Genomic DNA, 115343 nt, shown 5'->3' with positions numbered 1-115343 from the left:
GAAAGTGATAAGGATGATACCATGAAGGAAGAATATAATCAAAAAATAGAAGAAGCAACTGATAAAGAAATTAAAATCTTAGACTGTTGTGGTTTACAGTGTCCAGGACCAATCATGAGAGTGAATGAAACAGTTAAGAATATGAACGATCATGAGGTATTAAAAGTTTCTGCAACGGATATGGGATTTTCAAAAGATATTCAATCTTGGTGTAGACGAACTGGAAACACATATGTTAAAGCAGAACGTATTAATAATGAAAATATCGTAACAATACAAAAAGGATCCACAGTAGAGAGTTTACCAAGTTCGAATAGCGTTATGAATAACGATAGAGAAGGAAAAACATTAATTGTTTTTAGTGGTGATTTTGATAAAGTCTTAGCTTCCTTCATAATTGCTAATGGAGCAGCTTCTATGGGAAGACCAGTGACGATGTTCTTTACGTTCTGGGGGTTAAATGCTCTTAGAAAGACAGATAAAAAGAATGTTAAAAAACCGTTCATAGATGCTATGTTTGGTAAAATGATGCCAAAAGGAACAAAGAAGCTAAAATTATCGAAGATGAATATGGCGGGAATGGGAACTGCTATGATGAAGAAGGTTATGAAAGATAAGAATGTGAATACATTAGAAGACCTTATGAAACAGGCAATGGCACAAGGCATTAAATTAATAGCATGTACTATGTCTATGGATGTAATGGGAATTACCAAGGAAGAGTTAATCGATGGAGTTGAATTCGCAGGAGTTGCTTCTTATCTAGGAGATGCAGAAGAATCTAATGTTAACTTATTCATCTAATTAAATCCTTGTTCTATAAGAAAGATAAATAATGTAAAAACTACTACACTTTAGCTTAATTGTAGTAGTTTTTTACGTTATAAAGATCTGTATTTTGTCATTTGAGTAAAGGTATGGTGAAAGTATATTAATCTGCTAAGTAAATGTGTTTATCTTCCGTTGGATTAGGTTGGTGATAAGATTAACATAAGAATAATTATACTTGCTTTGTGTTAGTTATAAAGTATAATGTATATAAGATAAGCCATAATGACTACGTTAGATAGATAAGGAAGGACTAAAAAGAATAATGAAGACAGTTGTAATTGCAGAAAAGCCATCTGTAGCAAGAGATATTGCAAGAGTTCTAAAATGCAATCAAAAGATAAATGGAGCTATTGAAGGTAGTAAATATATCATAACTTGGGGACTTGGGCATCTTGTAACACTTGCTGATCCCGAAAAGTATAAAGAGGAATACAAAGAATGGAAGATTGAACATCTACCAATGTTACCACCGCGAATGGAACTAGTAGTAATTAAACAAACAGCTAAACAGTTTAATGCAGTTAAGGCACAGTTAAATCGTAAAGACGTTAGTGATATTATAATAGCAACAGATGCGGGAAGAGAAGGTGAGTTAGTAGCAAGATGGATTCTCGAGAAGTCTGGATGTAAAAAGCCAATAAAACGTCTTTGGATTTCATCTGTTACGGATAAAGCAATTAAAGATGGCTTTTCACATCTGAAAGATGGAAAAGAATACGATAATCTATATGCAGCCGCTGTGGCAAGAGCAGAATCGGACTGGTTGGTAGGTATGAATGCAACTCGTGCATTAACCTGTAAGTATAATGCGCAGTTATCATGTGGTCGTGTTCAAACACCAACACTAGCTATGATTGCGAAGAGAGAAGAGGAGATTCGAAAATTTGTTCCAAAACCATATTATGGTTTACAAGCTAAGAGTATGGGATTAACTTTTACGTGGATTGACGGAAACACTCATAGCAATACAACATTCGACAAGAGTAGAATTACAGATTTGTATAAAAAATTACAAGCTGGTGATGGTAAAGCGAAAGTTACACAGGTAAAGAAAACAGCTAAGAAAAGCTATTCTCCGGCGCTATATGATTTAACAGAATTACAAAGAGATGCGAATAAGCGGTTTAATTTCTCAGCGAAAGAAACCTTGAATATCATGCAACGCTTATATGAAAACCATAAGGTTTTAACCTATCCTAGAACGGACTCTAGATATATTACTACAGATGTAGTTCCAACGATATCGGAACGTTTACGTGCTTGTGCAGTAGGACCATATAAGAAATTAGCAGGTCGTCTGGTGAATACAGTAATGAAAGGAAATTCAAGTTATGTGAATAACAATAAGGTTTCTGATCACCACGCAATTATACCTACCGAGCAATATGTTAATCTTGATCATATGTCGAATGAGGAACGAAAAATCTATGATTTAGTTGTTCGTAGGTTTTTGGCGGTATTGTATCCTCCGTTTGAATATGATCAAACCAACATAGAAGTTGAGTATGGCGGTGAAACTTTCATTGCCAAAGCAAAGGTAGTAACTAAACTAGGTTTCAAAGAGGTATACAGTTCTGATTTAAATAGTGATTCAGCAGGAGAATATGATTTTGAAGATGATTGCGAGGAAGGTACACGTAATCCCATGAAAGAACAATTCGTCTCTATGAATGAGGAGATGAAGAGACTTCAACCTGGTGATAGTATTAATAAAGTCTCAGTTTCTATAACAGAAGGTAAAACAAAGCCACCAGCCCCATTCAACGAAGCTACTTTGCTCTCTGCTATGGAGAACCCTGTTAAGTATATGGAACATTATGATAAAGAAGCAGCTAAGACACTTGGTGAAACTGGAGGGCTTGGTACAGTAGCAACAAGAGCAGATATCATTGACAAGTTGTTTGCTAATTTCTTACTTGAAAAACGAGGAAAAGAAATCTTCGTAACTTCCAAAGCAAAACAATTACTTGAGTTGGTCCCTTCCGAGTTATGTCAACCTGAACTTACGGCTGATTGGGAGATGAAACTAGGAAGAATTGCGAAAGGAACTTTGAAGAAAGAACAGTTCATGAATGAAATTCGTTCGTATTCTACAGAGATAGTAAGCGAAATCAAAGGTGGTGCAGGTACGTATCGCCATGATAATTTAACAAATTCTAAATGTCCAGTTTGCGGAAAACGTATGTTATCCGTTAAAGGCAAGAATAGTCGTATGTTAGTATGTCAAGACCGTGAATGTGGACATAGAGAAACGATTGCCAGGGTAAGTAATGCTAGATGTCCAGTATGTCATAAGAAGATGGAATTGTGCGGTAAAGATGATGCACAGGTTTTTACTTGCCAATGTGGACATAAAGAAAAATTATCTGCCTTTCAAGAGCGTCGAAAGAAGGAAGGTGCAGGTGTATCGAAGAAAGATGTAGTAAATTATATGAAGAAGCAACAAAAAGAGGCGAAAGAACCTGTAAACAATGCTTTTGCAGATGCCTTTGCTAAATTAAAATTATAATAAAGACAACGGGAAAACTATCAACTTGTAATTTGACAATTTGGTAGTTTTCTTCCTATCATATATGTTTTTCGTTGAATATAGCAGATAGCTACTTTTCGCAATCTTCAAGTGTGAAGTTTGTGTAAATAACTTATAGGTTTTTTATTGACCTTTCCGTAACGTAAACCCTTATAATGAAAGCAGTAAAAAATAAATAATCATTATATGTAACCAACAGTTATCCATTAGAAAACATAAGATGATTATAAAGATTTAGGAGAGAGAGTATGGAGAAAAAATATTATACAGCAGGTGAAATTGCAAAGATATCAGGAGTATCTAGTAGAACTATTCGATACTATGATTCTAAGGGGCTATTACAACCGGTTGATTATTCAGCGAGTGGATATCGATATTATGACAGTAGTTCTTTTGAAACTTTACAGAAAATTCTAATGTTTAAGTTCCTAGGTTTTTCTTTAGAACAAATTAAAGAACTTATACAAAGTCATCAGAGAGAATATTCTATAATGAAACAATCCTTGGAGAGTCAAAAAGAGCTACTAAAGAAGAAGAGGATAGAGATTGATCGTTTGCTTGAGGCAGTAGAAGTGGCTGAAACGTGTACCGAGATAGAAGATTGGGATAACCTAATAGTACTATTAAATTTATTATCAAATGAAAAAAAAATCGAAAATCAGTATGCAACAACTGATAATCTAAATCGAAGAATAACCATACATCAGTATAATACCAGTACTGTAAACTGGATGGAATGGGTTTTTGATCATCTGCATATAGAAGATGGCATGAAGATACTTGAAGTAGGTTGTGGAAACGGCTTATTATGGGAGACGAATATAACACGGTTACCTCCAAATTTGGAGATATACGTATCTGATTATTCTGAGGGAATGTTAGAATGTATAAAAAAGTGTTTCAATAAACACAAGGCTGAATTAATCAAAAAGAATATACAGATACATTACAGACAAGAGGACAGTAATAACCTACAACTTGATGATATGAAATTTGATGTTATAATAGCGAATCATATGCTTTATCATCTTGAACGAATGGAAGACTGTTTGCTAAAACTTAAGAAAGCATTGGGAAAAGATGGTTATCTGGTATGCTCTACAATTGGTAATGGACATATGAAAGAATTAATGGATCTAGTTTATGAGTATGATAACACAATAGATAACACCTTAGATTTATGCGTCAAACGTTTTTCTTTGCAAAATGGAAAAACTCAGTTGAGTAAAGTATTCAACCAGATAGAGAGATATGATTTTGATTCCAACCTTATTGTTGACAATGCAAAGGTTATCTGGGATTACGTATATTCTTTTCCAGGTAATGCACCAGTTATACTTGAAAGAACAGGTGATATGCTAATGAAGATGATTATGGATCGTATTGATAAAGAAGGAGCTTTCTTAATACATAAAGAAACTGGATTGTTTGAATGTAGGAATATATGACCATTGGTAACTGGTACCGAAATTAAAGGTTTATAGATAAGTAGAATGTATTCGTGATATAATTAGTTAAAATCGTATATTTGTATTATGTTCTTCTATGTGATAGTATTACTAATAATATTATAGTGCTTATAGGAATAATACATAGGATACTTGGAAAACCATACAAACCAAAGGTAATGAATCGAGATTGACCAATGATTTATAACGGTAAAAGAAAGGAACAAAACAAAACGAAAGGAAGTATATGTATGAAGAAGATTTTAGTCGTTGTTGATTATCAGAATGATTTTGTGAATGGAGCATTAGGTTTTGAAGGTGCAGAAAGATTAGATGAAGCAATTGCCAAAAAGATTCGAGAACATGGTGAAGGCAATGTATTCTTTACAAGAGATACGCATGAAGAGAATTATCTATATACACGCGAAGGAAGAAATCTTCCAGTTGAACACTGTGTAAAGTATACGAATGGTTGGGAAGTGTATGGTGAAACAAAGGTAGCATTGGATGAAGTAGGGGCACAAGGTTTTAACAAAGAGTCATTTGGACTTTCTATTACGCATGAAATAGCGAATAAGTTACCAAAGTCGGTTGACGAGATTGAGTTGGTTGGATTAGTATCAAATATTTGCGTACTAAGTAATGCGGTTATTTTTCAGACGTACTATCCGGGTGCTACAATTATTGTGGATGCTTCTCTAACAGCTAGCTTTGACCCAATACTTAACCAGAAAGCGCTGGATGTGATGGAAGGATTGCAAGTTAAAGTGATTAATAGATAGCATTAGGCTGTATTCAATTCTAACATGTCACATAGTTGTCGTGTTTGATGTTATATACTTTTGATATAAATCTATTAAATTAGGGAGGATAAATATGATTGAATCAAGGTGTGGTATTGAATGTAGCAAATGTGAATACCGGGAACAATTTCATTGCAAGGGGTGCGTTAACATAAAAAATCCATTCTGGGGCAAATGCACGGTGAAACAATGTTGTGAAACGAAAGAATCAGAGAATTGTGGACATTGTCATCAGTTTCCTTGCAACACTTTACATAATTTCGCCTACGATAAAGAGCAAGGAGACAATGGAGCTAGAATTGAACAATGTAGACATTGGTGTGGCAAGGAGGCTACAGAAACGTTGAATTAATTTAGAAGAAAATAATTTATACGGAAAATAATTTATACAAAACTGAACAGAATATTAAAAAAAGATTGACAAATGTTCTATATATGAGTAATATTTAATAAATTCATAAATAGAAGCAATGATAAGGAGTAGTATATAGTAACTGGATTTCAGAGAGAAGATGTTTGGTGAAAATCTTCATGAAGGTTCTATAGAAGGCGCCTTTGAGCTGTGCATTGAAAGGTAGTAATATTGATTAGATGGCACCGGAGTTCCTACCGTTAGAATGGGAGTAGCATAAGGAAGCATACATTCCCGTGCTAACAAAGAGCAGAGACATCTGAAATTAGGTGGTACCACGGACTTATTATAGAGTTCGCCCTAAGCATTATAAGCTTAGAGCGGGCTCTTTTCTTTTGCCTTTTAAAATAGCTTCACTATGAATGATTTGAATATCAATTGGATAACAAGGAGGAATTGTGAATGAAAACATTTAATATGGATGATCTAATCGCTTATTGTAATCAGTATGGTTTTATATTTCAAGGAAGTGAAATATATGGTGGCCTAGCAAATACATGGGACTATGGCCCACTTGGATGTCGATTAAAGAACAACCTTAAAGATGCATGGAGATACTTTTTTATTCAACGCAGGGATAGTAGTTATGAAATAGATGCTGATATTTTAATGAATCCTATGGTTTGGAAAGCAAGTGGTCATCTAGAAGGGTTCTCAGATCCCCTATTAGATTGCAAAGAGTGTCAAACCAGACATCGTGCAGACGATTTAATCAATGATTTTGATGATACGGCAAATGCTGATGCTATGTCACAACAAGAGATGATTGCATTTATACGTAGTAAAGGAATAGCTTGCCCTGTTTGTGGCAAATCAAATTTTACAGATATTCGTAATTTTAACTTGATGTTTGCTACTAGACGTGGAGTAACTGATGATTCTGCTAACACGGTATATCTAAGACCAGAGAATGCCCAAGGGGAGTATGTGAATTTCTTAAATGTTCAAAGAACCATGCGTACGAAATTACCTTTTAGTATCGGACAAATCGGTAAAGCGTTCCGTAACGAGATAACGCCAGGTAATTTCACATTTCGTACAATCGAGTTTGAACAGATGGAGTATCAAACATTTTGTAAGAAAGGTGATGATGAAGGTCTCTACAAGTATTTCAAAGAGTATGGAAAAGAGTTCTTTCAGTATCTTGGATTATCTAGCGAACATCTACGTTATCATGATCATGAGAAGTTAGCTCATTATGCAAAGGCAGCATGTGACATCGAATATCTATTCCCATTTGGTTGGGGTGAAATCAACGGAACACACAATCGAACAGACTTTGATTTAGCAAGACATCAAGAATACACAGGTAAAACAATGGAATACTTTGATGCTAATACAAATGAACGTTATATACCTTATGTTATCGAATCCACCTACGGTTTGGATCGACTTATATTAGCTGTATTGTGTGAAAATCTAGTGGAAGAAGAATTAGAAGGTGGTGACACTCGTGTAGTTTTAAGAATACAGCCTTTCTTAGCACCGATTAAGGTTAATATACTACCTCTAATTAAGAAGCGTCATGCTGATAGGGCTAAAGAATACCATCACATGCTATCAAAATACATGATGGTTTCTTATGACGAGGCAGGGAATATCGGTAAACGTTATCGAAGAGGTGATGCGATTGGTACACCATTTGCAATTACAATTGATGATGATACAATCGTGAATAATACAGTAACGGTTAGAGAACGAGATAGTATGGAACAAATAACAGTATCTGTATCTGATCTAGTACCCTATCTTATAGAAAGAATATAATACCTTAGGCTACCATGTCATAACAGAGCAGTAAAAGGGTAAGATATAGCAATATAGTACTTCTCAATATTCCTAGAAAGTGCTATATTTATTATAGTGAATTTGTTTGATTTGGTTATCTAACAATGCTTACCCTTTTTGAAGATAATGAAATCAGATCTACATATATTGAAGGAGGTACATAATGGCGACAAAATGGAATTTACTTTTTCCAGAGGGAAAAAGAAAAGCAGTAACTTTCAGTTATGATGATGGATTGGTTCATGATCGAAAATTAGTAGAACTATTTAATACATACCATGTAAAGGGAACCTTTAATCTTAACTCAGGAGAGCTAGGTAGAATAGAAGTTGAGAATATAGATGGGGTCAAGCAGGAGAATTCAACTGTTACAGTTAAAGAAGTGAGACAATTGTACAAAGGTCATGAAGTAGCGTCCCATACCGTTACGCATCCTTCACTTCCAGCTCTTGATACTAGTGTAATGTCTTATGAGGTAATTACTGATAGAAAGAATCTTGAAGATATAACAGGTTATATCGTTAATGGATTTGCTTATCCATATGGTACCTATAGTGATACTGTTAAATCTGTATTACAGATGTGTGGTATTCAATATGCAAGAACTGTGAATACAACGCATCAGTTTGAGCTACCAACCAATCCACTTGAATGGAATCCAACCTGTCATCATAACGATGACAAACTTATGGAATTAGCGAAGGAATTCTGCGAAGAAGAAGATATCTATCGACGAATCCGGTTGTTTTATATATGGGGACATAGTTACGAATTTGCGAGAAATAACGACTGGGATACAATAGAGAACTTGCTTAAATATATGCAACCGTATCTATCTGATATCTGGGTAGCTACCAATAGTGACATCATAACTTACTACAATGCATTTAAACAAGCAAAATACTATGCAGATGGTTCTACAATTATTAATACCAGTGGAATTGATTTGTATTTTGAAGGGGACGATGGACCAATTGTAGTGAAGAAATTCACAGAATTGTCGATATAGAACAGAAAAGCAAAGGACTGTTTATAGATACCTTATAGTTATAAGAATCTTGATAAACAGTCCTTTATGAAGTAGATTATTATTGCTCCTCACAAACCTCTTCTTCTATGGTAGGATCTTGAGGATTTCCATTGTTCGAATTATTTGAACCATTGTGACTAAATACACTGATTCCTTTTTGGAATGGAGAGAAGATAAATCCAGCAACTATCCCTACTAATGTTGCAGAGAGAATAACGAGGAATTTTTCTTCTTTTGTCCAAGAACGATTTAAGAATTCTGTAATACATTGTTTCATATTGCTACCTCCACTATGTTCTGTTTGTGTTTATGAATATATAGATATTCTATCCTTAAAAACCAGAAAATACAAGATAGTTTATTATTAATCTGAATTTTACGTTGTTGTTATATAGCTATTGAACTTCGCTATATACATACTGGTTAGGGTGTCAAAAGCTAATATTAACTTTGATTTCGTTAATTTACACAGATTTATGTGTGAGCATGTTATGTCAAACATAGTTCACTCGCAACACGCTCTCGCTTGGGAGAGGCTTTTGACACTCTGGCCCGCAACTTATTTGATACAAATCGAATACCATTCACAATCACTACATATGGAGGGTTGAAGATCCTTCTCTATTATCATATCTTTTACTAACTGTAAAAACTCTTGCATGCTTAGCACCTGTCCGGAGTTTAGATCACAATAGGACAGTACTTTTTCATCAAATCGCTTTACTTTCTCATAGGATATACATTCGGAATCTATATTGTTAGGACAGGAATTACATAATTCATCCACAGCTGTATGTAATTGAATTACCATCCTGGGGTTTCGTTGTATTTGATTAATCAATGCATCCATCTTTTTCGTAAATTCTTCATTATATCCTTTTCCTTCATAGAATTGAATACAAAGCCCGTGGTGTGGACGTAGAAGTGTTTTCATTATATTGCCTCCGCACGCATTAAGTCCGGTAATGATAGTCGTAATCGAATCGTTAATGCTGTTGCTAGAATGATCTTAACGACATCACCTGGTAAGAAAGGAATAACGCAATAGGTCATAGATGCTGCTAGTGAATTACCTGTTATGTACATAAACCATGTTGTTCCTATAATGTAACAAGCAGTTAAGCCAACTATCATAGCGATTACTAGGGTCCACCAACTATAACCGCACTTCTTAGTGATAAGTCCTACAATTAATGTGGCTACTATATATCCTATAATATAACCACCGGTTGGGCCTGTGATTTTACCAAAACCACCGGATAATCCAGCAAAGATCGGAGCACCAAGTCCCCCTAATAACACGTAAGTAAGAATTGATAATGTACCATACTTAGGACCAAGTATAGTGCCAGCTAGATAGATAGCAAACAAAGCAAGATTAATTGGAACCATTGGTAGTGGAATCTGTATCTGTGAGCAAATTGCAGTAAGAGCAACAAACATTGCACTTGTAGTTAAAACTTTGGTTTTCATATTCATAGTAGATATCCTCCCTATATTTCTTATTGTTAACTTAATACACACGTGAGTTAACATTAGTATAGTTGCTTGGTGTGTATATGTCAACCATTATATGATTTTGGTTGACATTAGTTTTCTTATGTCATATTAACGAGTGAATTTAAAGTTGCACAAAAACTATTGTAGAAAATATTATATTTATTACATGGTGTACAATATGTGCCATGAAAATTGCAAGATGTGCCAAAATACATAACAAGTTATTCCCGTATGCTATCATGGCTGTGTTAGTAAGAGTAACTAAATTTTAACGTTAGGTAATTTTTTATTGGTAGAGATGACCAGTCTGTCAATGAAAAGGTAATGATTAGCAGAATTGATCAACAGATACGAGTAACAAAATTCATGGTAGAATGTTATGATATTCTAAAAATTAGAGATAGAAAATTAAGAAATTATATGGTTAAATATTTAGCTATGATGATGACCATTAGTTCTGTTTTCCTAATTAAATCAGGGTTCAGAAGAGAATTTAGAGAAAAAACAAGCGCTATGGGATTATTTGAAAAATTATGATAAGGATCTTTATAAAGAAGTTAATTCCTTATTAATTGCGAAATCAATGAAATTACCGGGCGAATCAGGACGTAAAATTATTATTATGGGATATAAATTATCAAGAAAAATCTATGGATTTGGCTAATAAAATAAAGCATTTGTCAACCTATATTAACAATGGTTGACAAATGCTTTGTTTTATTCTTGTCCGTTCCAACAATACGTACATAACTTACATGGTTCAATACCAACAGACTCAATCATATCGTCAAGGCGATGATATCTTAGAGAAGTAAAGTTAAGCTGATTACGGATCTCATCAAGCATAGATTGGTAACGATCTGATTCTGGATTCGCATATTCTTCAAGTGTCTTCTTCTCTACAGTATCTCCTTCGTTCTTAGCTATAATCCTACGTGTAATTAAATCCATCTCTGAAGTGGAACGAGAGAAGTTAAGATATTTACAACCGTATAATAGAGGAGGACAAGCTGGTCGAATATGAACTTCCTTGGCACCACTTTGATATAAGAATTCAGTAGTTTCTCTAAGTTGAGTTCCTCGAACAATGGAATCATCAATTAAAAGTAAGCTTTGGTTTTGAATCAAATCATGCACAGGTATTAGTTTCATCTTAGCAATTAAATTACGTTTGCTTTGAATGGTAGGCATGAAAGAACGTGGCCAAGTTGGAGTGTATTTAATAAAAGGTCTTGAGAATGGAATACCCGATGCATTGGCATAACCAATTGCATGAGCAGTACCAGAATCAGGTACACCAGCAACGATATCTGGTTTAACATTATCGCGACTAGCAAGTTTTTCTCCACAATTATAACGCATCTTCTCTACACTGATTCCTTCATAGGAGGAAGAAGGATATCCATAATATATCCATAAGAATGTACAGATTTTCATATCTTTACCTGGTTGACGTAATGTCTGCACACCTTCAGGGGTAAGAACTACAATTTCACCAGGTCCTAATTCCTTATATTCTGTATAACCTAGGTTAAGATATGCAAAACTTTCAAATGAAGCACAGAAGGAATCAGCCTTCTTGCCAATCGATATTGGAGTTCTACCGTATCGATCTCTAGCTGCAAAGATTCCTTTTGGAGTCATTATCATTAGTGTCATAGATCCTTCTATTAATTCTTGCGCATATTGAATACCGTCAACAAGATGTTCTTTTTGATTAATTAGAGCGGCTACTAGTTCAGTAGGATTAATATCACCACCACTCATTTCTAAGAAATGTGAATGTCCTGTAGCAAAGACACGCTTTATGATTTCTTCTGTATTATTAATTTTTCCTATCGTAGTAATTGCATATGTACCGTGATGGGAACGTACAATTAACGGTTGTGGTTCATAATCAGATATACATCCGATACCAAGGTTACCTTTCATCGAATTCACATCTTTCTCAAACTTAGTTCGAAAAGGTGAATTCTCGATGTTATGAATTGCACGGTCAAATCCTTTCTCGCCGTATACCGCCATACCGCCTCTTCTTGTTCCAAGGTGAGAGTGATAATCTGTTCCGAAGAATAGATCAAACACACAATCTGATTTTGATGCAACGCCAAAAAATCCGCCCATAATAACCTCCGATTATTAATATATGACTTAAACTTCGCACTTGAAGATTTCAAAATGTAGCTAACTGCTATAAGTTTTTTATGTGTGAAGTTTGAGTATATAATGTTGTTAGTAATTAATAGTCTTAATAACATAATGTTTTTCGATTACCATCTTATTCTATTAAAAATAACTACTAAAAACAATGCTTATATAAGAATATACTAATAAATCATAAAACATATTAGCTTTACTTATATAACGTTGATTTCTTTTAGGACTTCAATTATGTGACTTAATTTCATACACTGGACGTAGATTAGAAAAAGAGTAGAGGAAAATCAAATTCTATTTTCCTCTACTCTTAAAAACATCTATATTTAATTATTCTACAGTTACAGATTTTGCAAGATTTCTTGGTTGGTCTACATTAAGTCCACGATGAACAGATGTGTAATAAGCAATTAGTTGTAAAACAACAGCTGCGGTGAAAGGAGCAAATTGATCGTCAGTTTTAGGTAGAACGATATGGTGAGCACATAGATCATCATCAACTGGCATTTCGCCATTGGTAATTAGTATAACCATAGCACCTCTTGCACGTACTTCACGAATGTTTGAAATCATCTTAGAATAAACTTTTTCTTGTGTTGCTAGTGCAATAACTGGTACATCATCTGTTACAAGTGATAGCGTACCATGCTTTAACTCACCAGCTGCATATGCTTCGGAATGGATATAACTAATTTCTTTTAATTTGATAGAACCTTCACATGATAAAGGATAATCAAGACCTCTTCCAATGAAGAATAGATCTTCTACACTTGTAAGGCACTCACTGATTTTTTCAATTTGTTTATCTAAGTCGATCGTAGTGGCAACCGCATTAATAGTGTCTTGTAGTTGTTTTAAGTAATCTTCACAAGTTTCTTTGCTAATTGTTCCTCGGAGCATAGCAAATTTGAAAGCAATCATATAGATACTAGATAATTGAACCATATATGCCTTTGTGCTAGCAACTGCTATTTCTGGACCTGCGTGTGTATAGAAAACATAATCACTTTCGCGAGCAATAGAAGAACCTTTTACATTAACTATTGATAGTGTTTTACAACCAGCTTCTTTTGATAATCGAAGAGCAGCAAGAGTATCAGCAGTTTCTCCAGATTGAGAAATGGTAATTACTAACGTATTCTTATCAAGAATTGGATCGTTATAACGGAATTCTGATGCAATTTCAACGGTTACTGGTATGCGTAATAATTTTTCAAACATTACTTTACCAATAAGACCAGCATGCATAGCAGTACCGCAGCCAATAATTATTACACGATTAATATCTGTGAATACATCGTCGGCGATTCCATCTTCTTTAAAATCTAACATTCCGTTCTTTACACGAGGAGTAATTGTATTGTGTAAAGCATCTGGTTGTTCGTGAATCTCTTTTAACATATAGTGAGGATATCCACCTTTTTTAGCAGACGTAATATCCCAGTCTACATGCAAGATTTTTGGCTCAACTACAGTGCCATCTAGCGCAGTAACTTCAATTTGAGAACCATCTAATTTAGCAATATGATGTTCCGGTAATACGAAGTAATCTTTTGAGTATTTGATTAATGCTACCATGTCAGAAGCAATGATAGAACCTTGCTCAGATTGACAAGCTACAAGAGGACTACCATTACGAATTGCATAGATAACACCTGGTTGATCATGAAAAAGTATACAAAAACCATATGCTCCATCGAGAATATCAGAAGCTTTACGGAGGGCTTCGTATGCATCTCCAGTATATAGACTGTCAATAACCATAGCAGCAATTTCAGAATCAGTTTGAGATACAGGGAACTTGCTTTCTTTGGCAAATTCTTTCTCTAACTCATGATAATTTTCAATAATACCATTATGGATTAAAGTAACCTTACCAAAGGTATGTGGATGGCAGTTAGTATCTGATACTCCACCATGTGTTGCCCATCTAGTATGACCAATTCCACAAGTTGTATCTTTATCTACTGAAGAAACAACTTTTTCAATAAGATTGGAAACTTTACCAGTTGTTTTAATCGTGCGAATGGCATCATTTTGAAAGAAAGCGATACCAGCGCTATCATATCCTCTATATTCTAATTCACTAAGACCATTTAACATTACTTCTGTAGCATCAAGATTTCCAGTAAAACCAATAATTCCGCACATAATTCATTCTCCTTTATATAACAATTAATATGGGTCAATTGCGAAATTCTTTTCCATGTCAACATCATATCTGTGTTTTGGGGTAGCCTATTACAACGCACTAATACACATGGATATGTTTGTCATCATTACAAAAAGTTTCCAATTACCTAAACAATAATAATCAAAATAGGTATTTTTGCAGAATTTAAGTAAGACGATTGCTTTGATTCAGTACATAAAAGTCATAAGACAAGATTTAATTCTTGAATTAGGGAATTTATATAGGAATCTAAGAAATAGTCTAAAAAAGACAACAAAAATAACAGCTTGGTTATACCTCTTTGTTCCCTGATTACTCAGGTATTTAAAGATATATTACGCATCCAAGAATACGAAAAGGTCCCCGCCGAAGTTTCGAACACCTTTTACCTCGTTACCCTTTGCTTTTTCCGCCCAGACAAAGGTACATGGCGCTAATTTTATCAAATTAGGATAGAATAGAAACTATAACACTAATTGAAGACATTTCTGTCAGATATTACATTCATATTTGGGCTATTATTATATAGAATTATGTGTCTATGGATCCCCCCTCTAATTATTCTAATTAAACAATCTATACTATTAGTATATGAAAGTAGTAGCATAGTTGTAACACAAAATATAAGTACAATTGCTAAATCTTTTGAATTATCCAATTCGCGAAAAGTTGCAATCTTCGTCAAATATAGCATGTTTTATTAGGTAAGTCAAGAAATTGACGAATAGTTAATTGAAATGTAACAAACTAATGAATGGGAGTATCATGCATGAAATTGTACCTATTGTGTTTGAAAATTAGCTAATTGTATGATACACTACCATAAATAAGGATAGAAATATTATTGGAGGTGCATATGGACAAGGGAAATAAACCACTTATCATTCTTACAGGACCAACTGCAGTAGGTAAAACTGCACTTTCCATACGTCTTGCAAAGGCTATTAACGGTGAAATCATATCAGCAGATTCTATGCAGGTATATAAAAAGATGGATATTGGTACTGCAAAGATTATGCCAACGGATATGCAGGGAGTCAAACATTATCTAATAGATGAATTCATGCCAGACGAAGATTTCAATGTGGTTAAGTTCAAACAACTAGCATTAACATATATGAACGAGATCTATGCAAAAGGAAAGATACCTATCCTTGTAGGCGGTACGGGATTCTATATACAAGCAATCCTCAATGACATCGATTTTACACAAACAGTAGACGATACTTCTTACCGTGAGCACCTGCAACAAGTAGCCGATGAAAAAGGAGCTGAATTTCTCTATGAACAATTAAGAGAAGTAGATGAAGAGGCTACCAAAACAATTCATCAAAACAATGTAAAACGAGTAATTCGTGCGCTTGAATATTATCATCAAACAGGTAAAAAAATCTCAGAACATAATGAAGAACAAAAACAAAAGGAATCGCCTTATAACTTTGCATATTTTGTTTTAAATCATGATCGGAGTATACTGTATGATCGAATTGATAAACGTATTGATATTATGATGGAGCAGGGTTTACTAGATGAAGTTACTTCTTTATATAAAAAGGGGTATAGCAAAGAACTTGTTTCTATGCAAGGATTAGGATATAAGGAGATACTAGCCTACCTAGAAGGTGAGTGTACTTTAGAGGAAGCAATATATGTATTAAAGAGAGATACAAGACATTTTGCAAAACGTCAATTAACTTGGTTTAAGAGAGAAAGAGATGTTATTTGGTTAAACAAAAGTGAGTTTGAGGATAATGAAGATGCAATACTAGAAAAAATGTGTGAAACATTACATGAGAAGAAGATTATGTAGATTCCAGTTAGGAGAAAACAAATGGAAGAATTAAAAGATATGTACCAAAGCTTAGGTATAGATAATAAAGTATTAGAATATTGTAAGACGATTGAGACGTCGTTAAAAGATAGATTTGATGCAATCGATAAAGTAGCTGAGTATAATCAGATGAAAGTGATTAAAGCAATGCAAGAAAATCGTTTATCAGATGTACACTTTAGCGCGACAACGGGTTATGGTTATAACGATCTAGGAAGGGAAACTTTAGAAAGCATCTATGCTTCTGTATTCCATGCGGAATCAGCTTTAGTTCGTCCACAGTTAACCTGTGGTACACATGCTCTTACTATCGCTTTATCAGGAAATCTTAGACCAGGTGATGAAATCTTATCGCCAGTTGGAAAGCCATACGATACTTTAGAAGGTGTTATTGGTATACAGCCAAGCAGAGGATCTTTGGCGGAATATGGCGTAACATATCGTCAAGTTGATTTGCTCGAGGATGGTGCCTTTGATTATGAAGGTATCAAGAATGCATTGAATGAGAAGACCAAATTAGTTACGATCCAGCGTTCAAAGGGATACCAAACGAGGCCAACGTTATCGGTTGCGCGTATTGGTGAATTAATTTCCTTTATTAAAAAAATCAAACCAGATGTGATTTGTATGGTAGATAATTGTTATGGGGAATTCGTAGAGACAATCGAGCCAACGGATGTGGGAGCTGATTTGTGTGTCGGTTCATTAATTAAGAATCCGGGGGGTGGACTTGCTCCGATTGGTGGTTACATTGTAGGTAAAGAAGAATATGTGGATAATGCAGCTTTTCGTCTTACTGCACCAGGTTTAGGAAAGGAAGTAGGAGCAACACTTGGAATTAACCAACAGTTGATTCAAGGTTTCTTTATGGCGCCACAAGTAGTATCAGGGGCTGTAAAGGGAGCAATTTTTGCAGCGAGTATCTATGAAAAGTTAGGTTTCCCAGTTGTTCCTAATGGAACTGAATCAAGGCATGATATTATTCAAGCTGTTACATTAGGTTCTGCTGAGGCAATTATCGCATTCTGTAAAGGAATACAAGCAGCTGCCCCAGTAGACAGCTACGTAACACCAGAACCTTGGGCAATGCCGGGTTATACTTGTGATGTTATAATGGCTGCTGGCGCTTTCATACAAGGTTCATCAATTGAACTGAGCGCAGACGCACCAATTAAGCCACCATATGCTGTATATTTTCAAGGTGGATTAACTTGGTATCACTCGAAATTTGGTATTATGATGTCACTTCAGAAGTTATACGAAAACAATCTATGTAAATTATAAAAGACTAACGTATTCATTGTGTTTACCGTTAACTTTTACCAAATTAGGTATCTAAAAAGTTACATCTTTAATAAGTTGTCGATGAAATTGTGTATACAAACACATGAATTTGTGTTAAAATGTTGCGTGGAGAATTGAATAAGACATATTGATTATATGAATAAATGAGGATGGATTACGATGCGAAATTCGGCCAAAAATGGGTGGTCACTATTCTTGTTATTATTAACAGGCATAGTGCTCGGGGGATTCATTGGCTGGTTAGCTAAGGATGTTGCGTATTTAAGTTGGCTTAATTACGGTCAACAATTTGGATTTAGCGAACCTTTTCATTTGAATCTTGGAATCCTAAAGATAACATTCGGATTAACGATTAAGATTACAATGTCAAGTATTATAGGTGTAGTTTTAGCAATTATCGTTTATAAGAAATTATAAATAGGTAAGAGTAGACATAGTTCGAAGTAGTTAAGATTGGACAAGTTTGAATAGCGTTCCTTGCAGAGAGTGAGGAAGACTATGAAGCAAAAAGAGCATTTAACAGTCAAAGAATTACCAGTAACTGAACAACCTTATGAAAAATGTGAACGTTATGGCACTGCTAGTTTATCAGATGCTGAATTACTAGCAGTTATTATTCGTTCAGGTACAGCTAATGATCGAGCAATTGATGTTGCAAATCGTGTTTTGATGAACCAAAAAAGAGAACAAGGAATTATATCACTATATCAGTATACTATGAGCGAGTTAATGAAGATTCATGGTATTGGGAAGGTTAAAGCAATTCAATTACTATGCCTTGCCGAGATTAGCAAGCGGATGGCAAAAGCCTCATATGGAATGAAAATGCGCTTGTCTTCTCCAGAAGCTATAGCGAATTACTATATGGAACAGATGAGACATCTTCCAGTTGAACAAGCTGTCCTTCTGCTCTTAGATACTAAGTGTCAGTTAATTCGTGATATGGAATTATCAAAAGGCTCAGTTAATGCATCGATTACGGCACCACGGGAGATATATTTGAATGCACTCAAGTATGGAGCGGTCTATGTTGTTTTGCTGCATAATCATCCAAGTGGCGATCCTATGCCAAGCAAAGAAGATATCATCACGACCAAACGAATACGAGAGGCAGGACTATTAATCGGAATACAACTTATGGATCATATAATTATTGGTGATAATATGTATATAAGTTTAAAAGAACAAGGCCTTTTGAATTAAAGGCCCAGTTCGTAGTTTGGAAGGAGTAAATGTAAGTGGCAGCAAAGACTTATGGAATAGACTTAGGAACGAATACAATTAAAGTATATAAAAAAGGCGAAGGAGTTATCCTTCATGAGAGAAATATTATAGCAATTGAGAATAAGAAAAAAGTTATAGCAGTTGGTGACGAAGCATATGAGATGAATGAAAAAGCACCTGCAACAATTAAAGTAGTTTCACCAGTAAGAAGTGGTGTGATTGCAGATATTAGTAATATGCAACGTCTATTAACGAGTATTATAAGCAAAGTAAATGGTGGTAAAAAAAGTACTAGTACTTTTTATATATCAGTACCTACTGATATTACAAGTGTAGAGAAGAAATCCTTCTACGATACTGTACTAGCTTCTAATTCCAAAGTAAAGGACATTAGTATAGTAGAAAAAAGCATTGCAGATGCCCTAGGGGTAGGACTAGATATAACAAACGCTAGAGGTGTTATGGTTGTTAATATCGGTGCAGATACAACAGAGATTTCTATTATATCCTTAGGTGGAATTGTTCTTAGTAAATTAATTAATGTTGGTGGTAACAAACTAGATGAATCCATCAAATTATATGTTAAGAAAAAATACAACCTGGCTATTGGTAGTAAAACTGCAGAAACAATCAAGATAAATCTTGCATCTGCATTGCCAGGATCAGATGAGACGATCGCTGTGTTTGGACGAAATATCGTTAATGGATTACCGGCACAGATGGATATTAATTCAGAGATGGTTTATGACTCTATTAAAGAATATCTTCACACAATTGTGGATGCTATTAAGGTTATTCTTGAAAGAACACCACCAGAAATATCTTCTGATATTATTGAATCAGGCATCTACGTAACTGGAGGTTCATCCGCTATTAAAGGCTTAGATACGTTAATTGCCTCCAACACAGATCTTAAAGTTAATATCTGTGATAAAGCAGATAGTACAGTAGTTGAGGGATTAGGAAGAATTATCGAAGAACCTGATTTAAAAGAACTTGCTTATAACATTAAACAGATGACAACTAGGCGATAGAGAGAGAATTCGAGGGGGACGTTATGAGGCGTAGAACTAGGTTTTCACTTGAGCCAAAATACATTTTGGCTATATGTTCTGTCCTATGTATCATATTGATTTTTATATCGGTTCGGTACGAGGATAAAGTACAGCCTGCTAAAGATGCGGTTACTGGTGTTTTTACTCCAATGCAAAAGGGGATTAATACAGTTGGAAAATGGATAACAGATAAAATTGAACTATTATCAAGTATCAAAGATTTACAACAAGAGAATAAAGAACTAAAAGAGAAACTTTCTGAAACAACATACCAAAATCGAATTCTTCAACAAGAAGGATATGAATTAGATACCCTTCGTGATTTGTATGAATTAGATAAACGTTATCCGAGTTATCCTAAAGTTGCTGCTACTATCATAAGTAGAGATACAAACAACTGGTATAACCGCTTTGTAATTGACAAAGGCTCTGATGATGGTTTGAAAGTTGGAATGAATGTTTTAGCGGGGAATGGTCTTGTTGGTATTATTACTGAAGTAGGGCACAATAATGCAACTGTTCGTTCGATTATTGATGATGCTAGTAATGTTAGTGGTATGTTTTTAAAAACCAATGACCAATGCAATGTAAAAGGTAATCTTGAATTAATCGATAAAGGACTAATTGAAGTTCAAGGAATTGATAAAGATGCAAAAATTAAAGAGGGCTATGAGATTGTAACATCTACTATAAGTCCTAAATACTTACAAGGGATTTTAATTGGTTATATCTCAGATGTAACAGTTGATGCAAACAACATGACGAAGTCTGGATATTTAACACCAGCAGTTGATTTTACTAATTTAACTACGGTATTAGTTATAACAGAATTAAAAGAAACTTTATACTAGAAAGGATTTTGATATATGAAGCAATTTATTATGTCTGTAATCGTTATTATAGTATGTTTCTTATTACAAAGTACTGTTTTTCAGGCACTTTCCATAGCTGGTGTAGTTCCTAATCTACTACTTATTGTTACAGTGGCTGCAGGCTATATGCACGGCAGAACAAATGGAATCTATGTCGGACTTGCCTGTGGTCTTTTGGTGGATATATGCTATGGTGATATTATTGGATTATTTGGTTTAATGTATATGTGTATTGGATACCTGAATGGATATGCACATAAAGTATATTTTCGTGATGACTACACAATGCCTATAATCTTAGTATCTGTAAGTGATTTCTTATACGGATTTTTCTACTATGTGTTTTTGTTCTTGTTAAGAAATCGTTTGAATTTTTTCTTTTATTTAAAGAGAATTATCTTACCAGAACTGATCTATACAGTGGTAGTATCCATCGTGCTTTATAAGATACTATATATATTGAACGTGAAATTAGAACGTTCTACGTATAAGGAGGTTTAGGTATGTTTGATATTTTAATTGAAAAACTAAAGAATATGCTTCAATCTCGTTTGCTTCCTATTGTAATTATATATCTGGTACTATGTTTTTCACTAGTAAATCGTATATTCAAAATACAAATTGTGGAAGGCGAGGCATACGAACAAGAAGTACAACAAAAGACAACGAAAGAGCGTGAGTTAAAGGGTACGCGCGGGAATATACTTGACAGAAATGGAGAACTACTTGCCTATAATGAATTGTCTTATTCGGTAACCTATGAAGATACGGGTGAATTAACTACGAATGAAGAAAAAAATGCTATGATATATAAGCTAATTAAAACGGTGGAAGATAATGGTGGAGTTTTAGCTAATGATTTTTTCATTCAATTAGATAATAAAGGTGATTTGGTTTTTCAGACAGATGGTAGTGCGGAGCTTCGATTCAAAAGAGATGTATATTCAAAAAGCTCTGTTGATCAATTAACAAAAGAACAAAAAGAAGCAACTGCCAGTGAAATTTTTAATTATATGCGATATGGTTCAGAAGTAGAAGCAACAAAGATGTATGATATCTCTGATGAGTATAGTTTAGAAGATGCGTTGAAGATAATGATGATTCGGTTTAACATACTTATGAATAAATATTCTAGATATCTACCGATAACAATTGCTTCTGATGTGAAAGCGGAAACAGTTGCAGCAATTAGAGAAAGTAGTGAAGAGTTACCTGGTGTAACAATTCTTGAACAAACAAGTCGTGTATACAATGAAAGTGAATACTTTGCCCATATCATGGGGTATACGGGTTTGATTACTCAAGAAAAGTTAGAGGAGCTAAAAGATCAAGGATATGATAATTATAGTGCGACTGATCAAATTGGTATTACAGGAGTAGAAAAAGCATATGAGGAATATCTACATGGAAAGAACGGTAGCGAGACTGTAGTAGTTAATGATCAAACAAGAGTGCTTGATATTCTTAAAACAAATGAACCAGAAGCAGGTAATGACGTTTATCTTACTATTGATGCTGATTTACAAAAAACTACTTATCAGTTGTTAGAAAAACGATTAGCAAGTATTTTGTTAAATGCCCTTAAGAATAACGATAAGCTTAACATATATGATGTGTATTATGCATTAATCAATAATAGTGTTATTGATATTAAGGCTCTAGATGATGAGGATAGTACAGCGTTAGAAAAACAGGTGTATAATAAATTTGAAACACAACAAAAAGTAGTTCTTCGTAATCTTAAAAATGAACTAACGATTTCGAATACAACGCCTAAAAAATCTTTATCAGAAGATATGCAAGAGTATATTGATTATATCTATAAAATGTTAAAGGATGAAAAGATACTTTTGGTATCAGAAATACCTGCAGATGACGCAACACTTCTTTCTTATCAAAACGGTACCATTAGTTTAAGTAGCTTTTTGAAATATGCTGTTTCAAATAATTATGTTGACTTAACCAAATTGAACGTAGGCAATGAGTACTATAGTACAGAAGAGTTATATGAAAAGCTACTAGATTTGATTGTTGATACCTTGACGGAAGATAGCAAATTTAACAAAATCATTTACCGTGATTTGGTATATTCGTACAAATTATCAGGAAAAGAAATTTGTCTTTTATTATTTGACCAGAGTGTGTTAGAATATGATGAGAAGGCTATTAATGGACTAGAAACGGGTACGTTATCACCTGCATCCTTTATTCAGACAAAGATAAGAAATTTAGAAATTACACCTGCGCAATTAGCACTGGAACCATGTTCTGGTTCAGTAGTGATAACAGATGTAAAAACTGGAGAAGTACTAGCTCTAGTTTCGTATCCTAGCTATGATAATAATATGTTTGCAAATCGAGTGGATTCAGAGTACTTTAATAAAATTAATAATGATTTAGCTTATCCATTAATAAATAGACCATTACAACAAAAAACTGCACCTGGTTCAACTTATAAAATGGTATCAGCAGCTGCAGGTTTAGAAGAAGGTGCAATTGCTCCTTATGAAACAATTCTTGACAAATATGAATTTACAGCGATAACCCCAAGTCCAAAGGATCATACTAGACATTCTCATGGTAAAGTTGATGTACCGAATGCGTTAGAGGTTTCTTGTAACTATTTCTTCTACGAAGTAGGATATCGTTTGAGCTTAGACTCAGCTAAGAATTATAAGAGTCAGTTAGGACTTGATAAAATCAAGAAGTATGCTGAAATGTTTGGTTTTGGTGCAACCAGTGGTATTGAGCTACCAGAGTATAATCCACAGATTTCTAATTTTGATGCCGTTCGTTCTGCAATAGGACAAGGTGAAAATAACTATACCCCAGCGCAAATCGCTCGTTATGTTACAGCGATTGCCAATAGAGGAACTGCTTTTAATCTTACTATATTTAATAAAGTTCAAGACCTTAATAAGAAGGTAATTGAGAAAAACAAAGCTACAATCTTTAATGATGTTGAGATTAGTGATACAACTTGGAATTTAATTCAAGAGGGTATGTATAAAGTAGTTAATGGTGAAGATAGTTCTATAAAGAGATTGTTCGCGGGTATGGATATTGAAATAGCAGGAAAAACTGGTACAGCGCAACAGAATAAAGAAAAACCAAACCATGCTTTGTTTGTTTCGTATGCTCCATATGAAGACCCAGAAATTTCAGTTACAACTGTAATCCCAAATGGTTATACTTCAAGTAATGCTGCAGAGCTTACAAGAGATATCTATAAGTATTATTATAAACAAGATGGATATAAAGATATGTTAAAGAGTAAAGTTACACTTCCTGAACTAAGCAGTGGCATTTCTGATTAGACAGAGAATAGAAACACTTTTGAAAGGAGAAAGTTGATAGATGGATAATTCAGTTATGATTAAGGGAAATCAATCTGGCATTATTGTTGTACTTGATGCAAATCTTGATTTCGAAGAATTAAAATCGAATATAGCTGAGAAATTCAAAGCATCAGCCAAATTTCTTGGAAATGCTAATGTTGCCGTAACCTTTGAAGGTAGAGAATTAACCACAGAAGATGAGAGAGAAATTTTAGATATTATTTCAGAAAACTCTGATCTTAATGTAATATGTGTAGTTGATTTAGATGCAGAGAAAGAAAAGATATTCAAACGATGTTTAAATGACAGATTGATGGAACTGTCCAATAATACTGGACAATTTTATAAAGGAAATTTACGTTCTGGACAAGTACTAGAGTTTGAGACTAGCATTATTATAATTGGTGATGTGAATGCTGGAGCAAAGGTAGTATCCAAAGGAAATGTTGTAATACTAGGTGCATTAAAAGGAAATGTTTTTGCAGGGGCTTCTGGCAATCAGAATAGCTTCGTTGTTGCACTTTCTATGGATCCTGTTCAAATCAGAATTGGAGATATCATTGCAAGATCTCCAGATGATAAATCAAAAGATGTTTCTAAAGAAGCAAAGATTGCCTATGTAGAAGATGGAAACATCTACATTGAGTCCATTAGTAAAGATGTTCTTAATGACATTAGTCTATAGAATAAGTTTATAAGTATGTTGTCAGTAACACCGAATTTATGTATTAAATTATCGGTGTTACTGCTAGGCAACAGGTGACATTACGAATTAACAATAAGTTTGGAGGAATATTTAATGGGAGAAGTAATAGTTATAACGTCAGGAAAAGGTGGCGTTGGTAAAACAACTACCACAGCTAACGTAGGTACAGGATTAGCAAAATTAAATAAAAAAGTTGTATTAATTGATACAGATATAGGATTAAGAAATCTTGATGTTGTACTTGGGCTTGAAAATCGTATTGTTTATAATCTTGTTGATGTTGTAGAAGGAAATTGTAGAATTAAACAAGCATTAATCAAAGATAAGAGATATCCAAATCTATACTTATTACCATCTGCACAAACTAGAGATAAATCCGCAGTTTCTCCAGAACAAATGAAAAAATTAGCTGATGAGTTAAGAGAAGAATTTGATTACATACTAATGGATTGTCCAGCAGGTATTGAACAGGGTTTCAAAAATGCTATTGCAGGAGCAGATCGCGCTTTAGTAGTTACAACTCCTGAAGTTTCAGCTGTTCGTGATGCAGATAGAATTATCGGTTTACTTGAAGCAAATGAAATTAAACAAACACATCTAGTTGTAAACAGACTTCGTATGGATATGGTAAAACGTGGAGATATGATGTCAAGTGAAGATGTAGTTGAAATCTTAGCAGTCGATTTGATTGGAGTTGTTCCTGATGATGAAGGTATCGTAATCTCAACAAACCAAGGTGAACCATTAGTAGGTAGTGACACATTAGCTGGACAAGCTTTTATGAATATATGTAAAAGAATCACCGGAGAAAGCGTTCCTTTTTTGGACTTAAATGGACGAGCTTCATTAATGCAACGTTTAACGAGCATATTCAAAAAATAAAGGGAGGGAATGTAAACCAATGGGTATTGCAGACTTATTTAAGAAAAAAGCATCAGGTACCGTTGCAAAGGATCGTTTAAAACTTGTTCTTGTATCCGATCGTGCGAATTGTTCTCCTGAGATTATGGAACAGATGAAAAATGACATTATTAAAGTTATTTCAAAATATGTGGAAATTGATGAAGAGAAGTTAGATATTGAAATTGCACAAACTGACTCCGAAGGAAATAATGGCAAAGTTCCAGCACTTATTGCCAATATTCCTATCAAAGACCTGAAGTCTCCACGAAAATAAGGATGATTATTCATGTTTGATTTTAAACAATATGACTTTAAACGAATGAATTATTCGTTAGTTGTACTTGTTCTTATACTCGTTGGTATAGGAACGTATCTAATTCAATTAGTAGAACCATCAGATGGTAAGAAACAGATTCTTGGTCTTGTACTTGGATTTGTGGCTATGTGTATTGTAGCACTAGTTGATTACCATTATGTTTGCCGTTTTATGTGGTTAATCTATATCGTTAATATTGTGTTGCTATTACTAGTTTTTGTACCTGGTATAGGAAAGACACAATTTGATACACAACGTTGGATTAATCTAAGAGTATTCGATTTGCAACCTTCAGAAGTGAGTAAAATCATGATGATTATTGTTTTTGCTCAGTTTTTTACTGATAGGAAAGAGAAGATGGATCGATTATCTACTGTTTTCATATCTGCTATAATGGTAATTATACCAATATTGTTGATATTGAAACAACCAGCTTTATCATCAAGTATGGTTATGGTATTTATCTATATCATAATGATATATGCGGCTGGTCTTAGTTATAAGATAATTGTTCCGTTCCTCGCGATAGGATTACCTACCATATTAGGTTTGTTTTGGTATATACAACAACCATACCAGAAGTTGTTAAAACCATATCAGCTAGGTAGAATCTTGTCTTTTAAATTCCCAGAAAAGTATCCAGATTTAGTATGGCAACAAAAGATATCTGTTGAGTATATCGGTTCTGGACGTTTGTATGGAAAGTTGTTTTCTGGGCAATCCTTTGAATTAAAGAGTAAAAGTTTACCTGTATCAGAAAGTGATTTTATCTTTTCGGTTGTAGGGGAACATCTTGGCTTCATTGGAAGTTGTGTCATTATTGGCCTACTTGCTATTCTTATATTCAAATGCCTTGCAGTTGCAAAATCAGCAAGAGATCATATGGGTATGCTCATAGCAACTGGTATATCTGCAATGTTTATGTTCCAAGTGTTTGCCAATATAGGGGTTTCTACTTTCATGTTGCCAAATACGGGATTACCTTTACCTTTCGTTAGTTACGGACTAAGTTCCTTAGTCAGCTATATGATAGGTATAGGGTTTATATTGAATATTAGTTTACAAAGAAAAAATATAAGGGGGTAAATGCATATGAATATTGGAATGATTGCACATGATGCGAAGAAAAAATTAATGCAGAATTTCTGTATAGCCTATCGTGGTATTTTAAGTAAGAATGAGTTATTTGCGACAGGAACTACAGGTAGATTAATTGAAGAAGTAACGAATCTTAATGTTCATAAATATCTAGCTGGTCATCTAGGTGGCGAACAGCAATTAGGTGCACAAATTGAGCATAACCAGATTGATATAGTTATCTTCTTAAGAGACCCATTAACGCCTAAATCACATGAACCAGATGTGAATAATGTTGTTCAATTATGCGATACGCATAACATTCCATTAGCTACGAATCTTGCAACAGCTGAACTGTTAATAAAAGCGTTAGATCGTGGCGATCTAGAATGGAGAGAAGCGTTAAAATGAGATTGAATAAGAAAATAAAAGTAATAAGCTCCCTGTTAGTGTTAATATCACTAACAGGGTGTTCGTCGTCTAGCAATGCGCTTATGAAATATTCTAATTCCGATACAAGTGTGGTGCAGTATATTACCACAAATGATACAGATGATGAATATGCCAATCTTCTTGGAGAAGATCTCTGTGTTATACCATTAAAATCAGATAAAGGTGGAGATGGTAATTTAGCAGCTGAAGCTACTTTGTTAGTAAACAATACGGATAATGAAATGCTATATGCAGAGAATGTATATGAGAAATTATATCCAGCAAGTATAACTAAGGTTATGACTGCATTAGTAACTTTAAAGAATGCTGACTTATCTGACATGGTAACCGTTAGTTATGAAGCTTCTCACATAACCGAAGTTGGAGCAAGTTTATGTGGATTAAAAGAAGGAGATAAGATTAATCTTAAAGACCTTTTGAATATCTTCCTAATAAGCTCAGGTAACGATGCCGGGATTGCAATTGCTGAACATGTGGCTGGAAGTGAAGAAGCTTTTACAAAGATGATGAATGAAGAGGCCAAAGCTATAGGAGCAACACATTCTAATTTTGCCAATTCCCATGGGCTTCATGATGAAAATCATTATACAACTGCTTACGATATCTATCTGATTTTCAGAGAAGCATTGCAGGAACCAACTTTTGTAGATATTATCGCTACTAAATCATATAAGGTTACCTATAGTAACAGTAATGGTGATAAAGTTGACAAAGAATTTTCAACTACAAATCTTTATCTAAAAGGCAATGAAGTAATGCCTGATGGTATTACTGTAATTGGAGGGAAGACAGGAACCACTATTAAAGCAGGATCTTGTCTCGTGCTTTATTCAAAAGATAAGTCTGATAAAGAATATATCTCTGTTATTCTTAAGTCGGATTCAAAGACAAGTCTGTATTCACAAATGTCGTATTTACTCAAGTTTATCTATAAATAAAGGTTGTGAATTCATACGACCTATACTATAATTAAATCATAGACTTATGGTTCTTTAGCATATAATACAAATAACAGTAGCTACAGTTATTGAATTTGTAACTATTCAAAACCTTCGAGAAAAAGCTTGTTTATACGAGTTAGTAGTGCCAATTGGAAGTTTGCGTTCATTTGGTATACATCCATCACTGAAGAAGAAGGGTATCTGAATAGCTACTAGAATATCAAGAGCATCACATAAGGAGGAAATTCTATGGTTCAGATTATTGTCGGTGAAAAAGGCAAGGGTAAAACTAAGGTAATTATCAATCAGGCGAATGAAAAAATGATACACTCGGAAGGTACAGTAGTGTACATAGACAAAAGTAACAAGCATATGTATGAACTTAACAATAAACTCAGGTTGATAAGCATAAAAGATTACCTAATAGAAAATTACAATGAATTCTTAGGATTTATATGTGGGATTATTTCGCAAGATCATGACTTGGAATGTGTTTTTGTTGACAGTTTCTTGAAAGTAGCACATATATCTGATAACGAGATTGAAGTGGTAGTTAACAAACTAAAGAGAATCTCTGATCAATACCATATTGATTTTGTTCTCAGTATATCTATTGCTAGTAAGAGCACACCAGAAAGTTTAGAAAATGACATATTAGTGTCACTATAGACGGATTAAAAAAGAGCAGATTAATTTCTTGAATGAAATGAAACTGCTCTTTTCAATTATGATACAATGGGAGAGAGTTACTACCTGCAAACTACTCGTTTCGTAATCTTCCGAAGAAACTAAGTGCATAAAGACCACAAATACCGATGACGGCATATATGATTCTTGAAACTAAAGTCATATCACCGAAAACTACTCTTACAAGATCAAAACCTAAAAATCCAATTAATCCCCAGTTAATAGCTCCAATAATTACTAGAATGAGTGCAATATAGTCTATGGTTTTCATAACATACCTCCTTCTTGTCATTCTAAAGATAGTATGTTTCATCTTATAAAAAATATTCACCAATTAGTAATAATATTTTAGTACTAGTTTTCTCATGTATCTATACAATTTTATGAATATATGATACAATAGGTGTAATTATTGAGTGCTATACATTGGAGTAAATATGTATTATAAATATTCAGATTATTTAAAAGATAGATTTGAAACTAAAATTTATAAATTACCAGTTAATTTGCCTATTACTTGTCCTAACCGTACTTATGGGACAGGCTGTTCGTTTTGTGCGGATTTTGAAACAGGTTTTGAAGCTTATAGGAATGCCGCAGCAACCTATCCAGATATCGTAGAGAATTCTATATCAACTCGTCCAGATTGTATTCAGGATGAGTATTTACAATTTTTAAAACAATTATCAGATGAAAATAAGATTGCAATAACAAGCGAGTTAGGTTTACAAACAGTAAATTATAGCAATGGATCTGCACTACGCAGAGGAGGTTACTTACATGAGCAGTAGAAATAGAAAAGTGGCCAAATATAGAAGACCAATTAATATTAATATCGGCGGAATCATCTTTTTTGTATTATTTTTGTATATCGGGATAAATGTGATTTTATATATGAAAAAGGAACATCTAGCAATCTATGAAGTAGTTGAAAAAACGATTTCAGATGACAATACTTGCGAAGGTGTTATTTTGCGTGAGGAGGAAGTGGTCAAAACTCCACAAGCTGGTTATGTAAATTATTACATAAAAGATGGTGAAAAAGTAGCTAAGAACTCTGTGATATATTCCCTTGATCAGAATGGGAATATTGCAGAAACTTTGGTGAAATCCGATGGTGCTATAGAATTAACTTCTAAAGATATTGCAAGCATACGTTCTGATATTAGCAACTTCAAGAATTATTACAAGCCTAGTAGTTATAATAAAGTTTATGATTTCAAGTATGACTTAGAGAACGCTATATTAGACAGTCTTAACAACTCCAACATGAAAAATATTGAAAACCTCACTTCTTCTAATACTACAGGAACTTTTGATGTAGTAAAATCGAAGAAAAGTGGAATTGTATCTTATTATTCGGATGGATTAGAGAATCTCACAGAGGAAGAGGTATCTTTAGATACCTTTAATATGGATTCTTATAATAAGATCATGTTACGTACGAATAATCTTATAGAAAAAGATAGTCCAGTTTATAAGCTTATAACCAATGAAAAATGGACGCTTATTCTTAATGTTTCTAAAGAACAATATGATAAATTATTGGAGAAAACCTATGTTAAGTTAACTTTTAAAAAAGATAACTTAACGATAACAGCACCAGTTTCTGTTTATCAAAAAGGGGAAGGATACTTTGCAAAATTAGAGCTTAATTCCTATATGTTACGTTATGTTGAAGATCGTTTTGTAACAGTGGAATTAAATCTTAATTCAGCAAAAGGGTTGAAGATTCCGGTTTCAGCCATTACAGAAAAAGAATTTTATAAAGTACCACGTTCCTATTTCACGAATGGTGGAGACACGAGTGCAATTGGCGTAGTAAAAGAAACATACACGGAAAAAGGTGAAAAGACATATACATTTGTTCAAACTGAGGTATATTACCAAGATGACGACTTTGGATATGTTGATAAATCGGTTCTGAGTGCAGGTGATGTCATTAGTAATGTCGATACCCAAAAAACATATACGATATCAGAAACGGACAAACTAGAAGGTGTTTATAACGTTAATAAAGGGTATTGTGTATTTAGAAGAATCGAAAAAGTATACGAGAACCAAGAGTATTGTATTGTAAAGTCGAATACAACATTCGGATTATCGGAATATGATCATATTGTGTTGGAGGCTTCAATGGCAGTTGAGCAGAATATTATTAATTAATTCAATGTGACGTTCAGCCACAGGAAAGGAAGAAAACGATGATTAAAGAAAACTTAGCATATGTGGAGGAACAAATAACAAAGGCTTGCGAAAGGTCAGGAAGAAATCGTGAAGAGGTTACTTTAATTGCCGTAAGTAAAACCAAACCAGTTTCTTTAGTTGATGAAGCAATCGACAATGGTATAAGAGAATTTGGTGAGAACAAAGTACAAGAGATCATGGACAAGTATGATACGGTTAAAGCACCTGTTAATTGGCATATGATTGGTCATTTACAGAGGAATAAGGTAAAATACATTGTAGATAAGGTATGCTTAATCCACTCCGTGGATTCCTATCGATTAGCTGAGATGATTGATCAGGAAGCTGCAAAAAAGGGAGTTAAATGTGATATTCTAATTGAAGTAAATATTGCAAAAGAAGATACCAAATATGGAGTGATGGAAGATGAAGTAATTCCATTGATTGAACAGATTTCAAAGCTTACCAATATTAGAATTAAAGGTCTTATGACAATTGCTCCTTTTGTGGAATATAGTGAGAAAAATAGGGTTCATTTTAGAAATTTGCGAAATTTATATGTTGACATAAAAACGAAAAACATTGATAATGTTGATATGAAGATTTTGTCTATGGGAATGACAAATGATTATGTAGTTGCAATTGAAGAAGGTGCTACCATGGTTCGTGTGGGTACTGGAATCTTTGGTCAACGTAATTAGTTACTATACAATTTTTCCCTCCTCGAAGCAACAGGAATGTACCACCTTTGTGGAAGGCTGTTGACTGAATAGTAACCATAATGATAGAAATTAAGATAGGAGATATGTTATGGCTAATATATTGAAAAATTTTCTTGGCTACCTAAAGCTAGGAGAAGATGATGATTATGATGATTACGTAAATGATTACGAAGAAAAAGAAGAAGCACGAGAAGAGAAGAGACGTTCAAGACGTGATGATGTAGATGATTTCAGTATGTCTAGAACTGAGAAAGCAGCACGTCCTGAGAGAACTCCAACACGTTCTTACATTAATAAAGATCGAGATGATGAGGAACTTCAAATACCTGTTTCAGAAACAAGAAAAGAACGTACTCAAAGGTTAGAACGAGAGCGTGGAAGTTCTAATAAAGTAGTCCCAATTAGAACAACTCCAAAAGGACTTGAAGTTTGTATTATGAAACCAGCTTCTTTTGAAGATTCACAAGATATCTGCGATATGTTATTAACTGGACGAGCTGCTGTAGTTAATCTTGAAGGCTTTGATCCTATGGAGGCTCAAAGAATCATGGACTTTATATCCGGATGTGTTTATGCAATCAATGGTAAGCTTCATCAGATTTCAAGATACATATTTATCTTCTCACCGGATTCTGTAGATATTTCAGGTGATTATCTTGATTTAGTTCCTGATGAAGGATTTGGCGTTCCAACCATTAACAAAGAATTTTAAGGAGTCGTATGAGTAACTTAATCGTAAATTCACTTTATGTTTTTTTTATCGTATTAGAGATTATATTATTTGCGTATTTTATGATGAGTTGGTTTCCGTTTAGTACGAAAATTAAGGAATTTCTAATCACTCTTTTAGAACCTCTATTAACACCAATTCGGTTCTTATTAAAACATTCAATATTTAACACAAAAGTGATTGATTTAGCTCCTATGATTGCATTAATTGTTATATTATTTTTTCAAACGATCTTTTATCACTTAATGCGGTAAAAGACAAGTTTAATGCTGTAGCGATATACCGCAATAATATAAGATCAGTCGTAAGAGGTAAGCGCAGAGATGACAAAAGACGATGAATTACTTTGTAAGCGACTAAAAGAGCTTGCTTTTAACACATGTAATAAAGGGTTTACTACGTATTCAGAATTTTTGAACTTAAATGAGTTAAACCTATTATTATCGATTAAGAAAGAATTACCACCAGTAGAGATAGATTTATATGGTGGTTATGAGGGTGCAGAGCGTAAGATGGTTTGTTTCTATCAGTTCACCAACGATTATGATAGAAAATTTCCTATTCACTGTGTAAGAATAACCCCACGTAATGTAAAGTTTTGTGATGTCTTAACACATAGAGATTATTTAGGGGCATTACTAAACCTTGGAATAGAGCGTTATACAATTGGTGATATCATTATAAAGAACAAAGAAGGGTACGTATTCTGTAACGATAAGATGTGCAATTATATTATTCAGAATCTTACCCGTATAAAACATACAGATGTAAGATGCACACAAGATGATGATTTAATGATGAATGTAGCACACCAGTTTCAAGAGATTCGTGGTACTGTTGCTTCTGTGAGGCTAGATGCTGTGTTGTCCTTAGCTTTTAATGGTTCAAGAAGTAGCCTTAGTAACTTAATTACAGCTGGAAAAGTGTTTGTTAATAGCCGTTTAATTGAATCAAATAGTTACACTCTTAAAGAAGGGGATGTTGTATCCGTTAGAGGATACGGAAAATTCATCTATCAAGAACAACAAAATCAGACAAAAAAAGGACGATATTTTGTCGTATTAATGAAATACATTTAGGAGGCATACTAATGTTAACACCGATTGAGATACAGAGTAAGAGTTTTAAATCAGGAATTGGCTATGATCGTAAAGACGTAGATGGGTTTATGCGTGAGATCTTAGCCGGTTATGAGAAATTATATAAAGAAAATGTAGAATTAAAAGATAAACTTAGTGTATTAAATGATGGAATTCAATATTATAAAACAATTGAAAAAACATTACAAAAAGCATTGGTTCTGGCAGAGCAAACTGCAGAAGAAACAAAACAGGCTGCACTTAAGAGTGCCAAAGCCATTGAAAAGGAAGCGCGTGGTAAAGCAGATTTAATTATTGCTGATGCGAAGAATGAATTAAATCACGTAAATCAAATGATTACAGCTCTGACACAACAATATGAATGTTACAAAGTTCAATACAGACAATTAGCTGCAGCGCAGATTGATTTATTAAAATCGCCTACATTCGAATTAACACTTATGAATGGAGAACAATTAAAAACAAGTTATACAAACCCAGTTGATTCGAACAGTCTTTCACCTTCTACTTCACAAGATTCGGCAGAAAGTATTAAAGAAACTGACCACGCAAAGAATGATTCATCTGATGAAGAGAATAAAGAACTTGTAAAGAAGCTTGTTGAAGAGTTTATTGACGAGCAAACTGATGAACAAGTTGTAAAAAAACCTTTAGTTGAAGAATTATTTACAAAAGAGGAATTAGAGGCGTTTGAAAAAATTGCTAATTACGTTAATAATGAAAGCAATACAAACACAAACAATATATCGAATACAGAAGATTCTGATTTCACTATGGTTGAGGAAGCAGCTTTAACCTTAGAGGATTCTCCGAATAATTGTAAGGAAAAGAAAGACGCTTCCTTGGAATCCGAATTTGAATTTATAGATTTTGAAGTTAATCTTGATTAATAGGGATAATTAGGCTGTCGCTGTAGTATTTACTAAGCATGACAGCCTCATTCTTATGTGTAAATGAAAGGGGCAGGTTCTTACTATGCAAGAAATACTACAGGTTAATTATAATAATTCATGGTGTTACGATATCATTTTTCATAATTCATACGAAAAGTTAGGTGAAGAACTAGAAAAACTTAGTTTATCTAATCACAAGGTGTGTATAGTATGTGATTCTAACACAAACACGTATTTACAAGAAGTTATAAATAGTACGAAGGAACATGTGGCATTCGTCGATTCGTATGTATTTCAAGCTGGTGAAGAGAATAAAACACTAGATACGGTAAAGAATCTATATGAACACCTCATTAAAGCAAAATTTGATCGTAATGATGTTTTAATTGCCCTTGGCGGTGGAGTAGTTGGTGATTTGGTTGGTTACACTGCTGCAACATATCTTAGAGGGATTCGTTTTATTCAGTTACCAACAACGCTTTTATCAATGGTTGATAGCAGTGTGGGTGGTAAAACTGGAGTTGACTTTGATGCATATAAGAACATGGTGGGAGCATTCCACCAGCCCAAATGTGTCTATATGAATCTGTCAACACTAATTTCATTACCGAAAGAACAATTCTCATCTGGTATGAGTGAAGTAATTAAATATGGATATATCAAAGATGTTTCTTTTTATAAATGGCTACAGGATAATCATGATCGTATTCTAAATCAAGATTATGAAGTTCTTCGTGAAATGGTATATCACAGTTGTCTTTACAAGAAGGAAGTCGTTGAGAGAGATCCACTTGAAAAGGGCGAGAGAGCCTTACTTAACTTTGGGCATACGCTTGGGCATGCAATCGAGAAGTTGATGAGCTTTAAATTATATCATGGGCAATGTGTTGCTTTAGGTATGGTTGCAGCAATCTATATGTCTGCTAAAAGAGGTATGCTTACCTGGGAAGAGGTAGAAGATTCTGTTACTTTGATTCAATCTTTTGGATTACCAGTCGGAATAAGTAGTATTGGTATAACGGAAGTTATAGCTGCTACGAAGAATGATAAAAAGATGGAAGCTGGTAAAATCAAGTTTATCTTACTCGAAAAAATCGGGTCTGGATATATAGAATCGGATGTGACAGATGAAGAGATGGCGGCAGCCCTTGAATATATAATGCAAAATAATTAGATTGGGATTTTTTATACGAAGCTATTCCTAAAATATACTCCTAGGAGGAAACAAACATAATGAAAAAGAAAATAACGGGGTTATTCTGGTTAATACTATTAATAGCATTTGATCAGATTACTAAAATCTTAGCTAAGACAAAACTTGAAGGCACCGAAGGATTTGATGTTATTAAAGGAGTATTCCAATTTCACTATCATGAAAATCGTGGTATGGCTTTTGGCATGCTACAAGATAAAATCTGGCTATTTGTATTGTTTACTATAGTTATTTTAATTGGTATCGTATTTGTATATATAAAACTACCGGAAACCAAGAAGTATCAACCAATTCACTGGATATTGATTTTCTTAGGCGCTGGTGCACTTGGAAATTGTATTGACCGTGTATTTAGAAATTATGTAGTAGATTTTCTATATTTTGAATTAATCGATTTCCCAATATTTAATGTTGCGGATAGTTATGTTACCGTATCTTGTTTTATACTCGTTTTACTGTTCTTATTCTACTACAAAGATGAAGACCTTGACTTTCTATCTAGGAAGAAAAAACAAGCGAATTAAACACGGATTCGATATATTCATGTCAAAGATTTTGTTGTCACAGTGTGTTGGATAAGAAGGCTGTCGTATAACAAAAAGTTTCGCACATGCTTAATTAAATTCCAATATGGAAAGGATTTAATGAATTGAATAAAGATATAAATGAATTAGAAGAATCTAATGAATTACTAGATGACGATTTGTTAGAGGATTCCTCGATAAATGTTTCTATTATAAAGAATAATGAGAATCATACTCTTGTTACCTTTACCGTAACAGAAGATAATCAAAACATTAGAATAGATAAATACCTTACAAATGTTTGTCAAAACATGGAGAACTTTACTCTATCACGTTCCTATATACAATCATTAGTAAAAGAGGGCGCTGTCTGCGCAAACAACAAAATAGTGAAATCAAACTATAAAGTAGTGAAAGATGATGAGATTACAATTGCCATTCCACAACCAAAAACACTGGAAATTGAGCCAGAGGATATCCCTCTTGATATTCTATATGAAGATGATGATATTATCGTAATTAACAAAGGGAAAGGAATGGTTGTTCATCCTGCTGCTGGGCATTATTCTGGTACTATCGTGAATGCTCTTATGCATCACTGCAAAGACAATCTATCTGGAATCAATGGCGTATTAAGACCGGGTATCGTTCATCGAATTGATATGAATACTACAGGTGTTATCGTAGTATGTAAGAATGATAAAGCCCATACTTCCATTGCTGAACAATTAAAAGTACATTCTATTACAAGAAAATACGAAGCTATCGTATATAACTCATTCTCTATGATGGAAGGAAAAGTAGAAGGACCGATAGGAAGACATCCAATTGATCGTAAGAAGATGTGTATTAATCACAAAAACGGCAAAGATGCGACAACCCATTATAAAGTTCTTGAAAATCTAGGTACAAAATATGCTCATGTGGTATGTACATTAGAAACAGGTCGTACCCATCAAATCCGTGTTCATATGGCAAGTATATCCCATCCCCTTGTAGGAGATGACGTTTATGGTCCATCAAAAGATAAATTCAAATTAGAAGGGCAAGCTTTACATGCTAGAGTTCTAGGTTTTATTCATCCAACAACCAATGAGTATGTGGAATTTGAAGCACCTTTGCCTGCGTATTTCGTAGACTTATTAGAAAAGTTACGAAGATAGGGAGAAAACTTATGTTAAGACACCGTTGTTTAGTATTTGATCATGATGATACTGTTGTTGACAGTACAAAGAATATACATTTTCCAGCTTTTCAAGATACTTTAAAACAGTTAAGACCAGATATTACTATGGAAATTGATGAGTTCATACTTCATTGTTTTCATCCTGGTTTTAGTGAGCTGTTATCAAAGCATCTTTCCTTTAATGAAGAAGAATTGCAGATTCAGGAAAGCAATTGGTTAACTTGTGTAGAGAATCATATTCCAACGATCTTTTCGGGAATGAAAGAGTTAATGGAACGACATAAAGAGCAAGGAGGCAACATTTGTGTTGTCTCTCATTCCTTTAGTAAGAATATCTATCGAGATTATGAGAAAAATGGATTACCTAAACCAGATCTTGTATTCGGCTGGGATAGGCCTGCCAAAGAAAGAAAGCCGAATCCATATCCTTTACAAGAAATCATGCATCAGTTAGATTTAAAACCAGAAGAAATTCTTATGGTGGATGATTTGAAACCAGGTTATGATATGGCTAAGGCTTGTAATGTACCATTTGCTGCAGCTGGTTGGGCATATAACATACCTAAAATTAATGACTATATGTCTAAGCAATGCGATTTCTATTTTACTAAAGTAAAGGATTTATATAACTACCTATTCTAATATACTGGTTAGAGTGTCAAAAGCTAATTTTGATTTCGTCAATTTGCACTAATTTATGTGATAGCATGTTAGGTCAAACGTAGTTCATTCGCAACGCAACTCTGCAATCGAGATCTTCAAATGCAAAATTTGAGTTGAAGATGAAATTTGACAAATAGTATCTATTAATGTAGAATATGGTTATTATCAAAGCTCTTAATGGGTCTAAGGTCTTGTGTGATACTCAAGCAGTAATCTTATTAACTTTAATCCTTCCTTACATAGACCTGAATAGAGCTAGAAACATAGAAAGTATGGGGATATATTAGGATGAAAGAGATTCGATTACACGAAGGTGAGCTTAATATTATGGAACTTTTATGGTCCAATAAGACACTTGCGGCTAAAGATATTGCTAAGATTATCAAAGAGTATATTGGTTGGGAAAAGAATACAACGTATACCGTAATCAAGAGACTCATCGATAAGGGAGCGATTATGCGAGAGGATCCAGGCTTTATATGTAAGGCTTCCATATCCAAACGCACTGTACAAAATATAGAGACGAAAGTCTTGATTAATCAATTATATAGTGGCTCTCTAAGTAAATTCATTGTGGATTTCTTAAAAGAGCAAGAATTGTCAAAGGCTGAACTTATGGAGCTTGAACGGATTGTTAATGAACAAAAATTCTAAGCTATATATATAGAACTAGAGTAATACATAGTAATACTAAGTAACGGAGTGTAAATCTATTTTAATGAAATATTAGCTATCGTAATATATGATTACGATAGCTTTTTTAGTATGAAAATCCTGTAGTTTATTTATAATTATTTATATTTTAACAATTTTTATTTAATAAATATAGATTATGATAGAGATATAGGCATCAAGAACGATAGCGTATAACTTGTAAAATAGTATACGTAATGTAAATATAAGAGTTATGCAATCGCCTAATAATTGCATCTATGAGAGGAGTAAATAAGATGTGGACCAAATTATTTAGACAACGAAAAATCCAATCGTTAATGGTTTTCTTTGTTATATTGTTATGTAAGACATTATTAAATGGATCGATGACAATGTTGACATCTATTAATGAACCCTACGAAAGATTAAAAGGTGATTGTAAACCTGCCGATATCACGGTATTTTCATTCTCCCCAGAACGTAGTTCGTGTGAAGTACTACAAAATCGATTTGAGGAACTAGAAGAAGTTGATAGTTCAATCATTGTACCGTATTCCTATATCGAAGACGATATGTATGTTGGAGGAGAAAAATTAGAAGCATTTGTGGACTTAGTCACGTACAATACTGAGGTATATGGAAATATTCGTTTATTAGAGGGTACTTCTACATTAGAGGATAAAAATGGGCAAAAAAGTTGTCTAATTCCAGCTTGTATTAAGAACGAATTTCATTTGAATATAGGTGATACTCTGGTAATTAAGAATGCTAAACAAGAGCTTAAGTATACAATTAGCGGAATTTTCACCGAACCATATTCTACTTCGACTGCATTTGATTCAGCCGTTTTAGTAAAGGAAATCCCAGAGGAATTTCATCAGCAATATTTATTGAAAATCTATGCAAAAGATGGTTATATAGGTGAAGATATTAAATCTGCTTATCAGGAAAAGCATTCTGAGGTATTCCCAGGTTTTATTGTAACTGTTGATGAAATGCTATCCAATGCATTGCTTTCAACTAACATAGTATCTGCTTTATTCTTAGCTATTGGATGTATTATGTTAATTGTAAGCTGTTTAATTATTAACTTCATGATTCGTCATGCAATGATTACAGATGCTAAGTCAATTGCGGTGTATAAGACGATCGGTTATGATACGAATGATATATTGAAGTTCTATCTTACTTTTTATTTCGTAATTGTTTCCGTAGCAAGTGCATTTGGAATATATGTATCAAAACTAATCTCTAAGGTGGTATTAAACAGAATTTATGAGAATCTTGGAGAAAATACTGATATTAATGTCCTACGAACTGGAATTCCTTGTTTTGTAATTATTCTCGTATTTGTTCTAGGGATTATCTATATGATTATTCATAAAACTAAGAATATAAAGCCTACCTATGCTTTGAATGGTTTACAGAATACCAATACCAAGAAACAAAGATTGAAAGGGAATGTGAATGTTGCATTTTCTCCAATGGGAATTGCACTACGAAACATAGTAAGGGATAAAAAAGGTATTATAGGTATTCTAATAACAGCGATTGTAACTGTATTTAGTATCAATTTCGGTATGATTTCTTTAGATGTTGCTTACTCACAAAAAGACAAGAATGATTACTGGCTTGGTGTAGATGCTTCCGATGTAATTATTAATGTTACCAATTCAGAGCAATATACTTATGTGAAGTCTGTTGTGGAGGCTGATGAGAGAGTTACGCAAGCAGTAGATGTTGTTCAAAATGAGAGAATCCTTCTTGATTGGAAGAAAGAAATAGTTAACCCTAGCCTATCGGCCTTCGTCTATGATGATTATAGTGAAGTTAATTTACCTGTAATTGAAGGATATAATCCAAAGACCAAAGATGAGATTGCTATATCAACTAAGGTTGCAAATGATCAAAAAAAAGAAATTGGAGATTATATTGAATGTTACCTCGGCGGTAACTATAAGAAAAAGTTATTAGTTACCGGAATCTTTCAGACTTATTACCAACTAGGCGATGCATGCCGTTTACGTACGGATGCATATACCTCGAATAATGTTTCAATAAGCTACAATGCTTGTTCTATATATTTAAAAGATGGTACAGACATAAATCAGTTCATTCAAGATATGAAAAAGATTATTGGAAATAACGGTAAAGTAATTCCTAGAACAGAAGCATTTGCATCGATTATGAATATGATTACGGCACCTCAGATTAGTGGAATACCACCTGTCATCTTACTTGTTTTCTTAATCGGAGGAATTAATATCTTCTGCATTGTAATGCTTAAGAACGCAAGTAACGAAAAAAGTAATGGCATATACAAATGTATCGGTTATTCAACAAGAGATTTAATGTTGTCTAATCTATACTATGTAGGGATAGTTGCTATCGTAGCAATAGTTATTGTCGTACCATTAACAATAATATCGTATGGACAAATTATGTCAATTGCACTTAGTATCTTTGGATTTCGAAAATATCCAATTACTATTGATGTTTCACATCTAATTATTCTTAATACCAGTGCATTTTTATTATTTATCATTAGTACCGTATTATCTAGCCATTCTCTATATCATGTGAATGTAAGGGATTTAGTAACGGAATAGGAGGAGTTAAAAGTGAAAGATTCAATTATAAAGACGCAACTATTATGCAAGAGTTTCATAACAGACGGAGAGATCAATAACATTATTAAGAATATGGATTTAGATATATATGAGGGGGATTTCACAGTAATTATGGGAAGTTCCGGATCTGGTAAATCAACACTGTTATATTCACTTAGTGGCATGGATCAAGTTACTACAGGTAAAGTATTCTTTGATAATGAGGATATTACAAGAATGAAGGAAAAAGAAATTACGAAGTTACGTAAGAATAAGCTTGGATTTGTCTTCCAAGGTATCAATCTTATTCCCAATCTTAATGTATATGAGAACATTGTAAGCCCCACTTATAAAACAAAAACTAAACATAAGGCAGTAGAAGAACGAGCAAACGATCTTCTGGAAAAGTTAGAATTGAACGAGCATAAACATAAGTTTCCTAACCAGATGTCTGGTGGTCAACGGCAACGAGCAGCAATATGTAGAGCACTTATAAACAACCCGAAAGTATTGTTTGCAGATGAGCCAACTGGATCTTTGAATTCCTCACAAGGTGAAAGTGTGTTGGATATATTTACTGCGGTACATGCAGAAGGACAATCAGTAGTAATGGTTACTCATGATTTGAAGGCAGCCCTTCGGGGCAGTCGAATTCTGTATATTAAGGATGGTCGAATAGATGGTGACCTAGTATTAACGGAATATGGAACAGATGACTTGACGCAAAGAGAAGATACCTTATATCGCTTTCTAAAATCGAAAGGTTGGTAACTTGCAAGTATTCTTATAGTGTTTTTAGGAATATAATGGTATACTTAGATTATCTTTTACGAAGAAGTACAGGTGATCTCAGATGCGTAATATTATTAAAATGATAACCGAATGGGGGAAAAAGGACCCACAAGTAGAAGCAATTGTACTTGTTGGTTCTTTTGCACGTAAAACAAATCAACCTAACTCTGATATTGATGTATGTATAATAACTGATTATAAAGAGGAACTTCTGAATAAAATCTCATTTATAGATACGTTTGGACACGTAAAAAACTATGTCTTAGAGTATTGGGGAGCTTGTACTTCCATACGAGTGTGGTTTGAAGAAGGTGAGGAAGTAGAATTTGGACTCGTTAAACCTAGTTGGTATTCCATGCCATTAGATGCGGGGACTCGCAAAGTATTAGAAGATGGATATCAGATACTAGTAGATAAACAAGGTGTTCTTACAAGTGAAGAGTTCTCGGTAAGACCATTAGATGGTCAATATATTGATAGTTAAAGGAGTGGTTATGATACACACAATTCTAATAGTCGATGATGAGAAAGAATTAGCCAATATTGTTGCAGCGTACTTGAAAGTAGAAGGTTTTCAAGTAGAGATTACCAATGACGGCAAAGCTGGATTAGAAGCATTTCATCGTTGTAATCCTAGTGTAGTATTATTAGACATTATGTTACCTCTTATGGATGGAATAGAAGTATGCAAGGAAATCAGGTCAGATTCTGATGCATCCATCATTATGTTATCCGCTAAGAATGGGGAGATGGATAAAGTAATTGCATTAGGAATTGGTGCGGATGATTATGTAACGAAACCATTTAGTCCGATTGAAGTAGTTGCACGAGTGAAAGCGCAAATTAGGCGTTATGAGAAGTTAACCTGTAATTCAAGTACTATGAATACCAATCAAATCATTGTGGGGGACTTAGTTTTGAATAAAGCCTCCTACACAGCAACTGCCAAGGGGGAAGAACTAACGCTTACAACGAAAGAATTTGATATTCTATATTATCTAGCATCTAGCCCGAATCAAGTTTTTTCAAAAGATCAAATCTATGAAGCTGTGTGGGGATATAACGAATGTAGTGACGATAATAGTGTCACTGTATATGTTAATCGAATTCGTTATAAATTAGATGTATACAGTCTAGATTATATAAAAACGGTTTGGGGTGCAGGATACAAATTCATTGCTCAATAGTACATATCTTCAGGAAGGTATTTATGATAAATAATAAGATTAAAAGATGGAATCGGATTACCTCACTAATGATTATATTTATTCTAGTAGCTGGTTTTTTAATCAGCTTATATAACTATAAACACCTTGATTTTACGATATATATTAACAATGCAAGAGTTAAGCTTGAAAAAGAACGTGAACAAATTGAACGAGGAATCTATCCAGAAACCGAATATCCTTATATAGTGTTTGATACATCGGGTAGGGTATTATTCGCTACATCAGAATTCAAACAGGAAAAAGATGATACGATAGTCGTTGATGAGATGCTTCAGATGGACCGTAGTTTTGCAAAACAATATCCAGGGTATCAAAAATGCCCTCTAGTGCTGAATAACAATAATGTTTGTATTGGTTTTGTTGTATATCTATTACCAAGAAGCCATGTTGTTTCCGATTTGCATGCAAGAAATGAGGTGTTAAGTTTTTTACCAATAGGTATTGGAATTATCTTAAGTATCATCCTATTAATTCTACGATCCATATATTGTAACCTACGTATATTAAAACCCCTGCAAAGGATATCTTCTTCTTCGCAAGCAATTATTGCAGGAAATTATGATATAGAGGTACTTCGTGTATATGACAATAAATTACAAGCCAATGAAATTGGAGATTTAACCTATTCCTTTGAATTAATGAGAGATGAGTTAAAAGCAAAACAGATTAGTGAACAAGCAATTCGAAAATCCCAACAAGAATTAATTTCTTGTATATCCCATGATTTACGTACTCCAATCTCAACAATTAAAGCATATAGTGAAGGAATTCGTGATGGTATTGCAGCAACAGATATAGAACGTCAGGAATTTTTATCTATTATCATTAATAAGACAAACCTTCTTGAAGGCATGATTACCGAGTTATTAGAATATTCGAACGCGCAACTTAACCAGATGGATATTCAAAGGAAAGAAGTATATTTTCAAAGTTACATCAAGGAGATAACCAGAGAATTACGAATCTATATTGAACAACGTAATATTCAGTTTGAATGTACCTACCCTGAAGAGGATTTTATTATATTGATTGATCAAAAGCGAATAACAGAAGTATTGTATAATCTTATAGAAAATAGTATGAAATATATGGACTCGGCACATGGGTTCATACAGTTAATAACAAAACGAGAGAAGGGGGTATTAAGCATCCATATCATAGATAATGGCATTGGTATTCGCGCTGAAGACATTCCATATGTATTTGATAAATTCTACCGTGCGGAGAAATCTCGTAGTTCCAATGTACCTGGATCGGGATTGGGGTTATCCATCAGCAAATATATTATCCATCAGCATGGTGGCGAAATCTATTGCCGCAGTCGTAAATCGAATGGAAGTGAGTTTTGGTTTACATTAAGTTGCATATAATAATTCTCTCGAACAGCATTACCACCAGTCGTAAAGTATTGGGTTGAATCCATAGCAATTATAGTGTATACTTCTATAAGCAAAATATGACATACAGAAAGAGGAATTGTTATGGAAATTATTAATGTATTAGCAGGACCAATTATCGGAGGAGTTATCGGATATTTTACCAATTATATTGCTGTTAAGATGCTATTTCGCCCATTAAAACCTATTAGAATCGGAAAATATACGTTACCGTTCACACCAGGCATTATACCTAAGAGAAAGCCAGAATTAGCACATGCTCTCGGTCAAGCAGTAGGCAATGCGTTGTTAAGTAAGGATGAACTCACTAAGGTACTTACCTCAGATCGTATGAGACGAACCATTACTGACGGCATTGTAAAAGGAGTTAATGATACTCTTATTGAACGTAATATTGAAGAAATTGGATTATCTGTATTCGGACAAGATTCCTATGAAGATAAAAAAGACTTATTAATCGAAGGTGTTACGGGTAAGATTACAACTGGTTTCTTGTCTATGAACGTTGGTAATATTATTGCCACCGAAGGTGCCGCTGCGTTAAAACAAAAGGGTGGTATGTTAGCGATGTTTATTAATGAAGATCTTATTGCATCTCTAGCTACTCCAATAGGTAATAAGGTTGATAGTTATGTAAGGGATGGTGGCAAGGATAAAATAAGAGAATATATCTCAAACGAAATTGATACCATGGAAACGAAATCCATTAATTCAATTATTGGTGGTATCGATACTACAAAAGTAGAAAGTATAATAAACCAACTATATAATAGCATGATAGAGGAACATGTATCTGATATTGTAGATACATTCGATATCCAAGGAATTGTTGAAGAGAAAATCAATAATATGGCTGTGAGAGAGTTAGAAGATCTTATTATGTCTGTTATGAAGAATGAACTTGGAATGATTGTTAATCTAGGAGCGATCATTGGTTTTGTTCTTGGTTTATTCAATCTTTTCTTTTAAACTCTAACTTGGAAATTACATTATAGTAAGTAAATAGTAATACGACGAAATTATGCTTAAATTAATGAAATGGTTCTTGATATTAACAAATATAGAACCGTCGTTTATAGGGTTTTCACTAAATTAAAATTTTAGTAGAAAAATTTCTTTAAATGTTGTATATTATTAAGTGTAGTTGTTAAAAATAATAAATAAATAAATTGCAAAGGAGCATACTATGAAAAAATATGTTTGTATCGTTTGTGGATACATATATGATCCAGAAGTTGGTGATCCAGATAACGGTGTAGAACCAGGAACTGCATTTGAAGATATTTCTGATGATTGGCTTTGCCCACTATGTAGTGTTGGAAAAGATGAATTTGAAGAATGTGAGTAATTAAACATTACGATCTAAGGGAGGAACTTTATAAGGAAGTTGCCTCCCTTAGATTATGTATACATTGTAATACAAGATTTTGAATAAGATTAATAGATAAGTTTAAGAGATAAGAAGGAATGAATATGTGGATTCTATTTGCATTTGGTTCGGCCTTGTTTGCTGGACTTACTGCTATATTAGCAAAGGTTGGTATCAAGAATACAGATTCTAATGTTGCTACAGCTTTACGAACAATCGTTGTTTTGTTGTTTTCCTGGATTATGGTGATCCTATCAGGAAGTTATTCTGATATAGGAAATCTAACTAGCAAAGCATGGGCTTTTCTAGTCTTGTCAGGTTTATCAACAGGAGCCTCATGGTTATGTTACTTTCGTGCGCTTCAAATCGGCGATATCAATAAAGTAACACCAATTGATAAATCTAGTACTATAATTACAATGATATTAGCAGGAATTTTCCTTGGTGAAGGTTTTTCGGTAATAAAATGTATCGCAATAGCAGCAATTGGTGTTGGAACCTACCTAATGATTCAAAGGAAAACAGTAACCACTAAGTTACAAACAAAAAAGCGTAGCTGGATGTTTTATGCCTTTGCTTCTTCCGTTTTTGCTAGTTTAACTTCCATTCTTGGTAAGATAGGGATCGAAGGAATAGATTCTACCCTTGGAACAGCTATTAGAACGGTTGTAGTATTAATAATGGCATGGCTTGTAGTATTTATTACCAAAAGACAAAACACCATCAAGGATATCGATAGTAAGAGTTGGCTCTTTCTGATCCTTTCTGGCTTCGCAACAGGAGCTTCTTGGCTTTGTTATTATCGGGCGTTACAAACAGGTGAAGCAAGCATTGTGGTCCCAATTGATAAACTAAGTTTACTCATAACAATCGCTTTTTCTTATTTCATATTTCATGAAAGGTTGACGAGAAAAGCAATGATTGGTTTGGTATGTATCGTTGTAGGAACATTTAGTTTGTTACTTTAGCAAAATATGATTATACGTGATATATGATATTTAATTATACGAACAATAAGATCTAGGTGGTGAATAATGAGTAAAGGTGCATATAATAGGACGGTAACAAAGCGATTGTATTATCTGATAATAGTTATAGTCTTAATGGTTATAGAGGTGCTAATAGCAGTATATGTACATGATTCATTTATACGGCCGTACGTAGGAGACATTCTTGTAATGGGGGTTCTTTATACACTGATTCGAGTGATTATTCCGGAACGCTTTCCGTATTTACCGTATCTATTATTTGCATTTGCTACAATTATAGAAATCTTACAATACTTTGATTTTGCCAGCATATTAGACTTCATGGATTCTAAGATTTTAAGGATTGTGTTAGGGTCAACATTTGACTTGAAAGACATTCTTTGTTATGCAATTGGTACATTTCTAATTGTAATTATTAATCACATGAAAGTAGATAATAGAATATAGATATTACATAATAACTATTCAGGACTGAGTCCTTCATAGCCAAAATTTAAGGGAGACAACTTTATGAAGATGTATCTTACTAGAAAATATATAGGGATAAAGATAATAACTATACTAGGAATATGCGCGATAGCATTTGCAATAACTTCTTGTAATAACAAACAAACCGTGAATACAACGGATAATGCCACCTCAACCTCGCAGGCATCAACATCTAACAAACCAATAAGGTCTGACTCAAAAACTGATAATGTTAGTCTTGTACTAGACGAGATTTTTTAGCGTAAAAGTTAGAGATACATATAGAAGATGGGAGGATTACAATGGCTTCAAGAATTATGCATCTTGCTATCTGCAAACAATTAGAAAAGTACATAGAAGTTAAAGATATTGATAGGTTTCGACTGGGGCAAATATTACCTGATGCAGTAATATCTAATCAGGAAGTTCCTTTCAACAGTCATTATAGAAAATCTGTATGTAATAATAGCAAGATGATAATGGATTTTTCTAGTTACTTTCGAGATTATGAAAGAGAAATCCATGAAGATTCACTTTATCTTGGATATTATTTTCATCTTATCGAAGATGTTATTTTTAGAAATTTCATGTATTATAATTTGAAGTTACTCAGCAGAAGAGGGACGCCACAGTTAATAGGTGAACTATATCAAGATTATCATATATTGAATTATTACTTAATTCAAAAATATCATATAACACCGATACAGCACCCTACAAGAAACTTCAAAAAAGAGTATATAAATCAAATTTGTCCTTTTGATTTGGAATCTTTCTTAGCAAACATGCAGTCTGATTTTACAGAGCATATTATAGAAAAACCAAAACATTTTACAGAAGACTATGCTGAGAGATATCTCGAACAATGTAGGGAGTATTGCCTAAAGGAGTACAACGCTTTATTAAAAGGTAAGCATGCTTTTTCTCCAATCGATTTTGCTTGGGATAAGAACTGATTGATTTATAAATTACCTAGGTAGTATTTGACCAATTAGTTTTAGAATAGTATAATAGAAGACAGTAAAAGCTTCGATTTTCTTACAAAAAGATTCTCTTTTTGTGTAATCAAAACCTTTTGTAAATAATGTACATTCAGGACTTGCTTTTAAGCAAGTTTTTTTAATAGGAGGAACTACTATGCGCACAGAAACAGAGATGTATAAATTGATACTAGACATTGCAAACAATGACGATAGAATACGTGCTGTTTATATGAATGGGTCAAGAACAAATCCTAACGCCCCAAAAGATATCTTTCAAGATTATGATATTGTATATGTGGTAACAGATACCAAAGCATTCTACGAAGAGAACGGTTGGATTAATAAGTTTGGTGAGCCTTTCTATATGCAAAAACCGGAGATGATGGATAATTTGTTGGGGCAAGAATGTCACTTAGAGGATACATATGGTTGGCTTGTCATATTCAAGGATGGTAATAGAATAGACTTACATGTGAATTCCATACCATATGCGAAAAAGGACATATTAAATGATAAATTGTGTCAAATACTTTTAGACAAAGATCATATACTACCTCATATGCCTGAATCTACAGATATTGATTATCACGTAAAAAGACCAAATGAGATTGACTTCTTATGTGAAAGCAATGACTTTTGGTGGTGTTTGAACAATGTTGCGAAAGGCCTTTGGCGAGAGGAAGTTCCATATGTTATGGACATGTTAAACATCGTAATACGACCACATTTAGTTACTCTATTATCTTGGAAGATTGGTATAGAAACAGATTTTGCATGTAGTATTGGAAAATCAGGTAAATATATGAACCGTTATCTATCTCAAGAATTATATTATCATTATTTGGAAACCTATCCAGATTATAAAATTGAAAATCTGTGGAATTCTGTATTTACAATGTGTGATTTATTCAACGAGGTTGCTAATGAAGTAGCTACTTCGCTTGGATTTACTTATAACCAAATAGAAGCTGATGCTTCTATGAAGTTTCTACGCGTTGTTCATAATTTATCAAAAGATGCTTTAGAAATTCCATCATTTAATTAAAATATTAGAAAGGATTCCATCATGGATAAGAAACGATTAAAACTTAAAAGCGTAGGTATAGAATATTTGGAACAATACAATCAATTATTACGTTATGTATTCCAAGTTACAGACAATGAATTACATCAAATTGGTTGGGAAGAAAAAGAGATGATTAGAGCAAAATCACCTACCTTAAAAAAAGCTGATGTATTAGGCTGGTTTGATGGTGACAACTTAATATCACAAGTAGCGGTATATCCAATGAAAGTCCGTATATTCAACCATACGTATAATATGGGAGGACTTACAGGGGTAGGTACGTATCCCGAATATACCAATCTAGGTCTAATGCATAAATTGCTATATCAGACATTAACTGATATGAGAGAGCGCAATCAATATATTTCCTATCTCTATCCATATTCCATTCCTTATTACAGAAGAAAAGGTTGGGAAATTATATCGGATAAGATAACCTATGAGATTCAAGACTATCAATTACCAAAGAATCGTCAGGTTAAAGGAGAAGTACGTCGTGTAACAACTGATAGCACACAAGTTAAAGAAGCCTATGACCGATTTGCTCTCAGAACACATGGTGCTTTACTTCGTGATGAATTAGCATGGAATGAATATTGGTTATGGGATTCGGATGATTTAATGGCTGCTGTATATTATAACGAAGATGGTGAACCAGATGGTTATGTAATCTACTGGATATCAGATGACGTATTCCATATTAAAGATATGATTTTTATTAATGAAGATGCACGAATCGGTTTATGGAACTTTGTTGGAGCACATTTTTCTATGATTAATAAGGTGGTTGGTAATACATTTACTGATGAACCTCTTTCTTTCTTATTAGAAGATGGCGATATTAAAGAAACTATCGCTCCATACTTTATGGCCAGAATTGTTGATTTCGAAAAATTCATTGAAGAATACCCATTTAAACCAGATACAATAGAGCGTAATTGGACTTTCACATTAAATGATCCGTTACTTGCATGGAATCAAGGTACTTTTACGTTAAGCATATCAAAAGATGGTAAAGGAACTGTTACACATTCTACGCAAAAAACTAACGACTCAATCAATATCCAAACTATGACTACCATGTTATTAGGATATAAACGTCCTGATTACCTCTATCGGATTGGTCGCCTTGATTGTAGTGCGGAAACTGTTGACATGTTAGAAGATGCAATCGAACAGCAATCTCCATATTTTTCGGATTATTTTTAAATAATTCTATATAGACACAGTAGATTATATGAGTTTGTGAGGTGGATATAAAATTTCATATCATCAATGCCTATCCGATGATTTGTTTCATTAAAGTAACCCATTATTATATCTTGGTAGGAAAACCAATAGGAGATTCTAGAATGAAAAAAAGAGTGCGTTTATTTTTACTTATTACAGTATTGATAACATTAGTAGCATGTGATAAAAACAATAAGAAGATGACTATTGCTGCTATTACATTAACTAAGAATGAAGAATCTATAATGAAATTATTGAATGCACAAGATAATAGTAAGATTTTTGATTTTACATTAGATGATACTGTAAAATCCATAATTATTTCTTACCATACTCTAAATAAAGATCAAACGTGGGAAGAACACGGCGCAATGTCAGGTAATATTAATGCTTCATCTGGTAAAATAGGTATCACGATTGATGATGAGTTACAAATATCATTGGAGTCAGGTTCTAAGGGGATTACCACTACGAAAATGAGTATAACTGATTTATTGAATAAGCTTAAGAATTCTGCACAGTGTACCTCTTGGTTATCGGAATCCTCTATTGAACTTGACAAAGAGATTCCACTACTCGTAAAGGCCTATACAGATTCCAATAGTATAATAGGTTATGATACAACCAGTTACTTTAATCCAGAAGGATTAGTTGGTAATGATTTAGTTATCGCAGTAACTGTTTGTTTTTCAGCAGTAAGTAATGAATGATAAAATGTAAGCTTCGGAGCAAATAAAGAAAATTAGGATTTTAATTAAATTAAGGATAAGGGACGTATGCAAACAGAAAAAGTGAAGCTATATGAAAAGTTTTTACCTGGACTAACCGAAGATTGTCCCGATGAATTCGTGTATCTAGCGCAGATATTCAAAGAAAATGTTTTTGAATTAATGGAAAAAAAAGATGAAACACAGTACTATGTTGTATATATGATGAACGATGCAATTGAGAGTTTTCTCGTATTTGAGAACGCTATAATGATAGGTGAATATGAGAAAGAGAACGAAGATATCGCACAAGGAAGATTGGACAGAATCAACAATAATTATATTCTGGTTATAAGACAAGGAGATCGTAATTCCTTTACCATTCGTTTCTCTAGATTACGACTAGAAAACAATCTCTATCAATACCATAACATAGGACATTTTTGGGTAAAGCAGGATGAATATTTAAGACAGATTAATTATAGACTAGGTATTTTGCAGGATAAGTATCAATTTCTGGGTAAAAAGGTGTGTAACCAAGAAGAACTTGAATTATTACCATTATTTGAGTTCACACCATTACGAAATTACATTTGTGTTTCATGGGAAAAGGCAGAAGCATTTAGATCAACAGACCAGGGAATAGAAGCTTTTTTACATTTGGCAAAAGAAGCGAAGGATTATTCTATGGAAAAATGGATTATCAGATATCAGAAACGACAGTCAAAATGTTTGGAATGGATATTGACAAAGATGTTAAAAACAGTTTCACATAAACGAGTGATTGATTTGCTGTTTAATAAGATTGATCAAGCATCAAGAAAATATAGTGAAAGAAGTTTTGGAGTGATGGAAGATCAGTTGATTACGAACTGTCGTGGAAAAATCAAGGAAATCTTGAAACATCATAACAGTATAACCTTTTTAGAAGAACAGCCTTTTAGTGTAGGTGATGAGTTTACCTACACCTTTCATCTGCTACATTGGAAAGAAAATTGGATATTTCGTAAGGTCCAAGTCCATTCCATAGTATTAAAAGGGAGCGACCCTGTTACTTTGGAGAACATATTTGATTTAAGTTTACAGAAATATTTTCATTAAACAGAATCCATTTCCTTTATTACCACAAAATCTTTTTCATAATCTAAAGTTGGTATTTCATTTGCCACTACATTATGAACAGATGCCCTTTTTAATGATCTTATAAGTAATAAGGAAATTGATTTTGTCAGTTTCTCCTTGTATCTCAGCTTCAACATTCTTATCTAATGTATTTTTAACCCAACCAGTTAAATTTAGCCTTTTTGCTAATTCATAGGTTTCTAATCGAAATCCTACCTTCTGAACTCTTCCTGAAAACCTTAGTTTCTTTCTAACGATAGGTGATAAATCAAAATTAGGTATCTTAATATGCTTTACCTGGTTAATTACATATGCATCTCTAAATTTTTTGAAATAGTCTATAAAACGCAAATTGAATCCTCCTTTTTGTTTAAGTACTAATGTACGTTTCTTTCATTATTTACTACGTAATTATGAATATTCAAATATTCATATAAATTTTCTTACTGTAACTCTCTATATTCACTAGGAGAACAGTGATAGTACTTCTTAAATTGCCTTGCAAAATAATTACTATCATTAAAACCAGTCTGGATAGAGATATCGGTAATCGATATAGAGGTATTCTTTAATAACAAACTAGCATAATGCAGTCTTAGTTTTATAACATACTGCATGGGAGAGATATGATAGGTATTGGTAAACACTCTAGAAAAATGTCTTTCTGAAAGATATGCCATCTCCGCGAGTTGCTTTACTGTTATCGATTCAATAAAATGATTTTCAATGTAAGATATTGCATTTGCTATATAGATTAAGTCATACGTATCTGTTTTTTCTGGTAATTTATATATTCTTGAAAGATAGATGATTAAGCGCATAAAGCAAGAATTCAGCATCTCTTGCCACCCATCCATGCGGACTTTATATTCATACATCATTTCATCAATCATAGCACTTACCTTTTCATACTCAGTAAAGTTTAATCTTAATTTACTCTGAAACACGTATTCTTTTGTAATATAAGGTTCTAATACAAATAATGCATGAAATCCTTTTGATTTTTTAATATCAAAATCCTGTGAGAACGTAAGTTCTGGACGAAACATAATATTGCATAGGCGAAAATTCTTTGAATCCTTAAAACCATGTGCTGTATTACTCCCAATAACGAATATATCACCTTTCTTGATTTCATAGGATTCCTCTCCAACAACATGAACCGCTGTACCTTCCATTACAATTACAAGCTCTGTAAAATCCTTATGTACATGCATAAAGAAATCGCCTGAATGATGTCCATATTGAATAAAGAATGGAAAATTATGATCCATTGCGAAAAACTCTAACTTCATTTCATACATAATGCTTACCCCATGTCTTTTTTGTGCTAAGTTCTGACAGAATACTCATTGTCTCCCTTTATATAATAATGATACACTATATACAGTATAGTGCTAGCTATAGATGAAGTCAAGGTTAAGAAAATGCCTATCAATTCAGGAGGAAAATACAATGATATATCAAAATCCAATAATCAAAGGGTTCTATCCAGATCCAAGTGTGTGCAAGGTTGAAGATACCTATTATATGGTTTGCAGTTCCATGCAATACTTTCCTGGAGTACCTTTATTCAAAAGTACAGATTTAATTAACTGGGAACAAATAGGCCACTGTTTAACGAGAAAGAGCCAAATTGCATTAGATAAAGTAAATAGTTCTGGTGGTGTATTTGCGCCATCAATTCGATATAATAATGGACGTTTCTATATGACAACAACAAACGATACAACTCATCAGAATTTCTATGTTTGGACAGATGACATTAACGGGGAATGGTCAGAGCCAATCCATGTTGATCAAGGTGGTATTGACCCCTCTCTATACTTTGAGAAGGATAAGACATATTTTATGAGTAATGGTAGTGATGATTTTGGTGTAAGTGGAATAGTTCAATGTGAGATTGATATTGCCACTGGTAAAAAGCTTACCAAGAGTCAAACGATTTGGCAGGGGATAGGCGGACGTTATCTTGAAGGTCCACATATGTACAAAATTAACGGTATGTATTACCTACTTGCTGCAGAAGGCGGAACAGAATTTGGTCATATGGTTACTTATGCAAAGAGTGATTCCATTTTTGGTCCTTTTGTATCTGATCCAGCTAATCCAGTACTTACGAACCGTAATTTAGGTGGTTATGAAATCCAAGGTGTTGGGCATGGTGATTTAGTAGAAGATAATAATGGGAATTGGTGGCTATTCCATCTTGGATTTCGTCAAATAGGCAGATGGGCAACCTATCACCATCTTGGACGTGAGGTCTTCTTAACCCCAATTACCTTTGGAGAAGATGGTTGGTTTATCGCTGGGGATCATGGTACAACTACACGCCAATTTGAAACAAATCGTATTACCGAAGATGTCATTCAAGAGGAGAAGAGACTCTATACATTCGAGAATACAGACTGGAATACGGATTGGTGTTTCCTTCGTTTACCTTATAATGAGAATTATCAATTAGAAGAAGACCGAATTAAACTTACTGGTACTACAATCTCAATTGATGATATCGACAGCCCAACCTTTGTTGGTCTAAGACAAAGAGATTTTAACGGAATTATTACTTGTGATGTGAGTATAACGAATGGGGAAGCTGGTATTACCATGTACATGGATGAAAATCATCATTATGATTTAGCAATACGCGAGAAACTAGACAATAAGGGAAACTATGAAGTGATTGAGCGACTTAATATCGGGAATATTAAGAGTGTTGAAAACAGCTTTGATCTTACGTCTAATTCGAAGGTTACACTTGTGATTTATTGCGCTAACGAATCCTATACATTTGGGATAAGAGTAAATGGTGAGGAGAGAAGTTTAGGAAATGCCTATACGAGATATCTATCTTCAGAAGTTGCTGGTGGATTCACAGGGGTTATGATTGGTCTATATGCCTATGATTCGGAAGAATCAAATGTAGCAGAGTTTACTAATTTTACATGCGAATATACAGAAAATCCATTACAAATTAATTAATAAAATTATAAACTGTACCAAACAGATGTATTTTTAATTCATATCTGTTTGGTACAGTTTATTTAGGAGCTTCTTAATTAAAAACAAACAGGTCCATCTTCGGTATTTGTTTTACAACTACATTGTCCTTTCGTTGTACCACATACTTGCGTTTCAGCTGGTGTTTCGGATTGGACGCGTGCTAGGGTTGTGTTATCACAACGACGATTTTGAAGTACACATAAAGGATTAGGAGCTGTTTCAAAACGATAGTCATGACCTTTGCATTTAATATATCGCTCTATTACATTATGACTAGCCACACAATTAACATTATGATTTACTATGTCTTGATAGAAGAAAAATGGATCATCTGGAGTTAATTCATTTAATGGAACAACACATTCCCATCTTTGTGTATTACCCGTTGTTGTTGCGATAATAGATCGAACATAATCAATGTTTGGACGTAAGCATAATAGCTCAGGAAAGTTACCGCAAGGAATTATCTGTTGCCACTCCGTGCCTTCATATTCCCATAATAAATCTTTTGCTTTATGAAGATGTGCAATTTCTTGGCACAAACATTCTTCCCAGATACAACGAATGCGTTTGTCACATTCTGTTTGCATACAGGAATAGTAAAGATAACATTCTGTATATTCATGTAGTAACAATTCCTCAAGCCATGTTCCTGTAGTATCTTTTAAACTTTCATATTGGCTAACATGTTCCTCTTCAATCATACCAATTTCTTGGTAAAGTCTTCGTCCTAGATCCGATTTATCATATAAGCTAGCAACATTCATATAATAGTTCATAGTCTGTTGTTCTGCTGCAGTGATGATGCCAATATTAAGTTTTGTAAGTATGTTCGATTGGTCATTACATACATAAGGGAAGATACTATCCATTGGATCACGATGTTCGGATATGGTAGGACGCGCAGGTGTTATTTCAGTATAACCACCCACCAATTTCTTAGGACAGATACCATATTCATAATTAAGTAGGTTAGAATAGCGATAGAGATGATCAAAATCTTCTAATAAAGCAAAATTAAGAGCATTTCTAACGTTACAATCTGGTTCTTGCTTGGCAAGGACAGAAGTAAGATCTACCGCGAGTTGTTCATATGTTATTGTATGTTCGAGTATAGATTCGTTTTTGGGCTTTAGACAACTAATTCTTTTTTGCTGTTGTTGTTCTACTCTTCTTAGAGTTGCTAGTTCACGTCTTAAATCATTATCGGTACAATGTCTTGAAAAATTACGTGAAAACCATTGTGCTTCAAATTCAGTACCATTCATCAAAACAATACGGCATTTCGTATATGGGTCCACTGTCTCCTTATTATATGGACAGGGGTACATGGTATTCCAATCCATAAAGGTTCTCTCAATTGGTAGAGGTTTTTCTTCAAAAGGATTAAAACTCTGCATAACGCCTCTTTATTTATTTGTTCCTTATAATATATGAAACATCTTATGGTTATTGCATGTATGAATAGAATTTATAATCGTATAAGGATATTATTTTCAAACAGTATATTTAGAACGGGCTTTCCCAAGAGGATTTGACTTGACAGCTTCACGTAAAGTATTATCATCAATATGTGTATAGATTTCAGTTGTTGATATACTTTCATGCCCCAAAATGGTTTGCAATTTTCTTATATCAACACCATTTTGATACATAATGGTAGCAGCAGTGTGTCGCAACTTATGTGGAGTATATTTTTGAGCATCCGCTACACCAGATTGTACAATACACTTTTTCACCATAATCTCAACTGTTCTATGACGTATTGGTGTTTTGTGAGTGGATAAAAAAAGAATATCTCTATATTGTGAATCTGTCTCAATCTCTAATCGTACTTTTAAGTATTCCTCCAATGCTTCTAAACAAGCATCATTTAGATACACGGTTCTTTCCTTGTTTCCTTTTCCTATAATCGTAAGAATATCCCCAGATATTTTTGATATCTGAATACTACATAATTCGGAAAGTCTGAGTCCGCAATTCAAAAACAAAGTCAATATACAGTAATCCCTCGTATAATTTTTCTTTCTGGAATCTAATGATTCTAGCAAATTAAGACTTTGTTCTAATGAAAGATGAACAGGTTGACGTTTTTGAATCTTCGGGGATTCTAATTCAAGTGCAGGATTGTGAGATAAAACTTTTTCCTTTGCATACAAGTAGTTATAGTAAGATTTTAACGTTGCAACCTTTCTTGCCCTAGCGTAAGCTCCGTTATCTCGATATTTCTTAACAAATAAAAGAAACGCATATAAATCATTTAACTGTATAGAGTCTATGAACGTATAATCGATATCTCGAATATCAATTGCTTCAAATGGAGTATTGCCAGGAACTTTTTGCTTATATAGCAATAGAAAACGAAAGAAGATAGTTAAATCACTTTTATAACCTTCTATGGTATTACTTGATTTCCCTCTAATTGTGCCTAGATATAGCAGAAAATTCTGCGCACTAGTTGGTAAATTATCTTGTTTTGTATTAAATATATCGTAAATCAATTCTTTCTCCTTAGTATGTATAACACATTACAACATCGTCTAATAGTATTATAACAGAAAGCAAACATAAGTTCTACGATAATTATGGTTTACACAAAATAGATTTTTGTGTATGATTAGAGTAGATTAATACCAGTAGACAAAATACTAAATATTTGAAATATATAGGAGTATTATTAATGAAGATAAATTTTACGAACACCACTAGTATAATAGCTGTACAGCGTATGGAATCATTATATCTAATATCAATAGCATTACATGACTTATATATACCAATGGTATTTGACACTGGTGCTACGATGACAGTAATGAAGCGAACAACTGCTTCAAGATTTCAGGCTATCGCATGTTCTGAAACAGTAAAAGCTGGTGGCAATGCCGGACAAATATTAACTGCTAATACTGCAATTATACCGTTAATGCAAATTGGTGAAGTCACCATAGAAGATCTGCAAGTCATTGTAGTAGAAGATGAGCAATTGGATTTTGGTGAAGATGATAATGGAAATCCTATCATAGTTAATGGTTTCTTAGGTTGGGATATTATTCAACACTTTAAGTGGGAATATGACAGAATAGGAAACACAATCAATATAACCAAACCAATCCCTGAACGGCTATCTTCTAATATGGAAGAATGGGACAATATGCCGATACTTCGCACATTAATTAATGGGAGAGTAGAATTATTTGGTTTTGATACTGGTAATACAGAAAGTATTCTTGGTGATCATATGTATCATAGATTGCCTGAATCTTCAGAAACGTTAGATGTCTTAACTGGTGTTGACGGTACGAAAGAAGAGACGGTTCGTATAGTTGAGAAGTTATCTTTAGAGATTGGGAACCAGATTGTTGTATTGAATCAAGTTTCAGCTATTAACAGAAAAGTATTTCCTACAGAATATGAACAAATTAATGGGTTACTTGGGGCAGACATCCTAGAGGAGAAAAGTTGGATGCTGGATTTTAGTAACCGAATCTTAGATGTTGAACGATCTTGATAAGAATGGTTATGAAAATCACCATTCTTATCAAAATAACTATGGTGATTCAAATCACCTTTTATCATACTGTAGATAATTAGTAACAACGATTTACTAATTCGTATTAAGAAACTTATTTCTTTTGATTATTACTATACCCACTAAGATAATAATTGTAACAACAGCCAGATATACAAAACTAAACTTTAAGATCGTTGACATAGTGACCATGAGATATAAAAAGGCACTGTCATTAGGGAATGTTGTAAGCAAACTACCTATGAATACATTCTCCATCCAATCAAAGCACATCCCACACACAGGAATAAGTGCCAATAATTTAATCAATCTAGAGTGGTTTTTTAATTTCTCTAAAACATACAAAATAGTGAAGCCATAGAAAGCAGCATAGGTAATTGGATAAAAGAAATCCACAATGAAGAATTTGCTAAGATAAAAATCACGCCCTTTTTGACCTAGTTCTTGTAAAGTTTGCATCATAAACTCTTTAGAATTATAGAAATTCAAATCCAAAATAGCAGTTCCACCAGATATAAGCTCTACTTGTTTAGCGACATGTCGCATAAAAGTAAGCATAATAAGGAATAGAGCTAGCGATAGAATAACGTATGAAAATCTTATCTTTTTCATCTTTCACCTCTTGTAAATTTTACACATATGTGTCATTATTAATTACTATACTTTTGCGTATTACTTTTGTCAATACAACAAGAAAAAGATATACATATCAGGTAAATGTGTGTCAGGAGGCCATTATGAGTAAAAGTTTAAATCCATCAGCAATTCGTTCAAGAGAGTTGATAATACAAGCATTACTATTACTTATGGAAAACAAACGTTATGAATCCATTACAATTAGTGAAATTGTATATGAAGCACAACTTGTAAGAAAAACCTTTTATCGGCACTTTGTAAACAAAGATGCAGTTTTGAATGAATATGTAAATTTATTATTTTCTCAATATATTAATTTATTAAAGTCATCTAATTGTCATAATGTGCAGCAAAGTGCAGTAGTCTATTTTGAATTTTGGAGTAATAATATAGCTTTTTTAAAGGTGCTTCAAAAGAATGATTTACTGCATTTTATTTTGAATAAGTATGATGAATTGTTACCATTAATCAATAAGATGTTCCCTTGTAAAAAGACTGCAAATTCAATTGAACAAGAATATTCGATCTCTTATTCTACTGGTGGATATTGGAATATTCTGTGTAAATGGATTGACCGAGATTTTATAGAATCTCCAACGGAAATGGCAAGGATATATGAAAACATAGTTTTACATTCAATTATTGATGAATAACCGCAACGTTAAATAATTTAGAAACTTAATATAACCATTGGTTACTTTTTGTGAATAAAAAGTAACAACAATTCACTTGTTTGTATATCGGGTCTTTGCTATTCTATAAGTAGCAGAGGCCTTTGTTAGTATGAAGAATTGGAGAGATATGAATGAAAATTAACGAATTAATCCGTATGTACAGAAAAGAACAACATCTAACACAAGAACAAGTGGCTAATTATCTAGGCGTAACTGCGCCTGCCGTGAATAAATGGGAGAATGGGATATCCTATCCAGATATCACTCTCTTAGCCCCTTTGGCCAGGATTTTAAAGACAGATATAGATACACTACTTTCTTTCCGTGAGGAACTAACAGATCTGGAAATTGATAAAATAATCCGTGATATCACCGTGGAGATATCAACACGAGGATTTAATCAAACATTCGAGAAAGTATCCAATCTGATTAAGGAGTATCCGAACTGTGATAAACTAATCCTATTTACTGCACAGCTATTGAATGCATACTTATTAATGCAAGACATAGAAGACAAGGGCAAGTACAAAAAGCAAATTACAGCTTGGTATGAAGTGGTTGCTTTTGGTGAAGATAAAGAATTATCAAACATGGCGACTGCGTCACTATGTCAGGATTATGTGGTTAATGGTGAGTATGAAGAAGCACAGAAGTTACTTGATCAAATTCCTCCAGTTGGATTTGATAAAAGAATGATTCAAGCAAACCTTTACAGTAAACAGGAAAAGTACGATGAAGCTTATAAGGTTCACGAAGAGATGGTATATCAGAATGCAAATGGGATTATTGGGAGTTTAATGCAAATAATTCATTTAAAGTGCAAGCAGAAGGAGTATGAGGAGGCTTTGATATATGCAAAACTTGCACGCAATGTAGCAGAGAATTTTGAATTAGGCCAATATATTGCAAGTTCCTCAGAATTTATGATAGCACTGGAGCAGAAAAACAAAGATGAGAGTCTAAGGCTTTTAGAAGAAATGGTTTCTGGCATAAATGAATTAAACGGTATTAGACAGTCATTATATCCGCATATGAAATTTAAACAAGATAATGGTCTTAGTAGTATGAAAGAAATGATTAAAAAGTCATTTGAAAAGGATGAAGAGTTAGACTTTTTAAGAGATGATCCTGCGTTTATACGAATTATGAAAAAGTTGGAAGGTGAAGATGCATAGATAGGAATAAAGACTTTAGTATAAAAACTCCCTTATCCATAGTTTCAGCTGGTATTGTATGGATCATTATGGTAATATTTTTATATAATAAATATATTTCTCATAAAAGATAGGGAGGCAAATACAAGTGAGTAAATTCATAGAAGAATATCCGAAAAGTCATAGACCAGAAATAACTGATTTAGACCAATTTTTTAATAAAGAAATTTCCTGCTTTTTTCGTGAGTTCTCTAACGTTATTTTAGATAAATATGATCTGAGATTTGGTATTCCCACTTGGTCGGAAAAAAATGGTTGGATGTACCGGATTGGAAAATCGGGAGTGTATCTAGTTACTGGGATCATAATAGAGAAGGACCGATTTACTATTGATACTATATCGGTCACAGATACGGATACGTATCACTTGCTACTTGATTATATCCAATCATTCTATAATAAGGAGAATAAAAATTTTCTGGAAAAAATCGCAGAGAAAAATAAGCGTCAGGCAGAGCGGAATAAGATAAGAATTCAAAAAGAAAAACATGAAACTATATTGCAGCAAGATAACGTAATAAAAGATCGGTACAATAAATTCAAATGGCCCGACAAATTGAATATTACTAAATTGAAACAGCTTTATTTGTTAGATTCAAAAGGCATACCAGATGAAGTACTAGCGGACGAGATTGGATTAACTCTTTATCTAAGATGTAAATATGGTAAAGAGGATATGGAGCTTCTGGAAAGATACATGATTAGATGCCATAATTGTAATAGTGTAATTGAAGGTCATGATGATTTCAGAGAATGCAAATGTGGTTATCAATATTCCTATAGAGAATATCGAAGAAACTATCGGAAAAACAATATGCCTTCGGGTGCAGCAGCTAAGGTATTTGATGAGTACATACAAAATTGGATTCGTGCACAAGGTTACAATAGTAAAATGATTTTAATAGATAAGCTTTTACACGAATTTCATTTATCATTGGTTTCCGGGGCTATACATCGTCCTGTGGCCATGAATTTCATTGATGGTACACGTGAAAAAGTAACAAATATTATTAATGAGCTAGCTTATAATTAATATTAGTAAATAAAGCAATCCTAAGTACATAGCGTTTATAAAATATTTCGTTAAATAACAATTTAACGAAATATTTTTATGCTAACATACTTTCTTACTAAAAACGAAACGAGATCACCATTAAATATCACGATATGGAATAAAATGCCACGTCCTAAAATCAATTTTAAGTCATTTGATTTAAAATTACGACTTATCCTATACCTATTAATAAAAAGCGAAAATAGATAAGCAATAGGGCGTATAAAAGAACTTGTATGAATTAACCAATTTACAAGGTAAGAAACTGTATGTAAAAAAGTCGTTATACCTTGAATCACCACTCTCGACCATATATAATGTAACTTATCGGAAGGAAATCAAGCGCGAACAAAGTGAGCATTTGATTTCACCCGATAAGTTAGCGATAGAACGAAGTTCTAGAGCATTATTCGATCACGGAGTGTATCTGATAATTTCTTATCGGAAGGAAATCGGCGCGAACAAAGTGAGCATTTGATTTCACCCGATGATCATTATTCGATTCATAAAGTGCGTCTGATAAAGTGTGTGCACTACGAATATTCAATTAGAAAGGATTCAATACAATGAAGATAATTGCACATAGAGGTTATAGCGGATTATATCCGGAAAATACGATGTTAAGTTTTCAAAAGGCTGTTGAGGCTGGATGCGATGAAATAGAATTAGACGTTCAATTAACAAAGGACAATGTACTTGTTATCATTCATGACGAGAGTATAAAACGTACTACAGATGGTGAAGGTCTTGTGCGCAAATATACATTTGCAGAACTACAAAAATTCAATGCAGCAGAACTACAAAAGAAAGAGTTTGATTTTCTACCCATTCCAAGTTTCGAAGAATACCTTGCATGGGTAAAGACTACGAATGTTACTACAAATATAGAATTAAAAAATAGCAAGTTTTATTATACAAATCTTGAGAAAAAAGTAATCGATTTGCTTACGTCATACGAAATGCTAGATAAAGTAATGTTTTCTTCTTTTAATCATCTATCAATGGCCAAATGTAAACAACTTGCTCCTGAAGTTCCATGTGGAATATTAACGGAACGAGAAATCGGTAACGCGGGATACTATGCAAAGAGTAATGGTATGGAATGTTATCATCCAGATATTACAAAACTTACGACAACAGTAGTAAATAATTGCAAGAAACATGGTATTTTAGTTAATGCGTGGACTGTGAATGATATGGGCCACTTGAAAAAATTATATGACTGGGGTCTTTCTGGAGCTATAACGAATTATCCTGACGTATGTAAAGCATTTATCGAGAAAATCGAAGGTTAGTACCATATCAGAGTAATTTATTATTACTTTCAAAATTATTAGCTGATTTAATGTAATAACAAATTGTTGTCTAAGAGGAATATTAGTATGAATATTAAGATGTCTATCAAGAAAAGAGCAAGCGAGCTTAAGATTAATTTACCGGCTGTTTTTTTAGCTTTAAAAGAAAAAGAAACACCCGTTCTAGCTAAGTGTTTGGCAGCAATTACTATAGTATACGCATTGTCTCCAATAGACTTAATACCAGATTTTATACCTGTATTAGGTTATTTAGATGATATTATATTATTACCGGCATTGATAGCTTGTACGATTAAACTAATACCAAATGAAGTAATGGAAACATGTCGTTCAAAATCACAAAACCTATGGAAAGATGGGAAGCCAAAGAAATGGTATTACGCTATTCCAATCATAGTTATATGGGTATTAATACTATGTAGCATCATTCTATTCTAATACTACCGTACATATTTCATTACAACACTAACAACTAGTAAATAAGAAAAAACTTACATCACTAACATACAATGTAGACAAAAAGGAGAATATGCATGACTAAAGTAACCGTTTGGAACGAATATTACCACGAGAAGGAATACGAAAATATTAGAAAAATATATCCAGAAGGAATTCATAGGTGTATTGCAGGTTTTCTAGAAAAAGATAAGGAGTTTTCTGTTAGAACTGCAACCTTTGATATGCCAGAACATGGTTTAACTGAGGAAGTACTGTCAGATACAGACGTACTAGTTTGGTGGAGCCATGCAAAGCAAGAGGAACTCTCTGATGAAGTTGCTAATCGTATTAAGGATCATGTACATATGGGAATGGGATTTATCGTACTTCATTCTGGACATTATAGCAAACCATTAAAACTATTACTTGGTACATCTATGACATTACGTTGGAGACATGATGATCGTGAACGACTATGGTGCACAGCACCAGCACATCCTATAGCTGCAGGTGTTCCCATGCAATTTGAAATTCCACAAGAAGAAGCCTATGGAGAATATTTTGATATACCAAAACCTGATGATGTTGTCTTCATGGGTTGGTTTGCAAGTGGAGAAGTTTTCAGAAGTGGAGTGACTTTTACTAGAGGACTTGGGAAGATATTTTATTTTCAACCAGGACATGAAGAATACCCGGTATATTATCAAAAAGAAATACAGACAATCCTACATAATGCAGTTTACTGGGCAAAACCACAGTTTCGCAAACGAGAACACCTAGATTGTCCCGAGATAAAAATACCATTAGAATCATCATATTAGACTTAAAGAATAAATATATATCGTCTATATCATCAAACATAGGAGTAAATAATATGAAAATATCAGTATTTTATGATCATCTACTTGAAGCTTGTGAGCAACAAAACATCACAATACAAGAAGCATTGCAAATTACGAAATCCTGCGGTATTAAGGGGATAGAAATCAATCTAACGTGCCTGCTTGAAAACGAAGAATTCATCATGAAAAATCTTCGTGCTCTTGATATGGAAATCAGTTGTATCTATGAATTTTATGACTTTGGTAATTCCACCGACCTTTCTTATGGAAAAGACCATATCCTTGCGGCTAAGAGAACAGGTGCAGATAAGATTTTAATAGTTCCAGGTTTCCTTACTGAGGAAGAAGCTTTTATCATAAACCAAGTATCCGATAATAAAGATACAACCACCAAAGAAATGAATAAGAATTCTAAAGTACTTCAGATGAAGGAGGCATTAATAGGGCTTACCAATTATGCATCTCAAAGTAATATTACCGTAACGTTGGAGGATTTTGATTCTAATACGGCTCCATATGCAAGAGCCAACCAACTATTATGGTTTATGAAAGAAGTTCCGGGCCTTCGATTCACCTTAGATACCGGTAACTTTGTGCATAGCGATGAAAACGTGTTAATCGGTTATGAACTTTTAAAACCATATATTGTTCATGTACATTGTAAAGATAGAGGGATAGAAGAGAATAGGGATGAGAATGGTACATATAACAAAGGTATGGCAGCTTGCCCTACTGGAAGTGGCTATATGCCAATTGGTGAAATTGTAACTAAGCTATTACAGGATCAGTATACTGGTTACTTTGCTATTGAGCACTTTGGTGCTGATAATCAGATTGATTTCATCAAAAGGTCAGCAAACTATATGGAATTAATTGGTTGACAAAGAGAATATGTGTGCTATAATTGTTAGAAATATCTGAAAGGACGTAATGTTATGATAGCAAAATACTATGTATGCAAAATTAGTATGCTCCAAGTGATAATCGGTAAAGTCATTATGTGTACCGATTTATTTTGCTACCATAAAACATAAATCCTTCCATAGATCTTCATAATAATTGGACAGTAGGACCGATGTTTTGTGTGAGCAAAACATCGGTTTTTTTGTCGCTTGCAAACTAATTAGACTTAAAACGAGTAGGAGGAGTACATATGTTTAAAAAATTATTTTCAGGAATCCCTAAGAAATTATTAATCGCCAGTATTATTTTTACTTTAATTTGGTCATTTATGAATTCTTATATGACAGTAGCCCTATCCAAGACTACATCAGCACATTTAGTTAAAAGTGAGTTTATTCATGCAGCAATCTTTTTCATTGTGTATATACTGTTGTGGGAATTACTAGAATTCATATTAGATTGTATGCATGGGGTTATACAAGCATATGTAAGTAATTCTAGCTATGACTTTTATTATGAAAAGTTGTATTATACCAAGCCGGAATCCTTACAACGGGGGAATACGGGCTATATTGCAGGTATATTAACACAATTAATTGAGAAAAAATCAACTCTATTAAACAGTTTATTGTTAGCAACAGTTAGTGTCATCTATATACTGTATCTAATGGTATATATAACCCATTACTCTATATGGTTTTCTATTATTATACTTGTATTATCCTTGTTATCCATTGCAATTCGTATGATTTGCTCTAGGTTCCTCGCTTTGCATCTAAAAAGGATGACTATTGTAAAAGGAGAGCAAACAAGAATATTCATGGATGGGATTAACAATATTTCAACTGTTCAGAAATTGCGTGGTTTAGATTTTATTATGCAAAAATCACGGAATGTTCAACAAGAAAACTTGCAAGCAACGAAGCGATACCTTATTGGAAACGAACTTGGATTTACACTATATAAAACGGTAAATTACCTTTTATGTCCAATCTGTATGTTTGTAGCGCTTGCACTATATAAGAAAAATCCATCATTTCCAATTGTTGAATTCATGTCATACTTGTCCTTGATTACTATACAGCTAGTTTTTAATAACAGAAATATATCTGGATTTATAAGAGATTATAACATCTTCTGTGCATCACAAAGGGAAATGGATGCAATTGTAAGAGAACAATCTGAGATTTATACCACTACGTCTATTAGTGATACATTTCATGAGATTGCAGTACATAATTTAGAATATCAATATGATTCAAACGAAGAAGCGTTAACGATTACAATCCCAGAATTCCATATTTATAAAGGCGAGCGAATCTGTATTACTGGTGAAAGTGGTCAAGGAAAAACAACAATACTTAAGATATTATCAGGTATTATAGAAACTACAGATACCATGTTTCTTGATGGAAAACCATTAAACAAAAACATTGATGCCGTATATATCGCACAGGATACAGAGATGTTAGATTTGACATTACGAGAGAATCTAGCCTTTGGTAATAAAACAATATCAGATGAACAACTGTATGAGATGCTTTATGCAGTAGGTATGTCCGATTGGCTATCCAAACAAGAAAAAGGACTTGATACTTTACTTGGTGAGCGTGGAGTATTCATATCAACCGGTCAAAGACAACGTTTGAATGTAGTTCGTGGACTTTTGATTAATAAAGAAATCTATTTTTTAGATGAACCTACAAGTAACGTAGATGATGTTACTGAAACTAAGATGATTGAACTTATAGATACCTATCTCAAAGGTAAGACAGTAATTATCGTTACTCATAAAGAACAGATCTGCAAGATCTGTGATAGAAGGTATATCTTTGAAGAAAATAGAATGAAGGAATGTACAATATAAGTATATTCACATGGAGTAAGTATCCAGAATGACGTTTTGACAGTATTAATTACGGAGCTAAAATGACGGCTGTCAAATTGGTATGACCCATTAGTCTTTATAACTAATAAGTCATTATGAATATCGAGTCATTATGAATGCTAAGTCATTATGAATACTGGGTCATTATGAATATTAAGTCATAATGACTTATTAGTTATATAGTCCATCGAGTCATAATATTTAACAGACCATGTGACTAAAGAGTCATTATGACTATGTAGTCATTATTGATAGTAGTTTATCATAACTTGCAGTTCAGTGTGACGAATTATACTCTAGTTATACGTACCTATTAAAATAAAACTAAAGAATATTTATGTGTGTATAAGGGAATAACAACTTTAAGGAATATTATTGAAAGCCTTGCGATATGTATATATATAGGATATAATGATTTATAAATTCAATATTATGTCATAGGTGCCAAATAAAGGATATTTATTTGGTGAAAAGGGAAACAGGTGCGAATCCTGTACGAACTCGTCACTGTAATCAGGGAGTTTGTAACCAACGTTATGCACGTTAAATCACTAGGAAACTGGGAAGATGGTTACATACTATGATCTGAAAGTCAGGAGACCTGCCATGACTGGTACAAAGGCTTTGCCTAACCACGAGTAACTGGTTGTACGTTAATGAAATTGCACTCTACATATGCCTTTTTATGCGTATCCTTTTACTCAGGTAAACCTTCCTGTTTGAAAAGGATTTTTTATTAGAAAAGGAGAACACATATGGAACAAGAAAAAAACAAAATGAGTAGTAAGAAAATAATTCTCGGTATAGCTATTTTAGTTGTATTAGTAGTAGGAGCAATTTGTGCCTATAAAATATTTTCGCCAAAACCTGTTGAAGGTTCTAAGTCAATTACTGTTACTGTTATTGATGACAAAGGAAATAGTACAACATATAATCAAAAAACAGATGCTGGATTCTTAAGAGATGCATTAGAAGAGATTAAAGATTTAACAATTGAAGGTGAAGAATCTCAATATGGATTATTTGTAAAAACAATTAATGGAGTAACAGCAGATTATGATGCCAACGGTGCGTTTTGGTCTTTCTCTGTTAATGGGGAGTTATGTAATAACGGTATAGAAACACAACCAGTTTACGACGGAGATTCTTTCGAGATATCATATGAAGCACAATAAATTAGATAAAAAACGTAAATTAACTGTTAATGATGTTGCACTTATAGGTATAATGACCGCCACTTTAATTGCTTCAAAGATGGCATTATCCTTCTTACCAAATATCGAGATTGTATCCTTATTAATAATCGTATTCACTCTAACATTTGGCTATAGGGTATTCTATTCCATCATAATATTCACTTGTATTGAGACTTTTATATGGGGAATGGGGATTTGGTCTATTATGTATCTCTATACTTGGCCCATACTTGCGATTATAGCCTATGTGTTTCGTAAACAAGACTCCGTTTGGTTTTGGAGCATCGTATCTGGTATATTTGGGTTATGTTTTGGAGCGCTTGGTTCCCTATTGTATCTATTTATTGGTGGAGTTAGGACAGCATTTGCTTGGTGGATAGCAGGAATTCCATGGGATGTCATTCATTGTATGGGTAATTTCGTTCTTGCATTGGTTTTATATAGACCTTTAATAAACGCACTAAAAAAACTTAAAAAGTTTTCTTATACTAATAGTATATAAAGTTTGTTAGGATATAAAACAATAGCGGTTGGTCCAAGTAGCCTGTATAGTATGAAACTACAATGGGCCGATAATAGGGCAACCCTATAAAATATATGTTATCACATTACACAGCATACCGCCCATTGGATAAACAGGGCGGTATTTTTTGTATCTAGAATTACGTTGACACAATAAATTTACTGGGGTATGATTACAAATATTATCTATATTTGAAACATGAGGTGGAATATATGATTTGGGTAGTAATAGTTTTGATTGCATTGGCAATCATAGTGATCTACTTGGCAATACCCGGAGGAAGACTTTGGAAGCAATATCTGCTAGATGTAAACAGTTCTTTGGCCGAAACAAATAGAAAAAGAAGTACACAAAATGTATTTACGGAAGATTGTATTGTTGAACTGCCTTCACTGCTCCGTCAGCATATCATTAATGGGGGCTATATCGGTAAGCCCTATATGGATAACATGTTGATATATTTTCACAACACAAAGTTTCGTATGTCGGCGGGCAAAGAGCCAATTAAGATTAAATTCATGCAGGTCAATTTTGTGAACAGACCTGACCGACACGCTTTTTTGAAAGGAAAAATAGCGGGGATTCCATTGCAGGCTAAAGACAGTATGTTGGACGGATTCGGCTCTATGACAGGTGTACTTGCCAAGCAGTTTCAGCTTTTTCGTTCTACTGGTGCAGAGATGGATCAGGGTCAGTTGATAACTGCGCTTGCCGACGCAGTATATATGCCGTCCTTGTTTTTTCAGGAGTTTGTGTCATGGACAGTTATTGACGACCACACCGTTGAAGGTGAGATTACATGGAAAGACGTTTCTGCTAAGGGAAGATTTACGTTTGACAATAATGGCTACATAATACGTTTTGATACGAATGACCGATATATGGACGAAAACGGGAAAGGCAGCTCGCTGGTACCGTGGTATGTAACCTATTCTGATTACAAAGAGCAGAATGGTTACTTTCAACCGGGAAGCGTTAGTGTAAATTGGATACTCCCGGGTGGTGTCGACACTTATTTTGAGAGTGATAACATTGAGATTCAATACTCAATAAATGAAGCAATTATAAACTACTAGACACATTTAGGAGGAAATCTATGATTAGACATATTGTTATGTGGAAATTTAAAGAAAATGAAGAGGAAAATAAGAAAAAGTTTTTAGACGGATTAAGATCGTTATATGGAGTAATTCCAGAGATTAAGTATATGGAAGTAAAAGAGAGTATTAATGATAATAATAAGTTTGATGCTTGCCTAATATCCAACTTTGATTCCCTTGTGGACTTAAATACATATAAAGTCGATCCACGCCACATCAAAGTATCTGAATTATGCAAGAGTATTCGAATTGATAGAGCAGCAATTGATATTGAAATATAGCGAACTGATGAGCAAAAAACATTATAATCCAGTAAAATGTACTATGCTCTCTTTAATACAGGAGGTACTTCTTAAGAAAGTATCTCCTGTTTTTTTAGTTGTATTTTTTATCGTATTAACTTATTTTATTAGCATATCAATCTTAATTCAGTCTTATTATCATTAAAGAAGCTCCTACACCTGATATTAACGTAACAAGTACAGGTAGTATTGTAGTATTTACAAATTGTAGTGATATGGTACTTCCAGCAGTTAAATTAACTTCGACTTCATTGTTATAATTAGATACGCTAACTAAAGGAGAGATAATAGATCCTGCTAATGGTGATCCGTTTACTAATAATCTAGTACCTAATAGTAAGGCAAGAGTAGTATTGACACTATATGATAATCGATACGTGCCTGCATTAGCAACCGTAAAAACGGAATTAGCACCACTTACTGTAATATCGGGCGAAAAAATTTGAGCATTTGGTAAAGAAAGAGTAAGTGTACCACTTAAAGGGACGGTCAAAATAGTTCCTAGAGTATTAATGTTAGCTGCAGAACCAGCGGTTGTGGTAGTGGAAGTTGGGGCAAATGTTCCTGTAGGTCCAATAGCACCATTTGTTCCTACTGTACCAATAGCTCCGTTAGGACCAGCTGGACCAGTTGGACCAGTAGCACCTTGGAAGGTACCATCCGCTCCAGTTAATCCAGATGGACCAGTTGGACCTAGAATCGAAGGAGCATTCATCGCCAAATCCAATTTGTTCTTTAATAGAAATGTTAACTCCATCGAACTATTTAATAAATCTGATACGCTATCATTCGCATCTAATACTTCTTGATACGTTGCAGGTCCGCCTGATAGCCCTGGAAGTGTTCCTAATATATATTGAAGTTTTTCCCCTTCAGCATTAAGTATATGACTCATACCTAATTCTTCGGAAGCAATGGAAGATATTAACTGATTTAAAGCATCCTCTCGTGTAATGGGAGGGGTTATACTTGGAAAACTTGGTAATGACATAATTATCCCCCTTATTAGCTTAGACGCATTATCATAAGAGCAGCGCCTTGAGAACCTGAACCAGTTAATAATGTTGCACTTACAGTAGCACCAAACAATTGTAATTCCACAGTTGATCCTGCGGTTAAATCGGTAATAAACTCAGCTTTATAGTTAGATAAAGATAATACAGCATTGATCGAAGAAGCTGCTACAGGATTTGAATTAACTAATATTCGTGTTCCAAGAAGAACACCGGCTGTGAGGTTAACACTATAGGAGATACGGTATCTACCCGCCGTAGCGACAGTGAAGACAGTATTAGTACCATTAACAGTTATACCAGCTGGTAATACTTGATTATCAGGAAGAGGTATTGATATTCCGGCCGTAACAACTGCAAGTGGTGTTCCTGTAGTAGTATTAGCTGCGAACGAAGTTGTAGTTGTGAAATTAGCGCCCGTAGGGCCAGTTGGACCTGCAAGACCATTGGTTCCAGCTGTTCCAGTAGGTCCAGTAGGACCGGTAGCGCCGGTAGGACCGGTAGGACCGCCAGCAGGTCCAGTTGCTCCAACAGCACCAGTTGGGCCAGTTGGACCAGTTAAAGGTGAAGCTGCCAATACTGTTTGAAGTTTACTCTTATATAATAATTGATTCTGAGAAATAGCGTCTAAAGTAGACTTTACACTATCATTAGCGGCAAGAACATCCTCAACGGTTGCAGCAGGTCCAGTTGCCCCAGGAATAGTGCCTATAATATACTGAAGCTTTTCGCCCTCTGTATTAATAATATGGCTTAAACCCAGCTCTTCATAAGCTATAGAAGATATTATTTGATTAACGGCTTCTTCCCTAGTTATGCTAGGGCTTAAGGAAGGAAAAGTAGGTTGTGACATAGAAATACTCCAATTTTTTATATAGTTCATTATATGTATAAGTTTTCGTAAGATGACAAATTATTATAAAATAATGTATATTTCGTGTTAATTTGTTCCATTTCTCTATCTGCCTCTTCTTCTAGATGAAGATATGAATAACATAAATATATATGATATGAGGATAGAAAAGAATTAACTCCGACTAAATATAGATATCCGCAATTAACTTCACTCGGAGTCAAACAATACTGAAACATCTTAATTGCTTCCTTATAATTAGCGGTACGTTCCAATACAATTCCTTTATAGAAATACAAATCAATATAATCTGGATATAATAAAATTACCTTTTCTAAACTTTCTAAAACATTTACAGTAGTTCGCGAATAAAGCAAAATTTCGTATTTTAACTTATAATAGATAGCTGGCGGTTTGCAATTATTAGTTATACTTAATTGAAGTGCTCGATTTATCATTTTGTAGGCAATACTGATTTCGTTTTGTTGAAAAAGTTCAGAGGCGATATGATAATTTAACCATACATTATCGGGTGTCTTATTCCAATCTTCTAACAACATGGTTAAATTCCGTATGCATTTATCTTTCTTATTCATTTGATCATAACCAAAATGGTTAATTTTAATAAATTTATTTAAGGAATAACGCATTCCTTGGGTTACATGAAGTCTTTCGTGGATTTTTCCTTCATAGGTAAGTTGCGAACTTTTTTTAAAAAGTCGAAAGTGATAAGATACATGTGAATTATTTAAATTGTCAAGATTATGGGTTTCATAATGTTGCAATTGTACGTAAAATAAGTCTTGGTTATCTGATAACGATTCTTTGAAAGCAATAGAATCTTCAATAAAAATTTCTTCATCTGCATCTAGGCACAGTATCCAATCATATTTTGCAATTCCAATACTATAATTTCGTGCTTTTGAAAAGTCATTTTCCCATGGAACCGAGTATACTTTAATGTTTTTTTCCTGACAGATTTCAATTGTATTATCCGTTGAACCAGTATCAACTATGACAACTTCATCCACGAAAGGTAAAGCATGCTCTAAACATTTTATAATATGTCTGGCTTCATTTCGTACAATCATACATAAACTAATTTTATTCATAGTACCATCTTTTTTTTACATTCATATTCTTATTATCAAAAATTATGAATCCTATGTCATCAGATTTCTATTGCCACATGGACAACATAAAATGAATATGATAAAGTAATAAAAAAAAAATCGAGGTCAAACTATGTCAATGCCAGATTTTCCTCCGATAAGTGAAGACTTAACAAGAGAAAAAGCCCTTGATATGATATTAGCTTCCATAGCTATGGAGGAGCTTGCATTGAGTCATATTATCAATGCTGAAGGAGAAAAGATTCAATATATAATAAAAAAATTAGATGAAGAATGCGATCCTTCCAATGATGAGTTGCTGGCTGTAAATGCAAGTGTAGAATCTTTATTACAAAAAATTACGGAAACACAGCTTGTATTAAAGAATAAAATGCAAAGGGTATTAGAAACAATAGATCTTGGCATAGGACCTACGGGGCCCACTGGTCCAAGAGGAGCTTGCGGAAAAAGAGGAGCAACCGGTCAGAAAGGAGAAACTGGTGAACAAGGTCCTATTGGACCACCAGGACATGATGGAACATGTAAAAATTCTTTTGTATATCTCACCGAAGTATGCCCTAATTTCAAGTGGTATAATAATTCCCCGTTGTGCTGGAACACTCGCTTTGCATGTGGGAATGAAATTGCATTTCTCAATGATACTGGGAAAATAGTATTAACTAAAAATGGTATATACAAAATTACTTTTTCATTATGCTTAATTGAACTATGTAAATCTAGAGATAACAGCCTACAAATAGAAGTTAATATAACTTCTAACAGTGGGAATAAGAACATTTTTTGTTTTTCAAAGTATTGTGTTAACAATTCTCAAGTGCCATTATATGTATTTGGTAATGATATATTCTTCTCAACAGAACATTGTGATGAGCCAATATATTTGACATTTGATTTACGTATACCAAAGCAAGTAGTGGTTCACGATGCACATTGTTCTTTAACAGTGCTCAATTAATTTTGAATACCAATGTACAGGGGTCACACATTATTTCTTTGACATGTGCGACCCTCGTATTAACTTACATACTAATAGTCGTAGTTTATGAACATTACGATAACAGATAAAGTCATTCTAATCCTAGTATTATGTGTTAGTTATTGTTATTCTTATAAAAAACAAGAGGAGAAATGCTATGAATACAATAGAAGAAAGTTGGAATGTAATGGCTATGGCATATGAGGATTTTACTGAGAATTCGGATTCTTATAGTTATTCTATTGAATGGCCTTGTATACAGAAAATGCTACCGAAGATAAAAGGCAAGAGTATTATAGATTTAGGTTGTGGTACTGGTAGGTTTACGTTTTTATTAGAAAATGAAAAACCTGATGTAATTACGGGAATTGATCTATCTCAACAGATGCTAGATATTGCACGAGACAAAGCACAACGAAATAATTCAACTGCTATATTTGCAAAAGGAGATCTCAATAATTTGGATTTAATAAATATGAATAAAGTAGATTTTATATTTTCCTCAACAACCTTTCACTATATCCTTGATCTTGATACATTGTTTTACAAATTATTCAATTTATTAAATGAAGAAGGTAGTTGTATTATTACTTTGATGAATCCAGTCTATACGGCTGGTTATCCTATTGATAAAAACGGTATTTTCCCCTCAGATGAGGATTGGAATATTAGATATCTAGATAAAAGTCTACGTTCTTACATGCAACCTTGGATTGAATACAATGATACCATTAACAATTACTTAAGTAGCAGTTATCATCATACATTTAGTGATTATTTTAATGCCATTATCAAAGCAGGTTTTCATATCCTTCAGGTAGAAGAACCAGCACCACCGCTAGAATGGAAAGAACGATTCTATAATCGATATGATTCGTTTATACAGACTCCTAGTTTTCTAATTCTAAAGCTAGTAAAATAGATTACAATCATAATTTTAAGAATATCATAATCCGGTAAAATGTAATATGCTCCCATTATAACAGGAGGTACTTCTTGAAAGGTAGTATCTCCTGTATTTTTTACAGTTGGAATTTATACGCTCATGCGTTACGCACAGTTTTGCTACAAGAAGTTCTGTGGATATAATTAAAATGCTTTTTTTATAAGAAATTTTAAAAACTTTACATAAAAGTATTGACCTAAAGTTAACTTTAGGTTTTATTATAGTAACACCGGTTGAATTAAGTACTTAGTTTGAAAGGAGTTTTCTATGACATATACAATTAAACAAGCTGCAGAAAGAATGGGAGTTACGGTCCCCACACTTCGTTATTATGATAAAGAAGGACTACTTCCTTTTGTTGATAAGAAACCAAATGGTACAAGAGTTTTTAAAGAGGACGATTTCAAGTCATTGGGTATTATTACATGTCTTAAGAACTCAGGGTTATCGATTAAAGACATCAAAAGATACATGGATTTATGTGCGGAAGGTGATAATACCTTGGAAGAACGATTACAGCTATTCTTAGATAGAAAAGCTGCTGTTCATAAGCAAATGCAGGAGCTAAATCAATTGCTTGATACTATAGAACATAAGATATCTTATTATGAGACGGCTATTGCAGCTGATACAGAAGAAATTCATTTTTCAGATTCTTGTTCAATAAAATAATATTGTTGTGGAAAATGAAATTGGTTGTAAGAATTATAAAATCTATGAAAGGAGCCATGCATCGCCATCTCTCAATCGAGAAAAGGAAAATCATACCATAGACTTCGTCTATATAGTATGTAATGTGCATGGATTTAAGTATGAATATATTAAATAAAGTAACCAATCCAAAGGATTTGAAAAATTTAACAATAGAGGAGTTAACCTCGCTATCCACTGATATAAGAGATGTATTAATTCATAAAATCAGTACTACTGGCGGTCACTTCGGGCCTAACTTAGGTATGGTGGAAGCTACAATCGCATTACATTATGTATTCAATTCACCTGTTGACAAAATTGTGTTTGATGTATCCCATCAATCCTATGTCCATAAGATTCTCACAGGAAGAAAAGAAGCATTTACTAATCCAGATAAATACGGTTCTGTAACAGGATTTACAGCTCCTGAAGAAAGTGAACACGATTTCTTCACGATAGGACACACTTCAACTTCTGTAAGTTTGGCATGCGGATTGGCAAAATCTAGAAACTTAAAAGGAGTGAAAGAGAATATCATCGCAGTGATTGGTGATGGTTCTTTAAGTGGGGGAGAAGCATATGAAGGGTTAAATAATGCTGTGGAACTAGGCAATAATTTTATTGTTTTAGTCAACGACAATGATATGTCTATCGCCGAAAATCACGGTGGTTTATACAAGAATCTTAAGTTGTTAAGAGAAACGAATGGAAAAGCAGAGAATAATTTCTTTAAAGCACTAGGATTTGATTATTATTATGTTGAGGAAGGGAATAACGTAGAAGCTTTAATAAACATATTCAAAACAGTAAAAGATATTGACCATCCGGTAGTGGTGCATATGCATACGATTAAAGGTAAAGGCTATCAAGACGCGGAAGAACAAAAAGAAACTTTTCACTGGACAATGCCATTTGATCTAGAAACTAAGAAACCATTTATGGAAGAAATAGTTGAAAGTTATGAAGATATCTTAGGAAAATTTTTCGTTCATAAAGCTAAAGAGGATAAAGAAGTTGTTGTAATTACTGCAGCTACACCAGGTCCAGTAGGCTTTAACTACTTCAGAAAGGAAACTGATCTAAAGGACCAATATGTAGATGTTGGAATAGCAGAAGAGCATGCTGTAGCATTAGCTTCAGGTATTGCATCACGAGGTGGGAAACCAGTTTTATCCTTAATAAGCTCGTTTATTCAAAGAACTTATGATCAATTATCCCAAGATCTAGCGATCAATAACAATCCTGCATTAATTATGGTGCACTGGGGCGGTATTTCTGGAGGTGATGTAACTCATCTTGGAATATTTGATATTCCCCTAATCTCTAATATCCCTAACATTGTATATCTTGCACCTACATCCAAAGAAGAATTATTGGCTATGACAGAATGGGGTATGAATCAAACCAAACGACCAGTTGCGATTCGTGTACCTAATATGAATGTGATATCCACTGGAGAACAGTTAACTTGTGATTTTGACAATATTAATGTATATCAAAAAACAATTGATGGTAGTGAGATTGCAATAATCGGCTTAGGTTCCTTCTATCAACTTGGAGAAAAAGTTCAACATATGTTAAGAGAACAAACAGGAATTCAAGCTACCTTAATCAACCCAAGGTATATAACGGGAATAGATCGTAGTTTATTAACAAGCTTATTAGATAATCATAGGTTAGTTATTACACTAGAAGATGGAATTCTTGATGGGGGCTTTGGTGAGAAAATCACTAGATTCTATGGTGATACGGATATGAAGGTATTAAACTTTGGTGCAACTAAGGAATTTACCGATCGTATTAGCATGAATGAACTATACGAACGCTATCACTTAAAGGAAAATATGATAGTAGACGATATAAAGAGTATTTTATTTAAAGAATAATTAACATTGTAATAGAAATAGAAATAGAAACAGAAATAATAATAGAAGTGTAGTATGTATATGAAGTAGAGGTAGGAGTATAATTCCTACCTCTAAGACTGTTCACGAACTAGACTTCTATTTTGGTTTATTCTGATATTTATAATAAACCAAAGTGGGCACTCGCGAATATATCTTTCATTTGACATAAGCAAAAAGGGTGTCCTGCAGGGTCAAACATAACTCTCCAATTATCAGAAAATTGCTCATCTGCAATTGTAGCTCCGCACTGGATTGCATATCGAACTGCTTTTTCTAAATCATTAACAGCGAAGTCTAGATGTGCCATTTGTTGTTGAGCTTCAGGCTCTTCTGGCCACACAGGTGATTTATACTCTGGATTTTGTTGAAACAATATACCAGGATACGTACCCTGACCTGTTCCCGGAGCGCATACACATGCCCATTCTTCATTACTAAATCCTATTTCCCAATTGAGTAACGCCGCATAGAATTTTGCTAAATCAAGTGCATCTATACAATCCAGCGTAAATGAGTACATTTTGATTTTCAGTTCATCATCCATAACACGAACACCTCCATAAATTTCTATTTTCTCTATTATACTACACAAAAACAAAAAAGCATAGGAAGAATATTGAAAATTCATAACACTATATGGTAAAATTATGTAGATACTAAATAGTGATCCAGTTTAATTTGTGAATTTTAGTATTTTAACAAATAATTAGTTAATCTTTGGAACCTTGCTACAAGCAAAATCGTCTAATTGATGAAAAGGGAATAACCTAAAAAAATATGAAGTGAGGTAGTAATCATGAGAAAATCTCTAGAACAACAAGATTCATTAAACAAGGCACGTTGCAAACAGTTAAAAGATATAAGAAAAAATATGGCAGATGAACTTGGCATATCATTAAATCAAACTGAATGTCAAAATAATGGGTATTGTAGTGGAACTTGTCCTAAGTGTCAAGCAGAAGAGAAACTACTGAACGATACTATTAAGAAGCAACAACATAAAGGTAATACATGGAAGCAAAAAACTATGGTGGCGGGATTACTTGTGGCTACCACACTAACAATGTCTTCTTGTACATTAAACAGTAATGATAACTTGGAACTAGGTGGAGAGGCAGTTATAGATGAAAACATTGATAATAATAATCAGCTAAATGGTGATGTTGCGTGGACTGATGAAGATGAGGAGCAGACACCACCTGTCGATCAAGAATGTGATACAAATAGTAATTCTTCTACAATTTACTTTAGAGATTACGTGAAACCATGAAAATTCATTGGATCAATCGGCATCGTATTAATATTGATGGAGTTGGTATTACCTCGTTAGTAGCACTACCAGGTTGCCCGTTATCTTGCGCATACTGTATTAATAATGAACTATTGCAAAGGGATGATTTGATAAAGACTATAAGCGAAGAAGATTTGATTGGACAACTTTCCATCGACCATAGTTATTTTCTCTATACCAATGGGGGAATCACATTCGGAGGTGGGGAACCCCTTTTGCAATGGAAGAATTTATTACGATTTGCAAGTTTATGTCCAAGTGAATGGAATTTAACCATCGAAACTTCCCTCAACATACCAACGAATTATCTAGAACCATTAATTCAAAAGAATTTTTCGTTTATCATAGATATTAAATCAATGGATCCGCAAATATATAAAGAATATACTGGTGAAAACAATGATCAAGTCATAACAAATCTAAAGTTAATAAAACAATGGGTTCCTTTTAATAGCTACGCCATTAAAGTTCCTATCATACCGGGATATGCTGACGAAAACTCACAACAAGACTCTATATGTAAACTGAAGGGATTTGGAATCAATGAGGAGATAATTGTACCATTTACGTACATAAAATAAAAGGACCGAAACCACTTATAACAGGAAAACGACCACTTATCGATTTCCTGTTTTATTTTTGTATTCGGAGAACTATACTATAGACAGTCTCAGAAAGCATGGGTGTAAACATGAAAATCAAACTAATAATTGATAAGAAATACGAAGATACACAAATACTTATTTGTGCCAAAGAGAATACCAAAGAAGTAAAGAAAATATATCACACAGTTGAATCAGCAGTAAACGCTGGGATAACAGCTTATGATGGAGATAAGGTTTCTATCTTATCTAGTGCCGATATTATACATATCTATACGCAAGACCTTAAGGTTTATGCAGCTACCGTTAATGGTATCTATCGATTACATCAGAGGTTGTATGAATTGGAACAAGAACTTGATGAAAGTCGCTTTATACGAGTTTCAAATTCTGAAATCGTTAATATTAAAAAGATAAAACGTATGGATACAAGTTTAGCAGGTACAATTCGTATGTATCTTGATTGTGGTAGGGAAGTTTATGTTTCTCGTCGTTATGTAACGAAGATTAAGAAAGCATTGGGAATTTGAGGTGATAGGATATGTTGAAAAAAGGGATAGTAAGAGGTATTAATAGTTTTTTATATGCAATAGCAATCAATGTGATATTAAGCGTCATTATTATGGTAGCAGTAAATAAACCAGATTTTATTCCTATTTTACCGGATTTTGCTACTAGATTTTCTTCTGGAACAATGGCTTTACTCGTTCAAACGATATTAATTGGTATATCAAGTGCAGCCTTTGGGTTTTGGTCAATCATTATGGAATTTGAACGTATTAGTTTACTCCTGCAAAGTATTATTTATTTTATTTTAACTGCAATGGTATGGATTCCCGTATCCATTCTATGTTGGGATCTAGGGAAAGATAGTTTGTCTTTCATAACAATTGTTACAAGTTACCTAGTTTCTTACGTTATTACTTGGATAATCCAATATCGTAATTGCAAAGATTCAATTAATCAAATTAATAAAAAGCTAGAAGAATTGCGAAATGATTGATGTACTTGCACATAGGCTATTTGCCTCGTGCAGTAAGGAGGGTTTTATGAATAGTGCAATAGTAGTAAAGAATTTACGAAAAGAATTTGGTAACAAAATAGCAGTTAAAGATAGTACTTTCGAAGTAGAAGAAGGATCTCTATTCTCTTTACTTGGAGTAAATGGAGCAGGCAAAACAACTACCATACGCATGTTAACTGGGTTATCAAAGCCATCAAGTGGCGATGCCTATATATGTGGACATAGTATTGTAACCGAATTAGATGAGGTAAAGGCCATTAGTAATATATCTACTCAAGAAACAGCCGTGGCTCCTAACCTAACGGTAGAAGAAAACTTATTGTTTATGGCTAGAATCTATGGTATGTCAAAACAAGAGGCTAAGGAAAAAGTAGAGCAAATTATAAAACAGTTTTCTCTTGAAGAGATACGAAGGAGTAAAGCTAAAACTTTATCTGGTGGTTGGCAAAGAAGACTTAGTATTGCTATGGCACTGATAAGTGAGCCCAAAGTATTATTCCTTGATGAACCAACGCTAGGCCTTGATGTACTTGCAAGGAAAGGACTCTGGAATATTATAAGAGACTTAAAAGAAAAAGTAACCATTGTATTAACAACTCACTATATGGAAGAAGCGGAGAGTTTATCGGATCAAGTAGCTGTTATGGTTGATGGTGAAGTTAAAGCTTGTGGTACGGTAGCACAATTAAAAGAGTTGACTGAGAAAGATACATTAGAAGCTGCTTTCATAGCAATCGCTGAAGGAGAGGTGTAGAGATGAATAGTGTTGTGTTTGGAAAAAGAACGTTTACAGAGATTGTCAGAGATCCGTTAAGTTACATCTTTTGTCTCGGATTTCCGTTACTTATGTTAATTCTTATGTCTATTATTAATCAAAGTATTCCGAATGAAGCCAATATGGATATATTTCAGATTCAGAACCTTGCTCCTGGCATTGCAGTATTCGGCTTAACCTTTGTAATGTTATTTACTTGTTTGCAAGTATCAAAAGATCGATCTACCGCCTTCTTGATACGCCTATACGCGGCACCTATTAAATCAAGAGAGTTCATAATCGGATACACGTATCCCGTAGTTATTATTGCAATCCTACAATCCATATTCACCTTCCTAGCAGCAGTGATAATTGGAGGCATACATGGTTATAGCTTTAGTATACTTAATATAATCCTTTGTATGTTAGTACTTATTCCTTCCGCGTTATTGTTCATTGGATTTGGACTTTTTTTTGCAACCTTATTAAATGAAAAGGCAGCGCCAGGTATCTGTTCCATTATTATTACAGCATCTTGTATGTTAGGCGGTATCTGGATGGATGTCGATGGTATCGGTGGGGCTTTAGCTAAGGTGTGCAAGGTGCTTCCTTTTTATCATGGGGTAACTGCTGCAAGAATGGCATTGCGTGGTGATTACAGTGATTTATTAAAACCATTCATTATTATAGTTGTATATGCAGTTGTTATTTATCTATTGGCAGTATTAATCTTTAAGAAAAAGATGCAAAGTGATGTGAGTTAAGTAATTCCGTTTTTTAATCCTAATTTCAGAATGTATTGTGTTGTAATATTATGGATTTTAAGATAGAATAGTTGTAATATATTAGGGAAGGTATTATGCGATTATTAGAGGGGAGTATTAACAATGGATTTGCATGACTATAGAGATATAGCAAAAATTTATAAGGAGAAAATCTTTAAAAAACAATTAGCTCTTCAAGGAATCTTCAATTCCTTTATTGTTCTATCTATTCCTATTGTAGGTCTGATAATGAACATTTTTAGAATGAATCATTACTTCTTTAGTATGCTAATGTCTCTAATTTTTATATTCTGGATAAGTGTCATGTGTTTCGTAGAGAAAAAGGAGAATTTTATTCCAACTAAATATTTTAGTTACATAAGATATCGCGTGTGTTATTACTTAGTATGCTTTATCTTATATATTAAAATTAGTGGTATAGATAATCCCTTCTTTCCGCTGCTAATAATAGCTCTACTCTATATCCCAATTGAAATCTACTCCGGTTATAAAGAGTTTGTTACGTTCAAAATGAAGATGGATCAGTCACAACAAAATTAAGTATGTTTATTAATTTTGATTTCACGGAGGCGAATTAATATGATCGACAAAATTATAGTTATAAACGAAAACGAAATAACTCCTACTCATAAACATATTCACGACCCTTATGAATACTACAAGAAGAAAGTAACACCAAGTTCTGAGATTAATCAATGCTATGTAGCATTCTACGAAATTCCACCACAAAAAAGCAATTATCCATACCATTATCATGAAGAAAATACAGAAGTCTTTTACATAATAGAAGGTAATGGTATTCTAAGAACAGAAGATGGATCAATCGCCCTTAAAGCTGGTGATACGATTGTTTGCCCACCTGGTAAACATGGAGTACATAAAATAACAAATACCTCCAAGGATACCATGCTTAAATATCTTGATGTTGATACGACGAATTCACCTGATATAATTCATTACCCTGATTCGAATAAAATAGGTATTATAAAACATAACCAAGATCCCGCTTTTTATAAGAACAACTCTACATATGATTATTATGAGGGAGAATAATACATAAAACTATGATCTATTGCATCTGTATCAGTGATAGCAATTGATTTGTATGATCAAAGAACTTACTAGGAGGAAGCAGAATGACTACTAGGTATGCTGATTTACATATACATTCTTACTATTCTGATGGAACGTTAACGCCACAAGATATAATCGATATAGCCTTGACTAGGAAAATCGATATAATAGCTATTACGGATCACAATGAATTAAATGGTTCAAGAGAACTTATGAGACTCAATAAACCGAAAGGATTTACCTGTATACCGGGTGTAGAATTAGATGCTATGTATTGTAGCACGAATATACATATATTGGCTTAATGAATACATCTATTGAGGTACTTAATAATATTGAGCTAATATTGTCTCAAAAAACAAATTCTAGATCAGTGAACTAAGGAGAATCGTTTTGAAATTACATATTAAAAGTTACAATGGAGATCCAACTACACTACCATATAAAGAACATGTGCCTGGAGCAATACCCTTTATAGAATTTGATGTTAAAGAAATGCGTAAATTTATATTAACTAGAGGCTCTATTCTTATTATTTTACTATGTCCATATATTGTAATCCATGCAAAAAATCTAGGACTAGACATGGAACTAGGACTATTATATTCTATACTTGCGATATTTCCACGGGAACTTATACGTGCACTATGTTTTAAAGAGGATGTCACCATTTATATAAATAAGAAAAAACTCTCTCTTTTTGTACATGGAACAGAATCTATGAGTAAATCCCGCTTTATTATGATGAATCTACTGCCAATTTTTATATTAGGGGTTATACCTTTTATTCTTTTTGTTTTTTTACCACAATACACCTTCTTTGGTTTGTTTGGATTAGTATATATAGCAAGTGGTGTAGGGGGTTATTACAATGTTATAAATGCAATTAAGCAAATGCCAAAAGGTGCAAAAACTTATTATCATCTAATGCAGTCCTATTGGTATCTTCCAATTTAGAAGAATATAGAGAGTGCTAAATATAGAGGTAAGGGTGTAATGCCACATGTATTAAGGATATTTACACAAAATCTATTTGAAAGTTTTGATTTGCATAGAATATGGGCAAGACCGTTTGAACATAATAAGGCTTCACAAAGAGTATTACTAAAAGCAGGATTTTATTATGAAGGTTTATTAAGAGAAAGCATATTAAAAGAAGGAGTGTTTCTTAATTCAACTGTCTATGCCTTAATAAAGAACTGAACAACTTATGTTTATCTACAAATGAGTGATAACTTCAATTGTAACAAGAATGACAAATCGAATTGAAAGGATAAGGCTATGAATATAGTTATTATTAACGGTAGCCCACGAAAAAATGGTGCTACAGCCAGAATTCTACATACAATGGAACAACAGTTACTTGGCAAAGCAAATGTTTATGTTGAATTTGTGAATATTAGTGATTTAGAAATAACCCCTTGTAATGGTTGTTGTTTATGTTATAAAACTGGGCATTGCTATATGAATGACGATGCGGAAAAATTATCAAATAGAATAGCATTAGCAGATGGGTTAGTTATTGGTTCACCCACTTATGCAAGTAATGTATCTGGACAATTAAAACTGTTTATTGATAGAGGACATTTTGTAATTGAACAACTGTTACATGGTAAATATGCAGTTAGTATAGCTACTGGAGAAAACTATGGAAGTAGTGATACTAGTAAAATTATAATTAAACTATTAAAATATTCTGGTGCAAGAGTGATTGGAAAAATTGTATGTAATCTTCCATTCAACAAAGAACCAAATGAAACTAGTAAAGTAACAAGGCAGATTTGTGAACTTTCAGAAAAGATATATGGTGATTTCCAGACAAAAAGAAAGTATTTGTTTCAAACGATTATCCATAAAATAATTTTTACAGTTGGCATTAAACCATTTGTGAAGAGAAAAGGAGAGAACTATAAGGGAGTTATAGATAAATGGAGAACTTATCAAGTGACTAAAAGCTAAATGGAAGGAGATACTTCTGTCAGAGTATTACCTATTTTTCTCCGTATATAAAAATCATATCTCTATAAAAATTTATAGAATTGTATGATTTGCTTATAAATTATACTTATATCATAGAATAATCGACAAATTTGTAGAAAAATAAAAAAACACTTACACACAGATTTTTTTATACTTATAATATATTAGGTAATAGAAAATTAAATATCGGCAGCAGATGAAAATGGTAGTGAGATTATACGCTTATAATCGTAATGAAAGTTATTACAAGGCGTAGTCTCACTTTTTTTTGATGCCAAAAGAGATGGAGGATTATAGGAATGCCAAAGACAAAATTACAGGATGTTGTATTTACGATTATGATGGTAATCGTAATGGTGTATGCTATGGTGGTATACAATATTTCAATTGACAAGGGAGGGGTAACGAATGAGGTATTTGTACTAGCATTTGGTGAATTAATCCTTATGGGTATCGTTGGTTTTATATTAGAGATGCTCGTTGCAGGGCCATTGGCGAAAAAACTTGCTTTTCGGCTGGTGACACCAGGTAAGGATAAGATGATTTATATAATTCTTGCAATTTCCTCTATGACTGTATGTCTTATGTGCCCAATGATGAGTTTAGTTGCTACTGTGTTGTTTAAAGGTTTTAATTCACAGTTACTTGCTAATTGGATTCAGACAACTGTATTGAATTTTCCAATGGCATTGTGCTGGCAGATTTTTTTTGCAGGTCCATTTGTCAGATTACTTTTCAGACACATGTTTACAGAAAAATAAGGAGATTAGTTTCCCGACCGAGTTTTGGTCGGGTATAAAAGCATAAGTATTAGACGCTAAGATTAATTCAATGACTATATTTTGGTTCAAACAAAATAGAAGGGTAGTAGATATTGATATATGTAATTATATGGGATACAATGAATTAAATGGAGGTGTTTGGATGCGGATTGGTGAAGTAAGCCTATTAACGAACAATGTAATTGAACTCGCGAATTTTTATAAAACTTTATTGGAAACCGAGAATGGAAGTAATGATGGTATTCATCAAACAATTATATCAGAAGAAACGATGCTCACTGTGTATAATGATGGATCAGTAAAAAATAATACCAATCAAAATATAAGTCTAGCATTTACTGTTGATGATATTAATAAGGAATATGATAAACTAGTTAAACTGGGAGTAGACATTATAGAGAAACCAACAGCTCGTCCTTGGGGGACAATCAATATGAGCTTCTACGATCCAGACAGAAATATCGTGTATCTGAGAAGTTTTAATAAGTAGTTATATAAACACCAATTACATAGGAGATTCGACTACTCATGTTTTACTCTAGAACTAACTAAAAAATACATGATGATAAAAACTGCATATTGGTAGATGATAATTTATGGTATATTATTAAGAAAAGATTGGTATGAAAGGAGGTTTTGTAAGTGATTACTATATTCAACAGGAAGGAATTAATTATAACCTATGATCTTGTAAAACAGGCAGAACTACGTAATTTATTAGCAGGCAATAATATAAAATATTTAATAAAAACACGTAATCAAAAAAGTCCTTCTCCTTTTACGGCAGCTTCAATAGGAAGAACGGGAACATTTGGTGAAAATCTTTCACTCGAATATGAATATAAAATATATGTTCATAAGGACGATTATAACGAAGCATTATCAATTGTTAAGAAAAGTTTATAGAGTTATTTAGTATAAAATCAATCAAAGTATGTTACAATACAATCAGTACGGTGATGCTAATAAGGAGTTATCTTATGAGGTAACTTCTTTTTTTTATTAATTACTTGACAACAGAATACTTAATATGTGTACTTATTTTCTAGATAGAAACATATTAATACATATGGTATACTATGCGACTTCTTACAATAGTTACTGACAATTCACTATTGTGTCCGTATAGACTTTGTGTTATTATGCAAGAGTAATAAACTGTATATGCACATAATTAATTACATACAGATTGGAGGTATAATATGTTTGAAATAATAAAAAATTCAGAGAATAAGTATAAAAATCTAAATAACGGTGTTTGGGAAACAAGCGAAAGTAACAAATTTATTGATATCTACTCACCACTAGATCAGCGTCTAGTAGGAAGTGTACCAGCAATGACTTCCGCTGAAGTTGATAAGACAATTGCATCGGCAAAAGAGGCTCAAAAAAAATGGAAACATATATCTGTAAATGAAAGAGCAGAAATTCTATATAAGGCAGCAGATCTCCTTATTAAACATACAGACGAATTAGCCGAGTTAATGATGTTGGAAATCGGTAAGGATATCAAAAGTGCTCATTCTGAAATTTCAAGAACAGCAGATTTTATTCGTTTCTCTGCTGATAGTGGAAAGAGTGTATCAGGAGAAAGTATTCCAGGTGATAGTTTCCCAGGATTTAAGAATAATAAAGTTTCTGTTGTAAAAAGAGAACCGCTAGGTGTGATCCTTGCAATTTCACCATTCAATTATCCTGTCAACTTAGCTGCATCTAAAATCGCACCTGCTCTTATCATTGGTAATACCGTTGTCCTAAAGCCTGCAACCCAAGGAAGTTTAAGTGGTTTATATTTGGCACGTATTTTCCAAATGGCTGGAGTTCCCGATGGAGTTCTTAACACTGTTACAGGTAAAGGTAGCGAGATTGGCGATTATATAACGACCCACAAAGATATCAATTTTATTAACTTTACAGGTAGTACAGAAGTTGGTCAAAGAATATCTGGTATTACGAAAATGGTTCCACTACTTATGGAGTTAGGTGGTAAAGACGCAGCAATCGTTTTGGAGGATGCAGATTTAGAAATGACAGCTACTCAAATAGTTGCTGGAGCATATTCTTATTCAGGCCAAAGATGTACCGCTGTAAAGAGAATTATCGTAATGGATAGTGTTGCGGATGAACTTATTGCAATGCTTAAAGAAAAAATAAGCCAATTAAAAATAGGCAATCCGTTAGAGCACGATCAATTAGATGTTGTTCCATTAATTAGTAGCAAAGCAGCTGATTTTGTTATGGAACTTATTGCAGATGCAAAAGATAAAGGAGCTTCTCTAGTACTTGGTGGTAACCGCGAAGGTAACCTTATTGAGCCAACACTGTTTGATCATGTTACTAGAGATATGAGATTAGCTTGGGAGGAACCATTTGGCCCCGTTGTACCAGTTATCCGAGTTGCTAGTAAAGAAGAAGCCATTGAGATTGCAAATGCGTCTGAATATGGTCTACAAAGTTCCGTATTTACACAGAATATTAACGATGCCTTCTATATAGCAGATAGTTTAGATGTAGGTACTGTTCAAATCAATAACAAAACAGAGCGCGGACCAGATCACTTCCCTTTCCTAGGTGTTAAATCGTCTGGTATGGGAACACAAGGTATTAAGTATTCGATTGAATCTATGTCAAGACCAAAAGCAACGATTGTTAATTTGCATATTTGATAATTGAGTGAGATTTTACAGCTTAAAGAGAAAGTCTTTCGTCTCCTTGGTAAATTGCCGAGGACGAAAGACTTTTTATTTAAAGATTTTCAATTACGATTTATATTATTAATTAATCCATATATATTTCTTGGTAGTTCTAAATGATTGCTTTATTATAACAATATTTTGAAACACCAAATGATTCATTTGATGAGGAAGTTGTTGCAAAGTAACAGTAAGAGAAGGAGAAACGTAAAATGATTAAGATACATAAAGCCATTTTAAGTGAAAGTAAAATTGTAACGGAGTTATTTATTCGTATGTGGGAAGATCATAATCTTGAGGAACTACAACAAGAGTTTGAAGAGGATATAGCTTCTGATGAGTCCTCAATTTTTTTGGCGTATTTCGATGAACTTCCTGTAGCAGTAGCACAATGTAGATTAAGAAAGGATTATGTGGAAGGAACGTGCTCAAGTCCTGTAGGATATCTCGAAGGTATCTATGTAGAACAAGAATACAGAAAACAAGGTATAGCTAAGTTGTTATGCAAAGAATGTGAAAACTGGGCTAAGGAAAAAGGGTGTGAAGAATTTGCTAGTGATTGTGAACTCTCTAATGAAACAAGTTTGAAATTCCATTTAAGAATAGGTTTTGATGAAGTAAATCGGATAATTTGCTTTACTAAGAAATTATCATTGTGACGTATAGTAGATTGGTTAGTCTAATAAGTGATCTGCTTGTAATACAACTAATCGTGTAGATTTCTCTTAATGAGATAGTTGGTGGTAAAGTGCATAATACATGCTACTAACAAAGGACGTGTAAGGAGGGTTCACGTAAAATAAACCCTCCACATTTGAATGGAGGATTCAAATGAAAATTATAGATTTTGATAAGAACCATGTCAATAGTTAATCTAAACTATGAGCATCTATGCCGGCAATTGTTTGATGAAAGGGTTTTTCGTTTGTTAAAGGCGCTGGAGAGATTGCACGACGAAATTGGTTAGGAGTGCAGCCACACACCTGTCGAAACTGTCTGCAAAAATGTTCGACGTTATTGTAGCCGCAGTATTCGGAGATTTCACCAATAGTTTTTACCGTATACATCAACTGATCCTTAGCCATTCGGATTCGACCTTCAATAACATCCTCCATACAAGATATACCAAACATGTTTTTATACAGAAGTTGAAGATAGCCCGTACTTAAATGGAGTCTTTCGGCCATATGGCTGATATTCCAGGCAAGCTGCGGGCTATTATATATTTGCTTGCGTAAATTAAGGAGACTACCTGCGTGAATTGTAGGCTCATGTCGAGTAGAATCCTCGTTTAACTTTAAGAATAGAACTCGTAGGAGATTAGATATAATTATTTCACTGTTCAATGATGTAAAGGAAGATTCCCAAGTTAACAGCTTGATCAGATTATGGCAGTACTCAGGATCACCAACTGTAAATGGAACTCCCAGTACAGGAAATTTTGTCACAAAAGTTTCATCTGTTATAAAACGCAACCAATCATTGCGATATTCCGTGCCACAAGCACGGTAATAGATTTTCTGTCCTGGAGCATATAGAATTGCAGAATGTGCTGGATATTCATGGAGAGTCCCATCGATAAGAAAGTAAGCAGGAGTATTTGTTAAAATAAATAAATAGAAGTCATGATTTTCAGAAAACTCGTATTCAAAATCTTCGGTATGTTTAGCACTGTAGCCCATAAACTGGATTTCATTCATCTGATATGTTACTCCTTTCATGTGAGAATACATCAATTTTCCATAAGTATAAATCATTGTTGCATATAGGTCAATCCAATATAATATAAACATGTTGACGCTGGACAACGCTTCCAATTTAATCCACTCAAAATAGATCGTTGTCTATTGTTATGAAAAGAACAATTTGGGGCAAAGAGAGGTATTTAAAAGAATGGGACAAGAACAGACAAGAAGCAAAAGTATCAAAATACGCGGAGATGAAAGAGTAGAATTTCACAATCAAGTTGATTATTGTATTGGTACAGGACGAATGGGGTTGGCATTGCAACAGGAGTATCAAGAACAACTTCGTCTAGTACAGGAATTAATTGGTTTCAAACATATTCGTGGACATGGATTGTTTTGTGATGATATGGCTATTTATCAAGAATATACAGTAGAGGGGAAAGTCCATGCAGAATATAATTTTACTTACTTAGACCGTGTTATGGATAGTTATCGAAGTATGGGATTAGCACCATTTCTGGAGTTAGGATTTATGCCACAGAAGATGGCTAGGGGTGAACAGACTATTTTCTACTGGAAGGGAAATACCACGCCACCTAAATCCTATGAAGCATGGAAGCACATGATACAGACTCTTTTGCGTCATCTGATGGAACGCTATGGGGCAGATGAGGTGGTTACCTGGCCAATTGAAGTGTGGAATGAACCAAATCTAAATGGATTTTGGGAAAATGCCGATATGCTAGAATACTTTACATTGTTTAAGGAGTCATTTGTGGCAATCAAGGAAGTCGATAGTCGCTTTAAAGTTGGAGGTCCTGCTGTTTGTGGAGGCAGCGATAAACCTTGGATTCAGGGGTTTATGGAGTTTTGCGAAGAACAGAAAATACCAGTAGATTTCGTAACAAGACATCACTATACTACAGATTTTCCAAAATATGAGGGACACTATGGTTACGCCGATTTGATGGATCCAGAAGAAGGCTTTTCTAATCTACATAGTACCCGTGAAATCGTTGACAGTTTTCCACAGTACAATGGATTGCCTATTCACATAACAGAGTTTAATACATCTTACATACCTAATTGTCCATTGCATGATACCAACCAAAATGCAGCATATATTGCCCATCAGCTATCGCGTCTAGGTGATGACAACGAATCCTACTCGTATTGGACCTTTGGAGATGTATTCGAGGAACAGGGTGTACCATTTACTCCTTTCCACGGAGGGTTTGGGCTAGTTGCAAACGGCTGCATCCCGAAACCTACTTTTTGGACCTTTGCATTCTTTAAAAAACTGAAGGAACTAGAAGGCTACTGTGTTTATCGAGACGACAATACTGTAATTATGCGCATGGAAACTGGTGAATACCGTGGTGTTGCTTGGAACAGGACATGTAAACGATTGGACGATACTATAACTCTTAACTATGAGTGCAAGACAGAAACTAACGAATTATGTCTTCTTACAAAACGTGTAGATGAGTCTACTTGTAATCCTCTGAAAGTCTGGCACGATCTAGGTGAACCTGCAAATCTAACTAAAGCACAGATTGCTGTTTTACAGGACGTTGCACAGCCATTTGTACAGACTAACAGCATATTCTCTAAAGATAGTCTGGCATGTTTTCGAATAAACCTTCCTGAAAATGCAGTAGTTTACTTCGAACTCAAACCTGTACATAGAAACGCTGACAGAGGTTATGACTATAATCGAATTATGCAGAGCTAAAATTGTGATTAATAAGGTTATAAGAATTAGAATGAATTAATAATAGAAAGTAGAGAAAATGATTATGAAAAAACAATCTTATAACCCATATTTACCATCATGGGAGTATATTCCTGACGGAGAGCCATATGTTTTTGGAGACAGAGTCTATGTATATGGATCTCATGACTTGTATAATGGTCATGTATTTTGCCTTGGGGATTATGTATGCTGGTCTGCACCAGTAGATAATCCGGCTGATTGGAGGTATGAGGGTGTGATTTATCCTAAAATCACAGACCCACTAAATAAAGATGGTAAGATGTGCCTGTATGCACCAGATGTTACAGTAGGACCGGATGGCAGGTATTATCTGTATTACGTACTTGATCATGTATCCATTGTGTCCGTAGCTGTATGCGATACTCCAGCGGGGCAATATGAATTTTATGGATATGTGCACTATGAAGACGGAACTCGTCTGGGTGAAAAGGAGGGAGATGAGCCTCAGTTTGATCCTGGTGTATTGACAGAGGGAGATATAACCTATCTGTACACGGGTTTTTGTTCTAGAGGTGATAAATCCCGCCATGGAGCTATGGCAACCGTTTTAGGAGCAGATATGCTGACTATTCTGGAGGCACCAGTAATTGTTGCTCCGGGTTGTGAATACAGTGCAGATAGTGGCTTTGAGGGGCATGAGTTTTTTGAAGCTCCATCTATCCGTAAAATAGGAGATACCTACTATTTTGTTTATTCTTCTATTGTGATGCATGAGCTTTGTTATGCAACTAGCAATAACCCAACAAAGGGTTTTGTGTATGGTGGCGTGCTGATAAGTAATTGTGATTTACATATAGACACTTATAAACCTGCTGAACAGCCAATGGCTTATGGAGGGAATAATCACGGTAGTATAGTTAAAATACAAGATGTTTGGTACATATTTTATCATCGTCAGACTAATGGTACATGGTATAGTAGACAGGGGTGTGCAGAGAAACTGACGGTATTACCCGATGGAAGAATCCCACAGGTGGAGATTACTTCCTGCGGTCTTAATGGTAGACCATTGGAAGGAAAAGGTGAGTATCCTGCCTATATTGCTTGCAATCTGTTTCGTGATATTCCTTCTATCTATGTGGGTGATAACCGATTCCCTAGGATTATCCAAGATGGTAGGGATGGAGATGAGGAGCCAGGATATATTACGAATATTCAGAATACCGCTACAGCAGGTTATAAATATTTTGACTGTGAAAATGTAACGGAAATTAGTATTAAGGTAAGAGGATATGCAAGTGGCGTATTTGAGGTGAAAAATGCTTGGGATGGTGACGTACTTTCCACCCTGAAGGTGGAGTATTCAAATGTGTGGGAGGAGTATACTGCTCCCCTGAAACTGCCAAACGGAAAGCAAGCAATTTATCTGACCTATCGTGGGGATGGAAATGCTAGTCTGCTATCCTTTACATTTGCTTAATGTTATTTCTTTTGTTATTACATTGAGAGTTACTAGTTTTGAGAAATCTGAAATTGATAATATCTTAGAAATGTATATTTAATTAGATAGTTCAAGTTGTATGCAATAACAACCAATCTTTATTTTTAGCTTGATGTAAATGAAGTAACTTGATATAGTTTAATTATCACAAAAGGAAGTAAGTGGAAAATGTATTAATAATGAGGGAAAGCATAAGCTTTCCCTTCTGCTGATCTGTGTACATAAGGTGAGGGCTAATAGCTTTGATGATGCCCATAACAAAGATTCTATAATCTTGTTTAATAAGGAAATTGTTTTACCTTATAATTATAATAGCATTGTGATACAATAAACCAATTAAATCTTAAAAGTAAAGGAGCAGATTATTTATATTTGCGGGGTGATTAAACATGGATTTTAGAAAAACTTTTGATACAATTCCAGAACAATTTGAAAAATGGAGGCTACGTTATTGTGATGAACTATTTACTGAAATTATTGAGATTGCAAAACTCGATTTAAATAAATCCATACTTGAAATCGGACCAGGAACTGGTCAAGCCACCGAACCATTCCTTAAAACAGGTTGTAATTATCTTGGTATAGAACTGGGAGAGCATTTTACAGAATTTATGAAGAGAAAATTTAACCCATATAGTAATTTTCACATCGTAAACGATGACTTTGAAACTCATGATTTTGGAGAGCAAAAATTTGATTTAATATTCTCAGCAACTACAATTCAGTGGGTACCGGAAGAAATCGGTTTTTCAAGGACATACGATCTTTTAAAACAAGGAGGCACATTAGCGATGTTTATGACGCTCTCCGATGAAAAAAGTGCGAACGAAGAGTTGTATGACAAAATTGATCAGATATATAAAAAGCACTTCCAGGTTGAAACAAAATACACTTGTAAACTGAATTATGACAATGTAGTAAATTACGGTTTTGTTGATTATAGTTATCTTGAATGGAAAAAAGTTAGAGTCCTTAATGCAGATGAATATATTTCGTGGATTAGTACGCATATTGAACATATAACTTTGCAGGAACCCTTTAAATCAAGATTTTACAATGGAATTCGGGAAGCAATAATGGAAGTAGGTAACAAAATTACAATTAATGATACAATTGCACTGTATATTGCGAAAAAACCTTGATGGATGGGGTTTTACTATGAATTTAATCAACTAGCTTAAAGCAAATAGCAGTTGAATGTGGTTTTGTTACAACATTATAAGCTAGTTGTCTGTTGTTAATTTATGATATATTATAGATAAAAGCTAATTAGGAAGGAATTACTACAATAATGAATAAAATTATATTAGATGATAATAAAAAACCAAAGGCTGCGTTCGTATGTGTGCACAATTCGTGTAGAAGTCAAATGGTAGAGGCCCTTGGAAAGCTCTTTGCTAGTGATGTGTTTGATAGTTATTCTGCTGGTACACATCTAAAAGACCATATTAATCCAGATGCCGTAAGACTTATAAAGCAATTATATGGTGTTGACATGGAAAAATCGCAACATAATAAATTAATTGACGATATTCCTAGTCCAGATGTTGTTATCACGATGGGATGTAATGTGAATTGTCCAATGTTACCTTGTAAGTATCGAGAAGACTGGGGATTAGATGATCCTAGTGGTAAAAGTGATGAAGAATTTATTAACATAATTGAAATAATTGAAAGTAAGATAATAGAATTAAAGGCTAGATTAAGTTAACCACCTGATTTGAATTATAATGAAATATTAAAACAATACAAAGAAGTGTGACATACCGTTGTCAGCCTACTTTTGTTTTGCTAATTTTACAAGTAAGATGCGAACAGTAAAGTTCGCGTTAAACCAAATGAGGAGGTATTCAATGAACAAAAATACGGATTTTTTGAAACTAGTAGAGGAACGATATTCGGTTCGCAAGTTTACTGACAAGGCTATTGAACAAGACACTATAGACAAAATACTAAAAGCGGGTCACTTAGCACCAACCGCATGCAACCGCCAACCTCAACGGGTTTTAGTAATTAATAATGAGGAAGGCATAGCCAAACTTAGAAAGTGTACACAATGCCACTTCAATGCTCCTTCCGCGATGCTTATCTGCTATGATAAGAATGAATGTTGGCATCGAGAATATGATGGCAAGACCAGCGGCGTTGTCGACGCGAGTATCGTTACAACACATATGATGCTTGAGGCTTACTCACTTGGTGTGGGTACGACGTGGGTTATGCATTTTATTCCCGAAGCCATCATTGAGGAGTTCTCAATTCCAGACAACATCGAGCCAGTCGCTCTGCTTGTTATGGGTTATCCCGATGAGAATTCAAAACCATTCCCTGGGCATTTTGAATGCAAACCACTTGAAGACATAGTATCGTACAATATGATAGTGAAATAGAAGATTAGAGGTAGTGTAACTTTTGGGAGTAAACTTTTATATCAAATCTGTACACAGAAGTTATGATAGAGGTTATGACTACAACCGAGTACTTTTATAAAGTACAGTCCTAAGTTTCTCCCTATCACATAGATGAATATTAAATATACGAGCCAGGTTAACAGCCTGGCTCGTATAATAATTATTAGTAATAATAGTTCCATCCCTAGCAAGATAATACGTTTTCGTAAATGGTGATAGCATAGCCTTAATAGGAAAATCTATACCACACTTGACCCAAATGGCATAAGTGCTAGTTTGGCAATCTTAAAGCATTGTAGACCAAAAGGAATTCCCACAATAGTAATAGAGAAGATTACACCAATAACAACAGCTTCTATTGCAAGAGGCAGACCAGAAAATATAATCCAAAGGATATTCAATAATACGGATCCAGCACCTCCGCCATATACAACTTCTTTACCAAATGGGAAAAATGATAGACTAGCAAACTTAAAACACTGTAATCCAATCGGTATCCCTACAATTGTAATACACCATACAATACCCGCAATAAACCAACTCATTCCCATAATAAATCCACCAAAGATAAACCAAAGTAAATTACCTAAACAGCCCATAGTACTCCCCCTTTTACTAGCTATTATATCATATGCTGTAGGTAGATCCAATTCTTATATTCATAGAGAAGTAAAATATTAATATAGCAGTTTCAATTGAACTAAAGGTATTTGCTCATTAGTTGACATATACTGGATAATTATGTAATATAAGATTATGTATGATTGGGGAGGTATATAATTCGATTACTAATCGCAGGAGGAAATGCAGGTATTTTGTATATTTAATTCAATCATTTATTGTTAAAAAAGTATAAAAATATGAATTAGGGTAAGGGGGATAAACAGAGGCTATAAAGTTAATTGTTGTAGGTAATAAAAATAAAGAAGATTTAATGCTATTAGTTTACAAGAAACTTGGAAAAAGAACTAATTGAACAAGGCAACTTGAGGAGGGGAATTAATATGATTATGAAAAATAAATGTAAAAGATTATTTGCTTTACTTCTTACGCTACTGATAGTTCTATCGTTGGCGGCGTGCAACAAGGATAAAAATGACTCACAGAGTGAGACTGTCAAAAGTGACGGTTATGCTAAATTCAGCCAATTGGAAATAGGTATGACCGAAAGTGATGTTAATGCAATTTTGGGTGAACCTGCGAAAGTTGACAAAGCTTCTTACTATTACAACATAACGGTAAATGGACAGGATTTAGAAATAGAAGTATGGATTGACACAACAAGTGGTTTAGTTTCTTATTTCTCCGGAAATTTTGCGGGGGATGAATATAGAGCTGAATTTGCCGATAGTGAAACCGATCTTTCCTCAGCCGATGAACTTGACAGTGGCAAGCTGAACACTTATGAAGAATGTGTAAGTGCTTTCAAAACTCCAGGGTACTTAATTAGTGCCAGCGAGAATGGTACAAAAAGATATCTTTGGGTAGATTCTAATGATGGTAATTTGTGTGTTACATTTAGAGCTGATGGAAGTGTAAAATCATATGCAGGTTATTGCTCTAATAACAAGTTTTCTGTTTTGAAGCTAAGATTAACGGTAGTGGAAGTTTAGTTTTTAGGCTTTAGGTTGTCTTAATATATTTTGTATAGAATGGATATATATGGTATATAATTAGATGATCAAAAATGCAATTTATTTTTTACAAGTTTTATAGGTATAATGGGGAGAGTAAGAATGTCAAAAAATGCAATGAATTATTTTGAAAACATAATCATACCACTAATTCAAGCAAATTATCCTAATATTATTTCAGATATGGATATAATGATATTAGGCTCTGTTGGATTAGGAATTGATGATGAGATTTCTGATATTGAAGCATCTATATATTTAGATGATGCAATATGGGAAAATCAAGGTAAACAATTACAATTATTATTAAATGATTGTCTTGCTAAAACCAATAACTGGAAGAGAGAAGGCTCGATTCTATGTGTCCATCCTGTATCTTGGCTGTTAGATGGTAGTGCCAATAAGTTCCTATCTAATAATGATAATTTACCTTGGGAAAATATATCTTTTGAAACTTTATTTACAATGCAGAAGAATACTATAATTTTAAATTCAAAAGGAATATTAACACATTTACGGGAGAAAACTGATGTAACAAAATATCCAGAGCAGCTATGGAAAAAATCATTAATAACCAATATAAAAGAGCTGTACGTTGAAGAATTTTTTGAATTAAATAAAAATGTTCAGCGAAATCATATTCCTGAAGCTAATATATTGTTTGGCTTAATGATAGAGAGAATTTATCACATTGCCTTTTTGGTTTCACATGAATATTATCCATGGCGTACACATCTAGACTGGGCGTTTAGAAATTTATCCATTTCTAAAACAGAACTTCGTAGCCAAATAGATAAGTTATTGTCTACCAGTAGTTGGAACGAAAGAGTGAAAATAATAAAATCCATCATTGAATTTTATAAAAACTATATAAAAAATAATAATCTTATTCCTGAAATCGATGTATATAGCGATGACCTTGAGACGGAACTGATTTGGGCAGAGCGGCTTTCTGCCTGGAACACACCTGACTGGCGGAATTTCATTAAAGAAAAGGAAAGGAATGCTGTAGATAGCGGTTATTCGCCAGAGCAATTTTGGGTTTGGAGTCTGTGGGAGTAATCCCTCTAAATGAGAGGTGGTGGAAAAGTGTTGATTCATCATTTTAACGGTTTTGCACTTGATGTTACCAGATTTGTGTCCCTTAACATCGATGTCAATTGAAAGAAATCTTTGGGTATATATTTTTATTTTAGTATCTTGAAAGCTAAATCTATAAAATAAGAGTACTCTTAAAATAATATTATCGTGATATTGTTGAGAGATATAAAAAAATGCACCATTACATGTTGAAGTATTATGACATTTAGTGGTGTATTTTTCTTTTTACTCGAGTACAAGCGCTAACCTGAAATTACATGATATATAGATGATAATGTATGTCTTGGGGTAGAAAAGTAGATTTTATTGAATATTTTGTTTTATATATATGCAATTATACTTAGTATAGAGCATATATTATAGATAAATATATATATTGATATAATATGTACGCAAATATAAGCTGATTTAGATTGACTATATAGATATTCATATATATAATGCATCATATAGACATTAATCTATATATAAGAATTAAAGGAGGTAATCATGAATTACTACGAAGAAAATTCTAAATTAATGAAGGCAATCGCTGATCCAAGTAGATTGAAAATCTTAGATATCCTATCATGTGGTGAGCAATGTGCCTGTGATATTTTAAAAATGTTTGATTTTACACAGCCGACTCTATCACATCATATGAAGTATCTAATGGATTGCGGTTTAGTAGTAGGACGCAAAGATGGTACTTGGATGCGATATCGACTGAATCTAGAAAGAGCAAATCAAATGATGTATTTTTTAATGGGTGTTATTACTCCAAAAGAGGAATGTATCTGCAAGAAATGCAATAATACAAATTGCAATTGCGAAAATATAGAGGAGCTTCTAGATGAAAACAATATTTGAACCAAGTAAAGTTAACTTAACAAAATACTTATTTTATACTGGAAAGGGTGGCGTTGGTAAAACTTCAACAGCATGTGCAACAGCTGTTTCCTTAGCTGATCAAGGAAATAAAGTATTACTAATTAGCACTGATCCGGCTTCCAATCTGCAAGATGTATTCCATACAGATTTAGATAATAAGGGAACACCAATTAAAGAAGTACCAAACTTATACGTGGCAAATTTAGACCCAATTGGTGCAGCCGCAGAATATCGAGAAAGTGTTATCGCTCCTTATAGAGGGGTTTTACCAGCAGAAGTTATATCTAATATGGAAGAACAGCTTTCTGGTTCCTGTACGGTCGAAATAGCAGCTTTTAATGAATTTTCAAATTTTATAACAGATGATTCAGCTAGCAATGAATATGACTATATTATATTTGATACTGCTCCAACAGGTCATACATTAAGAATGCTACAATTACCATCTGCTTGGAGTGGATTCATTAGTGAAAGTACGCATGGAGCTTCTTGTCTTGGTCAACTTGCCGGATTAGGTGAAAAGAAAGCTGTTTATAAGAAGGCAGTTGATACATTAACAGATAGTAACCTAACAACACTAATTCTTGTTGCAAGACCTGATAATGGACCATTAAAAGAAGCAGAACGTGCCTCAAAAGAGCTAATGGACCTTGGCGTTGTAAATCAAATACTCATAATAAATGGTGTAGTAACAAGTTTTAATGATGCATTATCTGAAAGTCTTTATCAAAAACAACAAAAAGCATTTGCTCAAATGCCAGATAACCTTAATAAGTTAGATACCTATTTCATTCCTCTTCGAGCTTATAACGTAACAGGTATAGATAACATAAGATCTTTATTTACATCTGATCAAAGTACTACAACAAATTTATAAACTTAAACATGATGATTTTTTAAATCTACAAAATATTATTGATGAATTATATCAATCTAAGAAAAAAGTAATCTTTACAATGGGAAAAGGTGGAGTTGGAAAAACTACAATAGCAGCTGCAATTGCTCTTGGTTTAGCAGAAAAAGGTGTTAAAGTACATCTATCTACTACAGATCCTGCAGCACATCTTAATTTTGTAATAAGCGAACAGGAGAATATCACCTTAAGTCATATTGATGAACAGAAAGTTTTATCTGACTATAAGGAAACCGTCTTATTGAAAGCTCGTGCTAATAATTTAAACGAAGAGGATATTGCATATATCGAGGAAGATTTAAGATCTCCTTGTACACAAGAAATTGCTGTATTTAGAGAATTTGCTTCTATCGTAGATCGATGCGAAAACGAAGTGGTTGTTATTGATACTGCACCAACGGGCCATACTTTATTATTACTTGATTCGACCCAAAGTTATCATAAAGAAGTACAACGAACAATGGGAGATACCCCTGAATCTGTTAAAAAACTATTACCTAGACTACGTAATGAACATGAAACATGTGTAATAATTGTTACTCTACCTGAAACTACACCAGTTTATGAAGCCTTACGATTAGAAGAGGACTTAAACAGAGCGAATATCCATTGTGGTTGGTGGATAATTAACGCTTCCCTATACAAAGCCAAAACAGATAATTCGTTATTAAAAGCAAAGGCAAATAATGAAATCGTATGGATTAATAAAGTTTATGATCATACGAAAGGAAAAGTTGCAATAACAGAATGGGCAAAAGACGATGTAAAAGGCTCTAACTTAAAAGCTCTTTACTTATAAAAAAGAGGATAGGAGATATAAAACTATGGAAACTAACAACAATTCTAGTGGAATCAGTTTCTTCGAACGCTATTTATCAATCTGGGTAATCCTTTGTATGATTATTGGTATACTGATTGGTAAATATTTGCCTAAAATACCAAGTTTACTAGGACAATTTGAATATGCAAACGTCTCTATACCAATCGCTATTTTAATATGGTTAATGATTTATCCGATGATGATGAAAGTGGACTTTAAAAGTATAAAAGACGTTGGACGTAATCCAAAAGGCTTGTTCGTAACATGGGTTACTAACTGGTTAATTAAACCATTTACCATGTTTGGTATCGCATACCTGTTTTTCTATATTATATTTGGTAATTTAATTTCGCCTGAACTTGCTAAAGATTACTTATCTGGCGCAGTTTTACTTGGAGCAGCCCCTTGTACAGCCATGGTATTCGTGTGGAGCCATTTAACCAAAGGTAACCCTGCATATACGGTAGTTCAAGTAGCAACCAACGATTTGATTATCTTAGTTGCATTTGTTCCTATCGTAAAGTTTCTCTTAGGAGTATCTAATGTATCAGTTCCATGGGATACCTTGATTTTATCCGTAATACTATTTGTTGTAATTCCTCTGGTAGGAGGTATCTTCACTAGAATGATAGTAATTAAGAAAAGAGGAGAAGAGTACTTTAAAAATACTTTTATACCAAAATTCAATAATACTACTATAATAGGACTTTTATTAACCTTGATTATCATATTTTCATTCCAAGGTGAAATTATTTTAAAAAATCCTACACATATTGTACTTATTGCAGTTCCTTTAATTATACAGACAGTTTTCATATTCTTTATTGCTTATATCGCTTCAAAATTATTGAAGTTACCTCATGATGTCGCAGCTCCTGCAGGTATGATCGGTGCATCCAACTTCTTTGAATTGTCTGTGGCTGTGGCCATTGCATTATTTGGTGCAACATCACCAGTTGCTTTGGCAACAATTGTTGGGGTATTAGTAGAAGTTCCAGTTATGTTGTTACTTGTTAAGTTTGCTAACAGTACTAAAAAGTGGTTTATATAATAACAAAATAATAAGAATGGAGAATGAATATGAGTAAATTAACTATTTTCGAACCAGCTATGTGTTGTGATACGGGGTTATGTGGAGTTGGTGTGGATCCTGAACTATTAAGGATATCAACTATAATCAATACACTAAAAAAACAAGGGATAGAAGTTGAACGTTATAATTTATCCTCTGCACCGAATGCTTTCGTTCAAAACATACAAATCAAAGAAATACTTAACAAAGAAGGTATTAAAGTGTTACCTGTTACTATGGTTAATAATAAAATTATTAAGAAATCTGGTTATCCTACCAGTGACGAACTAATGTCTTTGTTTGGAATTACTTTTATTTCTTCAGAAGAAGAACCAAAAAAGAGTGGAGATTGTGGTTGCTCCGGCGGCGGTTGTTTCTGTTAAATAATGGAAATACAATTTTATAGATAAAAGCGATTAGGAAGGAACTACAATAATAATGAATAAAATTATATTAAATGATAATAAAAAACCAAAGGTTGCGTTCGTATGTGTTCACAATTCGTGCAGAAGCCAAATTGCTGAGGCTCTAGGAAATCTTTTTGCTAGCGATGTATTTGATAGCTATTCTGCTGGTACTCATCTAAAAGACCATATTAATCCTGATGCCGTAAGATTGATAAAGCAACAATATAGTATTGATATGGAAGAAAAACAGTACAATAAATTAATTGATGATATTCCTAGTCCAGATGTAGTAATCACTATGGGATGTAATGTGGATTGTCCAATGTTGCCTTGTAAATATCGTGAAGATTGGGGCTTAGATGATCCTACCGGTAAAAGTGATGAAGAGTTTATTAAAATAATTCAAATAATCGAAGACAAGATTATAGAATTAAAGTCAAGAATAAGTTAGTTTAAATAAATCAACCGTTAAAAGGTATTTAGTTTATACAAAACTAAGTACCTTTTTATATGTATAAAGTGTTTCTTATAGAGATGGCTTAGTGGTTTATATGTTGCAGAATCTGACAAAGTACTTAGTAAAAGCCTAAGAAAGGTAAAGCTCATAAATATTGTCTATAGAGGCTTACTTTTTTATATTATTGAACATTAGCAATAATTGATTTATAGATAGCAATATACAATAAGATATTAACTGAAAATGGTTATATAATGAAATAGAAATATATGTTATAACTAATCAGTATATTGTGAATAAGTTCATAATATTTAGTGAACATTGTTGAATGAGTATGTTGAATGAATATACAGAAGAACACTCTCAAAAATTACAAATCATAAAATATACGATCGAAAGGATCATTTATACTATAACCCCTAAAAGCAAACTATAGAAGTATTAGAAGTTAAAATCGTATGTAGGTAAGTATGAATAATAAATTTAACATTCTTAGGAGGTATTTTATGTTTCAGTTTAACAAAAAGAAGCTCGCAGTATTGTGTGCAATGGTAATGATTTTTTCATGTTTTATTCCGGTATCTGCTTCAGCAGCTGTAGATTATTGGCAAAACTGGACGGATGGGGGTGGTACAGTAACTTCTACCAATGGAAGCAATGGTAATTACAGTGTAAACTGGTCCAATTGTGGGAATTTTGTTGTTGGTAAAGGTTGGACTACAGGGAATGCTAGTAGGGTTGTGAACTATAATGCTGGTGCTTTTAATCCGTCTGGAAATGGATATTTAACATTCTATGGTTGGACACGTAATTCGCTAATAGAATATTACGTTGTTGATAGCTGGGGTACTTATAGACCTACTGGAACTTATAAAGGTTCCATGTCTAGTGATGGTGGTACTTATGATATCTATACAGCTACGAGATACAACGCACCTTCTATTGATGGCACTCAAACATTCACACAATATTGGAGTGTTAGACAGTCAAAAAGGGCAACCGGAAGTAACGTACAGATTACTTTTAATAACCATGTAAATGCATGGAGGAATGTTGGTATGAATCTTGGTAGTAGTTGGTCTTATCAAGCGTTATGCGTAGAAGGATATCAAAGCAGTGGCTATGCCAATGTAACTGTGTGGTGACAATTCATAAGTTAATTGTTATTGGGTAATAAGCAGTCATCCGAACTGCTCGATATAATTTTGTAATGTGTAGAAAGACTAACCAGCCTTGAGACTTTAGTCTGTTTTATCATCAAAATACTTACCTACATACAATAGCAATATAACTATACAGAAGAGTTATTTTAAAGGAGATAAGTAAATGAAAAAACTATTAGTTTCACTCTTATTGTCAATTGTAGTTTTCATTTGTGCTTGTTCTAACGATAAAGCTGATCGCTTTATGCTAGTTGAAGGCGGAACTTATATAAACACAGAATCCGATTATTATAAAGACGGCATATCAATAACAGACTTTTATATTGGTAAGTATGAAGTCACCCAACAAGAATGGATTGATGTAATGGGAAGTAATCCTTCTAATTTTACAGGTAATAATCTTCCAGTAGACACAGTGAGTTGGTATGATTGCATTGAGTACTGTAACAAAAGAAGTGAAAAAGAGGGCTTAGAACCCTATTACAACATAGATAAAAATCTGAAAGATCCAGATAATATAAATGAAGTAGATAATATCAAATGGATTGTAACCATGAATGAAGAAGCCAATGGTTATCGATTACCTACTCAAGCAGAATGGGAATATGCTGCAAGTGGAGGACAACTGAGTAAAAATAATAGATATAGTGGTGATAATAACGCAGACGAAGTGGCCTGGTATTGGAGAAATGCTGGAGATACCTACTTATCAGGAGATTGGACCTGGGCTGCCATCGAGAATAACAATAACAATACGAAACCCGTTGGTGAAAAAAAACCAAATGAGTTAGGAATCTATGATATGTCAGGGAATGTAAGAGAATGGTGTTGGGACTGGTTTCAAGACGACGTTTACGATAGTGGTTATTTTCGAGTGTGTAAGGGCGGCGGTTGGATCGGAGATGTAATCTGCTGTGAAATCTCTTATAGTGGTAAGTTCGACCCGAATGGTATAGGATCTGACCAAGGATTTCGTGTATGTAGAAATAAGTAATGGAAAGATTCAAGTAATAACAAAAAAATCACGAACAGTATTCATGTCGTGATTTTTTTGCTTAATGATAGAAAGTTGACCCAACTTAATCCAGACGATGAAATCCTAAACTTATCAAATACATAAACGATATATTATTACCCAATGAAACAGACTATGGTTATAAATTTAGTATTTTGGTTCATAAAGCTATAACACTTATGAAAGATAAATATGCAAAATGAGAAAATCACATGAAATATCTTTATAAAAACAATGATAAATATGAACTTACAAAGAAACCCTAAGTTTACATTCATTTTATCTGTATTTCCTAAGATTTGTTTAAATTATTGTAATTAGAATGAATCTTTTTGGAGAGATAGGTAGTTAATAACTAGAATTCCATAACTTTGGCTTCATTGGACACATCAACAAGTGTCCAGTGAAACCAATAAGTTAAACGATGATTATCAGATATTTACCGACTGATAATATAATTAACCCACAAATATCTATAAAATCCAGTTGTTTGTGGGTTAATTACGACATTCCCGAAGATTTCTTTCAATGGACAAAACAACTGTCGAGGGACACAAATATCGTAATATATAGAGAGTAAAAAACCGCCTAAATAAGCGGTTTTTTTGTTGCCATAAAACAATATGTTACCAAATTTGTGTCATAAAAAAGGACACGGATTTTATTTTGAAAGAGATGTAACATTAAAAAAACATGAAAGTATCAACATTACATTATAAATTTCTCTATGAATACCGCAATCTTGGTATTAAGGACTTCATAAGTGATAGTAACTTAAAGGTATCTGCATAAGATTAAGTAAGATTTTTTTACATATATTCAAATATTTTAGCTGGAGGGTAAAAGAAACTATGAAAACAGAAAAAGTCGTAACAAAAAATGCTACATATCAAAAATTTGAAGTATTAAAAAGTAACAGAAATAAACGTTATAAGTATCAAGAATTTCTTGTAGAAGGTGTACGTAATATAAATGAAGCAGTAAAAAAAGGATGGAATATCAAATCTATTCTCTATGTTGATAATATTAATCTTTCAGATTGGGCAAAAGGAATTATCAGCAGTACATCCACCGAGATAAACTATATTCTTAGTGAAGTACTAATGAAAGAGCTTAGTGGAAAAGAAGTAACATCAGAAATTATGGCTATTATTGGTATGAGAGTCGATAATTTGGACTCATTAGTATTATCAAATAATCCTATGATAGCATTATTCGACAGACCCTCGAATAAAGGTAATCTAGGAACAATTATCCGTTCTTGTGATGCATTGGGGGTGGAGTGTCTTATCTTAACAGGACATGCTGTAGATTTGTACGACACTGATGTAGTAGTTTCATCTATGGGTTCGTTTTTTAACATGCAGATAGTCAGAGTTCCTGAAACTCAAAAAGTTTTGGATTTTATAGCAGGTATGCATAGACGATATCCAACTTTTAACACAATAGGAACCACCGCTCATAAAGAACACCCTATTTACGATTTGGATTTGTCAGGTCCTGTTTTATTCATGATAGGAAATGAAACAGATGGCTTGTGCAATACTTTTAAAGACTGTTGTGACCTTTTAGCAACCATTCCGATGGCAGAATCTTCTTATGCCTCATCCTTTAATGTTGGTTGCGCTGCAACCGTTATGTTTTATGAAGCATCAAGACAAAGATATCTTTATTTTGGAGAATAATAATGGAATATAATGATTCCGTATGTAGCAGACAGAAATAATGAATTAGAAAGTAATTTAATTAGTAATAAGTAAAGGGAAGCTAGCTTATGCTTTCCCTTTACTATAAGTATTTTTTCATGCGATACACAAATTAATTTGAGATAACAACATATAACAATTTTTGTGTCCGTATTGCGACAATTTACCATTTTTATATCACTTTTTTATTTTGATAGAAAGTCTTAAACAGCAGAGAGGCATCATTTTACCAGTTTTATGTCCTTGATGTTACCAGATTTGTGTCCCAACAACAGAGGAAGAGATAATTATACACATTATAATTTATACTTATCTATTCGCTAAACTCAGGTTTAACGAAATCATTATGTAAAATTCATATATGTTTTCCCACGCTAACAATTATATTATAAATAAAATTAAAAATCAAAGAAATGAGGTAAATTACATGAAATTAAGTGGAAAATTCGATTTTTTAGGTGCTATTGCAAATCAATCATCAAAGGAAGGTTCAAAACCTTACTATGTTGTATCTCTTTTACAAGATGTCGATGTAACTAAAGTTTATGTCGACTATGATACATATTTAAATATTAAGGATATACCAAAAATGACACCAGTTGACGTTGACTTAGACATTACTGTAAATAAAGACAGAACTTACATTTCCCTTTTAACTGTAAGTAATGCAAAACAGGTTAAAACTGCGTAAATGCAACATTTGTCGATTTCTTACACTTTAGTTACATGGGCCTTGCGCCCATTAGTGCTCGATTTTGAATATTAAGTGTTTTATAGAGTTGTTGAGATTTTAAGTTTGTAAAGCGTTGCAATCCGCTTGCGGGTTTAAATATAAATAAATAAGTGTACTCGTTTGTTTATTTATTATTAGAAGGATTGAATCTCTTTATATTTACTTACTCTCTCACTGCTCTGTTAATGGGTAGGTGTTTATTATGGAAAATATAGAAAATGTTGAAGTTGCAAGTGGTTCTGCAATTGAAGTAATTAGACTAATGGAAAGTAATAATTTATATCTAAATGCTATATTTAGCATACTTATGATAGGAATATGTATTGTTTTTATATATTTTTTGTATAAATTTTTGAGAATATTTTTCTGATTGTAACATGGTAAAGTTGTAAATGCCAAAAAAGGCTTACATATAAAAATATAAGAAAAGAGGTATCACTATGGGTGAAATAATTACAGCTTCAATGGTAAATGGTGTTTTGGATCAAGTTAAGGAATTGCTACCGATTCTTATGCCGGCTATGATTAGTTTTATTGGCTTAAGAAAGGCTATTTCATTTTTACAAGGTGTCTTACATTCAGCTTAGTAGCTGGCAGGAAGTAGGCTATTAGCTTACTTCCTTTTTTTTATACATGAAAGGGGGTATTTTATGTTTTATGTATTAATATTTGTACTATTCGCTATAACATTTATTGAAGTTCTTCTGTATATTACTGATTATATAAATCGTGATTGTTATATGTTTAATGATGAATCTATGGATAAAAATGTGAGGTATTCGGATGAGAAATAAAATTCTTGTTATGATTTTGATAATTTGTATGCTTACTGGTACTATTAATCCCAAAAAATCGCAAGCTACTGGTGTTGAAATAGCTATTGTAATTGGTGTTGAAGTAGTGAATTATCTTGTTCTTGCAAGTATTGCTTCAGGAGTTGCTGTGGAAGATATATACGAAAAGAAAAATGAGAATGATGGAAATTGGATATCTGTAACTAATAAGAATGGAAATCAATTTGAATTAGCTTCTGGTGCTATGTATAAATTGAGTCAAGGTTATGCTAAGAGCCTAGTAGATTCATTATCGAAAACACAGTTAAAAGAATTATCAAGTGCTATTACTATTGATAATAATACAATGAAAGTTAGCAATGTTGGAGAGGACACTTATAATTCCATCAATAGTATGAATGAAATGATACGAAATAATCCTAAGCTTAAGTCGTATTTGAATAGTGATACATTAACTGGTAAAACAATGAATCAAATTCAATTAGAATTGCTTAAAACTGCATTTACATCGATTAAAGCTTATAATCCTAATATGAATGTTTTGGAACTATCTAAAACGTACCCATATTATGTCCTATTTCCTACTGCGGGTGGTTATGGAAGTACTTCTATTGATGAAAATAAAAGAGGATATGTAATGGCATTCTCTCAATACCCACTTTTTGCAACATGTAGGCAAGAAAATCTAACAGGTGATTCTAAGCAATTATTTTATGATGTCTTTATGTATAATGGTGAGAAATTAGGAAGCGTAAATAATTATTGTTGGTTTAATAGTAATGCTTATGGTGGTACAACTATTAAATCATCTGAAATGACGAATAATCCGTTTGAATTTTGGAAAAGTGGAGTAAGTGTTGTTGGTAATGGATTAATGGTAGTTGGTAATGCTGATTATATTAGGCTTTCAGATTTGTCATTTCCAAATCATACATCTTTGAATTGGGAACGTTACGTAAATGAGGTAGCTAGTAGATATTATAGTCTGCCTATATCTTGTTTGAATAGTATGACAATAGATACATATATGCCATATCCTAAAGACGGGGTTAGGGTTAAAGAAGATGAAAAAGTTGTAATACCGCCTATAACTTCTTTGGATAATGTTGACGATTTAGCGGAATACGTTAATTCGGGATCTGTTAAAGATACTGAAAATGGTAGAACTATAGATAATTCTGATAGTATAATTCGTGATAAAGTTATTAATCCTGTTCTTGATAGGGATACAACTGGTAATCCACCTATTGAAAACGACCTTTCATGGTTAGACCGATTGTTTGAATGGTTTAATAAACATTTAACTTCATTGGGTGATAGTATTGTTAGCGGTATTGGTGCTATTATAAATGCTCTTGGACTAACTGGTCTAATTGAATGGATTGGTGAAATCTGCGGTAACATATTAAGTGGTGTTGTTGATGGCTTTAAATCAATTGGTAATATTCTTGAATGGATATTGGAATTATTAGGTACTGGAGTAATAAGTGCTATAACAGGCATAGGGAGTGTACTTGGTGATATTCTAGAATTTTTACTTGGTTTGATAGAAGGACTTATAAGTGGATTTAGAGAATTGCTAATATCTTTATTCGTACCAAGTGATGGTTATTTAGATGCTAAAGTATTGCAATTAAGGACTAAGTTTTCTTTTGCTGACGGAATTATAAAAATAGTAAAAGGTTTTGATAGTGCCTTGACTGGTACTGCTCCACCAATTGTAAAACTAGGTAGTTTAGATGAAAGCAATAAGTATGGAATTAATAATTATGTATTAATGGATTTAGTTTGGTTTAAAAGGTATAAACCAACTACTGATATTATTTTGAGTGCTGCATTATGGGTTATATTTATATGGCGCATGTTTATCAAATTGCCTGGTATAATTGCTGGCTATTCTGCTATGACTTATGCTGATGCTAAAATCGACGAGTATAATAATAAACAAGGTAAAGGTGATTAATATGATAATTAATGGATTATTTGATTTTATATTTGGTTTAGCAAATGTATTGTTTGAATTTTTACCTAGTGTTGAAATAGGATTTGGAACGGGATTTAATACATTCTTAAGTATTGTTAGCTCTGTTGCTTATTTATTACCTATGAATACAATTTTGATTATGTTTGGAATAATAATTTCACTTATGATATTCCGAATAATTGTAAGTGTTATAAAAACTATATGGCAGTTACTACCTATTTTGTAATAATAAAGGAGATATAATTATGTTGTCTATAATAAGCGTTATAGCAAGTTTGTTGTTAAGTTTATGTAAAATGTTATGGTATATTGCTATTCCAATTATGATATATACTTTATACCTTATTTTATCAGTATTTGTAGTAAAAAAATATTTTGTTAAACATGGATACAAAATAAATAAGCAAATTAGTAAAACAATTAAACGAACTGGTTTATTACATAGTTTATTCATTGACTTACCTTATAGATATGCACTTGATTTAGTAACTAAAGAGGAAAACTATTTTCCTTTTCAAGGGATTCATATGTTCTGTGGCGAACAAGGTAGTGGAAAAAGTATTGCAATGTGTGAATTTATGAAACGTTTACAAGAAAAATGCCCTTTGGCTAAAACAGTAACGAATTTTGACTATGATACACAAGATGATGAATTGGATACTTGGCATAAGTTAATTGATTATACTAATGGTAAACAAGGTGTAATAGTTGGTATAGATGAAATACAAAATTGGTTTATGTCGGGTAAAAATCAACTTCCACCACAAATGTTAGAGGTCTGCACACAAAATAGAAAAAATAGACGTGTAATAGTCTGTAGTGCTCAAGTGTTTACAAGGGTAAATAAAGCTATTAGAGAACAAGTTACTTTAGTCTATCGACCATTTACATTCTTGGGTTGTTTTACTGTTGTACGTATAGATAAGCCTGTTTATGATTCAGAAGGGAATGTTAAGAGTTACAAGTATCGTGGTATATATCACTTCGTTCATAAAAAAGAAATTAGGGAATGCTATGATACATATAAGGTTATACATACTCTTGGTAAAGATGGTTTTAAAGAAACAAATATATTGAGTAACAATTAGTTATGAAATGTAATTCTTGAAAACATAAAAAAGTAGCTTGCTACTTTTATGTTTCAAGAATTGCTTACTTGACAATAACAACATAACTCCCTACTTTTTTGTTTTTAAGGGTTTTATATTTAATAATTTAGGATTGGGGGATTTTGAATTATGGCATATAATTTACAAAAAATAGAGTTTCTAGATGGTACTCAATACAGAATATATGGTACTCCAGTAACAGAACGACAATATATGAGTGGTGAAAAATTAAGACTACAATCGGATGCGATTGATGAAAAAATAAGAATACATCAACAAACACCGTGGGGCACATTCGCTGATGAGGTTGACAATATTGAGGTGCTTAGTATAGATGAAATAATAGCAAGAAAACGACGTTCTGTTATTAGTAGTACAAATAGGTCAAAGACAATGTTATACAATTATGCACGCTCTAACGAATGGGATTACTTTATTACCTTAACATTTAATAAAGATAAGATTGATAGGTATGATTATAAAGTTGTTTCACAAGCAGTACGTAAATGGTTAGATAATACAAAGCGTAAGTATGCACCAAACTTAAAATACTTATTAGTTCCAGAATTACATACCTTAAAAAAAGGAGAAACTACTCCTGCATGGCATTTTCATGGACTTATTTCCAATACTGGTGATATAAAATTTACTAGGGCAATTGATCCTCACACTAACAAAGAAATGTTTACAGATAGTGGAATACCAATATTCAATTTTAAAAGTTACAAATTGGGATTTACTACGGCTACTCCCTATACAAGATAGCGCAAGGGCATCTAGTTATATAACTAAATACATAACAAAAGATTTAACCTTAAGGACAAAGGGATATAGGCGCTACTATCCTAGTCAAAACTTAGACTTACCGAAAAAAACATACTACTTTCTGCAAGAAAGTGAAATACTAGAATTTCTTAAGAAAAGGGAAAAACGAATTACTTATAGAAAAGATGTAAAAGTAAATGTTAGTAACTACGAACAACTAATCACATATCTAGAAATAAGTAAACCAATAAAAGGGGGCTAATACAGTTCCCTTTCTTCTACTCTTCTATTTACATTAATAATTCATTCTATATTTATATTCTATTCTATTATCTTTTCTTGTATATTCTTTGTTATTCTCTAATAAAACATTCTCGAGGTTATCAAAAAAACCATTTGCAAATATAGCGTAATTATTTCTATTTTCTAATTCATCATAGTTATTATTAATTGGGTTTATTGGATTTAAGAGTTCCAATTCATCAACTGTACATATGTATAAATCTTCAAAAATCGAACTAACTGAAATCAAACTGACTTGTTTAATAGCTTTATCAATTTTATTGTAATCTAATGTATCTTCATCATATAATTCTGTTATATCTTCAATAGCAGATATAAATAGATTATCCCTAAATGTAATAGCTCCGTTATTAACAATCTTGTTATTGTCAAGTATATCTAAATTCGGTTTCTTAATTGCAATAAATATTATTATGAATGCAAGAAATGTAACTGACATAAAAACGAATATTTTTGTATTTCTAGCTTCTTTTCTCATCTTTTGTATTGTCGGTGAATTCTTTCTCCAGTACTCTTTCCAGTCCTCTTCTTTTTTCACTCTTCAATACCCCTTATAAACCTTGCTAATAAAAGTCAAGTACTTTTTTGAAGTATTTATGTAGTAAAAAAGGGTAACTTTAATAGACCTCATTTACAGGAGAAGAAATGTAAAATATAGTAATTAGCTATTTGTAGAGTTCCATTACTCTAGCGTAATAGATGCGAAGAAACTTGTTTATGGCTGCCATTTTAGCAACATTTAAAGGTTTTCCTTCTTCTTCTTTCTTGATCATAAAAAGATAGACAGGATCATCTTGTGGTTTATGCATCTTTAAACATTGCATTACTTCATAACAAGCTTTT

Annotated in this window: 126 protein-coding genes, 1 pseudogene, 1 riboswitch and 1 other annotated feature (1 of these 129 running past the window's edge); of the genes and pseudogenes, 108 read left to right on the top strand and 19 right to left on the bottom strand. The window is 33.4% G+C overall.

Annotated features, from left to right (window positions below; all coding sequences use genetic code 11):
• From BUB90_RS05485 to BUB90_RS05455, 7 genes are all read left to right on the top strand, one after another.
• Positions 1-804 carry the 3' end of a DsrE/DsrF/DrsH-like family protein gene (locus tag BUB90_RS05485; RefSeq protein WP_073284251.1) on the top strand. It extends 1752 nt beyond the left edge of the window, so only the last 804 of its 2556 coding nucleotides appear in the window; its start codon lies beyond the left edge, outside the window; the stop codon is at positions 802-804.
• Positions 805-1093: 289 nt separating this feature from the next.
• Positions 1094-3340, top strand: a complete 2247-nt coding sequence (locus BUB90_RS05480; RefSeq protein ID WP_073284248.1) for a DNA topoisomerase III — start codon at positions 1094-1096, stop codon at positions 3338-3340.
• A gap of 269 nt (positions 3341-3609) precedes the next feature.
• Positions 3610-4809, top strand: coding sequence for a MerR family transcriptional regulator (locus BUB90_RS05475; RefSeq protein WP_073284245.1), 1200 nt, complete (start codon positions 3610-3612; stop codon positions 4807-4809).
• Between the two features lie 251 nt (positions 4810-5060).
• The gene (locus tag BUB90_RS05470; protein ID WP_073284242.1) at positions 5061-5591 is read left to right on the top strand and encodes a cysteine hydrolase family protein; all 531 of its coding nucleotides are present in this window, start codon (positions 5061-5063) and stop codon (positions 5589-5591) included.
• A gap of 94 nt (positions 5592-5685) precedes the next feature.
• A complete protein-coding gene (locus BUB90_RS05465; RefSeq protein WP_073284238.1) occupies positions 5686-5964 on the top strand; it encodes a DUF3795 domain-containing protein in 279 nt (92 codons plus the stop codon).
• A gap of 109 nt (positions 5965-6073) precedes the next feature.
• Positions 6074-6330 (top strand) — a binding site (T-box leader).
• A gap of 96 nt (positions 6331-6426) precedes the next feature.
• The gene (locus BUB90_RS05460; RefSeq protein ID WP_073284235.1) at positions 6427-7791 is read left to right on the top strand and encodes a glycine--tRNA ligase; all 1365 of its coding nucleotides are present in this window, start codon (positions 6427-6429) and stop codon (positions 7789-7791) included.
• 184 nt (positions 7792-7975) lie between these two features.
• Positions 7976-8821 (top strand): polysaccharide deacetylase family protein, encoded by an 846-nt coding sequence (locus BUB90_RS05455; protein WP_073284232.1) that lies wholly within the window; start codon positions 7976-7978, stop codon positions 8819-8821.
• 79 nt (positions 8822-8900) lie between these two features.
• On the opposite strand, the gene BUB90_RS05450 is transcribed toward BUB90_RS05455, so the two are convergent.
• The 3 genes from BUB90_RS05450 to BUB90_RS05440 form a co-directional block, all read right to left on the bottom strand.
• Positions 8901-9119: a hypothetical protein gene (locus BUB90_RS05450; RefSeq protein ID WP_073284229.1), complete on the bottom strand. Its 219-nt coding sequence runs from the start codon at positions 9117-9119 to the stop codon at positions 8901-8903.
• A 282-nt stretch (positions 9120-9401) separates the two neighbouring features.
• Entirely contained in the window at positions 9402-9776 is a 375-nt protein-coding gene (locus tag BUB90_RS05445) for a DUF1284 domain-containing protein (protein ID WP_073284226.1), read from the bottom strand.
• On the bottom strand, positions 9776-10321 hold the full coding sequence (locus BUB90_RS05440) for a biotin transporter BioY (RefSeq protein ID WP_073284223.1): 546 nt from the start codon (positions 10319-10321) through the stop codon (positions 9776-9778). The genes BUB90_RS05445 and BUB90_RS05440 overlap by 1 nt, the downstream gene beginning before the upstream one ends.
• 345 nt (positions 10322-10666) lie before the next feature.
• Between BUB90_RS05440 and BUB90_RS05435 the strand changes: the two genes are divergently transcribed.
• Together BUB90_RS05435 and BUB90_RS23415 are read left to right on the top strand one after the other, a co-directional pair.
• Positions 10667-10879, top strand: coding sequence for a hypothetical protein (locus tag BUB90_RS05435; RefSeq protein ID WP_073284220.1), 213 nt, complete (start codon positions 10667-10669; stop codon positions 10877-10879).
• Positions 10866-11006: a hypothetical protein gene (locus tag BUB90_RS23415; RefSeq protein ID WP_170865439.1), complete on the top strand. Its 141-nt coding sequence runs from the start codon at positions 10866-10868 to the stop codon at positions 11004-11006. Before BUB90_RS05435 ends, BUB90_RS23415 begins: the two co-directional genes overlap by 14 nt.
• Positions 11007-11059: 53 nt before the next feature.
• Here the strand turns inward: BUB90_RS23415 and BUB90_RS05430 are convergent, their stop codons facing one another.
• Together BUB90_RS05430 and glmS are read right to left on the bottom strand one after the other, a co-directional pair.
• Positions 11060-12466: an amidophosphoribosyltransferase gene (locus tag BUB90_RS05430; protein ID WP_073284217.1), complete on the bottom strand. Its 1407-nt coding sequence runs from the start codon at positions 12464-12466 to the stop codon at positions 11060-11062.
• A gap of 363 nt (positions 12467-12829) precedes the next feature.
• The gene (glmS, locus tag BUB90_RS05425; RefSeq protein WP_073284213.1) at positions 12830-14650 is read right to left on the bottom strand and encodes a glutamine--fructose-6-phosphate transaminase (isomerizing); all 1821 of its coding nucleotides are present in this window, start codon (positions 14648-14650) and stop codon (positions 12830-12832) included.
• Between the two features lie 878 nt (positions 14651-15528).
• Between glmS and miaA the strand changes: the two genes are divergently transcribed.
• The 15 genes from miaA (at position 15529) to BUB90_RS05350 (ending at position 29362) form a co-directional block, all read left to right on the top strand.
• Positions 15529-16482: a tRNA (adenosine(37)-N6)-dimethylallyltransferase MiaA gene (gene miaA / locus BUB90_RS05420; protein ID WP_073284210.1), complete on the top strand. Its 954-nt coding sequence runs from the start codon at positions 15529-15531 to the stop codon at positions 16480-16482.
• 21 nt (positions 16483-16503) lie between these two features.
• Complete coding sequence (locus tag BUB90_RS05415) at positions 16504-17787, top strand: methionine gamma-lyase family protein (protein WP_073284207.1); 1284 nt, start codon at positions 16504-16506, stop codon at positions 17785-17787.
• 180 nt (positions 17788-17967) lie between these two features.
• Positions 17968-18225 (top strand): DUF4321 domain-containing protein, encoded by a 258-nt coding sequence (locus tag BUB90_RS05410; RefSeq protein WP_073284204.1) that lies wholly within the window; start codon positions 17968-17970, stop codon positions 18223-18225.
• An 81-nt stretch (positions 18226-18306) separates the two neighbouring features.
• A complete protein-coding gene (gene radC, locus BUB90_RS05405) occupies positions 18307-19011 on the top strand; it encodes a RadC family protein (protein WP_073284201.1) in 705 nt (234 codons plus the stop codon).
• A 35-nt stretch (positions 19012-19046) separates the two neighbouring features.
• Positions 19047-20066 carry a rod shape-determining protein gene (gene mreB / locus BUB90_RS05400; protein WP_073284198.1) on the top strand — a complete coding sequence of 340 codons (1020 nt, stop codon included), beginning with the start codon at positions 19047-19049 and terminating at the stop codon, positions 20064-20066.
• A gap of 23 nt (positions 20067-20089) precedes the next feature.
• Positions 20090-20938, top strand: coding sequence for a rod shape-determining protein MreC (gene mreC / locus BUB90_RS05395; RefSeq protein WP_073284195.1), 849 nt, complete (start codon positions 20090-20092; stop codon positions 20936-20938).
• A gap of 15 nt (positions 20939-20953) precedes the next feature.
• The gene (mreD, locus tag BUB90_RS05390) at positions 20954-21460 is read left to right on the top strand and encodes a rod shape-determining protein MreD (RefSeq protein ID WP_073284192.1); all 507 of its coding nucleotides are present in this window, start codon (positions 20954-20956) and stop codon (positions 21458-21460) included.
• Between the two features lie 2 nt (positions 21461-21462).
• Positions 21463-24276 (top strand): penicillin-binding transpeptidase domain-containing protein, encoded by a 2814-nt coding sequence (locus tag BUB90_RS05385; protein ID WP_073284189.1) that lies wholly within the window; start codon positions 21463-21465, stop codon positions 24274-24276.
• Positions 24277-24316: 40 nt separating this feature from the next.
• On the top strand, positions 24317-24982 hold the full coding sequence (gene minC, locus BUB90_RS05380) for a septum site-determining protein MinC (RefSeq protein ID WP_073284186.1): 666 nt from the start codon (positions 24317-24319) through the stop codon (positions 24980-24982).
• A gap of 114 nt (positions 24983-25096) precedes the next feature.
• The gene (gene minD / locus BUB90_RS05375; protein WP_073284183.1) at positions 25097-25885 is read left to right on the top strand and encodes a septum site-determining protein MinD; all 789 of its coding nucleotides are present in this window, start codon (positions 25097-25099) and stop codon (positions 25883-25885) included.
• 19 nt (positions 25886-25904) lie between these two features.
• The gene (minE, locus tag BUB90_RS05370) at positions 25905-26180 is read left to right on the top strand and encodes a cell division topological specificity factor MinE (protein ID WP_073284180.1); all 276 of its coding nucleotides are present in this window, start codon (positions 25905-25907) and stop codon (positions 26178-26180) included.
• A gap of 12 nt (positions 26181-26192) precedes the next feature.
• Positions 26193-27308 carry an FtsW/RodA/SpoVE family cell cycle protein gene (locus tag BUB90_RS05365; protein WP_073284176.1) on the top strand — a complete coding sequence of 372 codons (1116 nt, stop codon included), beginning with the start codon at positions 26193-26195 and terminating at the stop codon, positions 27306-27308.
• A gap of 6 nt (positions 27309-27314) precedes the next feature.
• The gene (locus tag BUB90_RS05360; protein ID WP_073284173.1) at positions 27315-27710 is read left to right on the top strand and encodes a methylglyoxal synthase; all 396 of its coding nucleotides are present in this window, start codon (positions 27315-27317) and stop codon (positions 27708-27710) included.
• Positions 27707-28690 carry a D-alanyl-D-alanine carboxypeptidase family protein gene (locus tag BUB90_RS05355; protein ID WP_073284169.1) on the top strand — a complete coding sequence of 328 codons (984 nt, stop codon included), beginning with the start codon at positions 27707-27709 and terminating at the stop codon, positions 28688-28690. The genes BUB90_RS05360 and BUB90_RS05355 overlap by 4 nt, the downstream gene beginning before the upstream one ends.
• A 252-nt stretch (positions 28691-28942) precedes the next feature.
• Complete coding sequence (locus BUB90_RS05350) at positions 28943-29362, top strand: twitching motility protein PilT (protein WP_073284164.1); 420 nt, start codon at positions 28943-28945, stop codon at positions 29360-29362.
• A 91-nt stretch (positions 29363-29453) separates the two neighbouring features.
• Here BUB90_RS05350 and BUB90_RS05345 read toward each other — a convergent pair whose 3' ends face one another.
• Entirely contained in the window at positions 29454-29651 is a 198-nt protein-coding gene (locus tag BUB90_RS05345; protein WP_073284161.1) for a DUF378 domain-containing protein, read from the bottom strand.
• A 145-nt stretch (positions 29652-29796) separates the two neighbouring features.
• On the opposite strand from BUB90_RS05345, the gene BUB90_RS05340 reads away from it, so the two are divergent.
• The 27 genes from BUB90_RS05340 (at position 29797) to BUB90_RS05210 (ending at position 53192) form a co-directional block, all read left to right on the top strand.
• The gene (locus BUB90_RS05340; RefSeq protein ID WP_139241703.1) at positions 29797-30171 is read left to right on the top strand and encodes a hypothetical protein; all 375 of its coding nucleotides are present in this window, start codon (positions 29797-29799) and stop codon (positions 30169-30171) included.
• Positions 30161-31546: an HlyD family efflux transporter periplasmic adaptor subunit gene (locus tag BUB90_RS05335; protein WP_073284155.1), complete on the top strand. Its 1386-nt coding sequence runs from the start codon at positions 30161-30163 to the stop codon at positions 31544-31546. The genes BUB90_RS05340 and BUB90_RS05335 overlap by 11 nt, the downstream gene beginning before the upstream one ends.
• 38 nt (positions 31547-31584) lie before the next feature.
• A complete protein-coding gene (locus BUB90_RS05330; protein WP_073284153.1) occupies positions 31585-32268 on the top strand; it encodes a YggS family pyridoxal phosphate-dependent enzyme in 684 nt (227 codons plus the stop codon).
• A 109-nt stretch (positions 32269-32377) separates the two neighbouring features.
• The gene (locus tag BUB90_RS05325; protein WP_073284151.1) at positions 32378-33001 is read left to right on the top strand and encodes a cell division protein SepF; all 624 of its coding nucleotides are present in this window, start codon (positions 32378-32380) and stop codon (positions 32999-33001) included.
• Positions 33002-33009: 8 nt separating this feature from the next.
• Positions 33010-33273: a YggT family protein gene (locus tag BUB90_RS24395; protein ID WP_073284149.1), complete on the top strand. Its 264-nt coding sequence runs from the start codon at positions 33010-33012 to the stop codon at positions 33271-33273.
• A 69-nt stretch (positions 33274-33342) separates the two neighbouring features.
• On the top strand, positions 33343-34098 hold the full coding sequence (locus BUB90_RS05315) for a YlmH family RNA-binding protein (RefSeq protein ID WP_073284146.1): 756 nt from the start codon (positions 33343-33345) through the stop codon (positions 34096-34098).
• An 11-nt stretch (positions 34099-34109) separates the two neighbouring features.
• Positions 34110-35009, top strand: coding sequence for a DivIVA domain-containing protein (locus BUB90_RS05310; protein ID WP_073284143.1), 900 nt, complete (start codon positions 34110-34112; stop codon positions 35007-35009).
• A gap of 85 nt (positions 35010-35094) precedes the next feature.
• On the top strand, positions 35095-36186 hold the full coding sequence (aroB, locus tag BUB90_RS05305; protein ID WP_073284139.1) for a 3-dehydroquinate synthase: 1092 nt from the start codon (positions 35095-35097) through the stop codon (positions 36184-36186).
• A gap of 59 nt (positions 36187-36245) precedes the next feature.
• The gene (lspA, locus tag BUB90_RS05300) at positions 36246-36749 is read left to right on the top strand and encodes a signal peptidase II (protein WP_073284134.1); all 504 of its coding nucleotides are present in this window, start codon (positions 36246-36248) and stop codon (positions 36747-36749) included.
• 212 nt (positions 36750-36961) lie between these two features.
• Positions 36962-37912, top strand: coding sequence for an RluA family pseudouridine synthase (locus tag BUB90_RS05295; RefSeq protein ID WP_073284905.1), 951 nt, complete (start codon positions 36962-36964; stop codon positions 37910-37912).
• Positions 37913-37923: 11 nt separating this feature from the next.
• Positions 37924-38577, top strand: coding sequence for an HAD family hydrolase (locus BUB90_RS05290; RefSeq protein WP_073284129.1), 654 nt, complete (start codon positions 37924-37926; stop codon positions 38575-38577).
• A 309-nt stretch (positions 38578-38886) separates the two neighbouring features.
• Positions 38887-39252, top strand: a complete 366-nt coding sequence (locus tag BUB90_RS05285) for a BlaI/MecI/CopY family transcriptional regulator (RefSeq protein WP_073284126.1) — start codon at positions 38887-38889, stop codon at positions 39250-39252.
• Positions 39253-39548: 296 nt separating this feature from the next.
• Complete coding sequence (locus tag BUB90_RS05280; protein WP_073284123.1) at positions 39549-41861, top strand: ABC transporter permease; 2313 nt, start codon at positions 39549-39551, stop codon at positions 41859-41861.
• Positions 41862-41873: 12 nt separating this feature from the next.
• Entirely contained in the window at positions 41874-42632 is a 759-nt protein-coding gene (locus tag BUB90_RS05275; RefSeq protein WP_073284120.1) for an ABC transporter ATP-binding protein, read from the top strand.
• Between the two features lie 82 nt (positions 42633-42714).
• On the top strand, positions 42715-43137 hold the full coding sequence (locus BUB90_RS05270) for a nucleotidyltransferase domain-containing protein (protein WP_073284117.1): 423 nt from the start codon (positions 42715-42717) through the stop codon (positions 43135-43137).
• Positions 43138-43147: 10 nt separating this feature from the next.
• Entirely contained in the window at positions 43148-43840 is a 693-nt protein-coding gene (locus tag BUB90_RS05265; RefSeq protein WP_073284114.1) for a response regulator transcription factor, read from the top strand.
• Positions 43841-43863: 23 nt separating this feature from the next.
• Entirely contained in the window at positions 43864-45252 is a 1389-nt protein-coding gene (locus BUB90_RS05260) for a sensor histidine kinase (RefSeq protein ID WP_073284110.1), read from the top strand.
• Between the two features lie 111 nt (positions 45253-45363).
• Positions 45364-46248, top strand: coding sequence for a DUF445 domain-containing protein (locus tag BUB90_RS05255; protein ID WP_073284105.1), 885 nt, complete (start codon positions 45364-45366; stop codon positions 46246-46248).
• A 217-nt stretch (positions 46249-46465) separates the two neighbouring features.
• Entirely contained in the window at positions 46466-46627 is a 162-nt protein-coding gene (rd, locus tag BUB90_RS05250; protein ID WP_073284101.1) for a rubredoxin, read from the top strand.
• A gap of 125 nt (positions 46628-46752) precedes the next feature.
• Complete coding sequence (locus tag BUB90_RS05245; protein ID WP_073284098.1) at positions 46753-47616, top strand: EamA family transporter; 864 nt, start codon at positions 46753-46755, stop codon at positions 47614-47616.
• Between the two features lie 66 nt (positions 47617-47682).
• Positions 47683-48084 (top strand): ribosomal maturation YjgA family protein, encoded by a 402-nt coding sequence (locus BUB90_RS05240; RefSeq protein WP_073284095.1) that lies wholly within the window; start codon positions 47683-47685, stop codon positions 48082-48084.
• A gap of 63 nt (positions 48085-48147) precedes the next feature.
• Positions 48148-48366, top strand: a complete 219-nt coding sequence (locus BUB90_RS05235) for a hypothetical protein (protein WP_073284092.1) — start codon at positions 48148-48150, stop codon at positions 48364-48366.
• Between the two features lie 41 nt (positions 48367-48407).
• Positions 48408-49061 (top strand): hypothetical protein, encoded by a 654-nt coding sequence (locus BUB90_RS05230; RefSeq protein WP_073284088.1) that lies wholly within the window; start codon positions 48408-48410, stop codon positions 49059-49061.
• 181 nt (positions 49062-49242) lie between these two features.
• Complete coding sequence (locus BUB90_RS05225) at positions 49243-50133, top strand: aminoglycoside 6-adenylyltransferase (protein WP_073284085.1); 891 nt, start codon at positions 49243-49245, stop codon at positions 50131-50133.
• A 21-nt stretch (positions 50134-50154) separates the two neighbouring features.
• Complete coding sequence (locus tag BUB90_RS05220; RefSeq protein WP_073284081.1) at positions 50155-51363, top strand: GNAT family N-acetyltransferase; 1209 nt, start codon at positions 50155-50157, stop codon at positions 51361-51363.
• A gap of 143 nt (positions 51364-51506) precedes the next feature.
• Positions 51507-52094, top strand: a complete 588-nt coding sequence (locus tag BUB90_RS05215; protein WP_073284077.1) for a hypothetical protein — start codon at positions 51507-51509, stop codon at positions 52092-52094.
• Positions 52095-52160: 66 nt separating this feature from the next.
• A complete protein-coding gene (locus BUB90_RS05210) occupies positions 52161-53192 on the top strand; it encodes a DUF3878 family protein (RefSeq protein WP_073284074.1) in 1032 nt (343 codons plus the stop codon).
• A gap of 72 nt (positions 53193-53264) precedes the next feature.
• Here BUB90_RS05210 and BUB90_RS05205 read toward each other — a convergent pair whose 3' ends face one another.
• Positions 53265-53564 carry an acylphosphatase gene (locus BUB90_RS05205; protein ID WP_242952486.1) on the bottom strand — a complete coding sequence of 100 codons (300 nt, stop codon included), beginning with the start codon at positions 53562-53564 and terminating at the stop codon, positions 53265-53267.
• Between the two features lie 92 nt (positions 53565-53656).
• On the bottom strand, positions 53657-54517 hold the full coding sequence (locus tag BUB90_RS05200) for an AraC family transcriptional regulator (protein WP_073284068.1): 861 nt from the start codon (positions 54515-54517) through the stop codon (positions 53657-53659).
• 151 nt (positions 54518-54668) lie between these two features.
• On the opposite strand from BUB90_RS05200, the gene BUB90_RS05195 reads away from it, so the two are divergent.
• On the top strand, positions 54669-56195 hold the full coding sequence (locus BUB90_RS05195; RefSeq protein WP_073284064.1) for a glycoside hydrolase family 43 protein: 1527 nt from the start codon (positions 54669-54671) through the stop codon (positions 56193-56195).
• A 77-nt stretch (positions 56196-56272) separates the two neighbouring features.
• Here the strand turns inward: BUB90_RS05195 and BUB90_RS05190 are convergent, their stop codons facing one another.
• Together BUB90_RS05190 and BUB90_RS05185 are read right to left on the bottom strand one after the other, a co-directional pair.
• Complete coding sequence (locus BUB90_RS05190; RefSeq protein ID WP_073284059.1) at positions 56273-57616, bottom strand: hypothetical protein; 1344 nt, start codon at positions 57614-57616, stop codon at positions 56273-56275.
• 96 nt (positions 57617-57712) lie between these two features.
• Positions 57713-58717: a tyrosine recombinase XerC gene (locus BUB90_RS05185; protein WP_073284056.1), complete on the bottom strand. Its 1005-nt coding sequence runs from the start codon at positions 58715-58717 to the stop codon at positions 57713-57715.
• Positions 58718-58896: 179 nt separating this feature from the next.
• Between BUB90_RS05185 and BUB90_RS05180 the strand changes: the two genes are divergently transcribed.
• Positions 58897-59724 carry an aspartyl protease family protein gene (locus BUB90_RS05180; RefSeq protein ID WP_073284052.1) on the top strand — a complete coding sequence of 276 codons (828 nt, stop codon included), beginning with the start codon at positions 58897-58899 and terminating at the stop codon, positions 59722-59724.
• A gap of 96 nt (positions 59725-59820) precedes the next feature.
• Here the strand turns inward: BUB90_RS05180 and BUB90_RS05175 are convergent, their stop codons facing one another.
• Positions 59821-60357, bottom strand: coding sequence for a hypothetical protein (locus tag BUB90_RS05175; protein ID WP_073284049.1), 537 nt, complete (start codon positions 60355-60357; stop codon positions 59821-59823).
• Between the two features lie 125 nt (positions 60358-60482).
• On the opposite strand from BUB90_RS05175, the gene BUB90_RS05170 reads away from it, so the two are divergent.
• From BUB90_RS05170 to BUB90_RS05115, 12 genes are all read left to right on the top strand, one after another.
• Entirely contained in the window at positions 60483-61034 is a 552-nt protein-coding gene (locus BUB90_RS05170; RefSeq protein WP_073284046.1) for a TetR/AcrR family transcriptional regulator, read from the top strand.
• A gap of 152 nt (positions 61035-61186) precedes the next feature.
• Positions 61187-62230 (top strand): helix-turn-helix domain-containing protein, encoded by a 1044-nt coding sequence (locus BUB90_RS05165; protein WP_073284043.1) that lies wholly within the window; start codon positions 61187-61189, stop codon positions 62228-62230.
• Between the two features lie 127 nt (positions 62231-62357).
• Positions 62358-63302, top strand: a complete 945-nt coding sequence (locus BUB90_RS05160) for a hypothetical protein (protein WP_073284040.1) — start codon at positions 62358-62360, stop codon at positions 63300-63302.
• A 587-nt stretch (positions 63303-63889) separates the two neighbouring features.
• On the top strand, positions 63890-64618 hold the full coding sequence (locus BUB90_RS05155) for a glycerophosphodiester phosphodiesterase (protein WP_073284037.1): 729 nt from the start codon (positions 63890-63892) through the stop codon (positions 64616-64618).
• 87 nt (positions 64619-64705) lie between these two features.
• On the top strand, positions 64706-65077 hold the full coding sequence (locus BUB90_RS05150) for a YkvA family protein (RefSeq protein WP_330393751.1): 372 nt from the start codon (positions 64706-64708) through the stop codon (positions 65075-65077).
• Positions 65078-65172: 95 nt separating this feature from the next.
• The gene (locus BUB90_RS05145; RefSeq protein ID WP_073284033.1) at positions 65173-65898 is read left to right on the top strand and encodes a ThuA domain-containing protein; all 726 of its coding nucleotides are present in this window, start codon (positions 65173-65175) and stop codon (positions 65896-65898) included.
• Between the two features lie 53 nt (positions 65899-65951).
• On the top strand, positions 65952-66800 hold the full coding sequence (locus BUB90_RS05140) for a sugar phosphate isomerase/epimerase family protein (protein ID WP_073284029.1): 849 nt from the start codon (positions 65952-65954) through the stop codon (positions 66798-66800).
• 272 nt (positions 66801-67072) lie between these two features.
• Positions 67073-68689 (top strand): ATP-binding cassette domain-containing protein, encoded by a 1617-nt coding sequence (locus tag BUB90_RS05135; protein WP_073284025.1) that lies wholly within the window; start codon positions 67073-67075, stop codon positions 68687-68689.
• A 442-nt stretch (positions 68690-69131) separates the two neighbouring features.
• Positions 69132-69333: riboswitch (cobalamin riboswitch) on the top strand.
• Positions 69334-69465: 132 nt separating this feature from the next.
• Positions 69466-69885 carry a DUF4430 domain-containing protein gene (locus BUB90_RS05130; RefSeq protein ID WP_073284022.1) on the top strand — a complete coding sequence of 140 codons (420 nt, stop codon included), beginning with the start codon at positions 69466-69468 and terminating at the stop codon, positions 69883-69885.
• On the top strand, positions 69872-70408 hold the full coding sequence (locus BUB90_RS05125; RefSeq protein ID WP_084139106.1) for a hypothetical protein: 537 nt from the start codon (positions 69872-69874) through the stop codon (positions 70406-70408). Before BUB90_RS05130 ends, BUB90_RS05125 begins: the two co-directional genes overlap by 14 nt.
• A 233-nt stretch (positions 70409-70641) precedes the next feature.
• Positions 70642-71505, top strand: coding sequence for a DUF6544 family protein (locus BUB90_RS24225; RefSeq protein ID WP_084139105.1), 864 nt, complete (start codon positions 70642-70644; stop codon positions 71503-71505).
• 20 nt (positions 71506-71525) lie between these two features.
• Entirely contained in the window at positions 71526-71810 is a 285-nt protein-coding gene (locus BUB90_RS05115) for a Dabb family protein (RefSeq protein WP_073284016.1), read from the top strand.
• Between the two features lie 142 nt (positions 71811-71952).
• On the opposite strand, the gene BUB90_RS24085 is transcribed toward BUB90_RS05115, so the two are convergent.
• The 3 genes from BUB90_RS24085 to BUB90_RS05100 are packed head-to-tail and all read right to left on the bottom strand — an operon-like array spanning position 71953 to position 74809.
• Positions 71953-72822, bottom strand: a complete 870-nt coding sequence (locus tag BUB90_RS24085; protein WP_073284013.1) for a BclA C-terminal domain-containing protein — start codon at positions 72820-72822, stop codon at positions 71953-71955.
• A gap of 14 nt (positions 72823-72836) precedes the next feature.
• Positions 72837-73697, bottom strand: a complete 861-nt coding sequence (locus tag BUB90_RS23215) for a BclA C-terminal domain-containing protein (protein ID WP_073284010.1) — start codon at positions 73695-73697, stop codon at positions 72837-72839.
• Between the two features lie 29 nt (positions 73698-73726).
• The gene (locus BUB90_RS05100) at positions 73727-74809 is read right to left on the bottom strand and encodes a glycosyltransferase family 2 protein (RefSeq protein ID WP_073284007.1); all 1083 of its coding nucleotides are present in this window, start codon (positions 74807-74809) and stop codon (positions 73727-73729) included.
• Positions 74810-74942: 133 nt separating this feature from the next.
• Here BUB90_RS05100 and BUB90_RS05095 point away from each other — a divergent pair, with 133 nt between their 5' ends.
• The 4 genes from BUB90_RS05095 to BUB90_RS05080 all read left to right on the top strand — a co-directional run bounded on the left by BUB90_RS05095 (position 74943) and on the right by BUB90_RS05080 (position 79331).
• Positions 74943-75785 (top strand): collagen-like triple helix repeat-containing protein, encoded by an 843-nt coding sequence (locus BUB90_RS05095; protein WP_073284004.1) that lies wholly within the window; start codon positions 74943-74945, stop codon positions 75783-75785.
• A 178-nt stretch (positions 75786-75963) separates the two neighbouring features.
• Entirely contained in the window at positions 75964-76728 is a 765-nt protein-coding gene (locus BUB90_RS05090) for a class I SAM-dependent DNA methyltransferase (protein ID WP_073284001.1), read from the top strand.
• Positions 76729-77019: 291 nt separating this feature from the next.
• Positions 77020-77424, top strand: a complete 405-nt coding sequence (locus BUB90_RS05085; RefSeq protein ID WP_073283998.1) for a MerR family transcriptional regulator — start codon at positions 77020-77022, stop codon at positions 77422-77424.
• Between the two features lie 140 nt (positions 77425-77564).
• The gene (locus BUB90_RS05080) at positions 77565-79331 is read left to right on the top strand and encodes a 1-deoxy-D-xylulose-5-phosphate synthase (RefSeq protein WP_242952484.1); all 1767 of its coding nucleotides are present in this window, start codon (positions 77565-77567) and stop codon (positions 79329-79331) included.
• Between the two features lie 139 nt (positions 79332-79470).
• Here the strand turns inward: BUB90_RS05080 and BUB90_RS05075 are convergent, their stop codons facing one another.
• Positions 79471-79896, bottom strand: coding sequence for a VOC family protein (locus BUB90_RS05075; RefSeq protein ID WP_073283995.1), 426 nt, complete (start codon positions 79894-79896; stop codon positions 79471-79473).
• A 252-nt stretch (positions 79897-80148) separates the two neighbouring features.
• Here BUB90_RS05075 and BUB90_RS05070 point away from each other — a divergent pair, with 252 nt between their 5' ends.
• The 16 genes from BUB90_RS05070 (at position 80149) to aac(6') (ending at position 90996) form a co-directional block, all read left to right on the top strand.
• Positions 80149-80622 carry a hypothetical protein gene (locus BUB90_RS05070; protein ID WP_073283992.1) on the top strand — a complete coding sequence of 158 codons (474 nt, stop codon included), beginning with the start codon at positions 80149-80151 and terminating at the stop codon, positions 80620-80622.
• On the top strand, positions 80619-81224 hold the full coding sequence (locus BUB90_RS05065) for a radical SAM protein (protein WP_073283988.1): 606 nt from the start codon (positions 80619-80621) through the stop codon (positions 81222-81224). The genes BUB90_RS05070 and BUB90_RS05065 overlap by 4 nt, the downstream gene beginning before the upstream one ends.
• Positions 81225-81334: 110 nt before the next feature.
• Positions 81335-81775 carry a LytTR family DNA-binding domain-containing protein gene (locus tag BUB90_RS05060; RefSeq protein WP_073284888.1) on the top strand — a complete coding sequence of 147 codons (441 nt, stop codon included), beginning with the start codon at positions 81335-81337 and terminating at the stop codon, positions 81773-81775.
• 11 nt (positions 81776-81786) lie between these two features.
• A complete protein-coding gene (locus BUB90_RS05055) occupies positions 81787-82248 on the top strand; it encodes a DUF3021 domain-containing protein (RefSeq protein WP_073283985.1) in 462 nt (153 codons plus the stop codon).
• A 46-nt stretch (positions 82249-82294) separates the two neighbouring features.
• Complete coding sequence (locus BUB90_RS05050) at positions 82295-83023, top strand: ABC transporter ATP-binding protein (RefSeq protein WP_073283981.1); 729 nt, start codon at positions 82295-82297, stop codon at positions 83021-83023.
• A gap of 2 nt (positions 83024-83025) precedes the next feature.
• Positions 83026-83787, top strand: coding sequence for an ABC transporter permease (locus BUB90_RS05045; protein WP_073283978.1), 762 nt, complete (start codon positions 83026-83028; stop codon positions 83785-83787).
• A 600-nt stretch (positions 83788-84387) separates the two neighbouring features.
• Positions 84388-84861 (top strand): cupin domain-containing protein, encoded by a 474-nt coding sequence (locus BUB90_RS05035; RefSeq protein ID WP_242952483.1) that lies wholly within the window; start codon positions 84388-84390, stop codon positions 84859-84861.
• Positions 84862-84944: 83 nt separating this feature from the next.
• Positions 84945-85187 (top strand): PHP domain-containing protein, encoded by a 243-nt coding sequence (locus BUB90_RS05030; RefSeq protein WP_073283972.1) that lies wholly within the window; start codon positions 84945-84947, stop codon positions 85185-85187.
• 88 nt (positions 85188-85275) lie between these two features.
• A complete protein-coding gene (locus BUB90_RS05025; RefSeq protein WP_073283969.1) occupies positions 85276-85839 on the top strand; it encodes a DUF3267 domain-containing protein in 564 nt (187 codons plus the stop codon).
• A gap of 6 nt (positions 85840-85845) precedes the next feature.
• A complete protein-coding gene (locus BUB90_RS05020; protein WP_278277263.1) occupies positions 85846-86085 on the top strand; it encodes a GNAT family N-acetyltransferase in 240 nt (79 codons plus the stop codon).
• Between the two features lie 78 nt (positions 86086-86163).
• A complete protein-coding gene (locus BUB90_RS05015; RefSeq protein WP_073283962.1) occupies positions 86164-86841 on the top strand; it encodes a flavodoxin family protein in 678 nt (225 codons plus the stop codon).
• 320 nt (positions 86842-87161) lie between these two features.
• Entirely contained in the window at positions 87162-87623 is a 462-nt protein-coding gene (locus BUB90_RS05010; RefSeq protein WP_073283959.1) for a DUF2798 domain-containing protein, read from the top strand.
• A gap of 70 nt (positions 87624-87693) precedes the next feature.
• Positions 87694-88134, top strand: a complete 441-nt coding sequence (locus BUB90_RS05005; RefSeq protein WP_330393750.1) for a VOC family protein — start codon at positions 87694-87696, stop codon at positions 88132-88134.
• Positions 88135-88286: 152 nt separating this feature from the next.
• Positions 88287-88550, top strand: a complete 264-nt coding sequence (locus tag BUB90_RS05000) for a putative signal transducing protein (protein WP_073283950.1) — start codon at positions 88287-88289, stop codon at positions 88548-88550.
• A gap of 296 nt (positions 88551-88846) precedes the next feature.
• Entirely contained in the window at positions 88847-90310 is a 1464-nt protein-coding gene (locus tag BUB90_RS04995) for an NADP-dependent glyceraldehyde-3-phosphate dehydrogenase (protein WP_073283947.1), read from the top strand.
• A 239-nt stretch (positions 90311-90549) separates the two neighbouring features.
• Positions 90550-90996 (top strand): aminoglycoside 6'-N-acetyltransferase, encoded by a 447-nt coding sequence (gene aac(6'), locus BUB90_RS04990; RefSeq protein ID WP_073283943.1) that lies wholly within the window; start codon positions 90550-90552, stop codon positions 90994-90996.
• Positions 90997-91206: 210 nt separating this feature from the next.
• On the opposite strand, the gene BUB90_RS04985 is transcribed toward aac(6'), so the two are convergent.
• Positions 91207-92037, bottom strand: coding sequence for a helix-turn-helix transcriptional regulator (locus BUB90_RS04985; protein WP_073284881.1), 831 nt, complete (start codon positions 92035-92037; stop codon positions 91207-91209).
• Positions 92038-92230: 193 nt separating this feature from the next.
• Between BUB90_RS04985 and BUB90_RS04980 the strand changes: the two genes are divergently transcribed.
• The 5 genes from BUB90_RS04980 (at position 92231) to BUB90_RS04960 (ending at position 97633) form a co-directional block, all read left to right on the top strand.
• Entirely contained in the window at positions 92231-93760 is a 1530-nt protein-coding gene (locus BUB90_RS04980; protein ID WP_073283940.1) for a GH39 family glycosyl hydrolase, read from the top strand.
• A gap of 64 nt (positions 93761-93824) precedes the next feature.
• The gene (locus BUB90_RS04975; RefSeq protein ID WP_073284878.1) at positions 93825-95222 is read left to right on the top strand and encodes a family 43 glycosylhydrolase; all 1398 of its coding nucleotides are present in this window, start codon (positions 93825-93827) and stop codon (positions 95220-95222) included.
• A gap of 410 nt (positions 95223-95632) precedes the next feature.
• Positions 95633-96385, top strand: coding sequence for a class I SAM-dependent methyltransferase (locus BUB90_RS04970; RefSeq protein ID WP_073283936.1), 753 nt, complete (start codon positions 95633-95635; stop codon positions 96383-96385).
• 149 nt (positions 96386-96534) lie between these two features.
• Entirely contained in the window at positions 96535-96954 is a 420-nt protein-coding gene (locus tag BUB90_RS04965) for an arsenate reductase/protein-tyrosine-phosphatase family protein (protein WP_073283933.1), read from the top strand.
• A 142-nt stretch (positions 96955-97096) separates the two neighbouring features.
• On the top strand, positions 97097-97633 hold the full coding sequence (locus BUB90_RS04960) for a nitroreductase family protein (RefSeq protein WP_073283931.1): 537 nt from the start codon (positions 97097-97099) through the stop codon (positions 97631-97633).
• 260 nt (positions 97634-97893) lie between these two features.
• On the opposite strand, the gene BUB90_RS04955 is transcribed toward BUB90_RS04960, so the two are convergent.
• On the bottom strand, positions 97894-98253 hold the full coding sequence (locus BUB90_RS04955) for a YccF domain-containing protein (RefSeq protein WP_073283927.1): 360 nt from the start codon (positions 98251-98253) through the stop codon (positions 97894-97896).
• 405 nt (positions 98254-98658) lie between these two features.
• Here BUB90_RS04955 and BUB90_RS04950 point away from each other — a divergent pair, with 405 nt between their 5' ends.
• From BUB90_RS04950 to BUB90_RS04880, 18 genes are all read left to right on the top strand, one after another.
• Positions 98659-99267, top strand: a complete 609-nt coding sequence (locus tag BUB90_RS04950; protein WP_073283924.1) for a hypothetical protein — start codon at positions 98659-98661, stop codon at positions 99265-99267.
• A gap of 123 nt (positions 99268-99390) precedes the next feature.
• Positions 99391-100350 carry a DUF4037 domain-containing protein gene (locus tag BUB90_RS04945; protein ID WP_073283921.1) on the top strand — a complete coding sequence of 320 codons (960 nt, stop codon included), beginning with the start codon at positions 99391-99393 and terminating at the stop codon, positions 100348-100350.
• A gap of 528 nt (positions 100351-100878) precedes the next feature.
• A complete protein-coding gene (locus tag BUB90_RS04940) occupies positions 100879-101238 on the top strand; it encodes an ArsR/SmtB family transcription factor (protein WP_073283918.1) in 360 nt (119 codons plus the stop codon).
• Complete coding sequence (locus tag BUB90_RS24530) at positions 101222-102136, top strand: TRC40/GET3/ArsA family transport-energizing ATPase (RefSeq protein ID WP_330393749.1); 915 nt, start codon at positions 101222-101224, stop codon at positions 102134-102136. The genes BUB90_RS04940 and BUB90_RS24530 overlap by 17 nt, the downstream gene beginning before the upstream one ends.
• A 79-nt stretch (positions 102137-102215) precedes the next feature.
• Positions 102216-102971, top strand: a complete 756-nt coding sequence (locus BUB90_RS24525; protein ID WP_334292882.1) for an ArsA-related P-loop ATPase — start codon at positions 102216-102218, stop codon at positions 102969-102971.
• 25 nt (positions 102972-102996) lie between these two features.
• Positions 102997-104043, top strand: coding sequence for an ACR3 family arsenite efflux transporter (gene arsB / locus BUB90_RS04930; protein WP_073283915.1), 1047 nt, complete (start codon positions 102997-102999; stop codon positions 104041-104043).
• Positions 104044-104072: 29 nt separating this feature from the next.
• Positions 104073-104447, top strand: coding sequence for an arsenite efflux transporter metallochaperone ArsD (gene arsD, locus BUB90_RS04925; protein ID WP_073283912.1), 375 nt, complete (start codon positions 104073-104075; stop codon positions 104445-104447).
• Between the two features lie 55 nt (positions 104448-104502).
• Complete coding sequence (locus BUB90_RS04920; RefSeq protein ID WP_073283909.1) at positions 104503-104922, top strand: arsenate reductase/protein-tyrosine-phosphatase family protein; 420 nt, start codon at positions 104503-104505, stop codon at positions 104920-104922.
• Between the two features lie 512 nt (positions 104923-105434).
• A complete protein-coding gene (locus BUB90_RS04915; protein ID WP_073283905.1) occupies positions 105435-106073 on the top strand; it encodes a glycoside hydrolase family 11 protein in 639 nt (212 codons plus the stop codon).
• Positions 106074-106254: 181 nt separating this feature from the next.
• Entirely contained in the window at positions 106255-107085 is an 831-nt protein-coding gene (locus tag BUB90_RS04910) for a formylglycine-generating enzyme family protein (protein ID WP_073283902.1), read from the top strand.
• Between the two features lie 872 nt (positions 107086-107957).
• Complete coding sequence (locus tag BUB90_RS04905; RefSeq protein WP_073283899.1) at positions 107958-108791, top strand: TrmH family RNA methyltransferase; 834 nt, start codon at positions 107958-107960, stop codon at positions 108789-108791.
• 448 nt (positions 108792-109239) lie between these two features.
• The gene (locus BUB90_RS04900) at positions 109240-109503 is read left to right on the top strand and encodes a hypothetical protein (RefSeq protein ID WP_073283894.1); all 264 of its coding nucleotides are present in this window, start codon (positions 109240-109242) and stop codon (positions 109501-109503) included.
• A 482-nt stretch (positions 109504-109985) separates the two neighbouring features.
• Entirely contained in the window at positions 109986-110132 is a 147-nt protein-coding gene (locus tag BUB90_RS23410) for a hypothetical protein (protein WP_170865438.1), read from the top strand.
• Between the two features lie 63 nt (positions 110133-110195).
• On the top strand, positions 110196-110339 hold the full coding sequence (locus BUB90_RS23405) for a hypothetical protein (RefSeq protein WP_170865437.1): 144 nt from the start codon (positions 110196-110198) through the stop codon (positions 110337-110339).
• Positions 110329-112302, top strand: coding sequence for a hypothetical protein (locus tag BUB90_RS04895; RefSeq protein WP_073283891.1), 1974 nt, complete (start codon positions 110329-110331; stop codon positions 112300-112302). The genes BUB90_RS23405 and BUB90_RS04895 overlap by 11 nt, the downstream gene beginning before the upstream one ends.
• 1 nt (position 112303) lies before the next feature.
• Positions 112304-112549: a hypothetical protein gene (locus tag BUB90_RS04890; RefSeq protein WP_073283887.1), complete on the top strand. Its 246-nt coding sequence runs from the start codon at positions 112304-112306 to the stop codon at positions 112547-112549.
• A 19-nt stretch (positions 112550-112568) separates the two neighbouring features.
• Positions 112569-113411 carry a zonular occludens toxin domain-containing protein gene (locus tag BUB90_RS04885; protein ID WP_073283884.1) on the top strand — a complete coding sequence of 281 codons (843 nt, stop codon included), beginning with the start codon at positions 112569-112571 and terminating at the stop codon, positions 113409-113411.
• A gap of 150 nt (positions 113412-113561) precedes the next feature.
• Complete coding sequence (locus tag BUB90_RS04880; RefSeq protein WP_073283881.1) at positions 113562-114197, top strand: rolling circle replication-associated protein; 636 nt, start codon at positions 113562-113564, stop codon at positions 114195-114197.
• Between the two features lie 295 nt (positions 114198-114492).
• On the opposite strand, the gene BUB90_RS04875 is transcribed toward BUB90_RS04880, so the two are convergent.
• Positions 114493-115038, bottom strand: a complete 546-nt coding sequence (locus tag BUB90_RS04875) for a hypothetical protein (RefSeq protein WP_073283878.1) — start codon at positions 115036-115038, stop codon at positions 114493-114495.
• Between the two features lie 127 nt (positions 115039-115165).
• Positions 115166-115343 (bottom strand): annotated as a pseudogene (locus BUB90_RS23910) (IS110 family transposase); the annotation flags it as partial.

The sequence above is a fragment of the Anaerosporobacter mobilis DSM 15930 genome (assembly GCF_900142955.1).
Lineage (GTDB): Bacteria > Bacillota > Clostridia > Lachnospirales > Lachnospiraceae > Anaerosporobacter > Anaerosporobacter mobilis.
The sequence above is the reverse complement of the archived record's forward strand: the minus strand, read 5'-3'. Positions and strand labels throughout refer to the sequence as shown.

Bases quoted from the DNA above. Each gene is read 5' to 3' on its own strand.
- BUB90_RS05480 (WP_073284248.1), top strand. From the start codon at position 1,094: ATGAAGACAGTTGTAATTGCAGAAAAGCCATCTGTAGCAAGAGATATT.
- BUB90_RS05475 (WP_073284245.1), top strand. From the start codon at position 3,610: ATGGAGAAAAAATATTATACAGCAGGTGAAATTGCAAAGATATCAGGA.
- BUB90_RS05470 (WP_073284242.1), top strand. From the start codon at position 5,061: ATGAAGAAGATTTTAGTCGTTGTTGATTATCAGAATGATTTTGTGAAT.
- BUB90_RS05465 (WP_073284238.1), top strand. From the start codon at position 5,686: ATGATTGAATCAAGGTGTGGTATTGAATGTAGCAAATGTGAATACCGG.
- BUB90_RS05460 (WP_073284235.1), top strand. From the start codon at position 6,427: ATGAAAACATTTAATATGGATGATCTAATCGCTTATTGTAATCAGTAT.
- BUB90_RS05455 (WP_073284232.1), top strand. From the start codon at position 7,976: ATGGCGACAAAATGGAATTTACTTTTTCCAGAGGGAAAAAGAAAAGCA.
- BUB90_RS05450 (WP_073284229.1), bottom strand. From the start codon at position 9,119: ATGAAACAATGTATTACAGAATTCTTAAATCGTTCTTGGACAAAAGAA.
- BUB90_RS05445 (WP_073284226.1), bottom strand. From the start codon at position 9,776: ATGAAAACACTTCTACGTCCACACCACGGGCTTTGTATTCAATTCTAT.
- BUB90_RS05440 (WP_073284223.1), bottom strand. From the start codon at position 10,321: ATGAATATGAAAACCAAAGTTTTAACTACAAGTGCAATGTTTGTTGCT.
- BUB90_RS05435 (WP_073284220.1), top strand. From the start codon at position 10,667: ATGATTAGCAGAATTGATCAACAGATACGAGTAACAAAATTCATGGTA.
- BUB90_RS05430 (WP_073284217.1), bottom strand. From the start codon at position 12,466: ATGGGCGGATTTTTTGGCGTTGCATCAAAATCAGATTGTGTGTTTGAT.
- glmS (WP_073284213.1), bottom strand. From the start codon at position 14,650: ATGTGCGGAATTATTGGTTTTACTGGAAATCTTGATGCTACAGAAGTA.
- miaA (WP_073284210.1), top strand. From the start codon at position 15,529: ATGGACAAGGGAAATAAACCACTTATCATTCTTACAGGACCAACTGCA.
- BUB90_RS05415 (WP_073284207.1), top strand. From the start codon at position 16,504: ATGGAAGAATTAAAAGATATGTACCAAAGCTTAGGTATAGATAATAAA.
- BUB90_RS05410 (WP_073284204.1), top strand. From the start codon at position 17,968: ATGCGAAATTCGGCCAAAAATGGGTGGTCACTATTCTTGTTATTATTA.
- radC (WP_073284201.1), top strand. From the start codon at position 18,307: ATGAAGCAAAAAGAGCATTTAACAGTCAAAGAATTACCAGTAACTGAA.
- mreC (WP_073284195.1), top strand. From the start codon at position 20,090: ATGAGGCGTAGAACTAGGTTTTCACTTGAGCCAAAATACATTTTGGCT.
- mreD (WP_073284192.1), top strand. From the start codon at position 20,954: ATGAAGCAATTTATTATGTCTGTAATCGTTATTATAGTATGTTTCTTA.
- BUB90_RS05385 (WP_073284189.1), top strand. From the start codon at position 21,463: ATGTTTGATATTTTAATTGAAAAACTAAAGAATATGCTTCAATCTCGT.
- minC (WP_073284186.1), top strand. From the start codon at position 24,317: ATGGATAATTCAGTTATGATTAAGGGAAATCAATCTGGCATTATTGTT.
- minD (WP_073284183.1), top strand. From the start codon at position 25,097: ATGGGAGAAGTAATAGTTATAACGTCAGGAAAAGGTGGCGTTGGTAAA.
- minE (WP_073284180.1), top strand. From the start codon at position 25,905: ATGGGTATTGCAGACTTATTTAAGAAAAAAGCATCAGGTACCGTTGCA.
- BUB90_RS05365 (WP_073284176.1), top strand. From the start codon at position 26,193: ATGTTTGATTTTAAACAATATGACTTTAAACGAATGAATTATTCGTTA.
- BUB90_RS05360 (WP_073284173.1), top strand. From the start codon at position 27,315: ATGAATATTGGAATGATTGCACATGATGCGAAGAAAAAATTAATGCAG.
- BUB90_RS05355 (WP_073284169.1), top strand. From the start codon at position 27,707: ATGAGATTGAATAAGAAAATAAAAGTAATAAGCTCCCTGTTAGTGTTA.
- BUB90_RS05350 (WP_073284164.1), top strand. From the start codon at position 28,943: ATGGTTCAGATTATTGTCGGTGAAAAAGGCAAGGGTAAAACTAAGGTA.
- BUB90_RS05345 (WP_073284161.1), bottom strand. From the start codon at position 29,651: ATGAAAACCATAGACTATATTGCACTCATTCTAGTAATTATTGGAGCT.
- BUB90_RS05335 (WP_073284155.1), top strand. From the start codon at position 30,161: ATGAGCAGTAGAAATAGAAAAGTGGCCAAATATAGAAGACCAATTAAT.
- BUB90_RS05330 (WP_073284153.1), top strand. From the start codon at position 31,585: ATGATTAAAGAAAACTTAGCATATGTGGAGGAACAAATAACAAAGGCT.
- BUB90_RS05325 (WP_073284151.1), top strand. From the start codon at position 32,378: ATGGCTAATATATTGAAAAATTTTCTTGGCTACCTAAAGCTAGGAGAA.
- BUB90_RS24395 (WP_073284149.1), top strand. From the start codon at position 33,010: ATGAGTAACTTAATCGTAAATTCACTTTATGTTTTTTTTATCGTATTA.
- BUB90_RS05315 (WP_073284146.1), top strand. From the start codon at position 33,343: ATGACAAAAGACGATGAATTACTTTGTAAGCGACTAAAAGAGCTTGCT.
- BUB90_RS05310 (WP_073284143.1), top strand. From the start codon at position 34,110: ATGTTAACACCGATTGAGATACAGAGTAAGAGTTTTAAATCAGGAATT.
- aroB (WP_073284139.1), top strand. From the start codon at position 35,095: ATGCAAGAAATACTACAGGTTAATTATAATAATTCATGGTGTTACGAT.
- lspA (WP_073284134.1), top strand. From the start codon at position 36,246: ATGAAAAAGAAAATAACGGGGTTATTCTGGTTAATACTATTAATAGCA.
- BUB90_RS05290 (WP_073284129.1), top strand. From the start codon at position 37,924: ATGTTAAGACACCGTTGTTTAGTATTTGATCATGATGATACTGTTGTT.
- BUB90_RS05285 (WP_073284126.1), top strand. From the start codon at position 38,887: ATGAAAGAGATTCGATTACACGAAGGTGAGCTTAATATTATGGAACTT.
- BUB90_RS05280 (WP_073284123.1), top strand. From the start codon at position 39,549: ATGTGGACCAAATTATTTAGACAACGAAAAATCCAATCGTTAATGGTT.
- BUB90_RS05270 (WP_073284117.1), top strand. From the start codon at position 42,715: ATGCGTAATATTATTAAAATGATAACCGAATGGGGGAAAAAGGACCCA.
- BUB90_RS05265 (WP_073284114.1), top strand. From the start codon at position 43,148: ATGATACACACAATTCTAATAGTCGATGATGAGAAAGAATTAGCCAAT.
- BUB90_RS05260 (WP_073284110.1), top strand. From the start codon at position 43,864: ATGATAAATAATAAGATTAAAAGATGGAATCGGATTACCTCACTAATG.
- BUB90_RS05255 (WP_073284105.1), top strand. From the start codon at position 45,364: ATGGAAATTATTAATGTATTAGCAGGACCAATTATCGGAGGAGTTATC.
- rd (WP_073284101.1), top strand. From the start codon at position 46,466: ATGAAAAAATATGTTTGTATCGTTTGTGGATACATATATGATCCAGAA.
- BUB90_RS05245 (WP_073284098.1), top strand. From the start codon at position 46,753: ATGTGGATTCTATTTGCATTTGGTTCGGCCTTGTTTGCTGGACTTACT.
- BUB90_RS05240 (WP_073284095.1), top strand. From the start codon at position 47,683: ATGAGTAAAGGTGCATATAATAGGACGGTAACAAAGCGATTGTATTAT.
- BUB90_RS05235 (WP_073284092.1), top strand. From the start codon at position 48,148: ATGAAGATGTATCTTACTAGAAAATATATAGGGATAAAGATAATAACT.
- BUB90_RS05230 (WP_073284088.1), top strand. From the start codon at position 48,408: ATGGCTTCAAGAATTATGCATCTTGCTATCTGCAAACAATTAGAAAAG.
- BUB90_RS05225 (WP_073284085.1), top strand. From the start codon at position 49,243: ATGCGCACAGAAACAGAGATGTATAAATTGATACTAGACATTGCAAAC.
- BUB90_RS05220 (WP_073284081.1), top strand. From the start codon at position 50,155: ATGGATAAGAAACGATTAAAACTTAAAAGCGTAGGTATAGAATATTTG.
- BUB90_RS05215 (WP_073284077.1), top strand. From the start codon at position 51,507: ATGAAAAAAAGAGTGCGTTTATTTTTACTTATTACAGTATTGATAACA.
- BUB90_RS05210 (WP_073284074.1), top strand. From the start codon at position 52,161: ATGCAAACAGAAAAAGTGAAGCTATATGAAAAGTTTTTACCTGGACTA.
- BUB90_RS05200 (WP_073284068.1), bottom strand. From the start codon at position 54,517: ATGTATGAAATGAAGTTAGAGTTTTTCGCAATGGATCATAATTTTCCA.
- BUB90_RS05195 (WP_073284064.1), top strand. From the start codon at position 54,669: ATGATATATCAAAATCCAATAATCAAAGGGTTCTATCCAGATCCAAGT.
- BUB90_RS05190 (WP_073284059.1), bottom strand. From the start codon at position 57,616: ATGCAGAGTTTTAATCCTTTTGAAGAAAAACCTCTACCAATTGAGAGA.
- BUB90_RS05180 (WP_073284052.1), top strand. From the start codon at position 58,897: ATGAAGATAAATTTTACGAACACCACTAGTATAATAGCTGTACAGCGT.
- BUB90_RS05175 (WP_073284049.1), bottom strand. From the start codon at position 60,357: ATGAAAAAGATAAGATTTTCATACGTTATTCTATCGCTAGCTCTATTC.
- BUB90_RS05170 (WP_073284046.1), top strand. From the start codon at position 60,483: ATGAGTAAAAGTTTAAATCCATCAGCAATTCGTTCAAGAGAGTTGATA.
- BUB90_RS05165 (WP_073284043.1), top strand. From the start codon at position 61,187: ATGAAAATTAACGAATTAATCCGTATGTACAGAAAAGAACAACATCTA.
- BUB90_RS05155 (WP_073284037.1), top strand. From the start codon at position 63,890: ATGAAGATAATTGCACATAGAGGTTATAGCGGATTATATCCGGAAAAT.
- BUB90_RS05150 (WP_330393751.1), top strand. From the start codon at position 64,706: ATGAATATTAAGATGTCTATCAAGAAAAGAGCAAGCGAGCTTAAGATT.
- BUB90_RS05145 (WP_073284033.1), top strand. From the start codon at position 65,173: ATGACTAAAGTAACCGTTTGGAACGAATATTACCACGAGAAGGAATAC.
- BUB90_RS05140 (WP_073284029.1), top strand. From the start codon at position 65,952: ATGAAAATATCAGTATTTTATGATCATCTACTTGAAGCTTGTGAGCAA.
- BUB90_RS05135 (WP_073284025.1), top strand. From the start codon at position 67,073: ATGTTTAAAAAATTATTTTCAGGAATCCCTAAGAAATTATTAATCGCC.
- BUB90_RS05130 (WP_073284022.1), top strand. From the start codon at position 69,466: ATGGAACAAGAAAAAAACAAAATGAGTAGTAAGAAAATAATTCTCGGT.
- BUB90_RS05125 (WP_084139106.1), top strand. From the start codon at position 69,872: ATGAAGCACAATAAATTAGATAAAAAACGTAAATTAACTGTTAATGAT.
- BUB90_RS24225 (WP_084139105.1), top strand. From the start codon at position 70,642: ATGATTTGGGTAGTAATAGTTTTGATTGCATTGGCAATCATAGTGATC.
- BUB90_RS05115 (WP_073284016.1), top strand. From the start codon at position 71,526: ATGATTAGACATATTGTTATGTGGAAATTTAAAGAAAATGAAGAGGAA.
- BUB90_RS24085 (WP_073284013.1), bottom strand. From the start codon at position 72,822: ATGTCATTACCAAGTTTTCCAAGTATAACCCCTCCCATTACACGAGAG.
- BUB90_RS23215 (WP_073284010.1), bottom strand. From the start codon at position 73,697: ATGTCACAACCTACTTTTCCTTCCTTAAGCCCTAGCATAACTAGGGAA.
- BUB90_RS05100 (WP_073284007.1), bottom strand. From the start codon at position 74,809: ATGAATAAAATTAGTTTATGTATGATTGTACGAAATGAAGCCAGACAT.
- BUB90_RS05095 (WP_073284004.1), top strand. From the start codon at position 74,943: ATGTCAATGCCAGATTTTCCTCCGATAAGTGAAGACTTAACAAGAGAA.
- BUB90_RS05090 (WP_073284001.1), top strand. From the start codon at position 75,964: ATGAATACAATAGAAGAAAGTTGGAATGTAATGGCTATGGCATATGAG.
- BUB90_RS05085 (WP_073283998.1), top strand. From the start codon at position 77,020: ATGACATATACAATTAAACAAGCTGCAGAAAGAATGGGAGTTACGGTC.
- BUB90_RS05080 (WP_242952484.1), top strand. From the start codon at position 77,565: ATGAATATATTAAATAAAGTAACCAATCCAAAGGATTTGAAAAATTTA.
- BUB90_RS05075 (WP_073283995.1), bottom strand. From the start codon at position 79,896: ATGGATGATGAACTGAAAATCAAAATGTACTCATTTACGCTGGATTGT.
- BUB90_RS05070 (WP_073283992.1), top strand. From the start codon at position 80,149: ATGAGAAAATCTCTAGAACAACAAGATTCATTAAACAAGGCACGTTGC.
- BUB90_RS05065 (WP_073283988.1), top strand. From the start codon at position 80,619: ATGAAAATTCATTGGATCAATCGGCATCGTATTAATATTGATGGAGTT.
- BUB90_RS05060 (WP_073284888.1), top strand. From the start codon at position 81,335: ATGAAAATCAAACTAATAATTGATAAGAAATACGAAGATACACAAATA.
- BUB90_RS05055 (WP_073283985.1), top strand. From the start codon at position 81,787: ATGTTGAAAAAAGGGATAGTAAGAGGTATTAATAGTTTTTTATATGCA.
- BUB90_RS05050 (WP_073283981.1), top strand. From the start codon at position 82,295: ATGAATAGTGCAATAGTAGTAAAGAATTTACGAAAAGAATTTGGTAAC.
- BUB90_RS05045 (WP_073283978.1), top strand. From the start codon at position 83,026: ATGAATAGTGTTGTGTTTGGAAAAAGAACGTTTACAGAGATTGTCAGA.
- BUB90_RS05035 (WP_242952483.1), top strand. From the start codon at position 84,388: ATGATCGACAAAATTATAGTTATAAACGAAAACGAAATAACTCCTACT.
- BUB90_RS05030 (WP_073283972.1), top strand. From the start codon at position 84,945: ATGACTACTAGGTATGCTGATTTACATATACATTCTTACTATTCTGAT.
- BUB90_RS05015 (WP_073283962.1), top strand. From the start codon at position 86,164: ATGAATATAGTTATTATTAACGGTAGCCCACGAAAAAATGGTGCTACA.
- BUB90_RS05010 (WP_073283959.1), top strand. From the start codon at position 87,162: ATGCCAAAGACAAAATTACAGGATGTTGTATTTACGATTATGATGGTA.
- BUB90_RS05005 (WP_330393750.1), top strand. From the start codon at position 87,694: ATGACTATATTTTGGTTCAAACAAAATAGAAGGGTAGTAGATATTGAT.
- BUB90_RS04995 (WP_073283947.1), top strand. From the start codon at position 88,847: ATGTTTGAAATAATAAAAAATTCAGAGAATAAGTATAAAAATCTAAAT.
- BUB90_RS04985 (WP_073284881.1), bottom strand. From the start codon at position 92,037: ATGAATGAAATCCAGTTTATGGGCTACAGTGCTAAACATACCGAAGAT.
- BUB90_RS04980 (WP_073283940.1), top strand. From the start codon at position 92,231: ATGGGACAAGAACAGACAAGAAGCAAAAGTATCAAAATACGCGGAGAT.
- BUB90_RS04975 (WP_073284878.1), top strand. From the start codon at position 93,825: ATGAAAAAACAATCTTATAACCCATATTTACCATCATGGGAGTATATT.
- BUB90_RS04970 (WP_073283936.1), top strand. From the start codon at position 95,633: ATGGATTTTAGAAAAACTTTTGATACAATTCCAGAACAATTTGAAAAA.
- BUB90_RS04965 (WP_073283933.1), top strand. From the start codon at position 96,535: ATGAATAAAATTATATTAGATGATAATAAAAAACCAAAGGCTGCGTTC.
- BUB90_RS04960 (WP_073283931.1), top strand. From the start codon at position 97,097: ATGAACAAAAATACGGATTTTTTGAAACTAGTAGAGGAACGATATTCG.
- BUB90_RS04955 (WP_073283927.1), bottom strand. From the start codon at position 98,253: ATGGGCTGTTTAGGTAATTTACTTTGGTTTATCTTTGGTGGATTTATT.
- BUB90_RS04950 (WP_073283924.1), top strand. From the start codon at position 98,659: ATGATTATGAAAAATAAATGTAAAAGATTATTTGCTTTACTTCTTACG.
- BUB90_RS04945 (WP_073283921.1), top strand. From the start codon at position 99,391: ATGTCAAAAAATGCAATGAATTATTTTGAAAACATAATCATACCACTA.
- BUB90_RS04940 (WP_073283918.1), top strand. From the start codon at position 100,879: ATGAATTACTACGAAGAAAATTCTAAATTAATGAAGGCAATCGCTGAT.
- BUB90_RS24530 (WP_330393749.1), top strand. From the start codon at position 101,222: ATGAAAACAATATTTGAACCAAGTAAAGTTAACTTAACAAAATACTTA.
- BUB90_RS24525 (WP_334292882.1), top strand. From the start codon at position 102,216: ATGGGAAAAGGTGGAGTTGGAAAAACTACAATAGCAGCTGCAATTGCT.
- arsB (WP_073283915.1), top strand. From the start codon at position 102,997: ATGGAAACTAACAACAATTCTAGTGGAATCAGTTTCTTCGAACGCTAT.
- arsD (WP_073283912.1), top strand. From the start codon at position 104,073: ATGAGTAAATTAACTATTTTCGAACCAGCTATGTGTTGTGATACGGGG.
- BUB90_RS04920 (WP_073283909.1), top strand. From the start codon at position 104,503: ATGAATAAAATTATATTAAATGATAATAAAAAACCAAAGGTTGCGTTC.
- BUB90_RS04915 (WP_073283905.1), top strand. From the start codon at position 105,435: ATGTTTCAGTTTAACAAAAAGAAGCTCGCAGTATTGTGTGCAATGGTA.
- BUB90_RS04910 (WP_073283902.1), top strand. From the start codon at position 106,255: ATGAAAAAACTATTAGTTTCACTCTTATTGTCAATTGTAGTTTTCATT.
- BUB90_RS04905 (WP_073283899.1), top strand. From the start codon at position 107,958: ATGAAAACAGAAAAAGTCGTAACAAAAAATGCTACATATCAAAAATTT.
- BUB90_RS04900 (WP_073283894.1), top strand. From the start codon at position 109,240: ATGAAATTAAGTGGAAAATTCGATTTTTTAGGTGCTATTGCAAATCAA.
- BUB90_RS23410 (WP_170865438.1), top strand. From the start codon at position 109,986: ATGGGTGAAATAATTACAGCTTCAATGGTAAATGGTGTTTTGGATCAA.
- BUB90_RS23405 (WP_170865437.1), top strand. From the start codon at position 110,196: ATGTTTTATGTATTAATATTTGTACTATTCGCTATAACATTTATTGAA.
- BUB90_RS04895 (WP_073283891.1), top strand. From the start codon at position 110,329: ATGAGAAATAAAATTCTTGTTATGATTTTGATAATTTGTATGCTTACT.
- BUB90_RS04890 (WP_073283887.1), top strand. From the start codon at position 112,304: ATGATAATTAATGGATTATTTGATTTTATATTTGGTTTAGCAAATGTA.
- BUB90_RS04885 (WP_073283884.1), top strand. From the start codon at position 112,569: ATGTTGTCTATAATAAGCGTTATAGCAAGTTTGTTGTTAAGTTTATGT.
- BUB90_RS04880 (WP_073283881.1), top strand. From the start codon at position 113,562: ATGGCATATAATTTACAAAAAATAGAGTTTCTAGATGGTACTCAATAC.